General features: G+C 37.7%; 54 protein-coding genes, 1 tRNA gene and 2 pseudogenes. 28 read left to right on the forward strand and 29 right to left on the reverse strand.

Going from position 1 to position 83,634, the window contains the following annotated elements:
* Positions 1-22 precede the first annotated feature (22 nt).
* Complete coding sequence (locus F6K54_RS42625) at positions 23-202, reverse strand: transposase (RefSeq protein ID WP_202222905.1); 180 nt, start codon at positions 200-202, stop codon at positions 23-25.
* Positions 203-345: 143 nt separating this feature from the next.
* Positions 346-753, reverse strand: coding sequence for a helix-turn-helix domain-containing protein (locus F6K54_RS42630; protein WP_366558037.1), 408 nt, complete (start codon positions 751-753; stop codon positions 346-348).
* 241 nt (positions 754-994) lie between these two features.
* On the opposite strand from F6K54_RS42630, the gene F6K54_RS02720 reads away from it, so the two are divergent.
* The 4 genes from F6K54_RS02720 to glmS all read left to right on the forward strand — a co-directional run bounded on the left by F6K54_RS02720 (position 995) and on the right by glmS (position 5,451).
* Positions 995-1,900 (forward strand): CoB--CoM heterodisulfide reductase iron-sulfur subunit B family protein, encoded by a 906-nt coding sequence (locus tag F6K54_RS02720; protein WP_293074111.1) that lies wholly within the window; start codon positions 995-997, stop codon positions 1,898-1,900.
* 472 nt (positions 1,901-2,372) lie between these two features.
* On the forward strand, positions 2,373-2,618 hold the full coding sequence (psaC, locus tag F6K54_RS02725; protein ID WP_006616272.1) for a photosystem I iron-sulfur center protein PsaC: 246 nt from the start codon (positions 2,373-2,375) through the stop codon (positions 2,616-2,618).
* Between the two features lie 274 nt (positions 2,619-2,892).
* Complete coding sequence (locus F6K54_RS02730; RefSeq protein WP_293074113.1) at positions 2,893-3,345, forward strand: cupin domain-containing protein; 453 nt, start codon at positions 2,893-2,895, stop codon at positions 3,343-3,345.
* 222 nt (positions 3,346-3,567) lie between these two features.
* Positions 3,568-5,451 (forward strand): glutamine--fructose-6-phosphate transaminase (isomerizing), encoded by a 1,884-nt coding sequence (gene glmS, locus F6K54_RS02735; protein ID WP_293074115.1) that lies wholly within the window; start codon positions 3,568-3,570, stop codon positions 5,449-5,451.
* Between the two features lie 470 nt (positions 5,452-5,921).
* Here the strand turns inward: glmS and F6K54_RS02740 are convergent, their stop codons facing one another.
* Positions 5,922-6,575 carry a hypothetical protein gene (locus F6K54_RS02740; RefSeq protein WP_293074118.1) on the reverse strand — a complete coding sequence of 218 codons (654 nt, stop codon included), beginning with the start codon at positions 6,573-6,575 and terminating at the stop codon, positions 5,922-5,924.
* 158 nt (positions 6,576-6,733) lie between these two features.
* The gene (locus F6K54_RS02745; protein WP_293074121.1) at positions 6,734-7,360 is read right to left on the reverse strand and encodes a hypothetical protein; all 627 of its coding nucleotides are present in this window, start codon (positions 7,358-7,360) and stop codon (positions 6,734-6,736) included.
* A 184-nt stretch (positions 7,361-7,544) separates the two neighbouring features.
* Between F6K54_RS02745 and F6K54_RS02750 the strand changes: the two genes are divergently transcribed.
* From F6K54_RS02750 to F6K54_RS02780, 7 genes and pseudogenes are all read left to right on the forward strand, one after another.
* Positions 7,545-8,924 (forward strand): ATPase, encoded by a 1,380-nt coding sequence (locus F6K54_RS02750; protein ID WP_293074124.1) that lies wholly within the window; start codon positions 7,545-7,547, stop codon positions 8,922-8,924.
* Positions 8,925-9,071: 147 nt separating this feature from the next.
* Positions 9,072-9,500, forward strand: coding sequence for an Imm30 family immunity protein (locus F6K54_RS02755; protein ID WP_293074127.1), 429 nt, complete (start codon positions 9,072-9,074; stop codon positions 9,498-9,500).
* A gap of 61 nt (positions 9,501-9,561) precedes the next feature.
* Positions 9,562-9,930 (forward strand): hypothetical protein, encoded by a 369-nt coding sequence (locus tag F6K54_RS02760; protein ID WP_293074130.1) that lies wholly within the window; start codon positions 9,562-9,564, stop codon positions 9,928-9,930.
* Positions 9,927-10,100: a PIN domain-containing protein gene (locus F6K54_RS02765; protein WP_293074133.1), complete on the forward strand. Its 174-nt coding sequence runs from the start codon at positions 9,927-9,929 to the stop codon at positions 10,098-10,100. The genes F6K54_RS02760 and F6K54_RS02765 overlap by 4 nt, the downstream gene beginning before the upstream one ends.
* Positions 10,101-10,234: 134 nt before the next feature.
* Positions 10,235-10,456 (forward strand): annotated as a pseudogene (locus F6K54_RS02770) (putative toxin-antitoxin system toxin component, PIN family); the annotation flags it as partial.
* A gap of 63 nt (positions 10,457-10,519) precedes the next feature.
* Positions 10,520-10,888 (forward strand): hypothetical protein, encoded by a 369-nt coding sequence (locus F6K54_RS02775; protein ID WP_293074136.1) that lies wholly within the window; start codon positions 10,520-10,522, stop codon positions 10,886-10,888.
* Positions 10,885-11,058 (forward strand): putative toxin-antitoxin system toxin component, PIN family, encoded by a 174-nt coding sequence (locus tag F6K54_RS02780; RefSeq protein ID WP_293074138.1) that lies wholly within the window; start codon positions 10,885-10,887, stop codon positions 11,056-11,058. Before F6K54_RS02775 ends, F6K54_RS02780 begins: the two co-directional genes overlap by 4 nt.
* 67 nt (positions 11,059-11,125) lie before the next feature.
* Here the strand turns inward: F6K54_RS02780 and F6K54_RS02785 are convergent, their stop codons facing one another.
* From F6K54_RS02785 to F6K54_RS02830, 10 genes are all read right to left on the reverse strand, one after another.
* Positions 11,126-11,890 (reverse strand): TspO/MBR family protein, encoded by a 765-nt coding sequence (locus F6K54_RS02785; protein ID WP_293074141.1) that lies wholly within the window; start codon positions 11,888-11,890, stop codon positions 11,126-11,128.
* 1,026 nt (positions 11,891-12,916) lie between these two features.
* Positions 12,917-17,194 carry a GAF domain-containing protein gene (locus F6K54_RS02790; protein WP_293074144.1) on the reverse strand — a complete coding sequence of 1,426 codons (4,278 nt, stop codon included), beginning with the start codon at positions 17,192-17,194 and terminating at the stop codon, positions 12,917-12,919.
* 1,336 nt (positions 17,195-18,530) lie between these two features.
* Positions 18,531-23,843: a S8 family serine peptidase gene (locus F6K54_RS02795; RefSeq protein ID WP_293074145.1), complete on the reverse strand. Its 5,313-nt coding sequence runs from the start codon at positions 23,841-23,843 to the stop codon at positions 18,531-18,533.
* 791 nt (positions 23,844-24,634) lie between these two features.
* Positions 24,635-27,778 carry a DUF423 domain-containing protein gene (locus F6K54_RS02800; RefSeq protein ID WP_293074147.1) on the reverse strand — a complete coding sequence of 1,048 codons (3,144 nt, stop codon included), beginning with the start codon at positions 27,776-27,778 and terminating at the stop codon, positions 24,635-24,637.
* 50 nt (positions 27,779-27,828) lie between these two features.
* On the reverse strand, positions 27,829-31,524 hold the full coding sequence (locus F6K54_RS02805; RefSeq protein WP_293074149.1) for a phosphopantetheine-binding protein: 3,696 nt from the start codon (positions 31,522-31,524) through the stop codon (positions 27,829-27,831).
* Between the two features lie 1,573 nt (positions 31,525-33,097).
* Positions 33,098-34,291 (reverse strand): glycosyltransferase family 4 protein, encoded by a 1,194-nt coding sequence (locus F6K54_RS02810; protein ID WP_293074152.1) that lies wholly within the window; start codon positions 34,289-34,291, stop codon positions 33,098-33,100.
* Between the two features lie 225 nt (positions 34,292-34,516).
* Positions 34,517-34,726, reverse strand: coding sequence for a hypothetical protein (locus tag F6K54_RS02815; protein WP_293074155.1), 210 nt, complete (start codon positions 34,724-34,726; stop codon positions 34,517-34,519).
* Between the two features lie 290 nt (positions 34,727-35,016).
* The gene (locus F6K54_RS02820) at positions 35,017-35,259 is read right to left on the reverse strand and encodes a hypothetical protein (RefSeq protein ID WP_293074158.1); all 243 of its coding nucleotides are present in this window, start codon (positions 35,257-35,259) and stop codon (positions 35,017-35,019) included.
* A 436-nt stretch (positions 35,260-35,695) separates the two neighbouring features.
* Positions 35,696-36,019: a hypothetical protein gene (locus F6K54_RS02825; protein ID WP_293074161.1), complete on the reverse strand. Its 324-nt coding sequence runs from the start codon at positions 36,017-36,019 to the stop codon at positions 35,696-35,698.
* Positions 36,020-36,126: 107 nt separating this feature from the next.
* A complete protein-coding gene (locus tag F6K54_RS02830) occupies positions 36,127-36,450 on the reverse strand; it encodes a hypothetical protein (protein ID WP_293074164.1) in 324 nt (107 codons plus the stop codon).
* 328 nt (positions 36,451-36,778) lie between these two features.
* Here F6K54_RS02830 and F6K54_RS02835 point away from each other — a divergent pair, with 328 nt between their 5' ends.
* A complete protein-coding gene (locus tag F6K54_RS02835; protein WP_293074166.1) occupies positions 36,779-37,612 on the forward strand; it encodes a sirohydrochlorin chelatase in 834 nt (277 codons plus the stop codon).
* A gap of 1,792 nt (positions 37,613-39,404) precedes the next feature.
* Here F6K54_RS02835 and F6K54_RS02840 read toward each other — a convergent pair.
* Positions 39,405-40,823 carry a cation:proton antiporter gene (locus F6K54_RS02840; RefSeq protein WP_293074169.1) on the reverse strand — a complete coding sequence of 473 codons (1,419 nt, stop codon included), beginning with the start codon at positions 40,821-40,823 and terminating at the stop codon, positions 39,405-39,407.
* Between the two features lie 234 nt (positions 40,824-41,057).
* On the opposite strand from F6K54_RS02840, the pseudogene F6K54_RS02845 reads away from it, so the two are divergent.
* Positions 41,058-41,186: pseudogene (locus tag F6K54_RS02845) on the forward strand (RNA-guided endonuclease TnpB family protein); the annotation flags it as partial.
* A 632-nt stretch (positions 41,187-41,818) separates the two neighbouring features.
* On the opposite strand, the gene F6K54_RS02850 reads toward F6K54_RS02845, so the two are convergent.
* The 3 genes from F6K54_RS02850 to F6K54_RS02860 form a co-directional block, all read right to left on the reverse strand.
* Positions 41,819-42,631: a carbon-nitrogen hydrolase family protein gene (locus F6K54_RS02850; protein WP_293074171.1), complete on the reverse strand. Its 813-nt coding sequence runs from the start codon at positions 42,629-42,631 to the stop codon at positions 41,819-41,821.
* A gap of 438 nt (positions 42,632-43,069) precedes the next feature.
* The gene (gene psaJ, locus F6K54_RS02855; protein ID WP_124143070.1) at positions 43,070-43,195 is read right to left on the reverse strand and encodes a photosystem I reaction center subunit IX; all 126 of its coding nucleotides are present in this window, start codon (positions 43,193-43,195) and stop codon (positions 43,070-43,072) included.
* Between the two features lie 147 nt (positions 43,196-43,342).
* Positions 43,343-43,831 carry a Photosystem I reaction center subunit III gene (locus F6K54_RS02860; protein WP_293074174.1) on the reverse strand — a complete coding sequence of 163 codons (489 nt, stop codon included), beginning with the start codon at positions 43,829-43,831 and terminating at the stop codon, positions 43,343-43,345.
* 143 nt (positions 43,832-43,974) lie between these two features.
* Between F6K54_RS02860 and tsaD the strand changes: the two genes are divergently transcribed.
* Together tsaD and F6K54_RS02870 are read left to right on the forward strand one after the other, a co-directional pair.
* Positions 43,975-45,039 (forward strand): tRNA (adenosine(37)-N6)-threonylcarbamoyltransferase complex transferase subunit TsaD, encoded by a 1,065-nt coding sequence (tsaD, locus tag F6K54_RS02865; RefSeq protein ID WP_293074176.1) that lies wholly within the window; start codon positions 43,975-43,977, stop codon positions 45,037-45,039.
* A gap of 701 nt (positions 45,040-45,740) precedes the next feature.
* Positions 45,741-46,259, forward strand: coding sequence for a GNAT family N-acetyltransferase (locus tag F6K54_RS02870; protein WP_293074179.1), 519 nt, complete (start codon positions 45,741-45,743; stop codon positions 46,257-46,259).
* A gap of 344 nt (positions 46,260-46,603) precedes the next feature.
* Here F6K54_RS02870 and F6K54_RS02875 read toward each other — a convergent pair whose 3' ends face one another.
* The gene (locus tag F6K54_RS02875) at positions 46,604-47,449 is read right to left on the reverse strand and encodes an alpha/beta fold hydrolase (RefSeq protein ID WP_293074182.1); all 846 of its coding nucleotides are present in this window, start codon (positions 47,447-47,449) and stop codon (positions 46,604-46,606) included.
* A 635-nt stretch (positions 47,450-48,084) separates the two neighbouring features.
* On the reverse strand, positions 48,085-48,810 hold the full coding sequence (locus F6K54_RS02880) for a hypothetical protein (protein WP_293074185.1): 726 nt from the start codon (positions 48,808-48,810) through the stop codon (positions 48,085-48,087).
* A 73-nt stretch (positions 48,811-48,883) separates the two neighbouring features.
* Here F6K54_RS02880 and F6K54_RS02885 point away from each other — a divergent pair, with 73 nt between their 5' ends.
* From F6K54_RS02885 to prmC, 4 genes are all read left to right on the forward strand, one after another.
* Positions 48,884-49,435: a GNAT family N-acetyltransferase gene (locus F6K54_RS02885; protein ID WP_293074188.1), complete on the forward strand. Its 552-nt coding sequence runs from the start codon at positions 48,884-48,886 to the stop codon at positions 49,433-49,435.
* A gap of 340 nt (positions 49,436-49,775) precedes the next feature.
* Positions 49,776-49,849, forward strand: a tRNA-Pro gene (locus tag F6K54_RS02890).
* Between the two features lie 725 nt (positions 49,850-50,574).
* Positions 50,575-51,324: a Tic22 family protein gene (locus tag F6K54_RS02895; protein WP_293074191.1), complete on the forward strand. Its 750-nt coding sequence runs from the start codon at positions 50,575-50,577 to the stop codon at positions 51,322-51,324.
* 569 nt (positions 51,325-51,893) lie between these two features.
* Positions 51,894-52,799, forward strand: coding sequence for a peptide chain release factor N(5)-glutamine methyltransferase (gene prmC, locus F6K54_RS02900; protein WP_293074194.1), 906 nt, complete (start codon positions 51,894-51,896; stop codon positions 52,797-52,799).
* A 44-nt stretch (positions 52,800-52,843) separates the two neighbouring features.
* Here the strand turns inward: prmC and F6K54_RS02905 are convergent, their stop codons facing one another.
* Positions 52,844-53,416: a hypothetical protein gene (locus F6K54_RS02905; RefSeq protein ID WP_293074197.1), complete on the reverse strand. Its 573-nt coding sequence runs from the start codon at positions 53,414-53,416 to the stop codon at positions 52,844-52,846.
* 407 nt (positions 53,417-53,823) lie between these two features.
* Complete coding sequence (locus tag F6K54_RS02910; RefSeq protein ID WP_293074200.1) at positions 53,824-53,946, reverse strand: hypothetical protein; 123 nt, start codon at positions 53,944-53,946, stop codon at positions 53,824-53,826.
* Between the two features lie 486 nt (positions 53,947-54,432).
* Here F6K54_RS02910 and F6K54_RS02915 point away from each other — a divergent pair, with 486 nt between their 5' ends.
* Positions 54,433-55,020 (forward strand): L-threonylcarbamoyladenylate synthase, encoded by a 588-nt coding sequence (locus F6K54_RS02915; protein ID WP_293074203.1) that lies wholly within the window; start codon positions 54,433-54,435, stop codon positions 55,018-55,020.
* A 34-nt stretch (positions 55,021-55,054) separates the two neighbouring features.
* Positions 55,055-55,990, forward strand: coding sequence for a sensor histidine kinase KdpD (locus F6K54_RS02920; RefSeq protein WP_293074206.1), 936 nt, complete (start codon positions 55,055-55,057; stop codon positions 55,988-55,990).
* Positions 55,991-56,019: 29 nt separating this feature from the next.
* Here F6K54_RS02920 and F6K54_RS02925 read toward each other — a convergent pair whose 3' ends face one another.
* Together F6K54_RS02925 and F6K54_RS02930 are read right to left on the reverse strand one after the other, a co-directional pair.
* The gene (locus tag F6K54_RS02925; protein ID WP_293074209.1) at positions 56,020-56,160 is read right to left on the reverse strand and encodes a hypothetical protein; all 141 of its coding nucleotides are present in this window, start codon (positions 56,158-56,160) and stop codon (positions 56,020-56,022) included.
* 196 nt (positions 56,161-56,356) lie between these two features.
* On the reverse strand, positions 56,357-56,845 hold the full coding sequence (locus tag F6K54_RS02930) for a GNAT family N-acetyltransferase (protein WP_293074212.1): 489 nt from the start codon (positions 56,843-56,845) through the stop codon (positions 56,357-56,359).
* Positions 56,846-58,569: 1,724 nt separating this feature from the next.
* Here F6K54_RS02930 and F6K54_RS02935 point away from each other — a divergent pair.
* The 4 genes from F6K54_RS02935 to F6K54_RS02950 all read left to right on the forward strand — a co-directional run bounded on the left by F6K54_RS02935 (position 58,570) and on the right by F6K54_RS02950 (position 63,527).
* The gene (locus tag F6K54_RS02935; protein WP_293074215.1) at positions 58,570-60,078 is read left to right on the forward strand and encodes an RNA-guided endonuclease TnpB family protein; all 1,509 of its coding nucleotides are present in this window, start codon (positions 58,570-58,572) and stop codon (positions 60,076-60,078) included.
* Positions 60,079-60,414: 336 nt separating this feature from the next.
* Entirely contained in the window at positions 60,415-61,464 is a 1,050-nt protein-coding gene (locus tag F6K54_RS02940) for an aromatic ring-hydroxylating dioxygenase subunit alpha (RefSeq protein WP_293074218.1), read from the forward strand.
* 298 nt (positions 61,465-61,762) lie between these two features.
* Entirely contained in the window at positions 61,763-63,019 is a 1,257-nt protein-coding gene (locus F6K54_RS02945; RefSeq protein WP_293074221.1) for a transposase, read from the forward strand.
* A gap of 91 nt (positions 63,020-63,110) precedes the next feature.
* Positions 63,111-63,527, forward strand: a complete 417-nt coding sequence (locus F6K54_RS02950) for a hypothetical protein (protein WP_293074223.1) — start codon at positions 63,111-63,113, stop codon at positions 63,525-63,527.
* Positions 63,528-64,534: 1,007 nt separating this feature from the next.
* Here the strand turns inward: F6K54_RS02950 and F6K54_RS02955 are convergent.
* Complete coding sequence (locus F6K54_RS02955; protein ID WP_293074226.1) at positions 64,535-65,359, reverse strand: YwiC-like family protein; 825 nt, start codon at positions 65,357-65,359, stop codon at positions 64,535-64,537.
* An 856-nt stretch (positions 65,360-66,215) separates the two neighbouring features.
* Positions 66,216-68,111, reverse strand: coding sequence for a choice-of-anchor Q domain-containing protein (locus F6K54_RS02960; protein WP_293074229.1), 1,896 nt, complete (start codon positions 68,109-68,111; stop codon positions 66,216-66,218).
* Between the two features lie 2,281 nt (positions 68,112-70,392).
* On the opposite strand from F6K54_RS02960, the gene F6K54_RS02965 reads away from it, so the two are divergent.
* Positions 70,393-70,602, forward strand: coding sequence for a hypothetical protein (locus F6K54_RS02965; RefSeq protein ID WP_293074232.1), 210 nt, complete (start codon positions 70,393-70,395; stop codon positions 70,600-70,602).
* A gap of 159 nt (positions 70,603-70,761) precedes the next feature.
* On the opposite strand, the gene F6K54_RS02970 is transcribed toward F6K54_RS02965, so the two are convergent.
* Positions 70,762-73,629, reverse strand: coding sequence for a WD40 repeat domain-containing protein (locus F6K54_RS02970; RefSeq protein ID WP_293074235.1), 2,868 nt, complete (start codon positions 73,627-73,629; stop codon positions 70,762-70,764).
* 2 nt (positions 73,630-73,631) lie between these two features.
* Positions 73,632-75,005: an ATP-binding protein gene (locus F6K54_RS02975; protein ID WP_293074238.1), complete on the reverse strand. Its 1,374-nt coding sequence runs from the start codon at positions 75,003-75,005 to the stop codon at positions 73,632-73,634.
* A gap of 225 nt (positions 75,006-75,230) precedes the next feature.
* Between F6K54_RS02975 and F6K54_RS02980 the strand changes: the two genes are divergently transcribed.
* Positions 75,231-75,524: a hypothetical protein gene (locus tag F6K54_RS02980; protein WP_293074240.1), complete on the forward strand. Its 294-nt coding sequence runs from the start codon at positions 75,231-75,233 to the stop codon at positions 75,522-75,524.
* Between the two features lie 725 nt (positions 75,525-76,249).
* Here the strand turns inward: F6K54_RS02980 and F6K54_RS02985 are convergent.
* On the reverse strand, positions 76,250-83,341 hold the full coding sequence (locus tag F6K54_RS02985) for an Ig-like domain-containing protein (protein ID WP_293074242.1): 7,092 nt from the start codon (positions 83,339-83,341) through the stop codon (positions 76,250-76,252).
* Between the two features lie 19 nt (positions 83,342-83,360).
* Between F6K54_RS02985 and F6K54_RS02990 the strand changes: the two genes are divergently transcribed.
* Positions 83,361-83,634: hypothetical protein (locus F6K54_RS02990; RefSeq protein ID WP_293074245.1), on the forward strand; the 274-nt coding region annotated here is incomplete at its 3' end.

Here is an 83,634-nt window from a genome sequence, read left to right on the forward strand (position 1 = left end):
ATACCTTTTAGAGCCTTTAGTTTTATGAGATAATGACAAACTTTACCTTTCTTAATTTCTTAATTCGTTTCTTCAGTGGCTTAGGAGCATCAACCTTTGTACCGTCACTAAATGTAGCAAAGGTTTTGATACCTAAATCTATACCTACTGAATTATCAGTTTTAGGTAAGATTTCTGGTTGTATTTCTACTACAAAACTCAAGAAATGTCTAGTAGGGGCGATTCGCGAATCGCCCCTACAATCTTTAATTACTGTTACTGATGATGGAGCAGCAGGTAACTCTCACGGGCGAAACTATTTTCACCTTTCCAATCTTGGCTAAATAGATTTTATGTTGACCAACTTTAAATCCTCATGCATGTAAATCTAGCAGTTTGCTTTGACTTTCTACTTTTAAATCGCGGAGCGTTGCGAGGAACGAAGCAATCTGGAGGTTTAACAGGTTTACCTTTTCTCTGACCTTTAGTCGATTTGAAAAAGTTTTGATAAGCTTGGTTTAAATCATTTAAAGATTGCTGTAATGGTATAGCAGAAACTTCTGACAACCACTCTCTATTTTCAGTTTTTTTGGCTTGAGTAATAAAAAGCTTTTGTAGCTCAGAATTAATGGGTTTCTTTTCTCCTGAATTATGCTTTTCTTGGCAGCAAGCTAGACTATCATTCCAAACCACACGGACACAACCAAATAGCTTTGCTAATCGGTATTTTTGTCCGGGTGTGGGATAGATACGATACTTAAATCTAGCTTTCATAATTTGACTATTAAACTAACAATATGATAACATATTTGTTTAAATAAAATCAACCACTAAAAAGTCGCCCTAGAAGGGTGAGGCTTTAAACCCAATTTTCTGGTAAATGCCTTTTTTGATTTTGTGATTAAATTTTTTATTAGAATACAACCTTATAATCATAAATAAGTAACAAAGAAATTATATATACTAATAAGTTATGTCTATAATACTTACTTTCCTTATATAATTAGTTAATGTTATGCCTGTTCAAACACTGAAATATGCTTACTTCCCTGGCTGTGTTGCTCAAGGAGCTTGCCGGGAGCTTTACCAATCGACTCAAGTTCTTACTCAAGCTCTGGGAATAGAGCTAATAGAATTGAAAAAAGCTGCTTGTTGTGGTTCTGGTACTTTTAAAGAGGATTCTCAACTACTAGAAGATACTGTTAATGCCCGTAACATAGCTTTGGCCGAAGAGTTAAATTTAGCCTTACTAACGCACTGTAGTACTTGTCAAGGGGTAATTGGTCATGTCGATGAACGTCTCAAGGAATCTCAACAAACCAATCCTGACTATGTAGATCAAGTTAATGGCCTTTTACAAAAACAAACTTGTTCTCCCTATCAAGGCAGCACAGAGGTCAAACATTTACTTCATGCTCTAGTTGCAGATTATGGTCTAGAAGAAATTCAACATCGTGTTACTCGTAAACTTTCTGGCCTCAAATGTGCTGCGTTCTATGGTTGCTATCTACTTAGAGGTCAAACTAATTTGCCATTAGATGACCCCTATCAACCAGAATCTATGGAAAATGTGTTTCGGGCTATTGGGGCAACTCCAATTTATTACCGAGGGCGGACTCAATGTTGTGGTTGGCCTCTTTCTAGTTATGCCACCAATCAAGCTTTTCAAATGGCCGGAAATCATGTGAGCGAAGCTATTGACAAAGGTGCTGATTGTATGGTAACACCTTGTCCTTTGTGTCACTTAAATTTAGATTCTCGTCAACCAGAGGTAGAAAAAGTGATTGGACGTAAGTTAGGTTTACCAGTGTTGCACTTACCTCAACTGATAGCTTTAGCTTTGGGCATTTCTCCAACAGAATTGGGTTTGGATCGTCATGTAGTTTCAACTCGTCCAGTATTAGAAAAGTTAGGACTATAGCGCTGTGCGCAGGCAACAGGCAACAGGCAACAGGCAACAGGCAACCCACCCCTAACCCCTCCCAGGAGGGGAATAAAAGACCGATAGTATAAGACTTTTAGCTATTGGACATTTATTGTAATTTGTAAATATACCAGCGCACATTGCTATATAGCTAAAGTCAGAAGTCAGAAGTTAGAAGTCAAAAGTTAAATTATTGCTGTGACTAAATTTGAGAGGAGCAAGAATGTCCTAAGAGTAATGGCGACTGCTATATAAATAAATTCAGATACGCCCTTCTCTACTCTGAAAAAGTTTGGTCATTCATCACTAATTTACCCGAACGTTGAGAAATTTTAAGTTTTTCAACAGTGTTTATCAAGGATGAGAAGTGGTGCGGTAAACTAAGTCGAAGCATTCACTTCTAAAACTTGCTGTCTCATCTGCCTTTATGCAGGTACGGCAAAATCAATTTGTTGGGAGAATTTAATTCATGTCTCATTCAGTAAAAATTTATGATACTTGCATCGGTTGCACCCAGTGTGTTCGTGCTTGTCCATTAGACGTTCTAGAAATGGTACCTTGGGATGGTTGTAAGGCAGGCCAAATTGCTTCATCTCCTCGTACTGAAGATTGCATTGGTTGTAAGCGTTGTGAGACTGCTTGCCCTACTGACTTTTTGAGTGTCCGAGTTTACCTTGGCGCTGAAACTACTCGCAGTATGGGTTTGGCTTACTAATACTCTTTTCCCTCTATTGGTTTTTGGTTTTAGATTTAATAGAGGGTTGGAAAATTTTAGATATAGCAGAAGAAAGAAGGAAGAAGAAAGAAGGAAGAAGGAAAATTTTACGTTTTCTGAGTTTTAAGCTTTTGATCTGTCCTAACCTTTTCTGCGATTGTTATCAGGTATAATAAATAAAAATTTTGTAGAGGGAATTAATAATTTTCCCTCTATTTTTTATTTAGTTTCTACAATTATTACAGGAGTTTGGAACTGATAACTGATAACTGAAATGACACCAAATTCAAATGAAGTAATTAATTTTGTAGATAAATATACTACCAAGTACGGCCATATTGCTTCGGCAATGAGAGAGCTTGTGGGTAAATTTCTGCCGATCCAAGTCATTGAAGACTCTCCACCTTTTGCAGTTGCAAGGTTGGGGGTATTTTCCCGAGCAGGACAAGCGCCAATTGTTGAAGAACTTGTCATGTACCTGCCTAATTCTCGTCATAGAGCTCATATTCATGATGAATCAGATGCAATTATCAAAATAATTACTGGAACTGGTGTTGTAGTTATTAACGGAAAGCCTATACCTTACCAACCAGGTGATGTGCTTGATTTCCCAAAAAGTATCAGTCATGGTTTTGAGGTAGGAGATGAAGCTACACTTTTCCTATCTACTCAAACGCCTGGGATTATCAGAAGTGATGGCTCTGTAGACTTTAGATATGCAGATTGAAAAGAGAGTTCTACTTCACGTTGATATTCCCCTGGCTGAAGTTGCTAAAAGGTGAAGCACTTATAGCTAAAAGCTGATAGCTAGTTAATTGGCTATGAACTTGAGAATTGTCCTAACAAAACCTGCAATTGCTATGACAAAGAAAAACCTTATTCTCCTACGGGATAACTAACTTTGAGTAAGTATTATATATAGTCAAAGTTAGTCAGAATAAAAAATAAAATGTGTGGAATTGTTGGTTATATTGGGACTCAATCAGCTACAGAAATTTTACTATCAGGACTAGAAAAACTAGAATATCGGGGTTATGATTCTGCCGGATTGGCCACTGTTTGGGAGGGGCAAATTCAATCTGTCCGTGCTAAGGGTAAACTACACAACCTACGAGAAAAATTGGCCGGAATAGAAACACCAGCTAATATTGGTATTGGTCATACTCGTTGGGCGACTCATGGTAAACCGGAAGAATATAATGCTCATCCTCATACTGATGATACTGGACGAGTGGCAGTAGTTCAAAATGGGATTGTTGAAAATTACCGGGAGTTACGCAAAGAATTAGAAGAGCGGGGACATAAATTTATTTCTGATACTGATACGGAAGTTATCCCCAACTCGATCGCAGAATTTTTATCTAGTTTTGCTGAAGGCAAAAGGGAAGCATTTTTAGAAGCTGTACGTCAGACGGTGAAGAAACTGGATGGAGCATTTGCGATCGCTGTTGTTTGTGCAGACTATCCCAATGAACTTATTGTTGCTAGACAACAAGCTCCTATATCTGTTGGTTTAGGACAAGGAGAATTTTTCTGTGCTTCTGATACTCCTGCTCTTGTATCCCATACTCAAGTTGTTGTCAGTTTAGAAAATGGTGAAATAGCTCGTTTAACACCTCTGGGGGTAGAAATTTATAACTTTGCAGGCGATCGCGTGAATAAAGTACCCCGTATTCTTAACTGGAGTCCGACTTTAGTTGAGAAAAATATTTTTAAACATTTTATGCTCAAGGAAATTTACGAGCAACCAAATGTTATCCGGGGTTGTTTAGAAACTTATATTAATAATAATTGGGATATTAATAATGATCGTGTTTTTCCGACTAATTTAGAGTTATCCCCTGCTCTATATCAAGATTTAGAACAAGTTGAAATATTTGCCTGTGGTACGAGTTGGCACGCTAGTTTAATTGGGAAATATTTATTAGAACAATTAGCGGGAATTTCAACTACAGTTAATTATGCTTCTGAAGCTCGTTATGCTCCTTCTCCTCTGAAAAGAAATACTCTAACAATTGGTGTTACTCAATCTGGAGAAACAGCAGATACTTTGGCAGCTTTGGCAATGGAAAAACAACGGCGTTTAGATAAACCAGCCGAATTTTCATCAAGGATGCTAGGAATTACTAATCGAAGTGAAAGTTCTATTGCTAGTTTAGTAACTCAAATTATTGATATTCGAGCAGGTCTTGAAGTTGGTGTTGCTGCAACTAAAACATTTGTGGCACAGGTAATGGCTTTTTATTTATTAGCTCTAGAATTAGGCTGGCGGAAACAATATTTATCTGGTGAAGAAATTGCAGAAATTGTTAATGGTTTGCGACAGATACCTGCACAAATGGAACAGATATTAGAAACTCAAGATAGCCAAATAGAAGATTTGGCTCACCAGTTTAATGATACTCAAGATTTTATATTTGTGGGTAGAGGAATTAATTATCCAATTGCTTTAGAAGGTGCTTTGAAACTGAAGGAAATTAGTTATATTCATGCTGAAGGATATCCCGCTGGTGAGATGAAACATGGTCCGATCGCTTTGTTGGATGATAAAGTACCTGTAGTTGCGATCGCTATGCCTGGTTTAGTTTATGAAAAGGTGCTTTCTAATGCTCAGGAAGCTAAAGCGAGAGATGCAAAGTTAATTGGGGTGACTCCTGAAAGTACGGAGGCGGATGTGTTTGATAATCTGTTGGCGGTGCCTGCAGTGGATGAGTTGTTGTCGCCAATGTTGACTGTTATTCCTTTGCAGTTGTTAGCTTATCATATTGCTGCTCATCGTGGTTTGGATGTGGATCAACCACGGAATTTGGCGAAGTCGGTGACTGTGGAGTAACGTTTCAGTGAACAGTTATCAGTTATCAGTATCTTCTGTTGAGTAGACGCAAGCTAAGTTTGAACAATATCTCAAGGCAAGTTCAGTAGGGTGCGTTAGACGGCTAAAATTTAGACGGTGAAAGGCATTTAACAATCCGTCGTAACGCACCATCTTAGTTGTGTCAGTCTACTACTAGCGGGCAAGATGCCCGCACTACAGAGATTTCATCCTTAATATTGGAAACTGCTGTAAATTCCTTGGTTTAATATTCAAGACTTTTCTTCTCAGAGTCGTTCCACAAAATACTTATAATTTACTATAGAGAGAAATTAGAACTTGAAAGATTCTATTACTAAGTCTTTGAATATTGACTGGGATTGAGTTCTTTCCCATTAAAATCAGTTGAAAAACTCTTGAAAAACGAGCAATGAAAAATAAGGTGCGTTAACGGAGTGTAACGCACCCTACCCTATCGGCGATCGCACTAATCATCTTGGTAGTGCATCAACGACCTTTATTCCTTGAACAAGAACACTATATTCATGTATATCCTTGACTTGATCGCACAAAATCCTTTCTGTTTGAATATTTACGATAATTGTTGAGGCAAGTGCCAACCCAAACATCACCCCCCCTGTTTTTTGATCGTTGAGAGCAAATAAAACGTTATACTGATAGGTCGTTTTGTGTGCTTCTCTACTGGACCAAAATATGCTTGCTTCACCCTCTTTAAAAGTAAGATTACTAAAAGCTTTGACAATTACATTTCGATATTGATTCAGTTGATCTGAGCTTAAGATCACAGACAAATGATTCTTTAAAGCATCGGTAATTTTTTGTATTATAGCATTGGCATTTGCTGATGATTGCGTAAAAGGCTCGTTTATAATTCCAGCACAATATAAGCTAGAATCTTGATTTATAATATCTCTAGCTTTATTTATATCAAATGATAAATTTTGGGGATTAATAGCTCCCTGCAAAACTCGACCTATACGAATTGCTTGTACAATATATTCTTGATTAACAGAGAAGACTAGTCCAAAATTTAGAGAAGGTTTTCCCAACTCTTGAACCAAGCTAAGAATTTTCATAACGTGCATTTTTGATTTTTCTAGAAACTCTTTGTCACTCATTAACATAGAAAAGTGAGGTTATCAAATATTGCATCTACACCTCACTTAAGACTTGTGTAAAAATAACCTGAACAGTTTTGTTATAGAAACTCTGGATGCACAATATATTTCAGGTAAAATTTGTACAACTTATTTTTACATGGCTCCTTAACAGCTAATAATAGCTAACCTTTCAAAGCTTCAACAACTGTAATTGCTTTAACTTGGACATTGTATTCATGTTGATCTTTGATGGTGATAAACAGAACTTGTTTTTTGTCAATATTGACTTCTATTGTTAAACCAATAGGAAGTGCCGCCATAACACTACCAGTACTTTTATTTTGAATAGCAAATAAGATATTGTATTGGTAAGTAGTTTTATGCGCTTCCTCTGACTTCCAAAATATCCAAGCGTTGCCTTCCTGGGGGGCAAGATTAGTAAATGCTTGGGTAATTGCTTCTGAATATTGAGCTTCTTGTTGGGGTTGTAATGTTGCCATCAAAATGGTTTTCAAAAGAGCTTTCAATTTATCAACCATTGCGGAAACTTGAGCAGTAGATTGTTGAATCGTTTGATTGATAGTACCAACAACCGCCATTTCAGTATGCTCCTGAACCAACTGTAAGGCTTTGTCAAAATCAAATTCTAAAGTCTTGTGGTTGATAGCTTGCTGAAAAACTTGGGACATTTCAAGTGCTTGAGGAAGATATTTTTTTTCAACAGAAAAGATAGACTTAAAATTAGTAGGTTCTTCTGCTGTAAGAACAACAACTTGGTTGAAATTGTGAGCTTGTTCTGAAGTTTTCATGGTTTATTCGCTCCGATTTTAACTGGTATTTGGGATTTAAAAATTTTTCTTAAATCCCACGAAACATTACGATTGTATTCCTAACCCCCTAACCCTCGTCCATCGGAAAGTTCAGAACTTTAAGTATAAAAACTTAATAATAAAAGTTCGGAAAATTAGGAAAGTTAGGCTAAAATACGGAGAAATGTACTCCATACCCTTCCCTATGTCAGTTGCAACAGTTATACAACTCCTAGATGACCTAGTTCTTAGCAAAACTGGTGAAAACCTCAGCCATATCCAGAAGACGATTATCAAAGGGAGTTTAGAGGGTAAAACTTATTCAGATATTGCCCATGAATCCTATTTAACTGAAGGTCATATTGGGGATAAGGGATCAGAATTATGGAAACTTTTATCTGAGGTTTTGGGAGTGGACATTCATAAACCAACAGCAAGGGTAATTTTAGAGAATATTCAGTTTTCTAATATTTCATCAGAGGGGGATTTTCTAGCACTTCATAACCTTCATATCTGCACCGATAATCCTAACTCTAAAGAAGCTAACTCACCTCCCGAAATAATCCCAACTAAATCCTATCTAGACTTAGGAACTGCCCCAGAAATTTTGCGCTTTTATGGCAGAATTGAGGAACTGAATACCCTAGAAAAATGGATAGTAGGCGATCGCTGTCGTCTCATTACCCTATTAGGACTCAAAGGAAGCGGAAAAACTGCTTTATCTATCCAACTAATCCAACAAATTAAACACCATTTTGACTATATCATCTATCGAAGTTTATATTTTTCTCCTCCCTTAGATAAACTCTTAACTAAACTCCTACAAATCTTCCCAAAATCAGCAAAAACGCCAGAAGATACAGAAGATAAAATCTGTTTTCTTCTTAACTATTTTCGTCAATATCATTGTTTAGTTATCCTTGATGATTGGTATCAAATCTTTAAACCCGAACACCTCGCCGGAAGGTATAAAAACGGTTATGAAGATTATCATTTATTCTTGGAAAAAGTTGGTCAAAAAAATCATCAAAGTATTCTCCTCTTAAATAGTCAAGAAACATCTTCAGAAATCGCTGTATTAACTAAGACTAACCCCTTCATCCGTTCCTTAACTTTATCCAGCTTAGGTAATTCTGCTAAAGAAATTCTCAAAGATTATCAACTGTTAGATGTGGACAAGTGGGACATTTTAATAGAAAATTATCAAGGCAATCCTGAATGGTTGCATATAATTTCCGTAATGATTCAAGAGTTTTTTAGGGGTAGTGTTGCTCAATTTTTAGCTATGAATCCTTTAATTTTCACTGAATCTCTCAAGAATATATTCGATGAAAAATTCCAACGTCTTACCCAAAGTGAGAAAGAATTAATATTTTTTATAGCTCAAGAAAATGACCCCATTTATTTAACAAAACTCTTAGAGAAACAATCTGTTTCTATCACTGATTTATTAATGGTTATAGACTCCCTTAAAAGACGAATTCTACTCGAATTAAAACCTAAAAATCAAGAGACAATTTTGTTCCTTAATCCCCTATTAAAAGAGTATATTAATCAGCTTTGACTGACCTAATTCAGGAGTTACGCAACTAAATTGTGCTGAAGCGCAACAACGGAAGTTCAAAATCTATTGCACACTTTTAGCTGTGTCAATCCAGTAGGGTGCATTAACGAAGTGTAATGCACATTTTGATAAAGGAGTTATTAAATTATGAATTTAATCAAAATGTTACAAGAAAATCGTTTAATGAAAACACCTCAAGAAATCAATATATTTGAGGAAACTTTAGAAAAAATTGCTAAACATCCTAATGATGAAAATTTAAAAGACTTACATCTTATCTTAGATGATAATTGTGAACATCCTGAAATTATGTTTAGTTTAGTTCATTTTTTAGAAGATTTTGAACTACAAAAACAAATACCAGCTTTTATTGAAGTTATTCCTCAATTAATGATTACTGCACCAGAATGGACAAAAATAATTCACTATCGAATCATTAATGATGAATCTGCTTGTAAAATTTATCAAAATAGTCTGGAATTAGGTAATCAAAAGACACCTCATTTTTTATATCAACTTTTACTAGAAAGTGTTAAAAATCATATCAACTCATCCTCAGAGGTCATGTTAACCTAACTTATTGTACGATTACGATATAAATAAAGTAGGTTTTAAAGAATCAGGAGAAAACTGAGTTATGAGACAAATTACTTTAACCTCCGAACAAGAAAAATTTTTAGAAAAATTATTGAATACTGGCAAATATAACACAGCTCAAGAAGCGATCGCTAGAGCTTTTCAATTATTAGAAGAAGAGGATGATGATATTAAATTACCTTCTTATTTTCAAGGGAATGAATCTGCCAAAAAGTTATTAAAGGAAAAGGTGAAAAAATATCGAGAGGAGCGAGAAAAAAATAAGAATAAACCGATAGACCCCGAAAGAGCAAGGTTGGCAGCAGAATTTAAGCGATTATGTGAAGAAACCCAAGCATTACACTCAGATAATCCTTTAACTGATGAAGAAATTGCTGCGGAAATTCAAGCTTATAGGAGAGGAGAATGAGAGTTATTATTGACACAAATATTTTAGTGTCTGCTGCTGTTGCTGATGGTAAACCAGAAACAGCGATTAATTTTATTATTAGTAGTTCTAATTATGAGTGGATTGTATCAGAGGAAATTTTAGCAGAATATCGAGAAGTGTTAAATCGACTTCAAGAATTTAGAATTTAGAATTTAGAATTACCTTTTCTTATAAATAAGAGGATTGGATAAAAGGATTTTTTTTCTTTTTTCCCAATGAATGGAGAGGCTTTATACCTGAATTTTTCGGTTAATTAAAATTAACAAGTGAGGTAAGACAGGAATGGTTTGATAAGATTGAAACAATTCCGAAATTAATTGAAGTTAATCTTACAGTTGACTTTAAAAGAGACCCTAAAGATGCTAAATTTATCGCTTTAGCAATGGCAAGTGAGGCGGATTTTTTGATTACAGGAGATCGAGATTTTAGTGAGATGAGAGAATTACAAAAAACAATTATTGTTTCGGTTTCTTTGTTCTATGATTTATTTATAAATGAAGAATAGATAAATGCCAAAATTTATGGTATAAATAAAGTAGGTTTTAAAGAATTAGGAGAAGACTGAGTTATGAGACAAATTACTTTAACCTCCGAACAAGAAAAGTTGTTAGAAAAACTACTAAATACTGGCAAATATAATATATTTCAAGAGGCGTTCGCTAGAGCTTTTCAGTTATTAGAAGAAGAGTATGATGATATTAAGTTACCTTCTTATTTTCAAGGGACTGAATCTGCGAAAAAATTATTAAAGGAAAAGGTTAAAAAATATCGAGAGGAGCGAGAAAAAAATAAGAATAAACCGATAGATCCTGAAAGAGCAAGGTTAAGTCAAGAATTGCGAGAATTATTTGATAAAACTCAAGCAATTCCAGAAATTCAAGAGATTACTGAGGAGGAAATCGCCGCCGAAATAGAAGCTTATCGGAGAGGCGAATGAGAATTATTGTTGATACTAATGTTTTAATTTCTGCTGTTTTAAAAGGAAGAAAACCTAGAGCGATTATCCAATTAATTAGCGATAGTTATGATATTAATTGGATAGTTTCTCAAGAGATTTTAGCAGAATATCGAGAAGTATTAAATCGACTTCAAGAATTTAGAATTTAGAATTTAGAATTACCTGTAAGCATTCAGCTATTAGCTGATGGCTGACTGCTGAATGCTTACACTATAACTATTCAACCGGAGATGATATGGGTGTTCGTTTCAGTGGATATAGTGGCTCTTTTCCATTCAATTGCCAAATACTAAATACTAATACTGCCGCCACAGTTAACCATACACAGGAAGGGGCTAAAATTATTCCTGCTGTTGGATTAGTTTGCCAGTAAAAGATAGTAACTATTAAAGCAGATAACCAAGGACCTAAAATTACGACGGGAACAGCAGCACCTAACCTACGTTCTACAGTGAATATTGTATTCCAAGTATCTCCTAAAGCAAGATGCACTGCAAAAACTATTAAAGGAAGCACTAAAAATTGTTGATTCATCTCCTGCCAAACTAATAATGAAGAGATAACTCTTAAGACTGCAATTGTCATCCATACGATGGGAAAAGCTAAAGGTGGAGGTGCCCATTTTGGTCTGACGATACTATCATAAGTCCGACTAGAACGAGTATTATCTAATGGGGAAAAAATTCGCGAACGAATGCTTAATAAGGTAAAAAACATCCCTACAAGTACGGTCCTTAACCAATTAGGAAAAGAAGAATTACTATCAATTAAAATTACCAATTTTTCCATTCCCCAGAAAGCTAAAAGAATGATTCCTATTTGTACAATAGTTCCTAATTTATACATTAAAAGGAGTTTTATATCTAGCTCTTTTGTAGAAGCTATCTGTTGGGGAATGGATTGGTTTTTCGACCCAGTTTTTACCCCCATTACTGTATTGACAAGCTGTTCGACTGTTCCACCATCATTTGATTGAGTCATAATTAGAATATTCAAAAAACTATTATAAAATCCGATTATACAGTAATATTATGTCTGGTTGAGAATTAGATTTTGGTGGAAGGAAGGCAACTATGCTGTTTGCGTAGCATTCTGTAGGAAAGGTTTTTTCTCATTGCCACCTTATTTTATAAACGCTCCGATGCTACTGGAAATGATATAATTGCCAAGTTATACCAAATTGAAATGAAACTGCATAGAATAATATTTCAAGTATAATTGACTCCAGGTAAGCGTAGTGGCGTGTCAAGCTGAAAATGGTGTATTAGATGGGGAGTGTGGGGAGGGTGGGAAGTGTGGGGAGGGTGGGGAGATGGGGAGATAGGGAGATGGGGAGATGGGGAGAAAGATTATTTTTGGGTTTATCCGTAGGATAAGCTGCGAAGATCCTCCCGATACCAAACCTATATCTATTGCAACATTTAAGATGAAACAATCCACTACTGGCGTGTCAAGCTGAAAATGGAGTATTAAATTTTTGAGTATAATTCTTGCTCTGACTAAGGTTTGGGGATTTTTCCTAAAACACTATTTCAAGCTTGACGCGCTAGTAGATAAAGATAGAGCAATTTAATGAATTTCATCATTCTATCTAACCTCATATAAAACTGGTATTATACCAATTTGAAAAAAGAATGTTACGAATAGTAATATCATGTCTGGTTGAACAGTTATAAATAAATAACGACGGAGGAGTCAGGAGTCAGGAGGGAAGAAAGAAGAAGGAAGAAGGAAGAAGAATCACAGGAGAAGAAGGAGAAAGTTTTTTTGTCACTAATTATCCGGACATGATATAAGAGCAATAAAAAGACTTTACAAGAAATTTCCCTTTTAAAAAAAAGATGATTTACGCCCTAAAAAATGGTATTAAAGCCATTGCCATACGACTCCTGACTCCTAAGAAATATCCTAGCTATTTGTAGCAAATATTTATCAATTGGGTATTAGTTCATTTTAATACAGATATTTTATTTAATACGAATTTAAAAATTCATGCTATTCAAATCCTTATACTTCTCCTGACTCCTGACTCCTGACTCCTGACTCCTGATTAATTGGAATTTGAATTATAAATTCAGTTCCTTGACCTAATTGAGAATTACAGAATAGTTGACCCCCATGTTTTTGTACTATAATTTCATAACTAATAGAAAGCCCTAAACCAGTTCCTTTTCCCACCTCTTTAGTAGTAAAAAATATGTCAAATATTTTATCTTTTGCCTCTTGAGTAATTCCCCAACCATTATCAGCAATTTTAATTAAAACTGTGTCAGGATTATCTGAATTAATTTCTGTAGTAATCGTAATAGTAGGAATAAAATTTTTATCTGTTTCCAACTTTTCTTCTAATGCATCAATAGCATTACTAAGTAGGTTCATAAATACCTGATTGATTGGAGCTGCATAACATGGAACTAAAGGTAAATCCCCATAATTTTTAACAATTGTAATTTGAGGAAATTCAGGTTTAAGTTTCAATCGATGTTGCAAAATTAACAAGGTACTATCAATTCCTGCATGGAGGTCTACTTCTTTCTTTTTAGACTCATCCAGGCGAGAAAAAGTTCTTAATGATAATACTAATTGACTAATTCTTTCCGACCCAATCTTCATAGAATTTATCATCTTAGGCAAATCTTTAATAATAAACTCCAAGTCAATATCTTCTGAAAATTCTTGAATCTCTGGAACTGGGTCAAGATAATGTTGATGATATAATTTCATCAAATTTAGCAAATTTTGTGTATATTCATCCACATGATCCAGATTGCCAGAAATAAAATTTACAGGATTATTAATTTCATGGGCAATTCCTGCTACTAACTGTCCTAAACTAGCCATTTTTTCACCCTGAACCATCTGCACTTGAGTTTGTTTTAACTCCTGTAGAGTTTTTGTTAACTCTTCAGTTTGGGTACGGGTTTTTTCCAGTAATTCAGCTTGTTGTAAAGCAATACCTAACTGCACTCCCACCTGTGCTAACAAATTAATTTCTTCATCTTGCCAATAACGAGGGCTAGAATTTTGATAAGCAACCAATAACCCCCAAAGTTTATCTCCCTGCAAAATAGGCACAAAAGTTTCATTTCTGGGAAGTTTACCAGCATGAGTCAGTTTACTAATTACAGGATTAATTGCTAAAGGAGTATGAACCATAGGAGTCCATTCATCAATCATCGAATCTGCGACAAACTCCCCACTCCAGTCTGGATAAAAACGATAAATAGCGACTCTCTCAACTTCTAGTAACTGTCGTACCTCTTGAGTAGTAGTCTGAAAAATCGTATTAATATCAAGAGATTGCCGAATTCTATCAATAGTAATTGACAGTGCTTTTTGTCGTTCCGTTGCTTTAGCTAACTCTGCTGCTTGAGTTTGAACTTGTTTCACATACTCAGCTTGTTGTAGTGCAACTCCCAACTGACCACCAATTTGAGCCAACAATTCTACCTCTGCTGCTTCCCACTCACGAGGAGCCGAATTTTGATAAGCTGCCAGCAAACCCCAAAGTTTTTCTCCCTGATAAATAGCTACGATAGCATAAGCTCTTGCTTGATAAGACTCTAATACCTGAATGTAACAGTTACTAAAACCTGCATTATAAATATCGTTGCAGGTGCGATAAACTTTTTGGGCAAAATTTTCGCCTTTGTTTTCCTGCAAATAAGTATCATTCACATAATTTGGCAAATCTCTAACGGAACATAGATTAACATTTGCGGGGATTTTGGGATTTTCCTTTTGTTCCTGGATTAACTTCACCCAACCCTCCGCTACTGACTCAGCAACAAACTCCCCACTCCAATCATCATTGAAGCGGAAGATAGCAACTCTGTCTGCATCCAATAATTGTTGTACTTCTTGGGTAGTTGTTTGGAAAATTGTCTCAATATCCAGAGACCGACGAATTTTATCAACAATTGCAGCCAGAGTTTTTTCACGTTCTGCTGATTTTTCCGTTGCTGCAGCTCTGATAGCTAGTTGTGTTGACTGCTCCTGAACCTTCTGAACATACTCAGCTTGTTGTAGAGCTACTCCTAACTGAGTTCCTATTTGAACTAGCAACTCCACTTCATCCTTTTGCCAATAACGGGGACCAGAATTTTGATAAGCTGCCAGCAAACCCCAAAGTTTTTCTCCCTGATAAATCCCAATAATCCCATAAGACTTGGCTTGATAAGACTCTAATACGTCCATGTAACAGTCACTAAAACCTGCATTATAGATATCGTTGCAGATACGATAAACGAATCCTTGATTAAAAAACCCGCCCTCAGTTTCCTGCAAATAGGTATCAGTATGGGAATTTCCCAAATCTTGCACGGAACATTCACTAACATTTTCCTTGATTTCAGGATTTTTGTTTTGCTCTTGTATTAAAGAAATCCAACCTTCAGCTACTGACTCAGCAACAAACTCCCCACTCCAATCAGGATTAAAGCGGTAGATAGTAACTCTGTCTGCATCCAGTAATTTTTGTACTTGTTGAGTGGTTGTTTGGAAAATTGTCTCAATATCTAGAGACCGACGCATTTTGTCAACAATTGCAGCCAGAGTTTTTTCACGTTCTGCTGATTTTTCCATTGCTGTAGCTCTTGCTGCTAGTTGTACTGACTGCTCCTGAACTTTCTGAAAATATTCAGTTTGTTGCAAAGCCACCCCCAACTGAGCACCTATTTGAGCTAGCAAGTCTACTTCATCTTTTTGCCAATGACGAGGAGCCGAATTTTGATAAGCTGCCAGCAAACCCCAAAGTTTTTCTCCAGGTAAAATTGGCACAAGTGCATAAGCTCTGGCTTCAAATTCTTCTAACAGTTGAACATGACATTCCGTATGACACGCCTGATAAATATCATCAACGGCAAAAGTTTCATTGTTGACATACCGCCCTCCCTGAGTTTCTTGTAAAAAAGTATCTTCAATAATGGGTTGAACTCCGACTAGGGGAGTCCATCCTTCTGCAAAAGACTCCGCAACAAATTCCCCACTAAAGTCAGGCAAGAAACGATATATTGCCACTCGATCTGCTTGCAGTAGTTTTCTTACTTCTTCGGTTGCAGTGGCAAAAATTGTCTCAATGTCAAGAGATAGGCGAATTTTGTCGAATAAATTACCTACAATTTTCTGAGATTTGGCTAACTTTTCCTTTTGTCTACTGATAGCGAGTTGTGCTGCCTGTTGTTCAAGTTGTATGAGAGCATCTTCTTGTTGTAGCGCTACACCAAAATGATCGGCTATTTGTTGGGCAAATTCTATTTCGTACTCTTGCCAACGACGGGAACTACTGCATTGATGAATGCAGAGCAAACCCCAAAGTTCGGGTAATATTTCTGCTCCTACACCTTTGAGTAGAGGCACAACTAAATTTGCCCGCACCTGAAATTGCCCCAATATTTCTGCATGGCAATCACTTAATCCTGCTTGATAAATGTCTGCCACTGCTTGTATTCTACCTTTTTGATAATGAACAGCATATTCTCCTCCAAAACAGTGGTCGTATACTTTAGCTGCTAATGCTGAATCCCAGTCTTCTCCTACATCTTCGGAAACAAATTCCCCTTCCCAATCACGTTCTGGATAAAAACGAAAAACTGCCACGCGGTCTACTTTGAGTAGTTGACGTACTTCTGTGGCAGTAATCTTAAAAATTTCTTCTAAATCTATTGGGGTACGAATTCTCTTGATTACTCTTGCTAAGGCTTTTTGTTGTTGTACTTGGTAATGCGCTGCTTCTAGAAGCTCTGTATTTTTGATTACTACTTCTAGATTTTGAGCCATTTTCTGAGCAAATTCAATCTCCACATCTTGCCATTGCCGAGATCTACTACATTGATGGATACAAAGTAATCCCCATAGTTGGGGTTTAGTTAATGTTGTAGCATCTTTGGTTTTATCTGTTTTTAGTATGGGAACTACTAAATGAGCTTGTACCTGAAACTGTTGGCAAATTTTGGCCTCTGATTCACTTAATGTTGCTTGCTCAATATCTGTGATAGTCTCAATGTATTTTTCTGTATTGTATGCAGCCAATTCTTCCTTAAAAGGCCAATGTTCTACCTTCACTCCTAAAATGGATTTCCAATCATCTGCTACATCTTCGTAAATAAATTCTCCTTGCCAATTTAACTGAGGATAGAAGCGAAGCAATGCGACTCGGTCTGCATTTATTAACTGTCGTATTTCTGTAATAGTAATTTTGAAAATAGTTTCTCGGTCTAGGGATGCTGGAATACTAGCGATCGCTGTTGCTAATTTTTTTTTATATTCTAGATTTTCTACAGACATAATTCATTGATTTATATTAAATATTTTTATATTATTATTAATTTTTTTTATATTTATAGATAATGTTTCAGAGCAAGTATCATTAATATTTATACATCATATACTGAATTTTTTGTATATCTACTACTTATGAATTATAGACACTATCTTAGATGATTTACTTATGATGAATCTTCATTTTTTATAGATAGTAATTGGGTGCATCTCATAGCAAGCAAAAATACTTTTTTCCTATATATTCCCTGTTCCCTGTTCCCTGTTCCCTGTTCCCTGTTCCCTAAAAGCGATAAATTTTTGGCTTTATTCATGCATTGAGATGCACCCTAGTAATTTTGATTTAATTTAACAACTGCATAGTGCAAAGTTATTCTTAAAAACGATTTTCTTTTAAGACTGAAAGTACTACTGAAAAAGGCTTACAGCACCCACAGTTCTTAATGAAGAGCCTCTAACCTTAAGATCCCTGAAAGCCTTAGCTTGCAATAGTTATTCCAATAACTTTGCGCTGTCTGGTTAACAAATTTTTATTTTATTTTATATTGTATAATATAATTGAATAAGTGTCAATTTTCTGTAAAAGTACTTAGGGCTTGCTGATTAAATATCAAAGCATTTACAGATAAAGCTTTTAGCATTTTTAGGGCCTTTAAAAAGTACACCTGTTTCAGTCTAAAACACTGAAAAAGTTAGTATTTTAGGTGCATAGTTGGGCAGAAAAATCATTCTTACAATTCTTACCCCTACCTCCTCGCTCATTCCTATTTCTCCTGTCTTCCCCTCCCCTCCTGAGAGGGGCTAGCGGTGGGTTGGGAGGGGGAGGGGCGAGGGGTGGGTTGTCTCCTACCCTCACCCATAAGATTTTTTCAGCAAACCCTACTTAGTAAGATATTGAGTATTTCAACTATGTCTTTATAGTTGATTGTTTCACCTAAAATAGTGCAGAGCGCTTTTTTCGTCACCCCATCCCCCCATCACCCCATCCCCCCATCACCCCATTTTCTAATGCAACATTTAAGATGAAACAGTCCAATAGGAGGAATTAGTATTAGACATCTCCTCCAAAAGAGGGAGTAGGTGGAAAGAATTAATGTACAGGAGTTACGCACGGACACTAAATCTAGTAAGGGCGATTCGCGAATCGCCCCTACATATCGCGTTTTCAAGGTGAATTTGCGTAAGCCCTGATGATATCAGTTATATCATGTCCGGTAGCATCGGAGCGTGTATAGAATTAAGGTGACAATGAGAGAAAACCTTCTGCCTCCAGCTCCCGCTGCCTCCTGCCTTCGGACCACCAAAGTCTAATTATTCAACCGGACATGATATTAATTCATATCTATTGAAAAGACCATAAATAATCTTGACCTGTACCTGGTCGATACCAGAGAATATCAGAGAAGAGATTGCCGTTAAAGTCTCCAGTTATCGGGGTGTAAGTACCGTTAACTGTGAACTGATTGCTGTTATAACTACCGTCGGAATTGAAGGACCAGATGAAATCTTGACCTGTACCTGGTCGATACCACAGAACATCTGTGGTATCACTACCATCAAAGTCTCCAGTTACCGGGGTGTAAGTACCATTAACTGTGAACTGATTGCTGTTATAACTACCATCGGAATTGAAAGACCATAAATAATCTTGACCTGTACCTGGTCGATACCACAGAACATCTGTAGTACCACTGGCATCAAAGTCTCCAGCTACCGGGGTGTAAGTACCATTAACTGTGAACTGATTGCTGTTATAACTACCGTCGGAATTGAAAGACCATAAATAATCTTGACCTGTACCTGGTCGATACCAGAGAATATCTGTAGTACCACTAGCATCAAAGTCTCCAGCTACTGGAGTGTAAGTACCGTTAACTGTGAACTGTCTACTGGTACGATTTCCATCCTGATCAAAGAACCAGATGTAATCTTGGCCAGGCCCTGGTCGATACCACAGAATATCTGAAGTGCTATCACCGTTAAAATCTCCCACTATCGGCGTGTAAGTACCATTGACTTTGAAGGGACTGCTCTGGTAACTATTGTCAGAGTTGAAGAACCAGATGAAATCCTGGCCTGGTCCTGGTTGATACCAGAGAACATCTGTATTGTTGTCTCCATTAAAGTCACCTGCAATGGGTTCATATTCCCCATTAATTTTGACTTGGGAGTTTGTGTAAGATGGTTCTGCTGAGGTTGTAGTAGATGTAGATATGGCTTGACTATCTGTATTATTGGATTCGTTAGTTTCAGAAATCTCACTGAGGCTGTCAACAAGCATACCGATTTGATAATCTGCGTCCTCATCCCAAGAGAAGGAGTTTGTAGTAGGTAGCAACAAACTTTCGCTTAACACTCCAGTGTTACTATTTCCTGCTAAACTTTCTATTAAGGTAAAACCAAGCAAGAAGTCTTCTTCTGGGTTAATATCACCATCTTCTGATAAGAAGAAGTCTACATAGAAGTTACTAGCATCATCGCTGCCAGTATTTTCTACAGAAAAGTCGATCTCAATAGAATCACCAGGACTAACTTCATCTGGAGTTACTTCCAAAGAACTACTAGATAGATCAATTTGGTCTTCAAATGTAATAGATGTAGATATGGCTTCACTATCTGTATTATTAGATTCGTCAGTCTCAGAAATCTGACTGAGGCTATCAATGAGCATACCGATTTGATAATCTGCGTCCTCATCCCAAGAAAAACCGTCTATAGTAGGTAGCAACAAACTTTCGCTTAACACTCCAGTGTTACTATTTCCTGCTAAACTTTCTATTAAGGTAAAACCAAGGAAGAGGTCTTCTTCTGGGTCAATATTACCATCTTCTGATAAGAAGAAGTCTACATAGAAGCTACCAGCATCATCGTTACCAGTATTTTCTACAGAAAAGTCAATCTCAATAGAATCACCAGGACTAACTTCATCTGGAGTTACTTCCAAAGAACTACTAGATAGATCAATTTGGTCTTCAAATGTAATAGATGTAGATATGGTTTCACTATCTGTATTGTTAGATTCGTCAGTCTCAGGAACAGAATCAAAACGGTCAACGAACATACCGATTTGATAATCTGCGTCCTCATCCCAAGAGAAGAAGTCTATAGTAGGTAGGGAAAAACTATTACTTAGCACTCCGCTATTACTGTTCCCTGGCACACTTTCTACCCAGGTATAACCAAGTAGGTAGTCTTCCAGTGGATCGATATTACCATCCTCAGATAAGAAGAAGTCTACCCAGAACCCACCAGCATCATTGCTGCCAGTATTTTCTACGGAAAAGTCAATCTCAATAAAATCACCAGGGTTAACTTGTTGTGGAGTTACTTCCAAGGAAGTACTAGATAGATCGATTTGGTCGTTAAAGGTAGAGTGAATTAGTTCCAGGTTAATACTACCAACATTACCATTGTATCCATCCACTGCAATATTGTAGGTTTCACCTTCAACGACATCAAAGATAATCTCGCTTTGACTACCATAGTTTACACTATCATCATTGCTTGCTACCTCGGTTAAGTTTGAGAGGGATAAACCAGTATAAGCAGCTAGTATTGTATCAAAATCACTACCGCCAGTATTGACGATTAAAGTACCATCACTAGGAGCAGTCCAATCCCACCAAAGGGATGCACCACCAATGTTTCCTGCATGAAAAGGCTCCGCAGACTCTACAGTTGCATTCTCGTTCGTAGCTGTTTCATTAATCTGTGAACCGCTTAAAGAAATCCTGCCAGCAAAATTATCATTGACTAGGGTATCCGTCTCCAATAACAAAGCTAACTCAACATTACCCGCTGCTCCAGCATATCCATCCACTGCAATTTGATAGTTAGTTCCAGCTTCAGCAGGGAAAACAATTTGGCTTTGCAGACCACTACTATCGTCATTGCTAACAATCTCAATTAAGTTGGAGACTGATGAACCTGTGTAGGCTGCCAAAAGCGTGTCGAAATCGCTACCGAAGGTATCAATAGTCACCAATCCCGAGTTGGGTGCTGTCCAATTCCACCACAGGGAATGACCACCAGAATTTCCAGCATGAAAAGGTTCTCCAAATTCTATGGAAGCGTTGATGCTACTAGCAGTTGCGTTATCAGAAGTACCACTGAGATTAGCACTATTGTCAAAATCATCATTAGATATCTGTGATGTTGCCAGAGCTATATCTAAAAAGATATTACCCTGTTCAGCAAAATCATTAAAGAAACTAAAATATCCATCAACTGCAATCTTATAATTTGTGCCCTCAACAACATCAAAAGTTACCTGACTTTGTAATCCATCACCTCCATTATCATCACTGGCAACTTCAGTCAGATTTGATACAGAAGAACCTGTATAAATCCCCAGTATAGTATCAAAATCACTATCATTAGTTCCGATAGTTACTGTTCCGGTACTCGGTGCTGTCCAATTCCACCAAACTGAACTACCGCCAAAGTTTCCAGCATGAAAAGGTTCTCCGAATTCTATGGTAGCATCAATATTGTTGCCAGTGGTGCTAGCAGATGAACCACTTAAGGATATACTGTTAGAGAAGTTATCGTTATCTACGGCTATTGTTTGCAGTGAAAGGTCGAGATCAATATTGCCTGTAGCTCCTAAATATCCATCTACGGCAAAATGATATGTGGTTCCTCCTACTGCATCAAAGACAATTTCACTTTGTAAGTTAGAACCACTGTTATCGTTGCTGGTAACTTCACTCAGATTTGACACCGAAGCACCTGTATAGGCAGCCAATACAGTATCAAAGTCACTACCGAAAGTATTGACTGTCACCTCCCCAGAAGAGGGTGCTGTCCAACTCCACCAAAGAGAATTACCACCTCCAAAACCATCGTGATTTGGTTCTCCAGACTGTTCGGTAGCACCAACGTTTGTACCAGAGTCGCTGTCTGATGTACCAAATAGGATTTCGCTATCTAAGAAATTATCGTTGTCAGGTCGAGAAGATTCTATCTCTAATGCAGCACCTAGATTAAGTCTGGGTTTAGTAATTCCGTTGCGGTGGTCTGTAATAGGCTCACCAGAATTGAGCATCCGTTGCAGAATTTGGTCTGGACTTTCATCAGGGAAGGCTTCAGATAAGACCGCAACTGCTCCAGCAACGTGGGGTGCTGCCATTGAAGTCCCAGTATACCTTTCTAATCCTCCAGCAGTAATCCAGGCTCCAGGCGCTAGTATATCTAGAAATTGGGAACTATTAGAAAAAATGGCTACTCGATCTACTTCACCAAGATCATTTCCCCAAGTACCTACGGAGTCATACGTTGCACCAACAGATACCGCACTTTCAAAAGCTGCAGGGGATGAAATTCCATCTGTGTAGTATTCATTTCCAGAGGCAACAATACTGAGAATACCTGCTGATTTGGCTTCAGCAATGGCTTGGCCTAGAGCAGATCCATTATCTGCTCGCGGATCTGTAAATTTTTGGTCGTTACCAAGACTCATATTGATGGCTTCAATATTGTAAGTGTTTCTGTTTTCGATTATCCAGTCGAAGGCAGAGATTAGGTATTGGTCATAATAGAAACCACCTTCAAAAACATCTAGTGCTGCAATATTGGTCTCAGGTGCAACTCCTGCAACAATGGCGCTAACATTCGTTCCATGACCATCGTCATCATCTTGACCATCATCAGGGGCGAAGTCTTGAGCTACCACCACTCGACCTTCAAGACCAGGAGCATTTGGAACTGCTCCTGTATCAAGAACTGCAACAGTTGTACCATCCCCTGTATATCCGGCTGCTTCTGCTTCTGGTTGATTGATTATAGGTAAACTTTCTATTAGGGATTTTTCATAAACTTCAGGAACTGCTGCTCCTAAAACGTTATCATTTTCTAACAGTTCCTGCAAAGCTGCTTCTGACTCAAACCGAACAAAGGAAATTGGCAAATTACCATAATCATCTATAATTTCAAATCCTTCTGGTAAATCAGAGAATACCTCTGCTTTTAGTTCTGCCAGCAATTCTGCTTTGTATTCTAAGATTTCGTCGCTACCTGGCTCTAAACCTTCTTCCACTATTCGAGCTTCTACCAAAGCATCAATTTCAGTGGTGTCTAATGAAACTAAAAGTTCTTGGGCCTCTCCATTAGCGATCGCTTCTAATACTTCTGGCGATACTTTCTCTTCTGGTTCTAATGAAGCAATATTAGTTACTGTCTTTGAAGATTTTGCTTCTGGTTGAATCTTGACGACATCTGTTTCAGATTTTTCTCCATCATCCTCTACAGATGTTTTCTCTTCTTTGGGTAAAGTAACATCAGTGGGTTTTTCTGATGAATTCTCTGGAGATTCTTCTTTGGGTAAACCTGTTAACAAATCGGCGTTTTCCGTTCCTAAGTCTTTTTTTAAATCCTCCTGTTCAAACCGACCTATAACTACTGCTTTCTCATCTGTAGAGCTTTGGTCAGTTGCATTTCTGAAGTCATCAGATGAATTTTCAAAATCGATATTACTTTTTAGTAGAATCTCATCAGTATCCTCTTTAACATTTAACACCGGAGGTAAATTAGTATCCTCATCAGAGCCTGAAAATTTGTCCAAGGGAACATTACTTTGCTCTCCGATAACAAAATTATAGTTAAGAGGAGATTCTGGCTCATTTAAAGGGCCAAACAGTTCTGTTGTTTCTTCCATTTTCCTCAAAATTTAGTGATTACTAATGCTTTGTATTCCTAGTTATTTCTAGTTTATGCAATGCTATAATCACTTAGGCAACTTTGCTCACGGGGTGAAAAGCATCTCAAAACCATTGTAAAACAAGGTTTTCAAGGATTAAAGTGAGCGTTAAAATCAAGATTTTTCCTTAATAATACTTAATACAGCATATTTCGGGCAAACGATGTAATACCAGATTGATAAATGTTTGCTACAAATATCTAGGGTATTTATTAGGAGTCAGGAGTCAGGAGTCAGGAGTCAGAATGGATGGCTTTAATACCATTTTTTAGGGCGTAAATTATCTTTTTTGTCAAAGGGACATCTCATGTAAAGTCTTTTTATCGCTCTTACTATTCGTAACATTCTTTTTTCAAATTGGTATAATAGTGAAAATATTGTAGTGTGGGTATCTTGCCCGCTTCGGGGTGTACCTCATAATAGCAGAAAGCGCTGTAATAATAGCAGGACTTACGCAAAGGCACTATATATATGGTATTGCTCAGTTACGCTAGCGCTAACGCACCCTACTGGACTGTTTCATCTTAAATGTTGCATTAGAAAATGGGGTGATGGGGGGATAGGGTGATGGGGTGATGGGGTGACGAAAAAAGCGCTCTGCACTACTTTAGGTGAAACAATCCACTACTGGACTGACACGCCTAAAAATGTAGGTTGGGTTGAACGGAGTGAAACCCAACAAAACCTTACTAATGTTGGGTTTATCCTACGGATAAGCTCCGAAGATCGTCCCTCAACCCAACCTACACTTATTGNCCAGAAAAAATTGCTATGCCAATAATAAAAGCATAGCCAGCTGCCAACATTAATCCTTGAGGTAACTCTTCAATAGTTAATAAAAAAGCCACCATTAACAGAGCTAAGGAATGATACATTTGTAAACTGGTTAATTCTCCTGTTGCTAGTATCCATCCTCTAGTTATGGTTAGGTCTTCTATTACTATAAAGGATGTTTTTAATTGGTGATTTCCTGCTGCTATTGCTATTTCTAGGTAGCCTGTTGTGGGAAATAGTGCTTGATTAAATACTCGGTGGTCCCTCAGATAGTTGGGTGAGTTTTCTCCTATTTGTGATGCAAATATTTTTTGTTCCCCTGCACAATTTAGCTTTTGACCTAATAGGGGATGAAGGTTTTCCCCTTGGGAAAATTGTCGTTGAGGCCCGAAGTTGTTGTTGGTTTCTACCCAATAACGTTCCCGTTGGAATGGATATGTGGGCAATGCTACTTTTTGACGACTATAGTCAGAGTCAAACCCTGACCAATCTATTTTGGCTCCTTTTACATACAATTTTCCTAAGCTCAATAGCATTTGTTGCCACTCATTAACTCCCGGACGTAATGATGGCAACCAGACACCTACATTTCCTGGTAGACATTGCCTGCCCATTCCTAACAATACTGGTTTTGGTCCAACTTCTATAAAGGTTTCATACCCTTGTTGATGTAGCGTTTCCATTCCTTGGGCAAATCTTACAGGTTTACGGACATGATTAACCCAGTATTGAGGGGAAGCAATAGTCTTATCTGCTTTTGTACCTGTAACGTTAGATATAATAGGTATTTTAGGTTGATTGTAAGTTAGTTGATTAGCTATAGCTTCAAACTCTCCTAACATTGGTTCCATTAATGGTGAATGGAAAGCATGAGATACCTCTAGTTTTTTAGTTTTGATGCCCTTTGCTTCTAGGTCATTTATTACACCTCTTACTGCTACAGAATCTCCAGAAATAACTGTGCTTTCAGGTCCATTTATTGCTGCGATGCCTACGGCGGGCTTCGCCAACGCTATTTCTTTTTTGTGAGCTTCTAGGAGTCTGCTAACTGTAGATTCTGAAGCCATCACAGAAACCATTTCTCCACCTGAAGGTAACTGTTGCATCAGCCTGCCCCTAGCAGCTATTAATTTTAAACCATCTTCAAGATTGAAGACTCCTGCTACACAAGCAGCCACATATTCTCCCACACTGTGACCCATTACTATATTTGGTTTAATTCCCCATGATTCCCATAATTTACATAGGGCATATTCTATTGCAAACAGAACTGGTTGAGTGTAAGCTGTTTGGTTTATTAGGGATGAATCTTGATTATCTGTAATTTTATTATATAGAACATCTAATAAAGAACATTCTATTTCAGAACTTAGGATCGTGTCACACTTATCCAATACTTCACGGAATACAGGCTGTGTTTTATACAGTTGTTTTCCCATATTGACATACTGGGAACCTTGACCTGTGAATAAGAAACCTAATTTCGGTGTTCTTATGCGTTCTGCAAGTTCCCCTATTAATACTCCCGCTGTTGCCTCCCCAGCTTGGTATTCCTTAAGTTTTTCTACTAACTCCTGTTTGTTTGAGGCGATCGCTGCTAGTCGATGGTTAAAATGGACTCGCCCAGTATTAGCAGTGTAACAAATATCAGCTATCTTTGATTCTATATTACTGTTTAAATATTTTTGATAACGACTGATCAACTCTGAAAGAGCAGTTTCTGTTTTAGCTGAAAGGGTTAATAGATGAACTGAAGGTTCCTTATCCCCTCTTATTTCTTCCTTCTTATTGACTCCTTCCTCAAGAACTATATGAGCATTTGTTCCACCAAAACCAAAGCTACTCAACCCTGCCCTAAGTGGATAAGGTTTTCCAGCCTGATCAACTTTTCTTTCCCAAGATTGAAGCTTGTCCACCACAAAAAACGGACCTTCTTCTAATTCAATATCAGGATTAAGTTGCTGATAATTTAATGAACATGGAAGAGTTGCATACCTCATGCACAGCAAAACTTTGATTAGTCCAGCCAAACCTGCTGCCCCTTCCAAATGACCAATGTTTGTTTTGACCGATCCCAAACCACAACTATTCGCCGGCAACTTACCACTTGAACTCAGCCGTTTAAACGCTTCATTTAAAGCCTCGACCTCTATCGGATCTCCTAGTGATGTACCTGTACCATGTGCTTCAATATAACCTACTGACTCTATCTCAATATTAGCTTCCCTATAAGCTTCTTCCAACAATTTTGCCTGAGCTTGGGGATTTGGTGCAGTAAAAGAACTTGCTTGCCCTCCATGATTCACTGCTACACTGCGAATGACCCCATAGATAGAATCACCATCTGTCAAAGCTTTTTGATAATCTTTAAGTACAACTACTGCCCCTCCTTCTCCCCTGACAAACCCATTAGCACCCGCATCAAAAACCCGGCAGACTCCATCAGGAGATAACATACCCGCAGCACTATAAACTTGGTTATTAACAGGAGAACACATTAAATTAACGCCTCCTACCAATGCTGTTTGACACTGCCCACGACGTATTGCATTTACTGCTTCATACATTGCTACCAAAGAGCTGGAACAAGCCGTATCAACAGTTAAGCTAGGGCCGTGAAAATTATAAAAATATGAAAGGCGATTGGCAAAAGTTGCTGGAGCTGTACCAGTAGCAATTTGAGCTATTTCGGCTGTCTCCAAACCTTTTTCTAATAAACTTCTGTAGTCATAGTGACAAACTCCTACATAAACCCCTACTGATTTACCCTTTAATGTATCACTTGCATATCCCGCATCTTCCATTGCTTCCCAGGACAATTCTAACAACAACCTTTGCTGCGGGTCCATTAACTGTGCTTCCCTGGGAGTAATTCTAAAAAAGGATGAGTCAAACAAATCTATATTTGTCAAAAAACCACCACGTTGAGTAGATAAATCTATTTCCGAACTCATAGAATCAAATAGATTTCCCCAACGTTCTGAAGGAAGATTCTGCATTGAGTTCCGACCTTCCTTAAGTAGCTGCCAAAATTCTTCTTTAGTATCTGCTCCCGGGAAACTGCAGGACACACCTACAATTGCTATTCTTGGTAGTGCAATGTTGTCATTAGAATTCATTCTAAATTTTACCTCATGTCGTAAAAATGTTTTTTTCAGTCCTAGTCCTACTAACTCAAGTTAATATCTTCCCGTTTTGAAAGATACTCTGCTACCTCTATTAAAGTTTTGTAACTAAAAAAGAAGGTAGACTTTAATTTAATCCCAAACTTTCTTTCCATAACAGCCCGAAATTCTAACAATTCCAATGAATCCATTCCAGACTCCATTAGTGGTGTCTCACCAGACAAGCTCTCCATTCGTTCAACACCCAATAGAATTTTTAATAATTTTCGACATTCTTGTTCAAATATTTCTAATTTGGATGTACTTTCTTCTGAAGTGATACTAGGAGAATCTATTTCTGTCTGACTATCCTTTTCTAAAAGATACTCTGCTACCGCTATTAAAGTTTTGTAACTAAAAAAGAAGGTAGACTTTAATTTAATCCCAAACTTTCTTTCTATAACAGCACGAAATTCTAATAATTCCAGTGAATCCATTCCTGATTCCATTAGTGGTGTGTCAGCAGACAAGCTTTCCATACGTTCAACACCCAGTAGAGATTTTAATAATTTTCGACATTCCTGTTCAAAAATTTCTAATTTGGATGTACTTTCTTCTGAAGTGATACTAGGAGAATCTATTTCTGTCTGACCATGCTTCCCATTTTCCGTCAAATTTTGTTGAATTTCTTCAGAAAATGTTATTGCCTGCACTTGATGTTTTCGAGCAAATATAACAGACTCTCTAGCCTTAGAAAGATCGTGCATCTCGCAGGGTAATCCTAATGGGATTATTTCATCAAATCCACAGTCACTGAGAACTTTTTGCCACAGTGGTATGTTCAGTAAACAAACAACTTCTGATCGGTTTTCTGGATCTTCAAATAACCAAAATCCTTGAAGCAATCCTCCAAAATATAAAAGGATATCAATTGGTTGAGTAAACTCTAGTAATGCTAATAATCCACCAGTATTTAATAGTGAATTACTGTTATTTAAGGTTTGATGAATTAATTTTGTATTATGGAGTACGTTATTAGCAATTACCACATCAAAACTTTCAGATTTGATTCCCTGAACATCAATAGATTTTTCTATGTCAAAAATTTGATATTTTACCCAAGGAAACGGCTTGAATTTACTCTCACCATAACGTGTAAAAGTGCTAGAAATATCAGTAAACCAGAATTCAATTTGCTCTCCATAAGAAGCTAGTTTTTCTAATAATATTCCTGTAACACCTCCTGTCCCTGCTCCAATTTCCAATATCTGAATAGGTTGCGCCCTATTTTCTAACAAACGTTGTTCTACTTCCCAGCAAACCCCATCTGCTAGCAATTCATTAAAGTAGTCAGCAACACGATGTCCTAGAAATAGTCCCGCAAATAGCTCCATATCCCCATCAGTAAAAACTACTTCATTAACATCTACTTCACCACGTAGAATCAATGGATATTTATCTAAGCACCTTTTTACTACCGTTAACCAGGATAAATGAGCCGGATATTTTTCTGAAAAATACTTATGAAAAGCAGAAACTTCAGACGAAACATTTTGTATAGCAAAACTCTTACATCTTGCTAATGTTAACACTCTGCCTTTTTCAATTTTCAGAATACCACGCTTATGCAAAATTTGCAACAAAGCACTAAAAAGTCTCTGGTAACGTGATAAAATTTTTAGCTGGGAAATCAACTCAGACTCTAGATAAGATTCACCCTCTTTGAGAAATACACCCATATCTTGAAAAACACGCAAAAGCCAACGTGCTGCAAAGGCTTCTAGTTCATATTCTGGAGCCATTAAATCACATAGCTCTAATGTAGCTAATTGGTGTAAGGCTACTTTTTCTGTGAACTTTTCTTTTAAAACTGAGGATTGATTCCACTGTGAGTTTTGAAAGTTTGATATAGCTTCATGGTACTTTAACAATCCATCTATTTCTTTGATTCCTGGTTTGACTATTCCCCACTGTTCTACAAATTCTAGTAAGTCTTTTGCTAAGGCTTGGCAATTTTCTACAGAAATCCTTACTAAAAACTCACTAATTTCCAGTACCTCAGTAGAATTGTTAACTTCTGTGAGGATTGCTGCTACTAAATCACCTTGATATTCTAACACTAAATGTGCTCTTGGATTTTGTTTTAATAAAACTTCAAACAAAGATTCGTTCGCAGGCTGATTAACTGTAGCACAGTTTAACATACTAGGTATATCTTTTGTCGTTGCATACCGTATCTGATATTCACGCTTTTCAAAATGATTAACTGTGATTCGACTCAATGGTAACATTTTAGGATACTTACGAAAAACTTCTTTCCTCGAAAATAAACCTACCTCTGCTGCTGCCATCAAGAACACATCTGCTTCTACTAAATGTTGCATTGAGAAGGCATGATAGGCATCAAAATGCAAAGATTCACTTTCATCTAGATATTTTTTTACTACTGCTGGTGTTAAACTGTGTACTTCTAAGAGCAATAGTCCATGTCTGGTGATTATTGATGACCATCTTTCTAGATGTTCTACTAAACTTTGTACTGCTATGTGAGGTGGTATAAGTTTTCCTTCTGGATCTACATCTACTACTTTATAATCTAACAAAGAGCGTGCTTGAGCTATTTCTGTGTTTTTGGGAGCTATAAATGGTCGGTCATGGTCTAGGAATGAACGAATATGTAAGACTTTTTCTGGATCTATTCCTTGTGCTTTTAATTGCTCTAATAATTTTTCTGGTGCTCCTATATCTCCTGGAATTACTTGATGGGGAATCTCTGCTAAATTTTTATCTGTAACATCTAATGCTTCTTGGTTGTAGTCTACTCCTACCATGATGATAGGATACTCTGTTAATACTTTTCCCCTAGCAGAGAATTGTTTGATTATTTTATATACTCGTTTCAGTAGGGTTCCATCCCCACAACCCATATCTACTATATAGCTTGGTTGTTCTTCTATTGGCTGTTGGTTAAATATAGATATGATTATTTTATCTGTGTCGGCAAAAAACTTTTCGTGTTGAAAGCCACTTGCTATTACGTTTAATATTCTATTTACATGTCTTTCATTTTCAGTTTTATCTCTTTGAAATACTCTCTGAGGATTTCCAAATAGCAATTCTTTCATTTGTGACAACATAGGAGCATAAGATGCTGTTGTTCCTAAATTTAAGGCTCTGTCACTCATAAATCTACCTATATCTGTTAAATATAGCCCTTCTGTTTTTTCTTCTGCCCATCCTAAATTGATGAATAGTGTGGATAATTCTTGTTTGAGTGAATTTGTTAATGTGTTGAATATTTTTTTTGATTCATCAAGTAAGTTTTGTTTTTTGAGTTCTAGCAGCAGGGGAATAATTAATACTCCATCCAATAAATCACTGAGTAATGAGTTTTCTGTATCCCATCTTCGAGATGAACAATTAATCCAACTGCTGATTTCTGCTTCTACTTCTCCTTTTAAATACAATTCAAATGGATATTTATATAAGCTCATCAGAGCTTTAGGAATGATTTGATGTTGTTGACTTTGTTCTGTTAATATATATGCTTGTGTTTGAGAGCGATACAGGAATGATAGTGACTCTAGCAGTCGCAGAGCTACCATTAAATGTCCACTATTGGCTGCTAGATGTTCTACTATTTCTTCTGATTTTAGTGATTTTTTCTGTGATAGTAAGTCAAATACCCCTGCTTCTGAACAAGCACAAATCACTGGTACAGCTACAAACCCATGAGCATAACGATTTATCTTATCTAGCATTGATTCATTCTAATTTGATAGTTGATTTTTTTCTAATTGTACTTAAGTTGATTCCATTAACAGAAACTACTTATCATAGTAATTCCCTTCATTTGCTGATGGTTTTATGGGCTTGTTGTGCGGTTGGAGAATATTATCTCTACAGCCTAATAAAACTGTATCATTTTTTACTCCTTGCCAAGTAATTTATTAAAATTTAAAACCACGTACTTTGGTATTAAGGACTCATGTAAAAATAACCGGAACAGTTTTTTTAATGGAAGCTATATTTCACAATTTATCCCAGATAAAATTTGTACAACTTATTTTTACATGGCTCCTAAGTATCTAGGCCAAAAGTTCCCAGTTTTCTGATTTTTTAATATGTATAGCAATGTGCGCTGGCATATTTACACATTATTTTTTCTACACCTTTCCTAGATTGCACTTTGAGCTGGGCCTTGTAAATACCTGAGCGCTCATTGCTATATATGCCTAAACTTACTGAAATACATCCCTAAACTTACTGAGATTATATCATCAAATATTAGCACATCAACTGATCAAATCAAAATTATATTTCAGATAGCGATCACTAAACGACTTTTACCGCCCACTCCGTATCCTTGCTTCCAATATCTCTAGCATTCCTGGCAAAAATTTGACTCGGCAGGCAGGGTGCTGAATTTTCCCACTAGAATTCTTAGGGATACTTACTGCTTTGATTAAAACTACATAATATACCTGTATATCATAAAAGGTTCGCTTTAGTCTAATTATGGTTTGCGTATGGAAAGTCTGTTGGTAGGGGTAGGAGACAGGAGATAGGAGAAATAGAAATTATAGAGGAGGGTAGTCGGATATATTTGTCCCAATATTGTTCTGCCATAATCATCCCAAAATACTAGCTTTTTGAGCTTTTTAGACCGAAAAGCTTACACTTTTTTCGACCAAAAAAGGCACTTACCAATATCAGTCAATGCTCTGATATCATGTCCGGTTGAATAATTAGACTTTGGTGGAAGGAAGGCAGAAGGCAGCTATGCTGGAGGCAGAAGGGTTTCTCCCAATTTTAACCTAATTCTATACACAAACGATGCTACCGGACATGATATGATATTTAATCAGCAAGCCCTAATTAGATATTAGATATCGCGGTGGTACTGGAATAGCAATTACTTCTGCATAAAGACAAGCAAATAAGGCTGCAATAAATTCTAGTCCTTAAGTATATAACAGCAAAGCCTTTCTTTCCTACCCACTTTTTTTTTGAAGTTCTACAGTGATCGCCCGTGCTTTTTCATCTAGTTCTTTGTAGCTCAAGCTATCTATTACCCATGAAAATTAGACTAAACTAAGAAGTATTTAGGCTTGATCTTCTCTTTTCCGTTCTACTAAACTTACTTAAACCGATAACTTTTGGCGCCTCAGTTCTTGCTTTGCTGATGCCATGCTGCACAAACATTGAATACCAAGCTCCCGCAGTCTTTAACTTAATTTCTCCACAGACTTGAAATAGGTCTAAACTTCACCTACTGAGCTAAATAGTTTTCTAGGTTGACCATTTCACAAAATGCGGACAAATTTATTATATTTATCCTGCTTCTTTAGTTTCTTTTATTTCTGGCAGCGTTTCTACCGAAATTGATGTTGAGTCATTAATAATACTCAAAATATCCCAAGCTACTCTTGACCAGCTATAATGTAATTCCGCGATCTGGCGTCCTATTCTTCCCATTTTTTCACTCTTCTTTGGTTTTGACAATAAGTAGTCGATCTGATTGGCAAAGGCATCAGGATTGTCGTAGTCTGAGATTACAATACCATTTTTTCCAGGGACAATTACTTCAGGGTTCCCTCCCCTAGCAGTAGTAATAATGCATAGTCCAGTTGCCATTGCTTCGTAATGTACCCTCGCTAGAGGCTCTTCCCATTGAGATGCGCATACGAATAGATCGCCTAATAGGAAATAATCTGCAACTTCTGATGGTGGGATAAAACCAGTCATCTGAACTGCTTGGCCTAACTTTTCTGCTTCTATTTTAATTTCACGGACATAATCGTTTTCTTTGTTATTTCCGTACCATTTACTGCCTACTAAAAATAATACAGCAGATGGGTGTTTTTCGATTACTTTGGCAATAGCTGATATTAGCAGATGAGGTCCTTTTTTATCTGTCAACCTGCCCACGCAAAGGACTACTTTTTTGCCCTCCAAGCCATAAGTCGCTAGCATTGCTTCTCGTTTCTCTTTTACACCTTCTACCCACCTTGGCTGAAAGCGCTTGAGGTCTACTCCAGCATATACAGGTTGCAGTTTGTGTTTATATTCTGGAAATAATTTGGCAATACCATCAGCAATAAATTTACTAACTGTCACTACTTTTTCTACTCGTTCCAGGCATTTAATTGCCTCTTGTGGTTCAATTTTTTTAGCATGGAACATTTCGTTGTGCATACTAAGAAGAAAGTGACTATTAGGAGCTGCTTCGGCAACCAAGGACACATACTTAGGACGGTTATAAATTACGATCCAATAAAAATTTTTCCCTTCTACAAATTTGGCTACAGCTTGATAGTATTCTTCTGAAGTGTCTGCTACAGTGCGCTCGTAACGAATATTGTCTCTAATTTCTCTATCTGCTAAATCTGGGTCTGCTATAGAGAATACTGTGATTTCATGCTCTCGTTTCAAGTAAGGTAGAATACCGTCTATGTATGTCTGGATAGCTCCACCTCGGACATAAGGAACTGGTAACTTTTCTGTACAGACTAATAGTATGTTCACGTGATCAACTTGAGCTTATAATTTCTGCTTAAGTATTATAGGGGATTTTGATACACCTTTACATAAAAAAATTATTTGCCTTAAGGAAAAAAAATATCAAGCCCTCACTCTACAGGCGGGACTTGATTGAACTGTTATTGGACTTAAAGCGAAACTCTATCTGTTAGGATATGTTGCTTTCAAGTTGATAGCAAAGTTTAGTAAATTGCGTAGGTGTTAATTTCTCTAGTCTAAGAGTCCCTTGTTCTCCTTCTTTTTCTGGACTAGGGCAATTACAGGCTGTGCATTCTCATCTACTGAACCTTCTTCTTTTAATTGTTCTATAATCGAGCGTATTCTTCTGAATATCTTGCCTTCGCCCCTCCGAAAGTCATAGATATCGTCTTTATCTGCACCACTCATTTCTAAAACAATAGTGTTGGCTTGTTGTTTCATTTTTGTTTTCTCCTGAAATTTTTACTACTTAATTTAACTTAATGTTGCCAGGAAAAATGTTATAGTTTTTCGACTTCATGCCTTTCTCTAAAGTTTATTCAAGTTTTACTTAAATACTAGGAGATTAAGTTAAGAAGCTAAAATCACTATTTCACCTAACATACATAACTTCGAGCATAATACTCGAAGTCGATCAAAGCATTATTCCATCAGTCATAACTTATAGTTATGAAACTTTTAAAGGAACTTACAACGCTTACACTCACGATAGCTATAGTAAGAAAATCTTCTTAGTCTAAAAGTCCTTTCTTACTTTTCTTTTTCTTAAGAATAACAATTATGGGCTGTATATTATCCGAAATTTCGCCTGATTCTTGTAGTTTTTCAATTGTTTGGCCTATTCTTTTGAATACCTTACCCTCACCTCTGCGTAAATCATCGATATCGTCACTCTTAGCCCCTCCAAACTCTAAAATAACCGTGTTTGCTGGTTGCTTTGCGCTTTTTTCACTAGTATCAGATGACATTACCATTTTTTTGATCTCCTTAATTTTCACTAATTATGTTGCTAAGAGAAATTTTACCAAAAGCCTGCAATTATTTTTTTCTTGCATCCGTTATTGGTTGTGTATTTCCTGAGTTAGTTTAACAAAGTCCCTTTTAAACCTGCCTTCACAGATAGAAAAATGAGGAGTATGATGCCAATCAATTCTTACTTTTAACATACTCCTCATAACTTACTAATAGCAAGGCTAAACTATTATTCTCAGCCTCTTGCTCCACAAATGGAGCATCTAGCAAATCAGGATTTTGCTTTAGTCTGATTCCTTTTTCAAAAGTCTCACTTATCGTTATTAACCAAAGCTAGTATTCAGACTTACCCCCATTAGTCTAAAGTTTATATGAAAGTTTTCAGTAAAACTTTCTCTGTATAGTTGGGCTTTCTACTAATTAGTACTAATATTGAAATTATTCAAACAATTTAATACCCATGTAGCCGAAGCCCCCCATTTTAGACAAAGCCTTGCTGTAGTTTTTGGGGAAATCTTTAATCCAACCGTTTTTCTTCTTCCGGTTAGATCTTTCGTGACGATCGCGATATTCTTTGGTGGCCTTGTCATATTTTTTCGCCATGGAAAACACCATTTTTTCATAAGGCTTCAAAGCACGTGCCTGCTTTTTCTTTTTCTTTTTTTTCCTTTTGGCTGATTTACCATAGAGGGTTGCTGGAGAGCCACCAAAGTCATCATCACTTTGCAGTACGGTAACGCTTTTTACGTCTTCTTTAGCCACTTTATTTCTCCTCTGAATATTTTCTACTAAACTATATATGTCAGTAGATGTTTATTTTTCGGAACTTAATAACTTGGGTTTTCTGCTAATCAATATTAATATTGAAATTATTCAAATAACTTAATACCCATTACGCCCATTCCACCCATCTTAGACATAGACTTGCTATAGTTTTTGGGCAAATCTTTAATCCAACCGTTTTTCTTCTTTTTGTTAGATTTTTCGTGACGATCGCGATACTCTTTACTAGCTTTGTCATAGCTTTTAGCCATTGAAAATACCATTTTTTCTATAGGCTTCAAAGCACGTGCCTGTTTTTTCTTTTTCTTTTTCTTACTGCTGGGGGACTTTCCATAGAGGGTTGCTGGAGAGCCACCAAAGTCATCATCACTTTGCAGTACGGTAACGCTTTTCACATCTTCTTTGGCCATTTTTTTCTCCTTGTATGTGTTCTACTGAATATATTGGTATTTATTATAATCATAGCAGATTTTTCTCGGAAATATTTAATCTTTATATACATTTACCAATATTAACTGGCCCCAAAGTAAGTGTTATAATTATCAATTAAATAATTTGCAGAGATACTGGACAAGACAGAATTAACTCATTTAAAAGGGATTGATTGGACTTTTACTCAATATCTAGATAAATTTGATTTGGTTAATGTGTACTAAGAGGTATACAACTTTCAACTAAATCAGGATTAAAATTGCTCTAAAGTTTTACTTAATATATATAGTTAGGTCAAAGTTAAAATTGCTATCAACCTATTTTTTAGTATCTCATGGTAGTCGTAACCCACGAACGCTCCTAGAATTACAAGCACTAGCTGGACTTTTGTCTGGGCAAATAAATTTAACTGGAAATTTTAGAAGTAATGATATTCCTCAATGTTCTTTAGTTGGTACAGGGGTTTTAGAGCTGGGGCTTAAATCTTTGCACGAACAAATTGAAGATTTTTGGGAATATGGGCGATCGCTCTACGTTAGTCAATTCAAAATAATTCCTTTATTTCTATTACCAGGAGTTCATGTTACTGAGGATATTCCAGCAGAAATAGAGGCATTCAAGCACAAGGTTAAAGCAAAGGAAAAAAGTCATCTCAAATCTAAACTTAACTCTGAAACTGATAGCCAAACTAAAATCACTCTCTGCCCCTATATTGGTTCCCATCCAGAAATGGCAGGTTTACTTGCAGCCAAAATCACTTCTGTGACTGTTGATGCTTGGGTACTTATTTCTCATGGCAGTCGTCGTCCAGGTGGCAATGAACCTGTGGAAAAAATAGCCCAGTATCTGGAAAGCAGTTGTCAAGTTTTGGTTTGTACTGCTTATTGGTCTGTTTCTCCCGACCTGAAGTCAAAAGTCGAGTTTTTAATTGGACAAGGATATCTAAAAATTGGAATTTTACCTTATTTTCTGTTTAATGGGGGTATTACTGATGCGATCGCTGATACAGTTAATCAATTTACTCAAATATACCCCTCTATTAAATTCCATTTGATCCCACCTCTTGGGGCAACTGATGAGTTAGCGAAATTAGTTTTGGACTTGATTAATCTCGGTGAAACTTATTATAGAAGTGAGTAGCGAGTAGAGACTAATTTGAGAGGTTCCCTGGGAGCATCAAGAAGAGGATTTTTCTGCTCGCAGGGAACAAGGAACAGGAAATTCTTAATAGTAGACATCTCCAGAACAGAGGGAATAGTAGGGGAGACAACCCACCCCTCGCCCCTCCCCCTACGGTGGAGGCAGGGCTGTTTCAAAGTATTGTAGATTAAAGGTTTAGGGAGAACGGGACATGAGGGCATTGTGGAACAGTGAAATTTGCCAAAATTTGCCGATTTTGAGCGCCAATAAGCATCCCTTTTGCTCTGACTAAAATGGTGAAAAGTCAACCTTATAATCATAAATTAAAAGCCCTCATCCCCGTGTCTCCGTGTCTCCGTGTCTCCGTGTCTCCGTGTCTCCGTGTCTCCGTGTCTCCGTGTCTCCGTGTCTCCGTGTCCCCCTGTCCCCCTGTCCCCCTGTCCCCCTGTCCCCCTGTCCCCCTGTCCCCCTGTCCCCCTGTCTATCGAGAATGAAACAGCCCTGCTACGGTGGAGGGGAAGACAGGAGACAGGAAGAACGGGGAATGAGCGAGGAGGTAGTAGTTAAGAATTGTAAGAATGATTTTTCTGCCCAACTATGCGCCTAAAATACGCTCCATGCATGAGCGTGAAGAGCTGAAACAGGCGCAGTTTTTTCGATCCTAAAAAGGTTAAAACCTTTACCTGTAAATGCTTTGATATTTAATCAGCAAGCCCTAATTATCGTATTAGATGCATTAGTTCTTTCCGCCTACAAAGTTTTAGATTTCTTATAAATTTGACTGATAGGACCAATTTGGTATCTTTGTCGGCAATTACAGCACTTTTGAGGATAGTGAGGTACAGCTATAAGACTATTTATTCCTATATTTCCTGTTGCCTGTTGCCTGTTGCCTGTTGCCTAGAGCAATAAAACGTTGTACCTCATCAACTAGAAAACTGCTGTAAGTTTTTTTGTCAGGAGCTAGGAGATGGAGAGAAGGAATATGGGAAAATGAAAATGGTTAAAAAAGACTCTCCACTTCCTTATTTCCCTCTTCAAAGGGTATATTTTTGATAATTAGGGTTTGCTGAAAAAGTCTGTTAGTGAAGGAAAGGAACAGGGTACAGCGGTGCAACCCCGCGACAACGTTAGCTTTAGCTCCTCCGGAGGAGGCTAGTCGCAAGGGAACGCGCACCAAGAGAGGGAAGAGTTTAAACTATCTGCTACGGTCAAATTTTCGGCATTGTCAGGGTCAAAACTTTACCATTTTGAGACAACAATAGCCAAAAACTAGGTACTTTTTCAGAACTGAAAAAGGCACTTACCAATATCAGTCAATACTTTGAGATTTAATCAGCAAACCCTACTTAAATAACAAAAGGGGAAAGAAATCTGTAAGCATAGATACATTTAAACTCAAAATATCTACGCTTTTTCTCCCTTGTCTTCCAAGTCTTCCTTTTTCTCTAAGTCTAGTCACAACCAGGTAAGCATTCAGCTATCAGCAGTCAGCATTCAGCAATTAGTAATGAATAATTACTTCTAAGGTTTTGTCCAGGGACTTTAGCAGTAATTTTTTATTCTTTTTCAATTTCAAAGGTTGCTTTTACGCGGACCCAAAATTCATAGCTGTTAATGCAGTTCCGATAGCTGACGGCTGTTTGCGCAGCATTCCGTAGGAAATGCTTACACAACCAGAAAGTAAAAAGCTACTCTTGTGAGCTTATCTCCCCAGCTCCCCATCTCTTGTCCAATATCTCAAATGGGTTATATACAAGAGAACTCTAAAAAATCAACCTTTTGCAAATAACTACCCAGAAGTTTCAGTTACTTTTTCTGCTTCTCCTTCTCCGAAAACTACTCGCAGTAATGGTGGTGCTAAGAATGTTGTAATAATCACCATGAGAATAATTGCTACATCCAAAGCAGGAGATAAAGCGCCACTAGCGGAACCAACTGAGGCAAAAACCAAACCAACTTCACCTCGTGGCACCATACCAACACCAACAGCTAAACGGTTAATGTTATCTAAACCAAAGACACTAAAACCACAGGCAACTTTACCCACAATAGCAACAACTATTAAGAAGATCGCGATAACTAAACCTTCACGGTTAGTAGGAATAGCTGGGTTGAGAACTCCAAGATTGGTTTTTGTCCCCACTGTGACAAAGAATATGGGAACGACGACATCAGAAATAGGACGAATTAGTTCTTCTAACTCTCTACCTATCTCTGTTTGATCTAAGTTATCTAAAACCAATCCTGCAGCAAAAGCTCCCAATATCGCTTCCAAATGGATCGCTGTACCAATGTAGGACATAAATAAGGCGATCGTCAAAGCTGGAATAACTGCTCGTCCACGAGTTTTAAATTTTTCACCAAAGAAAACAAAGGTGTCATTAAAGAAACGACCTAACAATATTGCACCTACCAAAAATACGCTAGCACTAACGATCAGATAGACGGCATTGACTACATCGACTTCGCCAGTTTTTGCTAAACTTGCTACTACTGCCAGGATAATAATACCCAAAACATCATCTATGACAGCAGCACCTAAAATAATTTGACCTTCTTGAGTATTGAGGCGGTTAATTTCTGCTAGTACCCTGGAAGTAATACCAATACTGGTAGCTGTAAGAGCTGCTCCTGCAAAAATTGCTGGCACTGCTGAGACATGGAATATGATCATCATTCCTGCTGTACCAGCGACAAATGGTAATGTCACTCCCACAATTGCTACAATTAGGGATTGGATACCTACTTGCATTAAGTCTCTAATATTGGACTCTAGGCCAATTTCAAATAACAAAATGATGACCCCCAGTTCGGATAGAACTTCGAGGACTTCACTTTGGACTTGAAATGTAGCTTCCGCAGCGTCAGGGGTTAAACCTGCTGTTGCTTCTAAAATACTAACAATTACTGATGTGGAACTATCTGCCCCACTTTCTGGAAAGACTACCAGGTTTAAGGCAGAAATACCGATAACTACACCCCCTACCAGTTCACCTAATACTGGTGGAAAACCTAGCCAGTTAAAAAATTCGCCCCCTGCTTTACTGGCTATATAAATTGCGACTAGACTCAAAAGCACTCCTGCAACTACCATTGCTGGTTCTACTTCTGTTTCTGTCGCTGTAGCTAATATCGGCTGAAATTTGCCGGATAAAGTAAATAGGAAAGATTCATTCAAAAAATTAAACCCTGCCATTGAACTAAACATTAAGTTTTTCTAAATCATCTTGACTTAATGTAACAGGACTTTAGGCACAGAGCGCTAATCTTTTGTGATAAAAATATTTTTTGGTGAGTATATATAAAAAATATCTAACTATCTAAAATGTATATTTAATATTTATCTAACCTGAAATAAAGAATATTGGAAAGTTAGAGACAGAATTAACTGGTACTTCAGCTAGAGCCTGCCCTCGAGCGCTTCATCCTAAAAAGGTAGTGCAATGATAATCAAGTAGTGGTTGTGGAGAATTTGAATATCAAGGGTATGGTTTGTAATCATAACTTAGCTCAAGCTATTTCTGATGTGGGATGGGGAATGTTTATCAATTTTCTTGACTATAAACTACAGATACATCAAGCCCGGCAATTCCCGGTAAAACCAGCTATGCTTTATAAACATCTTTCTTAACATAAAACTTGACAAAAATATCATTTGATGTTTAGAAGTCTGAAAGCTCCTAGTGTCGTTGCGATCACAATGACAAAAAATAACTTTTAGGAATACACAAGTTAGTCAGTTTGTCAAAGCTTGTAAAACCAACAAAATGCTCGTAAGCTTTTGATAATAGGCATTATCCACTTTTGTAAAGAATTTTGCTTATAATGGATAGCCCTAAAAGGAAGAGGATTGAATAAAAGGAAAATTTTTTCTTGTTTCTCCTTTAAAGGAGAGGCTTTAAACCTTAATTAGGGTTTGCTGAAAAAGTCTGGTGGTGATTGGCAACAGGGAACAGGGAACAGGCAACAGTTTAGACTATCTGCTACGGCCAAATTTTCGGCATTGTCAGGGGAAAAGTATTAGCATTTTGAGACAAAAAGAGCCAAAAACCTTGTACTTTTTCATAATAAAAAACTATGGAAGCCTTTACAGGTATTGATTACAATTTTATTCAGCAAACCCTAATTATTCGGTAAGCCTATTTTGAGGCATTCCCCTGTGAATTCAGAAGCTCCAACTTCAGCGTAGCAAGTTGGGGTAGTTCACATAAATACTCTATGTTGTAGGGATGGCATTTGTCTACGAACTTGTTCTAATCTGGATGGGTTAATTTCTGCGATCGCTACTCCTGGTTTATCTTCAGTATCTGCCAAGATTAAACCCCAAGGGTCAATTATCATTGCATGGCCATGAGTTTGTCTTCTGCCATAGTGGTTACCTGTTTGAGCTGGAGCAATGATATAACAGGTATTTTCTATTGCCCTTGCTTGAAGTAATACTTGCCAGTGGTCTTTTCCTGTATATGCAGTGAAGGCTGCTGGTACGAATAGGACTTCAGCCCCGGCGTTTGAGAGGTGTCTGTATAATTCAGGGAATCTTACATCATAGCATACTGATATGCCTAAATTCCCATAATCTTTTGATGAATAGACTGAAGGTAATTTGGCACCTGGTTTAACGGTGTTCGATTCTCGGTAGGTATTACCGTCAGGTAAGTTAACATCAAATAAATGTGCTTTTTCATACCTGGCTACTTCTTTGCCATTAGGAGCGACTAGGGATGCAACGTTATAAACTTTACCTTCTGTTGTAGGTACTGGATACCCACCTCCTAGAATTGTGATTTGGAATTTTTGAGCTGTTGTTTTGAGAAATTTTTCACTTTCTGTGGCGATGGTTTCTGCTTGGGCAATTTTCTCTTTTTCTTCACCCAAGAAGGGAAAATTTTCTGGCAAGGTAACTAACTCTGCGCCTTGACGGACTGCTAAGTCTATTAATTCTTCTGCCTGGGCTAGATTTTTTGACCAGTCAGGCACACTTGTCATTGATATTGCTGCTGCGAGATAGGATTTCATTAAGTCTGTTTTTCGGCTATTATGTTGGAACTTTTTAATATTTGCCTTATTATTTATACCAAATTCGCAGTTCAAAAGGTAGTTGTTTACCCATTTTCCTCACTCTTATTTCTCAACCTTCAGCTTAGGTTCCTTTTTTATTCAAGATGATCACTGAGTTGGTAATAGCTAAATTTTAAAGTGGTTTCAGAAATCAGATTTTCAACTTTAGTAGTCTATCAAGTTATATTTAATAAGTTACTATTTCTCAATAACGCTTATTTAGAAGGCTTTGATACTCAACATACTCATCATTTTTTGCTTGATAGACTATTTAGTATATAATTTTGATTTCTGAATTAACCACTATTTTTCATCTGATATTGATTCAGAATTTAATCTACATTTTGTTTCAGACTTTAGATTAATCCAGACAACTCTGAGTTAACTTTTTTGCTTTTACATTGGGTGGAAAAGTAAGTCTGGGAAAAAACGATTAAACTCAATTAAAATTCCGGCTGTGATAATCATCCAGGCTGCAGCCAAAACTGGGGCTGTTGATAGATACTTAAGTAGGTCTTGCATGAATATTTCTCCTAGAAACTGATTGTCAAATCAGGTATTTTTTAGACAATGTTTTTTAACATTGTTTTGGAACTTTTGGCAGTTAGTAATTAGTATTTTTATACTAATTACAATTACTTAGTTTATTTTAATTCCTTAGTTGATGTTTTAGCGTGGGGAAACAGTAATTTCGTTTTCTTCAGCAAACATTTTACCAGAGGTAAATTCTCCTAATGCCAACATTGGCCATAGAGCTGCACCTAGCATTTTTTGGATTGCTAAAGGAACATCGATAATAATCTCTTTTTCCTCTGGGTTCTTACCAGATTTAATTGCTTGTAGATAGGAACGACCAGCCCAACCAATCCAACCTGTAATATATAAGAATAAAATGCTAGGAATGAGGAAATCTCCAGCGCGATTCAGACTACCATCTACTATTAAATGAGGTAGTCCGTCTTCTCCACAAAGTGCTTGTGAATAACGTTCAAACCGTTTCTTACCAGATTCTGGATCGGCCGTAGTAGGGAGAGCATATTCAGCTCGTGCCTGAAAAGCTGGTGATTCTGAACATGGCACCAAGTTATATGCTGATGCTGCTGATGCACCACTTACCCAAAGACTTATGGCTAAAACTAAAGCCAACAATCGTCTCATAAAATTGTTTCCTTTTATTACAAAGTGTTGACAATTACCCATACTTCTGTAGCTAAATTAAGCTGAAAGTAGGGATTTTCTTAATGGAAATGATAAATTTGAAGCTGACAGTAATCAAGCTATTTTTATAAATTTATCAGTCAATGACAACAATTTTAGCTATAGAAACAAGTTGTGATGAAACGTCTGTGGCAATTGTTAAGAATCGTCAAGTTTTAAGTAATATCGTAAAGTCACAAATTAATATTCACAGCTTTTATGGAGGTGTGGTGCCAGAAATAGCTTCACGGCAACATTTAGAAATAATCAATCAGGCGATCGCTCAGGCTTTTACAGAGATAGATTTAGATTGGCCAGATATTGATGGTATTGGAGCTACTTGCGCCCCTGGTTTAGTTGGTGCTTTGTTAGTGGGAATAACGGCAGCGAAAACTCTGGCTATTGTTCATCAAAAGCCATTTGTGGGAGTGCATCATTTAGAAGGTCATATTTACGCGACTTATCTTAGTCAACCAGAATTAAGACCACCTTTTCTCTGTTTGTTGGTTTCTGGGGGCCATACAAGTTTAATTTATGTCAAAGATTGTGGTGTGTATGAAACATTAGGCCAAACAAAGGATGATGCAGCAGGAGAAGCTTTTGATAAGGTGGCTAGATTATTGAAACTTGGCTATCCAGGAGGTCCTGTAATTGATAAATTGGCAGCAGAGGGCAATAAATGGGCTTTTTCTTTACCTGAAGGGAAAATTTCTTTACCCGAGGGTGGCTATCACCCTTATGATTGTAGTTTCAGTGGACTAAAAACTGCTGTCTTGCGATTAATTCAAAAATTGGAAACAGAAGGCCATGAGTTATTACCTGAGTCTTCAATAATTAGGGACATTGCAGCTAGCTTTCAAGAAACTGTAGCGAAGGGGTTAACAAAAAGAGCGATCGCCTGTGCCCTAGATTATGGATTAAAAACAATTGCTATTGGTGGAGGTGTAGCTGCAAATAGTGGGTTACGTCAAAACTTAAGTACAGCAGCAAGTAAGAATAATTTGCAGGTACTATTTCCTCCCCTGAAATTATGTACAGATAATGCGGCCATGATTGGTTGTGCGGCGGCTGATCATCTGAGTCGAGGTCATATTTCATCTCTGAACTTAGGAGCTAGTTCTCGAATGGCCATAAAAGATGTGATGGAGTTGTATAGCGCTACGCGCTAGGGAATAGAGAATAGGGAATAGGGAATAGTGAGCTTTAACAAGTATGACATGGGGACGCGGAGACGCGGGGATGCGGGGACAGGTCGATTTGAGGGGAAACAGGCAACGGTTTCAGCCATTTTTATGTGAAGAAATTTTCTTGAATTTCAGTAGAAAATTTCAGTATTTTGAGGCCAATAAGAGCCAATAAATAGGAGATAAATTGAATATAAAAAGCTCTATTACAATGAATAATTGATAGTTGATAATTAATCGAATCTAGGTAAAAATTCTCTCATTACCAATGAATAATTGGTAATTGATAATTAGGGTTTGCTGAAAAAGTCTTAGGTAAGGGTAGGAGACAGGAGACAGGAGACAGGAGACAGGAGAAATGGGAATTATAGAGGAGGTAGGAGAAAAAATAATCCCTTGATTATTCTGCGCAACTATGAGCCTAAAATGCTAATTTTTTGAACCATTACGACCTAAAAAATTGGACTTTTTTTAACGAAAAAATGCTAAAACCTCTATATGTCAATGCTTTTAGATTTAATCAGCAAGCCCTAATTTTAGATACTTTTCATTATCCATTATCCATTAATGAACTTAGCTATCCTGACTTTTAGCTTTATGAGCGCAAGCCCTAATTATTAATTATTAATTATTAATTGTTGAACCTATTTTCTGCACAATTTAAAAGTAAGACTGCTACATCAGTAATGAAAATCAGAAACGCTGAAGAAAAAGATTTAGCTGTAATTGTAGAAATTTATAACGCTTCAATTCCTAGTCGTATTGCTACTGGAGATATAGAATGTATATCGGTTGAAAGTCGTATTCCTTGGTATCAAGAACACCCACCTGATAGTCGTCCAATTTGGGTGATGGAATTAGATGAAGAAATTGTTGGGTGGCTGAGTTTTCAGTCTTTTTATGGCACAGCTGCATATAAAGCCACAGCAGAAGTAAGTATATATGTTGCTCCTGAATATAAAGGTCGAGGAATAGGGAAAAAATTACTTTCAGAGGCAATTTTTTACAGTCCTAAATTAGGAATTAATACTTTACTGGGTTTTATTTTTGCTCATAACAAGCCTAGTTTAAAGTTATTTGATAAGTTTGGTTTTCAACGTTGGGGTTATTTACCAAAAGTGGCTAGTTTAGATGGTATGAAGCGAGATCTTGTGATTGTTGGACTTCATATTGAAGAAGCAAAGAAAAATGATAGGAGTGAATAATTAGGGTTTGCTGAAAAAGTCTTTTAGTAGGGGTAGGAGACAGGAGACAGGAGACAGGAGACAGGAGACAGGAGAAATGGAAGTTATAAAGGAGGTAGAGGTAGTCGTAAAAATTGTCCCAAGATTGTTCTGCAATAATCATCCCAAAATACTAGCTTTATGCAGCTCTTTAGACCGAAAAGCTCAAAAAATTAGCATTTTGGGCAGGCAAAGTCAGAAAAATCAAGTGAAAATTCTTCCCACTATACTCTTCTACACTCCTCTATAATTCCTATTTATTCTGACTCCTGACTCCTGACTCCTGAATCCTACCCCTACCAAAATACTTTTTTAGCAAACCCTAATTACTTCAAAAGACTTCGGATATGGGCAGCCACATCATTAGGCTTTTCTAACATTGCTAGATGACCACATTCAGGAATTTCTAGTACATTTCCACCGTGGCCTTGAAACATCCAGTGAAAACTAGCTAAATGTTTTACATATTTAGGAGCCATTATTTGGTCTTTTGCTCCAGCAATAAAATAAACAGGTTGCTTCAATTTTGATACTACCAGTGGCAGGCGATGAACTTCTGATTCTGTAGTGGAGTCTAATAATGTCCCCAGAGCTGCTTCGTAAGATGCTCCAACAAAATCAGTTAATCGTTGTCGTCCCCATTTACGAGAGATAGGTGTGGCAACCTGAGTCCTTGTAAACATTAAATCTGTCAGAGGTAAATAAGATAGCCAACTGGGACGAAATTTGATAATTTGTGCCCCTGCAAACCTAAATCTTTCAAATTCTTCTTTAATATAAATTCCACCACCAGAGTTTATACAGACTACTCCCTTGATGATATCGAGCATTCTATTCGCTCCTAACAAGGCAATGGTGCCTCCTAAAGAGTGGCCAATGAGCCAGGCACTAGATATATTGAGTTTCTGTAATAATATTGTCAGGTCTTCTACATAAGCTGCGGGACTGTAGTTGAAAACTAATTTTTTTTGGGTTGAGTGGGTTTGAGAATCACCGAATCCGCGCAAGTCGTAAGATAAACATTGGTAATCTGGTGAAAGTCTTTGGATTAAAGGTTGCCAGTAGTTACGGCTTAAGAGCCAGCCATGTATAAAAATAAGTACATGGGGGAATTTAGTGGGGTTTGTCAATTCGTAGGCGTGTGGAACCCCTTGGATATCTATAGTTGCCATATTTATATTTTATCCTGAATTGACAAAGATATAGCAATGGACAGTTCAAGAATTTAGAATTTAGAATTTAGAATTTAGAATTTAGAATTTAGAATTACCTCTTCTTATAGATTAAGAGGATTGGATCAAAGGAAAAATTTTCCCTTTTGCCTCGATCTTCTTCTTTTCAAGGAGAGGTAATTATTAATTAGGGTTTGCTGAAAAAGTCTTTTTGTGGAGGTAGGGAGTAGGGAGTAGGGAGTAGGGAGTAGTTAGAAGTTAAGAGAAATAGGAGTGAAAGAGGAGTTGGCCGGAAAAAGAGTAAGAGTGATTCTTCTATCATTCATAGTTAGCCAAAAATGCTCAATTTTTGAACCTCAGTAACCTAAAAGTTCGCACATGCCTGATACCTAAAAACCCTAAAACCAATATCATTCAATGCTTCTATATTTAATCAGCAAGCCCTAATTAGGGTTTGCTGAAAAAGTCTTTTAGTTAGGGTAGGAGTCAGGAGTTAGGGGAATTTACAGGAGGTAGGAGCTAAGTTTTGTCCCTTATTTATCAATACTTTGAGAATTAATCAGCAAGTCCTAATTATTAATTATTAATTATTAATTATTAATTATTAATTATTAATTATTAATTATTAATTATTATTAGTATCTTTCTCCCATCAATCTTTGTCGCATACCTTCAGCAATTTTTTGGCCTAAGTATTCTGGAATCAAACTTTCATTTGGTCCCAAAAGGTAAAGAATAAGACGAGTTCGCCCACGCCAAACTAATAAGTTGGCGTTAACTACTAACAAATCTTCTTGCCAGATGGCATACATAACTTTATAAAATAGACCTGGTTGATTATCTGCTTCAATCAATAGTGCTGGTAGATGAAATACAGGATCGACATAAAATTCTGTCGCTACTTCTTCTAAACCACTATCTAGATTAAACTCTACAGCTAACATTTCTTCTACCTCGAAACGGCCCGCCAGTGATTCTTGGATGGCACGACAAACATTTTCTGAGGTTTTCTCTGTTAGTGCTTTGCCCCCCCGAGATATTACTAATTTGATAAAGACCAACATCGGTGGGTAAATTTGTCCATAAAGACTGAGGCTGTGAATAGTTAGTCCATAGGCAGCTAGGACCCCAAAAATATCACTGAGCAAAAATGATTGATTTCGGTAGGTAAAGTGCAGGGCACTTTTGTTGCCTTCTGGTCTTAGTTCTATTACAGCTTGTTTACTTTTATACAGTTGATATGCTAACTTCAAATTTTGCAGTTGGATATCACTACTGACAAATTGCTCATAAAACTGTGGAAACGCTCGGTTGAAGCGCCTTAGCAGTTCTAGTGTTGATGATTTTAAACCCGGAGCCATAATCGAAGAGAGGGAACGGGATATATACTATCTAATAATGTCATCCAACTTCTACTAACTTAACCACGCCTGCATGGGTTTTTGGAAAAATTTGTTTACCGGCTCTGAGCCAACATCTCACCCTCAAAATCCAGATTATGAGGGATACACTACTATTGGGGAAGAAAATGCTTCTTCTCAAGCTGTTCGTTCACCTAATAGAGGTAATGGACGTATATTTTTTACTACAGATAGAGACATAGATATATATGAACTTGAAGAACTTTGTAATGCTGTTGGTTGGTCTCGTCGCCCATTACGCAAAGTAAAAAAGGCCATTCAACATAGTTTTCTTGTTGTCTCTATGTGGCAAATGCGAGGCAGTCAGCGAAGACTGATTGGCTTTGCCAGAGCAACATCAGACCATGCTTTTAATGCCACTCTTTGGGATGTGGTTGTTCATCCTGATGTCCAAGGTAAGGGCTTGGGGAAAGCATTGATGAAATACATTATCAAAAAACTTCGTAGTGAGGACATCAGCAACATTACCTTATTTGCTGACCCTCATGTTGTTGATTTTTACCAAAATTTAGGTTTTATTCCTGATCCAGAGGGAATTAAAGGAATGTTCTGGTATCCAGATTAGCTGTTTTTGGTTTGATCAAAATATGATTAACCAAAATAATAATATAATAAATCTAGAATTTAGATTTTTTTACCGAAAAATTGGGTCTAAAGCCTGGCCCTTCTCGGGCGACTTTTTGATTGATTAAGTGGGAAGAAATATGCTATGTGTAAAAACTCAATTGGTATATTATCTCTAGTGCTATGCTCCTGTAAAATCTAAAATCTATAAATTAACGTGATCAGGATTTTTGTTCCTAAAAATTTCTTGAGTATATGGACAAATTTGTTTAGTGTAAAATTTTTTTGAATTTTTTTGCACAACTTGTAAAAATTGAGCTATAATAATTTTATAGTTCAGCCGGGATGTAGCGCAGCTTGGTAGCGCGCCTGCTTTGGGAGCAGGATGTCGCAGGTTCAAATCCTGTCATCCCGATACTTAAAGCAAAATACAGTAGTTAAATGAGACACAAACATTTAAAACCTCTTCCTACTACAGCTATACTTTGCTAAGATAAATATGCTGTATCTTCTTGACTACTCCCCGGACTCAAGTCACGGGGATTCTAAGTAGATACTACGCAATAGGATAAATCTGTGTTGCTCCGTCTATTCTTAGCTGACCAAAGATACAGTCTCAGGGCACAATGAAATTGTCCCCCTACACAGTCGGCTTAAGTAGGGGCGATTCGCGAATCGCCCCTACAGCTTTGCGGCTTACTTTTGTGATGATATTTGCAGCCCCGTTACAGTCTGCATTAACGCACTAATTATTGAAGGTGGTTAAAGGCTGTAAAAACTGTGGCTAAACAACATAAAAAAGTTACGGATAAGCGGAAAGATTTTCATTTTAAAATAGCCAATGAATTGTGATCATCAGTAATTCGTAATTTCCTGAAAAATAATGATTTCATATAATTAATTAATGATAGCCAAATTCTGTTTTCAATACGGTAAAAAGCTCAGGATTTATTATGAATTATGGAATAAATATTTTGATGATTGAGTTGATATGTAAGTAAAAAGTTAAAAAGATTAAATCATGTTTCTTCGTTGCTTTTTAAACAAATTAACATAATTTTTTCATCTCTCTACAATAAGTTATTTGGTGTTTATAACTTTATATTTTTGCTATATTTTTTTAAATAAAATGGAGAACCTATGAAATCATTAGTTCGCTTAAGTGCAGTATTAGGAATAGTGGCTAGCACTTTCATTGGACCTTCTGTTAAAGATATGGTTGCATTGGCATTATCTGCAGAAGAAGTACTACAGAAGTTAACTCCCGTTCCTGTATTTACAATCACCGATCAAAATGGCTCTCCTCTTGTAGCTTCTGTCAAAAAAGAGGGTGATGAAAATTCTTCTGTGGCAGGGGTTTTTATTAGTAAGAGTGATGCGGATGCTTTTGTAGAAAAATTAAAAGGAGAAGATCCCGATCTGGCAGCGACGGTTAAGGTAGTGCCTGTATCTTTGGGTGAAGTTTATGAAATGAGCCAGTCTAGCCAGAAGAATGGACAAAAACTACAGTTTGCTTATGTTCCAATTAGAAGGCAGGTTGAATCTGCGAAGATTTTACTTGAGCAAAATGGTCAGGATGTTAATCAGTTCAATGGAGTACCTTTGTTTATCGCTAAAGGTGGGCCTGATGATGGATATTTAACTATTCAACGTGGGGAACAACAAGTTATTCCTATGTTTTTTAATAAAGAAGATTTGCAGGGAATGTTGGATCGAGCTAAGACTCAACAACCTGATGTTTTTTCTTCTGTGAAAATTGAAGTTGTTAATCTTGAGGGTGTGATTAAGGCGTTGGAGAATGATGATGATCCTTTCTTAGAAAAGATTATTTTTATTCCTCCCAGGGAGTCTTTGGAGTTTGTACAAAAGTTAAGACAATCTGGTAATTAGGGTTTGCTTATGGAAGTAGGCATGGTATTGGGTAGGAGTCAAACCCACCCCTCGCCCCTCCCCCTCCCAGGAGGGGAAGGACTGAGTCAGGAGGAATGGGGAATTTAGAGGAGGTAGTCGGGTATTTTATCCCTTGATTTTTCTGCTATAGTTAGCCCAAAATCCTAACTTTTTGGTCGCTCAAGCCTAAAAAGTTGCACTTTTTTTCGCGTTGACATCCTCCCCGGCCTAAAGGCGCGGGGATTCCTACTAAGTCGTAGCTCCTCGGCGGGTTGACGCTTTGCTTCGCATAGCTGTCGCTAACACAGGGTGCTGCTTCCTTGGCGGTAGTCTAACGCTTCCCTCCACGTCCGCGCACGAGTTTCCGAGTGCCCCCCGGCAACTAATGACACAATAGCATATATTCAATTCACTTGCATGCTCAAATAAAAAGTCGCCCTACAAGGGCGAGGCTTTAAACCCAATTTTTCGGTAAAAAAGCGACAACCTTTACTTGTTAATGCTTTTAGATTTAATCAGCAGAGCAATAATTAATAAATAAAAATTGAGATTCTAAGCTATCGTTATCAATGGACTTTTCTTCGGATTATGTTGTTTCAGGTCTAGACCTTTGGCAATGGTATTGTAGTACTCGGACTGATGCTTTGAAGGCAGATATATCTGTTACTGAGGTTGATTGGTTTTTGCAAGAATTTGCTGGACTAGATCGATTAACGCTTCGTTTGGAGTCTTTTAAAGATTGGCCTAATATTTCAATGAGGCTTTCTTTAGTTGAGTTGAATAACCTTTGGTATAGACGTATAAATGAAAAAGTTCCGCTTCAATATTTAACAGGGGTTACTTATTGGCGGAATTTTTCTTTGGATGTGGGTTCTGGGGTTTTGATACCAAGGCCAGAAACAGAGTGTTTAATCGATCTGGTTGTAGCAGCTACTAATAGTGTTTCCCATCTTCAACAAGGAATTTGGGTGGATCTGGGGACTGGTAGTGGAGCGATCGCTTTTGGATTGGCAGAAGTATTGACAGAAGCTTCTATTTATGCTGTGGATTGTAGTTCAGAAGCTTTGGCTATTGCTAGACAGAATGGGACAAAATTGGGTTTAGGGAACAAAGTAAATTTTTGTCAAGGTTCTTGGTGGGAACCATTGGAGCATTTGCGCGGTAAAGTGAGTGGCATGGTGTCTAATCCTCCTTATATTCCTAGTGATATGGTTTCTACTTTGCAACCAGAGGTTAGGAAACATGAGCCTCATCTTGCTCTTGATGGTGGTGCTGATGGGCTGGACTGTATTAGATATTTGATTGAAACAGCTCCACTATATTTAGTTTCTGGTGGTGTTTGGTTGGTGGAAATGATGAGTGGACAAGGGGATAAGGTGGCTGAAATGTTGCAGGATAATGGAGCTTATTGTCAGGTTGAGATTTTTCCGGATATTGAGGGTGTTCAGAGGTTTGCTATGGGTTATTTGAAGTAGCAAATATTATTTTCTTGAGCTTCAAAAATTTTTATAGAGCTTTGTTATGGAATAAGTTGAAATACTAATTTATATTCTCTTTCTACTATGGGGTGGTCCATATATATTGTGGCTTTTCCATCTTCACATGTCCCATCCTCGCCTACTAAAACACCTGCTTTGGCAGCCCAACGTAATTTCCATTTACCTGTTTCATTGTTGATTTTAATATCGAAGTTTACAGGATCGTGATTTTTCTTATTAGGAAAATTATTATCTTTTGATAATAATGGATCTTCAAGATTTATGTCTATTGGAAATGAATGTTCAAGAAGAGTTGCCTTTCCTTCTACTTCTGTTGTTCCATCTGCTTTACTTCTATCTATGACTTGACGAATTTCAACTTCTCCAACTTCTATATGGTCTTTCTTTATAGGTCTATATTTGAATTCAATTCTTTTACCTTCTTGGAATAGATTTTTGCAATATTTATTTTTACAACTATTTTGTGCTATTCCTAAAGAGCATCTAATTTCTGGAACGAAAATGGCTACAAGTATACCAGTTACAGGAATAGCTATACCTATTAAAAAAACATTTATTCTTTTGTTCCAACTCTTTTGTTCAGAATTACTCATAGATTTGATGATAATTCAAAGGTAAAACATAGTATTTATCAATATTTGGATGATATAAATACTATTTCAATTCTACTTTCCCTGCTATAAATTTGCCTATTTTTTTCAAACAAAATCTAAAATTGTTTTAGAGAGTAAAGTTATGAAGTTTAGTATCTATTGAGATTCTATTTGAGGGGGCAATTTCTGGTAATTTAGTCAGTTTTCCTATTTAGACTTTACCAGTACTGGCAGCTCGACCTGACAAAAGTGCTGTTTAAGGGTGGCAGTTAAGATCAACCTTGAATTTTAATCAGGGTAACTGGTTGAAATAATTTAATTTGAAGCTCAATTCATTTTCTTAAGCTCCCTGGGTTGAGAGTTTTTTCTGCCAGAGATGCTGGAATTACCTATATTTTTTCAAAAAATTAAAAATCAAAAAACAAAATAATATTAGTATCCGTTGAGAATCTAATTGATGGGTCAGCCTCTGGTAATCTAGTTAGTTTTTCTAGTGATATTGTACCACCACTGGCAGCTCGACCTGACAAAAGTGCTGTAATTTTTCCAGCGAAGGGTGGCAGTTAAGATCAACCTTGAATTTTAATCAGGGTAACTGGTTGAAATAATTTAATTTGAGGCTCAATTCATTTTCTTAAGCTCCCTGGGTTGAGAGTTTTTTCTGCCAGAGATGCTGGAATTACCTATATTTTTTCAAAAAATTAAAAATCGAAAAACAAAATAATATTAGTATCCGTTGAAACTCTAATTGAGAGAGCAGTTTCTGGTAATCTAGTGAGCTTTCCTATTGATATTGTACCACCACTGGCAGCTCGACCTGACAAAGAAGATTTAATTTTTCAACTGAAGGGTGGCAGTTAAGATCAACATTTAATTTTAATCAGGGTCACTGGTTGAAATAATTTAATTTCTGGTTCAATTCATTTTCTTAACTTCCATGAGTTGAGGGTTTTTCTCCCAGAGATGCTAAAATTAACTATAATTTTTCAAAAAATTAAAAATCAAAAAACAAAAAAATGAGTTTAGTATCTATTGAGACTCTCATTGAGGGGGCAATGTCTGGTAGTCTAGTTAGCTTTCCTACTGATACTGTACCAGCATTAGCAGCTCTGCCTCAAAAAGCAGATTTAATTTTTCAAGCAAAACGTCGTAGTCCAGATAAACCTTTGATTTTGATGGGGGCAACTCCTGAATCTTTGTGGCCTTATGTTCGAGGGAGTAATGAAGAGTTGCAGTTATGGCAAGAGGTTGCTCAGAAGTATTGGCCTGGACCTTTAACTTTGGTGCTGCCAGCTTCGGAAATGGTTCCTAGAGAAATGAACCCTTTTGACCCAACTACCATTGGAATCAGGATACCTAATTGCGATATTGCTAGGGAAATTATGGCCCAAGCAGGGCCTTTGGCTACTACAAGTGCTAATTTTTCAGGTCAACCTCCCTTGAGTCGAATGGCTGAAATTAATGCTCAATTTCCTGATGTTTTGGTATTGCCCCACGAAAAGGAGATAATGTTGGCTTCTGGAGTTCCTTCTACTGTTGCTAAGTGGAAGGAAATTAGTTGTTGGGAAATCCTACGTCAGGGAGCGGTCAAGTTAAAATTTTAAGGGTACGTTATTGTTGTTTAATATTTTTAGTCCCATGGGCTGGAACGATTTTTTATTTTTGGCATTAGGATTAGGGTTTGGGGTAATAGGTGGTAGGTTATGGTTGAGGCCAAAAACTGAGAACTTGTCAACGCCTTCTGTGGTGTCGTCACCTGAAGCATCTAATTTAGATCGACTAGAAGGTGTTTTAGAACAATTGAAACAGACTCAACTTGCATACCAGATGGCATCGGAAATGAGTAAGTTTAAGGCTGGTTTTTTGGCCCGAACTTCTCACGAGTTGCGATCGCCGATGAATAGTATGATTAGTACGCTACAGTTAATTATTTTTGATTTAGCTGATAACCCAGAAGAGGAACGTGAATTTGCTAATCAAGCGTATAATTCTGCGTTAAAAACTTTGGAACTGCTCGATCGAATTATTGATGTGGCTAAAACTGAGCATGGTACTGAAAAACTTAAAGTAGAACCGCTTCAGCTTAGTCAAGTGTTAGCAGTGGTGGACGATCTGACTTGTTTACAAGCTGCTAATCGTAGTATTCGTTTGAAAATATTACCTCCAGATCCTAATATTTATGTTTTGGCGGATGAGTCTCGTCTGAAGCAGGTTTTGATTAGTTTAGTTGATACTGCGATCGCTGAAATGGATGAAGGGAGTATTAATATTTCTGTTCATCCTGCACAAGAATCTGGTTATGTTCATATCTGGATTGACGATCAACGTCCAGTTAGTGCGTGGAGTGAGTCTTGGGATTTACTCAAGCAGAGTCATGAGGAGAAAACTGAAAAAATTGTGAGTTCTGAGTTTCAGCTCTCTCCTGGTATGAGATTGTTAATGAATCAAACTCTGTTAGGAATAATGAATGGACGTTTAGAGGTACTGGCGACACCTTCTGATGGTGAGGAGTCCGATTTTAACCGGACTCAATGTTCTATTCCTATGAGTTTGACATCCTCTCCCATTAAATAAGTGCGATTATAATGGGAGATTCCCAAACCTCACGATTTAGGTTTACTGCTTGAGTGGCACTTATCTAGACTGTTACCAGTCCCCGACAGTACGCCTACACAGTCAATTTGCTCTACGATCTGCCCGACCGCAGTAAAACCTCGATGACAAATCACTTTTGTAACTGCCATATTATGGTTTATTTCATAATTATAACATAATTCTATCTGAGAGTGGTGTTAACTTAGACTCTTGCAAATCAAGGTCAGTATCTGTTTTTATTTTGGTCGCGATTCATCTCCCGGTAAATCGAAGATTATACCGGGAGTCCTCACTCGCTCCATTTTAGATAGAAAACAATTGAGAGTTCTTAGCTAAAATTTTGCGTTACTTTTGAGCAAGTAGTAATGCTTTGTTTCTAGTTGTTAATTCTATTTCTCCTTCCATTGGTTGATTGTGCAATATCATTGTTGTGGTTTGGTTGTATTGAAATCCTATGCGTTTGTAGAAATCCTGTTGGTAGGTTGTCATTAGGTAGACTCGTTCTACATGGCACATTCTTGGATGACTTAAAATTGTTTGAACTAATTTGCGTCCTAGTCCTCCACCTTGATAGTTTGGGTGAATGACTATGTCCCAAATTGTGCCTCTGTATACACAGTCTGATGTAGCACGACCAAAACCTATCATTTTTTGACTATCCCATACGCTTACGACTGGGTTACTGTTTGTAATGGCTATTTCTAAATCTTCTATTTTTCTATTTTTCGCCCATACTGCTGCGGAATCCAATAAGGCCACCAGTTGAACAATATCTACTGTTGAGTTACCTTCGCAGAATTGTATATGACGATAATCTCTGGTAGTGTTTTCCATGTTGAGTCAGCTCTCTTTGACATCCTCCCGACGCTGCTCTACGAGACAGCGCGGGATTCCTAACCATCTGCCTATTTTTGTTTCGATTGAATATATTTTTGGATTAATTTTTATCCCTATCTTAGCCTTTTTCTACTTAAAGAGAGATAAAACTAATAAATATATTTAGGTTATTTTAGTTTTTTTGAGTGTTCTTTTGATTGTAGATTATTTTACTTACCTCCAAAATTTGAAAGTTAGTAATAGTTGATGTTCATGTCTTAACTATTTTGTATAGTATCACTCTTTTTTCTAATTATCAATATAGCGCTGTGCGCAGGCAACAGGCAACAGGCAACAGGCAACAGGGGGAATGAATTGCTGATAATATAAGACTTTTAGCTATTTGGCCCCTCCTGCAATTTGTAAATATACCAGCGCTCATTGCTATATATTGATAAGATGTTTTTTCGTAAGTTGTGTCAAAATTTGATAACAAATTGAATTGGCTACAATTTTATATGAAAAAATTTTTTTATGTGTAATTTTTAATATATATTTCAATAATTAATAATTAATAATTAATAATTAATAATTAATAATTAGGGCTTGCTGATTAAATCTAAAAGCATTGATATATAAAGACAAGTGCCTTTTTGGGGCCTTTAAAAAGTACCTGGTATCACGTCTAAAACGCTCAAAAAGTTAGTATTTTAGCCGCATAGTTAGGCAGAACAATCTTGGGACAATTCTTTCTACTACCTCTTCGCTCATTCCCTGTTCCTCCTGTCTTCCCCTCCACCGGAGGGGGAGGGGCAAGGGGTGGGTTGTTTCCTGTATAGCTGTCTCCTACCCCAGCAAAAAGACTTTATGAGCGCAAACCCTAATTACCTTTTCTTGATTTGCCTTCCCTCCAGCAAAGTATAAGTATTCAGGTGGACATGATATAACGATAGAATTCCGTTCTGCTTTGCGATCGCATCACGTGCTGTAGGATAGTGCGTTACCTATATACGCTTCGCACCCTACGCAATCTAATATTAACTAACATTTATCTAATATTTTTCTAATATTAATTTGACAAACATTATATGGTTTGCACCCTACAAATCTAATATTTTTCTAATACTAATTTGACAAACACTCTCTTAATATCATCTCCGGTAACATCGGAGCGTGTATCGAATTAAATTTCAATTGAAAGAAACCCTTCATTCATAGAAGAGTGAATAGGGAATAGTAGGGGCCTTGTATGCAACATCCGTAGGTTATAGAGGAACAGAAGTATATCAAAAAAGAGAAAATAAGATTAAATATTTACAATATTCTGTGATATCATGTCCGCTGGTATCGTTTGTGTAAACCCAAAGGTGAATATCTACAGGAAATTTAAGTTTTTTTCTTGCTCTTAGGTATTCCTGACTGTTCCCTGTTCCCAGTTAAGTGTTCCCAGTTAAGTGTTCCCTACCCTTGCTATACAATACCGATGCTACCGGACATGATATGAGTGATAAAATTTGAGACTTAAGTGAGACTTAAGAGCAAAAATATAGATTAAGATGTAACTACCTTTTTTGAATTTGATATTATATCATGTCCGGATAATTAGTGATAAAAAACTTTCTCCTTCTTTTCTTCTTTCTTCCCTCCTGAATTCTGAATTCTGAATTCTGAATTCTGAGTGTTTATTTATAACTGTTCAACCGGACATGATATTAGTCCTTTAGCAAAATCAAGTTAACAATATGAGAAACATGAACTTTTGTAGTGATAATGTCACTGAGGTATGCCCAGAAATTATGGCTGCTTTGATAGCTGCCAATGAAGGGTGTGCGATGCCTTATGGTGCAGATGAATACACTCAACGTTTGGAAGCTAAATTCTCAAAATTATTTGAAGCTCCTGTGACAATTTTCCCTGTTGCTACGGGTTCTGCTGCTAATGCTCTTGCTTTATCGGCGATCGCTCCTCCTTATGGAGCTATTTATTGTCATGCTGAATCTCATATTAATGTGGATGAATGTGGTGCCCCAGAATTTTATACGGGTGGTGCGAAGCTGGTGACGCTCAGTGGTACAGATGCTCAAATTAATCCTTCTGACTTAGCAACAGCATTAGAAAAAGCTGGTATTGGTATAGTGCATCATGTTCAACCAGCAGCAGTTAGTATTACCCAAGCAACAGAAGCAGGAACAGTTTATTTACCAGAAGATATAGCTGAAATAGCAAAATTAACTCACGATCTCAACCTGTATCTACACATGGATGGGGCGCGTTTTGCTAATGCTGTTGCTAGTTTGGGTTGTGCGCCAGCAGATATAACTTGGCGAGCGGGGGTGGATGTACTGTGTTTTGGTGCGACTAAAAATGGAGCGATGGCAGCGGAGGCAGTAGTCTTTTTCAATCAAGAATTAGCAAAAACATTTGGCTACCGTCGCAAACGCAGCGGGCATTTATTCTCAAAAATGCGATATTTGTCAGCTCAGTTAGAAGCTTACATTACTGATGATGTATGGCTGAAAAATGCTAGCAATGCTAACCAGATGGCTACAAAATTAGCGCAAGGTTTGGTCAATTGTCCTGTTGCCAGGTTATGTCATCCAGTGGAGGCAAATGAAATTTTTGTAGAAATTCCTGAGTCTGTGGTTACTGGTTTGAGAGCGGATGGTTTTGAGTTTTATGTTTGGCAGGAGGGAACTCTACCTATAATTAGACTTGTAACTACTTCAACTGGTAAATTAATTAAATCCCCTAAGTTTTTATTGAGTCAACTACGCGAGCTGAAATTGCTGCAAAGAAGACTTAAGAATAAGGAAAGAGGTTCAAATAATTGGTTAAAGCTTCAGAACAAAATAGCTAGGCTACATGAAAAAATAGCCAATGCTAGACGGGACTGGCATTTCAAACTAGCTCATCAACTTTGTGATGGCACAGACAATATTTTTGTTGAAGATATCAACTTCAAATCCTGGTCTAGAGGCATTGTCAGAAAACAATCTTTAGATAGTGGTATAGGTCAATTTATCAATGAAATATTGCCTTATATTTGCTGGAAAAAAGGTAAGTATTTTGCTAAAGTTGACAAAAATTACACATCTCAAGAATGTCCTAAATGTGGGCATAGACAGAAAAAGAAGCTCTCTGACAGAAAACATATTTGTAGCAGCTGTGGTTATCAAGTAAATCGCGATGTAGCTGCAGCAAAAGTCATTAGAAATAGAGGGTTAATCGCGGTGGGACACGCCGTTCAGTAAAAAGCTTGTGGAGACGATCTGGCAGGGGTGCAACTCAACTTATTTGATTTGTTATCTAGTTAGGGTTTGCTGATTAAATCTCAAATAATTACCAGATAAAGGTTTTAGCATTTTTAGGTATTGAAAAAGTACATGGTTTTCAGCTCTTCATGGTCAAAAAGGAGCGCATTTTTAGCGCATAGTTGGGTCCCCCCCGCCCCCACTCCCCTACCCCCCCACTCCCCCACTCCCCCACTCCCCCACTCCCCCACTCCCCCACTCCCTCACTCCCCTACTCCCCCACTCCCCTACTCTCAACTATACAATAAGTATTCAACCGGACATGATATAAACCCTATGTCTTTCTCTCAAATGACTTTTTTCCATGATATTCGTAAGTTGGGAATTAATCACAATCACTGGTATGCTGTTGCCCGCAGTGTAGAGATAAAATATCAACCTTTCAGCATTACCCTTTGGCATCAATCAATTGTCCTTTATCGGGATCGAAGTGGAAAAGTCCATGCTCTAGAAGACCTTTGTCCTCATCGCTTTGTCAAACTTAGTTCTGGTCGCGCGATCGCTGATGAATTAGAATGTGCATATCATGGATGGCGTTTTAAGTCAAGTGGTGAATGTTCCCATGTGCCCTATTTAGCAAGTAATCAAAAATTGCCTAGCTGTCAAATTCGTACTTTTCCAGTCCAAGAAATACACGGTTTTATCTGGCTATTTCCTGGAGATCAATCCCTAGCAAATGCAATTTATCCTTTAGAAATACCTGAGTGGGAACACCTAAACTATATAGCCACCATCTCAGTTATAAAATGTCGAGCGCACTATTCTTATTTAGTGGAAAATTTGATGGATATGTACCACGGACATTTACATCAAAACTGGCAAGCATGGGCAGCAGCAAAATTAATAGATTTATCTGAAAATGACGACCGAGTAGATGCTTATTATCAGGCTCAAAGTTATTACAAAATTGACAAAATCTGGTCTATCTCTCAATTATTATTTCCTAGTTTACGACAACTCCATCCCGAACCATTAAATGTTAGTTATATCTATCCAAATTGGGTTTCTAATCTGGGCAAAGATTTTAAAATTTATTGTCTTTTATTACCTATTAATGAAAAACAAACCCAAGCTTATCTGATTCATTTTACATCACTTCATGCCTTTTGGCGTTTACATAAACTTCCAGAATGGTTTAGACGATTTGTGAAAAATAGTTTATTTGGTTCAGCTCAAAAACTACTCGATGGATTAGTGCAGCAAGATGTAGAGATGATTGAAGAAGAACAACAAGCTTATCTAAAAAATCCCCAGCAACGTAGCTATGAATTAAATAAAGCTTTAGTCAGCACACAAAGGTTAATTAAAAAACAAGCGCTTCAATGAATCATAAATATATGCTGAAAATAATAGAATATCTGTGTAACAGCCGATAAGATACTTATCAAGGTATAAAGTATAAAACTTATCATACATAAGTTATAACCGTCTTTAGCTAGACCGCCGAGAAGCCTCACACCATAATTTTTAAGAACCATAATTTTTAAGAGGAGTGTGAGATGAATCGGCGGCCAATTGAGTAGGTTCGATGCCCATTAAATTTGCATGCTATCCCAGCAGAAGCTTTCGCCCTAGTTGAAAAACTTGTATGATTATCTTGCAATCACCCCGGAAATTTTCCACCATGCGGACTGCCTACCAATATAAATTAAGGCCAAATAAAGAACAGTTAGCCACAATAGAAATGTGGTTGGAATTGTTGCGTCGGCAGTACAACTATCGGTTGAGTGAAAGATTCTCATGGTGGTCAGAAAACCGTTGTCCGGTTAACGCCTGCCCCTTAGTAACGCCAATTCCTCAACTAAGAGATAATCCAGATTATTACTCTCAAAAAAAAGATTTGGTTAATACCAAAGACAAATTTCCGGAATACAAGCTAATTCACTCTCAGGTCCTGCAGGATTGCATAAAACGAGTAAAATTTGCCTTTGATAGATGGTTGAAAGCAGACAAAAATGGAAATAAATTAGGGAAACCAAGGTTTAAGGGAATTGGACGTTATCGCAGTTTTACTTATCCTCAAATCAAACAAGACTGCATTCAAGAAAACAAGATCGACTTGCCAAAAATAGGCAATATCAAGTTGATTCAACATCGACCGTTACCTGATGGTTTTCAAATTAAAACAGTAACAATTAGTCGTAAAGCAGATGGTTATTATATTACTTTATCCCTAGAAGACAAATCAGTTCCAACTTTAACAAATCAAGTTGAACCTACATCAAAAAATACTCTAGGAATTGATATGGGGCTAAAAGAATTCTTAGTAACAAGTGAAGGAGAATCAGTCCCCATACCTCAATACTATTGCTCATCTCAGCAGCGATTAAAGACTTTACAGAAACGTTTATCTCGAAAGAAAAAAGGCAGCAAAAGATGGTTAAAAGCTCTTCTAGCTGTAGCCAAGCAACATAAAAAGGTAGCTGACAAGCGTAAAGATTTTCATTTCAAAACAGCCAATGAATTGTTATCAAAAGCGGATATTATTGCCCATGTAGACGCGGAGCGCGGCGTGCCGGAGGCAAACTTAAACATTAAAGGGCTAGCAAAGACCCGTTTAAGTAAATCAATTAACGATGCTGGATGGGGAAATTTCCTGTCTATTTTGACTGTCAAAGCCGGAAATGCTGGGCAGAAAACCATAGCAGTGAACCCCAAAAATACTAGCCAAGATTGCTCAAACTGTGGAAAAAAAGTCGATAAAGAATTAAATATACGAACTCATTCTTGCCCACATTGTGGTGTTGTGATTGACCGCGACTTAAATGCCGCGATAAATATAAAAAATAGGGCGGTAGGGCATTCCGTCCTTAAAGCTCGTGGAGCCCGACGGGATACCGGGGCTACGAAACGAGAAGCCCATACTATAGCACCAGCTTAGTGTGGGAGTATGTCACAATCCCGTGTACTTAAGTTGCGGGAGAAGTCAAAACAGCCAATATCTCTCACATTATGGATGGAGCTAGTTCAACATGGGTAATACCATTGGCATAATGTTTGGGTTTTTAGGTGGAACAATTTTCGCCAGTGAAGGGGGATACAAAGTTTTACAACACCCTAACCCAAACCGAGAATATCAAAGACTTTCGGAAGCTAAATGGTTTTTGGCCTTAAGGTGGTGCGAACAATTTCCAACTCCTGCTGGCATCCTTAACTACCAAAGTCAACTTTCTTTTTATAATCAAGCAGCATTAAGAGTTGGAGAAAACAATTTTTTACCTCCAGACCACAGACAAGAAATTTTTAATCAATGTTTATCTTTGCCAGCAGGTACAACAGGAAATTATTCAATTTTTACAGCAGATGGCAGATTATTTAGAACTCTAGAAGTGATGGGAATTGACATCGATCCCAGATATGGTAGAGTTGCTATTGTCCGTTCACTTTAAGCTGTTATATCATGTCTGGTTGAACAGTTATAAATAGGGTTTGCTGAAAAAGTCTTTTTGCTATGGTAGGGAGTAGGGACCCACCCCTCGCCCCTCCCCCTCCCAGGAGGGGAGTAGGGAGTAGTAAAGAGTTAGGATCTAGGGGAGTTCTAGAAGAACTGGTCATATCAAATCCGGTTAAACAGCCATAGAATGGTTAAGTCTTTAGAATTCAGCAATTCTGCAATTCAGAATTCAGGAGAAGAAAGATAAGACAAGATGAGCGTAGTTATGACAATTGGATAATTTTTTTATGTCCAATTAAGCGGATTTGATATCATTCATAATCCACCCTTACTTTTTCTGTCACAATGACTCCAAAATCTTCACTTTTTCCGCTCCATCAACCGAAAAGCTGCTACTTTTTCAGCACCTAAAGTTCTTCAAACCTTTATCTCTAAGTGCTTTGAGATTTAATCAGCAAGCCCTAAATAAACTATGAAGGAGTCAGGAGTCAGGAGGGAAGAAAGAAGAAGAAACAGAAAGTTTATCGGTCGCGTCAGCGGAACGGAGTTTGATCGCTAATTAGGGTTTGCGCTCATAAAGTCTTTTTATTAGGGTAGGGAGTAGGCAGCTTTGCTGTAGGCAGTAGTTAAGAGTTAGGATTTAGGGGAGTTGTAGAAGAGGTAGTCATTCATCATTGCCCCTTAGACATCTCCAGAAAAGAGGGAACACCGGAGCTGGGAACAGGGGGAAATAATTGATAATTTATGGATAAGAATTGATTTTATTTTTAATTTTTGGAGATGTCTCTTAGTTTTTCTCTCATCATTATCCCACCCATACTCACTTTTTCCCCTTTCCTCGGATTTGATATCATGTCCGATAGCATCGGAGCGTGTATAAAATTAAGGTGACAATGAAAGAAAACCTTCTGCCTCCTGCCTCCTGCCTCCTGCCTTCGGACAACCATTGTCTAATTATTCAACCGGACATGATATGATATCATCCGTAAGTTCTGTTTGATTTTAAGCGCTGGGCAAATGAGCAGGAAGAACACTTATGGCAGCAATAGCAATGTAAAGCAAGGCAAAACGAGTCTCAAATATTGCCACAAAGTGAAATTTTGTTGTGCGATACCAATCTAACTGAAAGGCGATCGCTACTAACTTGACTAAGGCCACAGTATAGGATAAAGCTGTGGCTATATTTAAGCAGTTGAAGCAATAAAGACTCAATATAATTAGGACTGCAGTTCCATGAAATATTATTCCAGGTATAGGAGAACTGGTTTTCTTTTTTCGCAACTTGAGTGTAAATATAGCACTGCTGAAAAATAAGGTATTCACGATCCACATTGCCATAGCAGTTAAAGAAATGTGGCCTGTAGTAGCTATATATGCTAAAGGTGCTGATAGGCAGATAGCTGTAAATCCGATTAATTCATTTAGTATAGACTTTTGTTTTTGCTTTAGCACTGCAATACTATCTGCAACTAAAGCTGCTATTGCCATGGCATAGATCCATAGCAAACATGGAGATTGAAAACATAGCCATGCAGCGATCGCCATGGCAATACCTCCATATAACCCACCCCAGATAAGAAAGCGGGGTTTCCAGCTCCTTCGCTGTTTTATTTGTACCACTAAGGGATGTTCTGCTTGCAGGGCAAAAAAAGCACAGATTAAAGCTAAAGTTGTTGAGTTTGTCCATTCCTGAGCTAAAGCTGCTCCTGTAATAAAAGAACCACCTAATACTAGCAAAATTCCTTGCTCTGGAGAAAACGTCGGTCTATACCAAGCTTGTAGGTTGGGACGATTTTTATTAGAGGTAGTTGTTGATAACTTAACCATGATTAAACTCCTTAAAGAAGGTGATGGTGGCCTGATACGCCTAAAATCTTGCAATTATCGGGGCAGGTTTTGAATTCAGAATTCAGAATTCAGAATTCAGAAGTAATCCTTGACTAAGTTTGAGGATTTATCAAAATAATATAGGTCGCGCAACCCCGCCTTTTGAGGCGAAATATTTTTGGAGCGAAGCTCAAATCCCCTACTTCCCCTCCTGGGAGGGGTTAGTCACATCCCCTACTTCCCCTCCTGGGAGGGGTTAGGGGTGGGTTTACTTCTGACTTCGTTATAAATGTCCACACCCTATTTTGCGTAGTACTATAGTCAGTCCAGAGCTAATTTTACCAATAAATTATTGATAATTATTATTAATAATCTCACAAATAATCCCCGATTTTTAAGTATTGATTGATACAAAATTATCAAATAGTTAATCAATCCAGAGATTTGCAAATATAAATATAAATTCCTAAATCATCAAAATAAGAGGGTAATAGACGAGATAGGTAATTTTACTCCATAGATATTTTGATTAATTTTGGACATTGGCATTGGACTAATAATGTCAAAAAATATTTAATGAATTTGAGAATTAGATGCAATTATTTTAGCAGTAATATCATGTCCGGTTGAATAGTTAGACTTTGGCGGAAGGAAGGCAGGAGGCAACCCACCCCTAACCCCTCCCAGGAGGGGGAGGCAGGAGGCAGAAGGTTTTCTCAAGAGTGTCACCTTAATTTTATACACGCTCCGATGCTACCAGACATGATATAATCTAAAAAGCGATCGCCTCCTCAAAATTGAAGAGGCGATCGCTTCAAAAGTTAAGTAGATGTTGACAAAGAGTACAAATCTTCAGTTAGATAACGACAAAATCACCACTGTCAATATTAACAGCAGCAACACTTGCCAAGGTTGCGAGATTTTGTGATGTTGCTGTCTCTTGCAGAATAGTATTCGCACCACTTTGAATGACAGTCACATCACTGAAAGTCAGACCATCTAATAAGAAGTTATCTATTCCATCTGTATAGTCTGTAATTAAGTCATTGCCATCGCCAGAACGCAAGAGGAAACTATCAGCGCCAGTTCCACCAGTTAAGTTATCAGCACTGAGGCCACCGTCGAGAGTATCTCGACCGTCACCACCATCCATAGTGTCTATACCACCACCACCTAAGAGGGTGTCCATATTAGCACCACCATTGATGATGTCTCTATTAGCGCCACCATCAAGAAAATCTGAACCACTATCACCATTGAGAGTATCGTTACCACCAAAACCTAAGAGGGTATCTGAAGCGCCACCACCTGAGAGACTGTCATTGCCTGGACCAGCATCAAGGGTGTCTAGACCACCACCACCGATAAGGGTATCATTACCTGAACGACCAAACAATTGATCGTTGCCTCCCCGACCATTGATTTCATCGTCTCCTGCTAAACCGTCGATAATATTATCCTGACCATTACCGTTAATATTATCATCAGCACCAGTACCAAAAATGGTACTTGGGGTAGGGGTAGGAGTAGGTCCAGGAGTAGGTGTAGGAGTTGGAGTCGGAGTCGGAGTGGAGTTGCCAAACTCGAAAGCACCAATATCAGCTACACCATTAATAACGCGCTGGAAACCTGTACCCCGTTGGTCAGTAGTCAGACCTAGGGGGTTACTGCCAGCATTAATAGCAGCACTGCCAGCTTGTAAAGCATGGGTTTGAGTAGGACCACCATTGTCAGCAAGGGGGTCTAGACCGGGGCTAGTGACTCCGGTTTGATCGCCTGTAGCGCTGAAACGACTATTAGCGTTTCCTGTACCAATTAAGTTGTTGCCTCCACTTTGGATGGAGTTGCTGGTAGCTCTTAATTCATCAACATCATTAGCACCCGTATTATTACGGTTGCCAGAAATAATCGTAGAAGTAACAGTTGTAGCAATTTTATTGGGAGTGCTATCTAAAGCGAAACTTGCTAAACCACCGCCAGTGCCACCATTATTTAGAGTCGGAGTTTGTGCAAAGTTATTAGTAATGGTGCTGTTAGCAATTGTAGCGGTGGTAAAATGGTTTAAATTGGGGTTATTGGCAGTGACGTAAACACCACCACCTTGACCGTTTGCTGTATTACCGCTAATGGTGCTTTGATTAATCTGTGTAGTACCAAAGATAGCAACACCACCACCATCACCAGTACCAACAGCAAGTGCTGAGTTGTTGTTGATGGTAGAATTAGCAATGGTTGTATTACCAAATGCCATGACACCACCACCGTTGTAGTTAGCTTCATTACTACTAATAGTGGTGTTGATAATATTGGCGGTTCCTAGATCGTTGTTATAGAAACCACCACCATCTCCTGATGCCGTGTTACCTGTGATTACAGCATTACTGACAGTGATATTTTCATTGTTGAATATACCACCCCCATCACCAGCGTTGGTAGCATTGCTGCCAAAAGCAAATCCACCTGTGATGTTTACTCCATCAATGGTAACTGTAGCTTGGTTATTGGCGTTGCCATCATCAACATTAAATACACGAAATTGACCGTTAGCATTTCCTCCTGCGTCTATTGTGACTGGGTTGGTTTCATCGCCATCAATGGTGAGGTTTTTATCAATGAGAAGTTCGCTCGCTAGGGCGATAGTTTGACCACCTAGACTGGGGTCAAAGTTAATTGTCTCACCTGCGGCAGCGTCGATAATTGCCTGTCTTAGGGAACCAGCACCACTATCGTTAAGATTAGTTACTGTAGCCATAGTTTGTTCGACTTTTTAGTATTTTGTTTGCTATTCGTTTAAGCATTGCTAATTGCTGCTCATCCGGAAAAATCAGATTAATTTAGATTAATTAGGGTTTGCTGAAAAAGTCTTATATCATGTTCGGTTGAATACTTACACTTTGGAGTCAGGAAGGCAGGAGGCAGAAGGCAGAAGGCAGAAGGAAAAGAAAGGTTTAAAGGGAGAAGGTTTTTTATCACTAATTATCCGGACATGATATTATGGGTGAAGGTAGGAGACAGGAGACAACCCACCCCTCGCCCCTCCCCCTCCCAGGAGGGGAAGACAGGAGAAATAGGAATTTAGAAGAGGTAGGAGTAAGAATTGTCCCTTGATTTTTATGCCCAACTATGCGCCTAAAATACTAACTTTTTGAGCGTCAAGAGCTGAAAACCAAGGTATTTCAGACCTAAAAAGGCTAAAGTCTTTATATGTTAATGCTTTTATATTTAATCAGCAAACCCTAATTAATACCAAGGGTGATAAATTTTTGTTACAAATGGTAGGGACGCCCTTATGCAACGTCCCTACGAAAGAAGGAAGAGGGAAGAATGAAGAAGGGATAAATATTGAAAAAAAGGGAAAAAAGATAGAGATAACTATCTCAAATAAATTTTAACAGCTATTTTTAAGCATATCCGATCGATATCTACCTTTTTGTAGTATTCTTTTTTCAAATTGCTATAATATCGATAAAGATCTTCATTATCCCAGTTGAATATTTTCTCAGTAAATTATCAGTGAATATACTGAAAAATATGGCGATCGCTATTTTATTTAATCGTTATTTTCTACAATTTGGCAGCAGCTTATAGGTAATTTGTAAAAATTTTTTTCATCTGATATCAAATCCGCCTAATTGCACATAGATCCAATAACGTAATAATCAGGGTTTTAAGCTATTGATTGTGACGGTATTTAACCGGATTTGATATGATTACAAATTACCGAAAAATTACGCTTGAAAGCCTCCTCTTTATAAGAGGATAAAAAGAAAAGTTTTCCTTTGAGTCAATCCTATCCCTTTTAAAGGAGAGGTAATTCTAAATTCTAAATTCTAAATTCTAAATTCTTGAATAGATAGCTTATTCAATTGATATTACAGCTATTGGTAAAAATGACTTTGAACTATCATTTCACTTCTTCATATCTCAGCCTAGAAAACAGGAAAAATATTATTATTTATTCTGTAATTTTGCTGAGTTCGATTAATGATAATTACCTCTAAATTAATGTTTGACAATAAATCTTTCAGCAACTTCAACTAGAAAACTCTGGTAGCTTTCACCTAGATGCTGTCAACGTTATATTCAGATAATCAGTAAATTCGAGGAGTTCTTTTTCTCTTGAATTAAAGATTATAATTCTTTTTCCTGCCACTGTATCATAAGTAGGTAGGAATTTAATCTAAACAAGGGTGCAACTAACCTGATTTTCTTTATGCACTTAATCCCGATCCTTGATGCTTTTCCATCCTACCCAATCTTTTATCAAAGTGTCAAGGGTATAGTGCTACGCGCAAGGCAAAAGTTAAAAGTCAAAAGTCAAAAGTAATATCATGTCCGGTTGAATACTTACACTTTGGAGGAGGTAAGGCAGCTATGCTGGAGGCTTTAGTTATCTAGGATAGCAGGAGGCAGAAGGAAAGAAAAGGTTAGAAGGGAAAAGGTTTTTTATCACCCTATTATCCGGACATGATATAATACCAAGCGTGATAAATGTTTGTTACAAATGGTAGAAGTAAGAAAGAAGGAAGAGGGAAGAAGGAAGAAGGGGTAAATATTGAAAAAAAGGGAAAAAAGATAGAGATAACTATCTCATATCAAATCCGGTAGCATCGGTGTAATTAGATAGAGGGATGGGGAGATGGGGAGATGGGGAGATGGGGAAATATTTGGTAATGGTTGAAGATGGAAAATTTTTTTATATCGAATTAAACGGATTTGATATCAAATGAACTGGAGGCACTATTTTTAAGCATATCCGAGTGATATCTACCTTTTTGGCGTAGATCGAAGGTTCGTGTCACCAGGTGCAACGTTGTAAAGTTTTGTAAAGAAAACGTATATGCCCGTTGGCAACTGTCTGAGCGCAAACAACCACACAATTGCACTACCTAGAAGCGTTCCAAGGGGGTGCAAGTTGTTCATTGAACATAGTCTCAGCAGCTGAAGGGTGTTTTTATTTGCAGTTAATGTGAGCTGTTTGCGGAGCATTCCGTAGGAAAAATTGCCTTGTTTGCGAGCTGAAGCGTTTTTGTTTGCAAGCCGTTACACTTACCCAAGAAACGCAGGAAGTTCTAGCCGAGTTTGGTATTCCACTTCTCAAAACTCAAATTCAACAACGTCAGGTGTATCGCCAGTCAGCAGTTTATGGTCAAACTGTTCACACCTTTGGAGCTAAAGCAAGACCTGCAATTACTGAAATAGAGCAGCTTACCAAAGAAGTGCTGAAAATACTCAAGAAATAGTAATATGTTGCTTAAAGTAAAAAGTAACTGTTTTAAAACCATAAAGTGTCAGCAGTCCCAAATAATTTGTTGGAAGTGTATTGGAGAAATTTGAATGAAATCACTTGCTCCCGTCTTCCCACGAGAAATAAAAGTTCTAGCTTACCTGGGAGGGTGATTTTATCCTTTAAAAGCGACTCTCTTATCCTTTAAGTACATCTCAATACCCTCCAAGCGCAGATAATGAACCTGTCCAGATATATCACCTGCTACAATAGTCACATTATCAGGTGCAACTGCACAGCAATTTATTTCACTTTCTCCAGTAAATGTGGCAATTACTTTTCGAGTTTTAAATTCCCAAACTTGTATAGTCTTATCTGAGGATGCAGAAATAACAAGCTCACCATCGGATGTAACTTTTACTGAATTTACTGAGTCAGTGTGACCTGTAAATGTACGAATTTCTTCTTCCTTTTTAAGGTTCCAAATTTTGATGGTCTTATCTTTGGAGCCAGAAATTAAGTGATTTCCATCTGGTGTTACTGACATAGTATTTATAGAGCTTCCATGACCTTTGAAGGTTAAAAGTTGCTTTTTAGTTTTTAGATTCCAGACTTTGATAGTTTTATCTTTGGAGCCAGAAATTAAGTATTTACTATCTGGGGTGATAGTCAAAGCAGTTACTTTTTGTTTATGACCTTTGAGGGCAAAAAGAAACTTTTTCTTTTCCATATTCCAAACTTTAATTGTGCTGTTAGTTGAGCCAGAAATTAAATATTTTTCATTTGGAGTGATTAATATTGTTGTTAGAGATTCATTAAAAAATAGAACAATTCCAATTAGTCTTATGTACACGGCACATATTCCAATTCCAATTCCAAGTACAAAGAAAAAATTATCCTTAGACAATAAGAAAAATAATACACTAATAATAAGTATTAAAATGCAGAAAACAACAAGATAAAGAAATTGTAGATGACTTCGTAAATCAAAAATATGCTTTTTATCTCTTAAACTCCATACTGTAACAAAATAAGAACTCCACCTCAAATTTATAATATTAGTATCTATAAAAATTAATCCCTGATTAGATTGTGTAGCAATTACAGCAATAATTTGCTTTTTTTTCTTGCTTAATTTGCTCAACCAGGTTAAGCTTGATTCTAAGCACCAGATTAAGTTTAATTGTGTATATGATTTGATATCTGAAAATTTAGTATAATCGGTGAGATTTTTGGATTTAATCTTGGTATTAGGTGTATTAGGTTTTTTAAAAAAAAGTCCTTGTAATATCGAGATACAGATAAATGTCAATAAAGTATAATAGCTTTTAAAAATCAACTCAAAAATTAATCCCATAGGGAATAAAAATAAATATAATGTTAATATTGTTGAAAAAAATACTGTAATCCAGGATAGTACAACCAAACAAGAACGCAAAAAAAGTAGCTCTATAGTAAATATGAATATGTTTTTTATCCTTTGTAAAATAGACCAATTTTTATCAGTTATAAATTTATAAATAGGCTTAATATTTTCTAAATCATAACCTATAACAGTATTATTTTTTAAACAAAAAAACACTTGTTCTCCATCAGGGGTAATGGTTATATCATTTACAGATATATCATTAGTAGCCTGAATGCACTTTTCTACTGAGTCTAAATTCCAAACTTTAAGTGCTTTGTCCTGTGAAGCAGAAATTAATTTTTTATCATCCGGACTCGTTATCACACAATGTATTGAGTCATTATGACCAATTAAATTTAAAAGTTGTTTACCAGATTTTGCATCCCACACTTTGAGGGTTTTGTCCAAGGAAGCCGAAATAAATCGTGTTCCATCAGATGTCAAAGCAATATCGACTATGGGAGCAGTATGACTTTTAAGCTTACGATAAAATGCTCTACGAAAAGGCTTTCTTTGGTAGGTTTGCCGATTTGTTTTTGCATCAAGACCAATTAAAGAATTATCACTACAAACAGCCACTATTCGACTACAATCGACAGTAGCTGCTATTGCATATATTGCCCACAAATCACCATTTTCATTCCTGTGTAGACCAGATTTGAAAAGGAGTTTACCATTTTTTAAACTCCAAACCTTAATGATTCCATCATCTCCTCCAGAAATCACCTCATATCTGGTGATAGCAATAGTTCTTACTAAGTCGTTATGACCTTCTAAGGTTAACTCTTCTCTCTCAGTTTCTATATTCCAGACCTTGATGGAATTAATATTAGCAATTGATGCTGAAACTACTTTCTTACCATCTACAGTAACAGCTACAGCAACTATGGGTAAACTATGACCATTAAAAGTCAACATTTCTGCACCTGTTTCTAAATTCCAGACTCTAACAGTATTATCAGATGCACCAGAAACTACTTTCTTACCATCTGGAGTAACAGCTACAGCATTTACTGGAGAAGTATGACCTTTAAATGTCAAAATTTCTGTAGCTGTATTCAAATTCCATACTTTAACAGTATGATCCGATGAACCAGAAACTACAAATTTTCCATCTGGTGTGACAGCAACTGCATTTACCCCGTCAAAATGACCACCGAGGGTAGATATTAAGTGTCCAGTAGGGGAACTTAAACTAGCTCTCAAGCTACGCAAACAAGGAACTTGCGTTTGTGGTATTTGTTGTAGTAAATTTTGAATTTCTGGTGCATCAAAATCTAGTAAACGCCCTGATAATTGCCCTGTTAATTGCTTTGAATCTTGATTTAAAATATGTGCTGAGAGTCGCAATGCTCCTTGAATTAACTTTAATGATTTTATACTTTGGTAGCCATATTTAAATAATTTGAAGTCAATATCATCAATCAAATCATAATCTTTAATTAGTGCTTGGATACCGAAGCTATTATGATTAATTTTGGCTTCAATAAAGTAATAATCACTCAACAATTGACATAAATCTTCAACTTCAACTTCATCACCATATACAGCCCATCTGAGTGATTCACCCAAAAACAATTCCATTTCTTCGTCATTGGATGAAAAATCATCTAAAATAGCATGAACATCAATCATTACTACTTTCTCCTAGTAATCATCTTAAATAATCCAGAATTAATTTCCCGTAAGTTTACCCCCGCAGCTTGGACGATATCGTTACGGTATAAAAACTCTCGAAAACTTTCGTGATAAAATCTGTAACGTGCTGCTTGGTGGTTTTCTTGTTTCTGTAAAAATTGTGCCCAACCATCAAGCACTTCCTGCACAGTCATCTCATCCTGTTTAGAATATTTAGCTATAACTTTGCGAGAAGTAGCCCTACGTAAAACACACATTACATAAACAATTTCGATTTTATCCCTTGGTAAAGGCTTAGTTGTCATCCCCATGAGTTGCCAATGACTTTGATAATATCCTTGTAAACCTATGGGTAATTCATCCAGAGGTTTATCATTATAAAAACCATTAGCTATTGCTGGTAAAACACAGCGCAAATACATAAAATTATTTTCGCTTTTTATGGCCATTGATTCCACAAACTCATCATTAGAGATTTGCTTCTGTTTTTCAATCCACTGACTCAAATCGTGTTTATATTCCCCATCATTCAGGAATTTCCAAATATACTCCTTCACATCCCGATTACTTTCTTTCTTTTCCTGCCTTAAATCCAATTCTTGGATTGGTGTAGCAGGAGAAAAATTCAGCCTTTTATCATTGTCATTATAAGGTCTTCTAGTGAGAAGAAAATAAACATCATCTGGAATAACAGTAGGTAAATTTAAAATATTTTCAGATGGTTTTTGTTGATCAACTTCATCCAATGCATCAACCACAATGACCAAACGTTCACCCGCAGATAATTTCTGTTTTACTTTTCTCAACAAAGTTGATAAACCTACATCTTCTACATTTTGCAAGTCGTAACGACTAATCAATTGTTCGCGAATTTGTTTGAGGAATAATTCTGGACGATTCATTCCCTCAGCACGAATATTAAAAAAGCAAATTGCTTCTCGATTATCTAATATGTATTTAGCAGCAATGGTACTTTTCCCCATCCCCGCATCACCAATAATAGTAAAGTAGCCGTTTCGGTTATTTTTAATAAATTCTTCTATAGCATCAAAGACAAATTTACGACCGCAAAATAACTGGGTCTTTTCGTAAATTAGTCCTTCAAATTCTAATGGTAACTGCTGTTGAGGATACCAGTCTTTTGGGTCAACTATATCAGTAGGTTTTAGATTGAGAACTTTTGCAATATTTGTTACTGCCCATCTTTCAATTCCATTTGGACAATCTTTAGTCCCAAGTAAGCGCTTAACTGTATCCACAGATACAGATGCTTTCTTTGCTAGTTTCTCTTGATTTAGTCCATAATCATTATAAGTTCTTTTGAGTATGGCTTTACCTTCCTCACTCGATTGCACTTTGTCAGATGTACGCATTGCTGTCAGTAGATGTTACTACTTTTAATTGAACAATAGCATATTAGTAGTTTCCGGAAATAGGGCAGATAGATTTTCTTTGCATCCCTATTTGCCCTAATTTACAGCATAACTACAGGGCAAACATTCAACATCAGCTAAACCTATTTGCCCTGGTATATATTTTTTCTTCTGATTAGAATACCAGTATGAACAAACAATCAAATAACATTTCAGAGGTTAAAAATGCAGTTTAAATTTTTTAACAAGCCAGAAAATAATGATGACAACAGCGAGATTAAAGAAGAAGTCATCCGCGAATTTTTACGACAAGCGCGACATAACTACAACCTTGCTTTTAGTGTAACTGCTGCATCTGCGTTGATGACTTTATTTGGTGTGGGGCTTTTATATATTGATAAAGTATCTGAAGCAACCTTGACAGCATCTAGCGGGGTTTTGGGTACTGTTACTAGCGCTCAAATTACCAAGCGGTCAAAGGAAGAATTGAGGGAAGTTATAGATAAATGTGATTCTTAGCACAGGGACTTTATTCTAACTTCAATTCCTCTCCCGCAATATAAGGTTTCTCAGGAGAGGGATAATTTTGCTGCTAGCTCACTACTTTTTAATTACTCGCAGCAGCTTGTAATTAGGGGGCGATGAATATCATTGTTGGAGTGAAATTCTAATGGCTTCCACCTTTCCAAGGGGGACGGGAGGGGGATTATAAAGGGGGACTTTTAGAGTTTTATCCCCCCAATTTTGGGGGGTTATATCATGTCCGGTAGCATCGTTTGTGTATAGAATTAGGTTAAAATTGCGGGAAACCCTTCTGCCTCCTGCCTCCTGCCTTACCTCCTCCAAAGTGTAAGTATTCAACCAGACATGATATCATACCCAGAATCAGCAACGCCCGTTTTTCAAGCTGTTAAGCCTTCTTCCCTCTTCTTTCTTCCTTACCTTCACTATACAATACCGATGCTACTGGACATGATATGACTGAGTTTGAGCATTTATAAATGTCCGTGTCCTATTTGCCTAGTGCTATATAAAAAATAGGTTGCTGAGTTCTCAACAACCTATGTAGTAAGGGGTTACAAAATTATTAGTAACTGATACTTAATGTAACTGGATATTATATTATGTTCGGATAATCAGTTATAAAAAAGCTTCTGGCCTTGAACCAATATTCCCTACTGCCTACTGCCTACTGCCTACTGCCTTCCTTCCTCCAAAGTGTAAGTATTCAACCGAACATGATATTAGATAATAGTAAAGTCGTCATTTATATCCAGAGTAACAACCCCACTAACATCTAATTCTGCCAGAATTTGTGAATCATCACCAACCGTATTATCACCATTAGCATCATAAATGAGATAAGTTTTACCTTCAACTTCGTAGGCAAATAAACCAGGACTTCCGGCTATTAACACATTTCCAGAAATATCTGTCATTTGTACATTAGTGGCAATATTATCAACAGCAGGAATAACTGTACTAGAGAATGCAATAGTATCCCCACCAACGTCACCTAAGTTATCAAAACCAGTGATGCGGTCATACAAACCAGCACTAATAGCAGTACCAATAGAAGCAGCATCCGCAGCATTAAACTTCGCACCACCGTCATCAGCACTGGTATAAACAAAAGTGTTATTGCCATTATTATCAGAAAGGGTATCCGCTCCCAAACCACCAATAATGGTATTGTCGTCGCTACCCCCATCAATGGAGTCGTTACCGTCACCACCTACTAAACTGTCGTTTTCATCATCTCCTGTCAGAGTATCATTTCCTGCTAAACCTTCGAGAGTATCGTTGCCTCCGCCACCATCAAAATCATCATTCAACTCACCACCCACAAGGGAGTCAGCAGCATTACTAACATCCAGAATATTTACCGTAACAGTAGCAGTAGCTTCTTCGAGACCATCAGTAACGGTGTATTGAAAAATTTCAGTACCAATGCCAAACAATGGTGTGTATTCAACCTGAGTGTTACCAATGGTGGTCAATAGGCCCAGGGAAGCAGTTGGTAAACTTTGAATTGAGAGGGGATCGGGGCCATCAATCTCGCTGTCATTTGACAACACATCAATTCTCAGCGCGTTACCTCTACTGGTAAATACTGGTCCGTCATCAACGGCAATGGGTGGGTCATTTACTGCGGTGACATCAATATCAATAACTTGAGTTGCCGAACTATTTTCGTCATTGCCATCATCAACGGTGTAACTGAAAGTGCCAGCAGCTCCGTTAGCATTGGCAACTGGAACAAATGTTAATGATGTTAATTGGTCTGTAGTTAACTGTTGGAGAGCAGTTACTGAAGTATTATCTGACAATACGACTTGCCCAATTTCTGCATTGGGAATACTGTCTACAGTAATAGTGAACGCATTACCGTCGGGGTCAGTGGGTGCTGGAATGTCTAAGGTCGCAGTAGTGTCTTCATTCAAGGTTATAGGTTTATCCGCTTCCACTTCTGGAGGTCTGTTAGCTTCGAGGATATTAATATTTAACAACCCACTGGTAGTACCCCCCTCTTGATCTGTAACTAGGAAGTTAAAGCTGTCAGTGCCAATACCGGCAGTAGTAGTTGCATAACTAATTTCTCCATTATCAAGATTTTCCTGAGTGAATGTACTTCCTACTGCTAAGGTTTCTCCTCCCTGTTGCAATGTTCCTAAAGTCGGCACTTCAGTCAGAGTATATTGTACAGAAGCAGGAGTGGCAGTTGCTACATCAGGGTCAATAAATTGGAGATTTTCTGTAGGAATGACCTTGGTTTGACCAATAAATGCACTTAAGTCAGTTGTAGTGCCCACAGGTGGATCGTTGACCCGAATATTAAAGGTCTCTGTCGCTTGGCCGCCATCAGCATCAATGACTTGGAAACTAAAGGAGTCATCATTTGTATTAGTAGCTGTGTGTTGGTAGATAACTACACCACTATTGATATTTTCTTGAGTGAAAGTATTGGTGGGGTTATCTTCCAGTTGTAATATTCCTGCTGTTACTTCAGTTGTAACTGTGTAAGTAAAAGCATTTGTGCCATTATCCCCATCTGTTGTCTGCAATAAATTCTGATTTATGGTTCCTGTACCCCCAAGGTTGATAACCAGTTCGTTGTTGTTAGCAATTTCGGGGATGTCGTTGACCAAGATATTCGCAGTACCAACACCATCACTAAAGGCATTTGTGCCTCCTATGGTTGAAATATCTGTCAGTTGGGTAGTATTACTGCTACCATCTGTGGTATCCCAGGCACGGAATTGAATAGTGGCATTGCCGAAAAAGTCGGTATTAGGAACAAAACGGAGGCGATCGTTTGCTGTAGCCGTCAGTAATGTGGTATTGCTCGTACTTACGTCTACCCAGTTTTTCCCAGCATCGACGGAATATTGCCACAAACCGTTAGTATTATCTATTTGAGTAATAGCGACTCCGCTACTAGCTCCTCCATCAGCATCTGTAACTGCACTAGCGATAATATCTGCAACAGGAGTTCCAGTATTATTTACTTCATTTTCATTGATAGTTGTCAGAGCTAAATTTCCTAGGTCTGTTAATACTGGGGCATCGTTTAATGCTGCTACTTGTACGGATATAGTACCTGTTTGAGTTGCAGTAGCATTGTTAGCTGTTTCTGTTGCTGTTGCTGTAACTGTTAAGTCAAAACTAAAGGTTGTTCCAGTCTCTCGGTCTCCAGGAGGGGAAATAGTTAAATTGGTTAATTCCTCTGGGGTCAAAACCCAACTACCATCACCTTGGTCTGTTCCTGCTGAAAGAGTTGCTCCTGTTGGCACTTCACTAATAGTAATGGACAGATTTTCTGAACCGCTAGTATCTACTAAACTAGCAGTTATACCGAGAGGCAAATCTTCTATATCTGTTCCTGATACTGTAGGAGTAGATATTTCCAGGTTAGGAGTATCGGCAACAGGGGTAACATTAATGTTGACTGTTGCTGTATCTGTGAACCCTTGAGTATCTGCAATAGTATAGGTGAAACTCTCCTCTCCACTGAAATTTTCATTGGGCGTATAGATGAAACTATCTGTTGTTTCTGTTAAAGTGCCATTGTTGATATTATCGGCAGCAAACCCGGTAATTGTAATTTCCTCACCATCAGGTTCGGAGTCATTTGCTAATAATTCTGACCGTTGGATAGTTATGGCAGTATCTTCATTAGTCTCAAATACATCATCACCAGCAATGGGAGGTCCATTCAAAGGAGTTACTTGTACCGCAATAACCCCAGATGCTGAAGCAGTATCATTATTAGCTGTTTCTGTTGCTGTGACTGTAACTGTTAGCTCAAAGTTTAATACTTCTGTTTGTTCTGCTTGAGAAGGTGTGAGAGTTAAGTTTGCCAGTTCCTCAACAGTCAAAACCCAAGTACCGTCATCTTGAACTGTACCTGCTGAAAGTGTTGCTCCTTCTGGCACTCCAACGATGGTAATAGATAGAGTTTCTGAACCGCTAGTATCTACTAAATTAGCAGTAATATCTAAAGATATTGATTCATCTTGACCACCTGAAACAGTAGGAGTAGATATTTCCAGGTTAGGAGTATCGGCAACAGGAGTAACATTAATGTTGACTGTTGCTGTATCTGTAAACCCTTGACTGTCGGTGAGGGTGTAAGTAAAACTCTCCTCTCCACTAAAATTCTCATTGGGTGTATAGGTGAAACTATCTGCTGTTTCTTCTAAAGTACCATTGTTGATATTATCAGCAACAAACTCAGTAATTGTAATTTCATCACCATCAGGATCAGAGTCATTTGCTAATAGTTCTGACCGTTGGATAGTTATTGCCGTATCTTCGTTAGTTTCAAATACATCATCACCAGCAATGGGAGGTCCATTCAAAGGAGTCACTTCTACAGCAATAACCCCAGATGCCGAAGCAGTATCATCATTAGCTGTTTCTGTTGCTGTAACTGTAACTGTTAACTCAAAGTTTAATACTTCTGTTTGTTCTGCTGTAGAAGGTGTTAAAGTTAAGTTTTCCAGCTCTTCAACAGTCAGTTCCCAAGTACCGTCATCTTGAACTGTACCTGCTGAAAGTGTTGCTCCTTCTGGCACTCCAACGATGGTAATAGATAGAGTTTCTGAATCGCTAGTATCTACTAAGCTAGCAGTAATATCTAGAGATATTTCTTCATCTTGACTACCCGATACCGAAGATGTAGATATTTCCAGGTTAGGAGTATCAGCAACAGGAGTAACATTAATACTGACTGTTGCTGTATCTGTTAACCCTTCAGTATCTGCAATAGTATAGGTGAAACTCTCCTCTCCGCTAAAATTTTCATCAGGAGTATAGATGAAACTATTTTTTGTTTCTTCTAAAGTGCCATTTTCGATATTCTTGGCAGCAAACTCAGTAATTGTAATTTCATCATCATTAGGGTCAGAGTCATTTGCTAATAACTTAGACTTATCAATAGTTATTGCCGTATCTTCGTTCGTGTCAAATACGTCGTTAACAGCTTGTGGGTTATCATTACCAGGGTTAATATCAATATTAAGTAACCCACTTGTCGTACCCCCATCTTGGTCAGTCACAACATAACTAAATGTATCTGTACCAGGTTCATCTCCTGTATGTTGGTAAGAAAGACTACCTTGGTCAATATCCTCTTGAGTGAAAGTATCAGCTACTCCCAGAGTCGCCTTTCCTAGTTGTATTTTTCCACTGGTTGGTAATTCCGTAATTTCATAAATTAGAGTTTCTGCAACTGCCTCAGTATCAGGGTCTTCTGCCAGTAGATTTTGGTTAGTAATTTCTTCCTGGGTATCTTCATTAAGACTTAAATTTTTGCTCGTAATATTTGGCGGTACATTAACTCTGATTTCAAATGTGTCTGTGGTTTCTCCTCCTACCTGGTCTGAAACGCTGAAACTAAAGGAATCATTTTTAGTATCGTTATTATCGTGTTCATAAGTGAGTAACCCTTGGTCAATATCCTCCTGAGTAAAACTGGTAAAGCTTCCTCCATCAACTAGCAAATTACCACGAGTAGGGAATTCTGTAACTGTATAAATTAAAGAAGTTTTACTATCATCAGTTGTTTCTAGGAGAGTATTATCTATTATTCCAGTCTCTTGTGTATTGACCACCAATTCGATATTCGTTCCCACCAATGGTAAATCATTAATACTGACATTAATTAGAGCAGTATCAGTTTGAGCGTCCCCTAAACCTGTATTTCCTTGGTCATTTACCGAGATGCTAATAGACTCACTCCCTGAGTTATTACCTGTATATGTCAGGGTATTGAGAGACTGGTTAATATCTTCTAAACTTCCCGTAAATACTATTTCGGTATCTGCTTTACCATCACCTGTTGTAAAGGTGAGACCAGAAGTAGAATTAAGAGTAAGCTTACCCTCATTAGTAGTTTCTAGGGTGACTTCTAATTCTTCGTCTCCAACATCGGGATCTGTTACTTCAATACCAACAATATCTAATTGCTCCCCTTCATTAACCTGTTGTTGGTCGTCAGGAATTGTAATTTCTGGCGAGTCGTTGACATTGAGCAAGCTGATAGTAAATGGCCTGGTTATGTTTTCTCCAGCATTGTCAAATGTTCTGACTTGGATATCATAGGTCTCTTGTTCCTCAAAATCAAGACTTGCTCCCTCTGCCACAACTAACTGGTCTTCGTTGAGAACAAAGCGTCCATCAGCATCATCAATTAATCTATATTCATGGACATCATTCTCATCTGGGTCTTCTGTGGTAAATGTACCAATAACTGTACCTGCTTCACTATTTTCTTCCACACTGTCGTTATCTAAAAAAATGTCAGTGGGAGGATCGTTGAGAGAAGGTGGTGTTACTTCACCTGGATCGGGGGGAACTGGTGGGTCGGTAACAGGTGGGTCGGTAACAGGTGGGTCAGTTACTGGTGGGTCGGTAACAGGTGGGTCGGTAACAGGTGGGTCAGTTACTGGTGGGTCGGTAACAGGTGGGTCGGTAACAGGTGGGTCAGTTACTGGTGGGTCAGTTACTGGTGGGTCGGTAACAGGTGGGTCGGTAACAGGTGGGTCGGTAACAGGTGGGTCGGTAACAGGTGGGTCGGTAACAGGTGGGTCAGTTACTGGTGGGTCAGTTACTGGTGGCGCTGTGTTAACTGGTTGTGGGAAGAAGTTATTAGGGTTCAGAGTGCTACTATCAACTCCAATTAAAATAGCTAAAGTATTACCGTCAGCATTCCGAATAACAGTATTACCACTCTCAGTAGATATTTCTAAATCTTCAAACGTAAGACCTCCCTCCAAACTAAGAAGGTCTTCTGTAGTATTAAAGTCAGTAACAGTATATAAATTATCAGACTCCCCAAAATCTAGAATCACAAAACTATCTGCACCCTCGCCCCCAGTTAAAGTATCATCACCTCGACCACCTATCAATAGATCGTCACCCAGACCTCCATCAATAGAATCATTTCCTCGATCGCCTGAGAGGACATCATTTGCCTCCCCACCATCTAGAATATCGTTTCCTTCATCGCCATTGAGAGTATCAACACCTGCATCTCCCAATAATAAGTCATCATCTTGACCTCCAGATAATACGTCATCTCCCGTACCACCATCTAGAGTATCGTTACCTTGGTCTCCTGAAATACTATCATTATCTTCATTTCCTGAAATACTATCATTACCTTCACCACCGCTAATAGAATCTAATCCTGCGCCACCAGAGATAATATCGTTACCAACCTGGCCAAAAAGACTGTCGTTACCTCCATCTCCTGCTACCGTGTCATCGCCAATATCTCCTGAAACAAAGTCGTTTTCATCTCCTCCTGCTACATCATCGTTTTCTTTACCACCGTAAATAATATCCCTACCTTCTCCACCTCTGACTGTATCTGAGTCGCGATCGCCGAATACTGTATCATTCCCAGCATCACCGAGAACAGAGTCAACATCTCTTCCACCTCGTAGACTATCATCTCCCAAACCACCGCTAACCGTATCATTGCCCCGGTTACCGTTGATTTGGTCGTTGCCTTCTTGTCCGAGTAAAGAATCACTTTCTTCTAGACCATATACTATATCATTGCCACCTAGTGCAGAATATGTATCGCTGAAGGCACTACCAAATGCTAGATCGTCTCCCTCGGTGCCAACGTCCTCTCCTTGAAAAAGAATTCCTCCCCCTGGTGCTGTAGGTACGGGAGCTGGCGTTGGTGCTAGTGTTGGTGCTGGTGTTGGTGCTGGTGTTGGTGCTAGGGTTGGTGCTGGTGTTATGACTGGTGGAGTTGGTGTTATGACTGGTGGAGTTGGTGTTATTACTGGCGGTTCTGTTGGTTCTACTTGCTCTATCACTACAAAGTCGCCATTTGCATTGAAAAAACCTATTATACCATCTATTACTACTATCTCCCTACCTTCGGGAGTTGTTGGTATTGGTGTTGGTGGTGGCGTTGGTGCTGGTGTTGGCGCTGGTGTTGGCGCTGGTGTTGGCGCTGGTGTTGGCGCTGGTGTTGGTGCTGGTGTTGGTGCTGGGGTTGGTGCTGGTGTTGGTGCTGGTGTTGGTGCTGGTGTTGGTGCTGGTGTTGGTGCTGGTGTTGGTGCTGGTGTTGGGGCTGGGGTTGGTGCGGGTGTTGGTGCTGGGGTTG

Origin of the sequence: Okeania sp. SIO3B5, from assembly GCF_010692555.1 — a bacterium.
In the GTDB taxonomy this organism is placed as follows: Bacteria; Cyanobacteriota; Cyanobacteriia; order Cyanobacteriales; family Microcoleaceae; genus Okeania.

What these genes read in the sequence shown, in the direction of transcription:
- F6K54_RS42630 (WP_366558037.1), bottom strand. Translation starts at nt 753, where the DNA reads ATGAAAGCTAGATTTAAGTATCGTATCTATCCCACACCCGGACAAAAA.
- F6K54_RS02720 (WP_293074111.1), top strand. Translation starts at nt 995, where the DNA reads ATGCCTGTTCAAACACTGAAATATGCTTACTTCCCTGGCTGTGTTGCT.
- psaC (WP_006616272.1), top strand. Translation starts at nt 2,373, where the DNA reads ATGTCTCATTCAGTAAAAATTTATGATACTTGCATCGGTTGCACCCAG.
- F6K54_RS02730 (WP_293074113.1), top strand. Translation starts at nt 2,893, where the DNA reads ATGACACCAAATTCAAATGAAGTAATTAATTTTGTAGATAAATATACT.
- glmS (WP_293074115.1), top strand. Translation starts at nt 3,568, where the DNA reads ATGTGTGGAATTGTTGGTTATATTGGGACTCAATCAGCTACAGAAATT.
- F6K54_RS02740 (WP_293074118.1), bottom strand. Translation starts at nt 6,575, where the DNA reads ATGTTAATGAGTGACAAAGAGTTTCTAGAAAAATCAAAAATGCACGTT.
- F6K54_RS02745 (WP_293074121.1), bottom strand. Translation starts at nt 7,360, where the DNA reads ATGAAAACTTCAGAACAAGCTCACAATTTCAACCAAGTTGTTGTTCTT.
- F6K54_RS02750 (WP_293074124.1), top strand. Translation starts at nt 7,545, where the DNA reads ATGTACTCCATACCCTTCCCTATGTCAGTTGCAACAGTTATACAACTC.
- F6K54_RS02755 (WP_293074127.1), top strand. Translation starts at nt 9,072, where the DNA reads ATGAATTTAATCAAAATGTTACAAGAAAATCGTTTAATGAAAACACCT.
- F6K54_RS02760 (WP_293074130.1), top strand. Translation starts at nt 9,562, where the DNA reads ATGAGACAAATTACTTTAACCTCCGAACAAGAAAAATTTTTAGAAAAA.
- F6K54_RS02765 (WP_293074133.1), top strand. Translation starts at nt 9,927, where the DNA reads ATGAGAGTTATTATTGACACAAATATTTTAGTGTCTGCTGCTGTTGCT.
- F6K54_RS02775 (WP_293074136.1), top strand. Translation starts at nt 10,520, where the DNA reads ATGAGACAAATTACTTTAACCTCCGAACAAGAAAAGTTGTTAGAAAAA.
- F6K54_RS02780 (WP_293074138.1), top strand. Translation starts at nt 10,885, where the DNA reads ATGAGAATTATTGTTGATACTAATGTTTTAATTTCTGCTGTTTTAAAA.
- F6K54_RS02785 (WP_293074141.1), bottom strand. Translation starts at nt 11,890, where the DNA reads ATGACTCAATCAAATGATGGTGGAACAGTCGAACAGCTTGTCAATACA.
- F6K54_RS02790 (WP_293074144.1), bottom strand. Translation starts at nt 17,194, where the DNA reads ATGTCTGTAGAAAATCTAGAATATAAAAAAAAATTAGCAACAGCGATC.
- F6K54_RS02795 (WP_293074145.1), bottom strand. Translation starts at nt 23,843, where the DNA reads ATGGAAGAAACAACAGAACTGTTTGGCCCTTTAAATGAGCCAGAATCT.
- F6K54_RS02805 (WP_293074149.1), bottom strand. Translation starts at nt 31,524, where the DNA reads ATGCTAGATAAGATAAATCGTTATGCTCATGGGTTTGTAGCTGTACCA.
- F6K54_RS02815 (WP_293074155.1), bottom strand. Translation starts at nt 34,726, where the DNA reads ATGAAACAACAAGCCAACACTATTGTTTTAGAAATGAGTGGTGCAGAT.
- F6K54_RS02820 (WP_293074158.1), bottom strand. Translation starts at nt 35,259, where the DNA reads ATGGTAATGTCATCTGATACTAGTGAAAAAAGCGCAAAGCAACCAGCA.
- F6K54_RS02830 (WP_293074164.1), bottom strand. Translation starts at nt 36,450, where the DNA reads ATGGCCAAAGAAGATGTGAAAAGCGTTACCGTACTGCAAAGTGATGAT.
- F6K54_RS02840 (WP_293074169.1), bottom strand. Translation starts at nt 40,823, where the DNA reads ATGTTTAGTTCAATGGCAGGGTTTAATTTTTTGAATGAATCTTTCCTA.
- F6K54_RS02850 (WP_293074171.1), bottom strand. Translation starts at nt 42,631, where the DNA reads ATGAAATCCTATCTCGCAGCAGCAATATCAATGACAAGTGTGCCTGAC.
- psaJ (WP_124143070.1), bottom strand. Translation starts at nt 43,195, where the DNA reads ATGCAAGACCTACTTAAGTATCTATCAACAGCCCCAGTTTTGGCTGCA.
- F6K54_RS02860 (WP_293074174.1), bottom strand. Translation starts at nt 43,831, where the DNA reads ATGAGACGATTGTTGGCTTTAGTTTTAGCCATAAGTCTTTGGGTAAGT.
- tsaD (WP_293074176.1), top strand. Translation starts at nt 43,975, where the DNA reads ATGACAACAATTTTAGCTATAGAAACAAGTTGTGATGAAACGTCTGTG.
- F6K54_RS02870 (WP_293074179.1), top strand. Translation starts at nt 45,741, where the DNA reads ATGAAAATCAGAAACGCTGAAGAAAAAGATTTAGCTGTAATTGTAGAA.
- F6K54_RS02875 (WP_293074182.1), bottom strand. Translation starts at nt 47,449, where the DNA reads ATGGCAACTATAGATATCCAAGGGGTTCCACACGCCTACGAATTGACA.
- F6K54_RS02880 (WP_293074185.1), bottom strand. Translation starts at nt 48,810, where the DNA reads ATGGCTCCGGGTTTAAAATCATCAACACTAGAACTGCTAAGGCGCTTC.
- F6K54_RS02885 (WP_293074188.1), top strand. Translation starts at nt 48,884, where the DNA reads ATGGGTTTTTGGAAAAATTTGTTTACCGGCTCTGAGCCAACATCTCAC.
- F6K54_RS02895 (WP_293074191.1), top strand. Translation starts at nt 50,575, where the DNA reads ATGAAATCATTAGTTCGCTTAAGTGCAGTATTAGGAATAGTGGCTAGC.
- prmC (WP_293074194.1), top strand. Translation starts at nt 51,894, where the DNA reads ATGGACTTTTCTTCGGATTATGTTGTTTCAGGTCTAGACCTTTGGCAA.
- F6K54_RS02905 (WP_293074197.1), bottom strand. Translation starts at nt 53,416, where the DNA reads ATGAGTAATTCTGAACAAAAGAGTTGGAACAAAAGAATAAATGTTTTT.
- F6K54_RS02915 (WP_293074203.1), top strand. Translation starts at nt 54,433, where the DNA reads ATGAGTTTAGTATCTATTGAGACTCTCATTGAGGGGGCAATGTCTGGT.
- F6K54_RS02920 (WP_293074206.1), top strand. Translation starts at nt 55,055, where the DNA reads ATGGGCTGGAACGATTTTTTATTTTTGGCATTAGGATTAGGGTTTGGG.
- F6K54_RS02925 (WP_293074209.1), bottom strand. Translation starts at nt 56,160, where the DNA reads ATGGCAGTTACAAAAGTGATTTGTCATCGAGGTTTTACTGCGGTCGGG.
- F6K54_RS02930 (WP_293074212.1), bottom strand. Translation starts at nt 56,845, where the DNA reads ATGGAAAACACTACCAGAGATTATCGTCATATACAATTCTGCGAAGGT.
- F6K54_RS02935 (WP_293074215.1), top strand. Translation starts at nt 58,570, where the DNA reads ATGAGAAACATGAACTTTTGTAGTGATAATGTCACTGAGGTATGCCCA.
- F6K54_RS02940 (WP_293074218.1), top strand. Translation starts at nt 60,415, where the DNA reads ATGTCTTTCTCTCAAATGACTTTTTTCCATGATATTCGTAAGTTGGGA.
- F6K54_RS02945 (WP_293074221.1), top strand. Translation starts at nt 61,763, where the DNA reads ATGCGGACTGCCTACCAATATAAATTAAGGCCAAATAAAGAACAGTTA.
- F6K54_RS02950 (WP_293074223.1), top strand. Translation starts at nt 63,111, where the DNA reads ATGGGTAATACCATTGGCATAATGTTTGGGTTTTTAGGTGGAACAATT.
- F6K54_RS02955 (WP_293074226.1), bottom strand. Translation starts at nt 65,359, where the DNA reads ATGGTTAAGTTATCAACAACTACCTCTAATAAAAATCGTCCCAACCTA.
- F6K54_RS02960 (WP_293074229.1), bottom strand. Translation starts at nt 68,111, where the DNA reads ATGGCTACAGTAACTAATCTTAACGATAGTGGTGCTGGTTCCCTAAGA.
- F6K54_RS02970 (WP_293074235.1), bottom strand. Translation starts at nt 73,629, where the DNA reads ATGATTGATGTTCATGCTATTTTAGATGATTTTTCATCCAATGACGAA.
- F6K54_RS02975 (WP_293074238.1), bottom strand. Translation starts at nt 75,005, where the DNA reads ATGCGTACATCTGACAAAGTGCAATCGAGTGAGGAAGGTAAAGCCATA.
- F6K54_RS02980 (WP_293074240.1), top strand. Translation starts at nt 75,231, where the DNA reads ATGCAGTTTAAATTTTTTAACAAGCCAGAAAATAATGATGACAACAGC.